The organism is Aestuarium zhoushanense, assembly GCF_056431045.1.
The window spans coordinates 1-115,343 of the sequence record NZ_JBWKMA010000015.1 but is presented as its reverse complement, the minus strand read 5'-3'; the positions used below and the strand labels follow the sequence as shown (position 1 = coordinate 115,343).

General features: G+C 56.8%; 111 protein-coding genes, 1 tRNA gene, 1 other RNA gene and 1 pseudogene (1 of these 114 running past the window's edge). 39 read left to right on the top strand and 75 right to left on the bottom strand.

Features of this window, described 5'->3' with window-relative positions:
- Positions 1–308, top strand: the 3' portion of a protein-coding gene (locus AC07ED_RS06360) for a hypothetical protein (RefSeq protein WP_245918147.1). It extends 106 nt beyond the left edge of the window; 308 of the gene's 414 nt are visible here — the last part of the coding sequence; its start codon lies off the left edge, out of view; the stop codon is at positions 306–308.
- A gap of 49 nt (positions 309–357) precedes the next feature.
- On the opposite strand, the gene AC07ED_RS06355 is transcribed toward AC07ED_RS06360, so the two are convergent.
- The 3 genes from AC07ED_RS06355 to hisI all read right to left on the bottom strand — a co-directional run bounded on the left by AC07ED_RS06355 (position 358) and on the right by hisI (position 3,411).
- Positions 358–1,506 carry an RsmB/NOP family class I SAM-dependent RNA methyltransferase gene (locus AC07ED_RS06355; RefSeq protein WP_105235030.1) on the bottom strand — a complete coding sequence of 383 codons (1,149 nt, stop codon included), beginning with the start codon at positions 1,504–1,506 and terminating at the stop codon, positions 358–360.
- Positions 1,506–2,951 carry an IMP dehydrogenase gene (guaB, locus tag AC07ED_RS06350; RefSeq protein ID WP_105235029.1) on the bottom strand — a complete coding sequence of 482 codons (1,446 nt, stop codon included), beginning with the start codon at positions 2,949–2,951 and terminating at the stop codon, positions 1,506–1,508. The genes AC07ED_RS06355 and guaB overlap by 1 nt, the downstream gene beginning before the upstream one ends.
- Positions 2,952–3,051: 100 nt before the next feature.
- Positions 3,052–3,411, bottom strand: coding sequence for a phosphoribosyl-AMP cyclohydrolase (hisI, locus tag AC07ED_RS06345; protein WP_105235028.1), 360 nt, complete (start codon positions 3,409–3,411; stop codon positions 3,052–3,054).
- A 71-nt stretch (positions 3,412–3,482) separates the two neighbouring features.
- On the opposite strand from hisI, the gene AC07ED_RS06340 reads away from it, so the two are divergent.
- Positions 3,483–3,932 (top strand): iron-sulfur cluster assembly scaffold protein, encoded by a 450-nt coding sequence (locus AC07ED_RS06340; protein ID WP_105235027.1) that lies wholly within the window; start codon positions 3,483–3,485, stop codon positions 3,930–3,932.
- Between the two features lie 44 nt (positions 3,933–3,976).
- The gene (locus AC07ED_RS06335) at positions 3,977–5,386 is read left to right on the top strand and encodes a methyl-accepting chemotaxis protein (RefSeq protein ID WP_105235026.1); all 1,410 of its coding nucleotides are present in this window, start codon (positions 3,977–3,979) and stop codon (positions 5,384–5,386) included.
- Positions 5,387–5,584: 198 nt separating this feature from the next.
- On the opposite strand, the gene AC07ED_RS06330 is transcribed toward AC07ED_RS06335, so the two are convergent.
- From AC07ED_RS06330 to sciP, 5 genes are all read right to left on the bottom strand, one after another.
- Positions 5,585–5,707, bottom strand: coding sequence for a hypothetical protein (locus AC07ED_RS06330; RefSeq protein WP_290245694.1), 123 nt, complete (start codon positions 5,705–5,707; stop codon positions 5,585–5,587).
- A gap of 108 nt (positions 5,708–5,815) precedes the next feature.
- A complete protein-coding gene (gene recG, locus AC07ED_RS06325; RefSeq protein ID WP_105235025.1) occupies positions 5,816–7,906 on the bottom strand; it encodes an ATP-dependent DNA helicase RecG in 2,091 nt (696 codons plus the stop codon).
- Positions 7,903–10,155: an NAD-dependent DNA ligase LigA gene (ligA, locus tag AC07ED_RS06320; RefSeq protein WP_245918146.1), complete on the bottom strand. Its 2,253-nt coding sequence runs from the start codon at positions 10,153–10,155 to the stop codon at positions 7,903–7,905. Before ligA ends, recG begins: the two co-directional genes overlap by 4 nt.
- A gap of 89 nt (positions 10,156–10,244) precedes the next feature.
- Positions 10,245–10,958 carry a response regulator transcription factor CtrA gene (gene ctrA / locus AC07ED_RS06315; protein WP_105235023.1) on the bottom strand — a complete coding sequence of 238 codons (714 nt, stop codon included), beginning with the start codon at positions 10,956–10,958 and terminating at the stop codon, positions 10,245–10,247.
- Positions 10,959–11,049: 91 nt separating this feature from the next.
- On the bottom strand, positions 11,050–11,328 hold the full coding sequence (gene sciP / locus AC07ED_RS06310; protein WP_105236343.1) for a CtrA inhibitor SciP: 279 nt from the start codon (positions 11,326–11,328) through the stop codon (positions 11,050–11,052).
- A 139-nt stretch (positions 11,329–11,467) separates the two neighbouring features.
- Here sciP and mnmA point away from each other — a divergent pair, with 139 nt between their 5' ends.
- Entirely contained in the window at positions 11,468–12,607 is a 1,140-nt protein-coding gene (mnmA, locus tag AC07ED_RS06305) for a tRNA 2-thiouridine(34) synthase MnmA (protein ID WP_105235022.1), read from the top strand.
- A gap of 3 nt (positions 12,608–12,610) precedes the next feature.
- On the opposite strand, the gene AC07ED_RS06300 is transcribed toward mnmA, so the two are convergent.
- From AC07ED_RS06300 to pyrH, 14 genes are all read right to left on the bottom strand, one after another.
- Entirely contained in the window at positions 12,611–13,039 is a 429-nt protein-coding gene (locus AC07ED_RS06300) for a YqaA family protein (protein ID WP_105235021.1), read from the bottom strand.
- Positions 13,040–14,179 carry a lipid-A-disaccharide synthase gene (gene lpxB / locus AC07ED_RS06295; protein ID WP_105235020.1) on the bottom strand — a complete coding sequence of 380 codons (1,140 nt, stop codon included), beginning with the start codon at positions 14,177–14,179 and terminating at the stop codon, positions 13,040–13,042.
- Complete coding sequence (locus AC07ED_RS06290; protein ID WP_105235019.1) at positions 14,176–14,973, bottom strand: LpxI family protein; 798 nt, start codon at positions 14,971–14,973, stop codon at positions 14,176–14,178. Before AC07ED_RS06290 ends, lpxB begins: the two co-directional genes overlap by 4 nt.
- Complete coding sequence (lpxA, locus tag AC07ED_RS06285; protein ID WP_105235018.1) at positions 14,973–15,758, bottom strand: acyl-ACP--UDP-N-acetylglucosamine O-acyltransferase; 786 nt, start codon at positions 15,756–15,758, stop codon at positions 14,973–14,975. The genes AC07ED_RS06290 and lpxA overlap by 1 nt, the downstream gene beginning before the upstream one ends.
- On the bottom strand, positions 15,758–16,219 hold the full coding sequence (gene fabZ, locus AC07ED_RS06280; protein WP_105235017.1) for a 3-hydroxyacyl-ACP dehydratase FabZ: 462 nt from the start codon (positions 16,217–16,219) through the stop codon (positions 15,758–15,760). The genes lpxA and fabZ overlap by 1 nt, the downstream gene beginning before the upstream one ends.
- A gap of 77 nt (positions 16,220–16,296) precedes the next feature.
- A complete protein-coding gene (locus AC07ED_RS06275) occupies positions 16,297–16,860 on the bottom strand; it encodes an OmpH/Skp family outer membrane protein (protein WP_105235016.1) in 564 nt (187 codons plus the stop codon).
- Positions 16,860–19,184, bottom strand: coding sequence for an outer membrane protein assembly factor BamA (gene bamA / locus AC07ED_RS06270; RefSeq protein ID WP_105235015.1), 2,325 nt, complete (start codon positions 19,182–19,184; stop codon positions 16,860–16,862). Before bamA ends, AC07ED_RS06275 begins: the two co-directional genes overlap by 1 nt.
- Positions 19,185–19,309: 125 nt before the next feature.
- The gene (locus tag AC07ED_RS06265) at positions 19,310–19,444 is read right to left on the bottom strand and encodes a hypothetical protein (RefSeq protein ID WP_290245703.1); all 135 of its coding nucleotides are present in this window, start codon (positions 19,442–19,444) and stop codon (positions 19,310–19,312) included.
- A 75-nt stretch (positions 19,445–19,519) separates the two neighbouring features.
- Positions 19,520–20,833: an RIP metalloprotease RseP gene (gene rseP / locus AC07ED_RS06260; RefSeq protein WP_105235014.1), complete on the bottom strand. Its 1,314-nt coding sequence runs from the start codon at positions 20,831–20,833 to the stop codon at positions 19,520–19,522.
- A gap of 3 nt (positions 20,834–20,836) precedes the next feature.
- Positions 20,837–22,006 (bottom strand): 1-deoxy-D-xylulose-5-phosphate reductoisomerase, encoded by a 1,170-nt coding sequence (dxr, locus tag AC07ED_RS06255; protein WP_105235013.1) that lies wholly within the window; start codon positions 22,004–22,006, stop codon positions 20,837–20,839.
- On the bottom strand, positions 22,003–22,788 hold the full coding sequence (locus tag AC07ED_RS06250; RefSeq protein ID WP_245918145.1) for a phosphatidate cytidylyltransferase: 786 nt from the start codon (positions 22,786–22,788) through the stop codon (positions 22,003–22,005). Before AC07ED_RS06250 ends, dxr begins: the two co-directional genes overlap by 4 nt.
- A gap of 3 nt (positions 22,789–22,791) precedes the next feature.
- A complete protein-coding gene (gene uppS, locus AC07ED_RS06245; protein ID WP_105235011.1) occupies positions 22,792–23,523 on the bottom strand; it encodes a polyprenyl diphosphate synthase in 732 nt (243 codons plus the stop codon).
- A 27-nt stretch (positions 23,524–23,550) separates the two neighbouring features.
- Positions 23,551–24,111, bottom strand: a complete 561-nt coding sequence (frr, locus tag AC07ED_RS06240) for a ribosome recycling factor (RefSeq protein ID WP_105235010.1) — start codon at positions 24,109–24,111, stop codon at positions 23,551–23,553.
- A gap of 49 nt (positions 24,112–24,160) precedes the next feature.
- Positions 24,161–24,886 (bottom strand): UMP kinase, encoded by a 726-nt coding sequence (gene pyrH / locus AC07ED_RS06235; RefSeq protein WP_105235009.1) that lies wholly within the window; start codon positions 24,884–24,886, stop codon positions 24,161–24,163.
- Between the two features lie 126 nt (positions 24,887–25,012).
- On the opposite strand from pyrH, the gene miaA reads away from it, so the two are divergent.
- Both miaA and AC07ED_RS06225 read left to right on the top strand, forming a co-directional pair.
- A complete protein-coding gene (gene miaA / locus AC07ED_RS06230) occupies positions 25,013–25,879 on the top strand; it encodes a tRNA (adenosine(37)-N6)-dimethylallyltransferase MiaA (RefSeq protein WP_105236342.1) in 867 nt (288 codons plus the stop codon).
- 142 nt (positions 25,880–26,021) lie between these two features.
- Entirely contained in the window at positions 26,022–26,807 is a 786-nt protein-coding gene (locus tag AC07ED_RS06225) for an AraC family transcriptional regulator (protein ID WP_245918144.1), read from the top strand.
- On the opposite strand, the gene AC07ED_RS06220 is transcribed toward AC07ED_RS06225, so the two are convergent.
- The 4 genes from AC07ED_RS06220 to AC07ED_RS06205 form a co-directional block, all read right to left on the bottom strand.
- Positions 26,804–27,385 carry a lytic transglycosylase domain-containing protein gene (locus AC07ED_RS06220; protein WP_105235007.1) on the bottom strand — a complete coding sequence of 194 codons (582 nt, stop codon included), beginning with the start codon at positions 27,383–27,385 and terminating at the stop codon, positions 26,804–26,806. The genes AC07ED_RS06225 and AC07ED_RS06220 overlap by 4 nt on opposite strands.
- Positions 27,386–27,429: 44 nt before the next feature.
- Positions 27,430–27,984 carry a helix-turn-helix transcriptional regulator gene (locus AC07ED_RS06215; protein ID WP_105235006.1) on the bottom strand — a complete coding sequence of 185 codons (555 nt, stop codon included), beginning with the start codon at positions 27,982–27,984 and terminating at the stop codon, positions 27,430–27,432.
- Positions 27,985–27,987: 3 nt separating this feature from the next.
- A complete protein-coding gene (locus AC07ED_RS06210; protein ID WP_105235005.1) occupies positions 27,988–28,515 on the bottom strand; it encodes a cytochrome b/b6 domain-containing protein in 528 nt (175 codons plus the stop codon).
- A gap of 69 nt (positions 28,516–28,584) precedes the next feature.
- Positions 28,585–28,830: a PepSY domain-containing protein gene (locus tag AC07ED_RS06205; RefSeq protein ID WP_105235004.1), complete on the bottom strand. Its 246-nt coding sequence runs from the start codon at positions 28,828–28,830 to the stop codon at positions 28,585–28,587.
- Between the two features lie 234 nt (positions 28,831–29,064).
- On the opposite strand from AC07ED_RS06205, the gene ssb reads away from it, so the two are divergent.
- Positions 29,065–29,562, top strand: a complete 498-nt coding sequence (ssb, locus tag AC07ED_RS06200; protein ID WP_105235003.1) for a single-stranded DNA-binding protein — start codon at positions 29,065–29,067, stop codon at positions 29,560–29,562.
- 54 nt (positions 29,563–29,616) lie between these two features.
- Here the strand turns inward: ssb and AC07ED_RS06195 are convergent, their stop codons facing one another.
- On the bottom strand, positions 29,617–30,024 hold the full coding sequence (locus AC07ED_RS06195) for a SufE family protein (protein ID WP_067545281.1): 408 nt from the start codon (positions 30,022–30,024) through the stop codon (positions 29,617–29,619).
- A gap of 120 nt (positions 30,025–30,144) precedes the next feature.
- Between AC07ED_RS06195 and AC07ED_RS06190 the strand changes: the two genes are divergently transcribed.
- Entirely contained in the window at positions 30,145–30,633 is a 489-nt protein-coding gene (locus tag AC07ED_RS06190; RefSeq protein WP_105235002.1) for a hypothetical protein, read from the top strand.
- Here the strand turns inward: AC07ED_RS06190 and rnd are convergent.
- From rnd to AC07ED_RS06140, 10 genes are all read right to left on the bottom strand, one after another.
- Positions 30,630–31,787: a ribonuclease D gene (gene rnd, locus AC07ED_RS06185; protein WP_105235001.1), complete on the bottom strand. Its 1,158-nt coding sequence runs from the start codon at positions 31,785–31,787 to the stop codon at positions 30,630–30,632. The genes AC07ED_RS06190 and rnd overlap by 4 nt on opposite strands.
- A 60-nt stretch (positions 31,788–31,847) precedes the next feature.
- Positions 31,848–32,444, bottom strand: a complete 597-nt coding sequence (purN, locus tag AC07ED_RS06180; protein ID WP_105235000.1) for a phosphoribosylglycinamide formyltransferase — start codon at positions 32,442–32,444, stop codon at positions 31,848–31,850.
- Entirely contained in the window at positions 32,441–33,484 is a 1,044-nt protein-coding gene (gene purM / locus AC07ED_RS06175; RefSeq protein WP_105234999.1) for a phosphoribosylformylglycinamidine cyclo-ligase, read from the bottom strand. The genes purN and purM overlap by 4 nt, the downstream gene beginning before the upstream one ends.
- A 107-nt stretch (positions 33,485–33,591) precedes the next feature.
- The gene (locus AC07ED_RS06170) at positions 33,592–34,716 is read right to left on the bottom strand and encodes an ABC transporter permease (RefSeq protein WP_105234998.1); all 1,125 of its coding nucleotides are present in this window, start codon (positions 34,714–34,716) and stop codon (positions 33,592–33,594) included.
- Positions 34,713–35,636, bottom strand: coding sequence for an ABC transporter ATP-binding protein (locus tag AC07ED_RS06165; protein ID WP_105234997.1), 924 nt, complete (start codon positions 35,634–35,636; stop codon positions 34,713–34,715). Before AC07ED_RS06165 ends, AC07ED_RS06170 begins: the two co-directional genes overlap by 4 nt.
- Complete coding sequence (locus tag AC07ED_RS06160; protein ID WP_105234996.1) at positions 35,633–36,571, bottom strand: HlyD family secretion protein; 939 nt, start codon at positions 36,569–36,571, stop codon at positions 35,633–35,635. Before AC07ED_RS06160 ends, AC07ED_RS06165 begins: the two co-directional genes overlap by 4 nt.
- Before the next feature lie 154 nt (positions 36,572–36,725).
- Positions 36,726–37,718, bottom strand: a complete 993-nt coding sequence (locus AC07ED_RS06155) for a phosphotransferase family protein (protein WP_105234995.1) — start codon at positions 37,716–37,718, stop codon at positions 36,726–36,728.
- Positions 37,718–39,298 carry an AMP-binding protein gene (locus tag AC07ED_RS06150; protein ID WP_105234994.1) on the bottom strand — a complete coding sequence of 527 codons (1,581 nt, stop codon included), beginning with the start codon at positions 39,296–39,298 and terminating at the stop codon, positions 37,718–37,720. Before AC07ED_RS06150 ends, AC07ED_RS06155 begins: the two co-directional genes overlap by 1 nt.
- Positions 39,298–40,506: an acyl-CoA dehydrogenase family protein gene (locus AC07ED_RS06145; protein WP_105234993.1), complete on the bottom strand. Its 1,209-nt coding sequence runs from the start codon at positions 40,504–40,506 to the stop codon at positions 39,298–39,300. The genes AC07ED_RS06150 and AC07ED_RS06145 overlap by 1 nt, the downstream gene beginning before the upstream one ends.
- 10 nt (positions 40,507–40,516) lie before the next feature.
- The gene (locus AC07ED_RS06140; protein ID WP_105234992.1) at positions 40,517–41,248 is read right to left on the bottom strand and encodes an SDR family NAD(P)-dependent oxidoreductase; all 732 of its coding nucleotides are present in this window, start codon (positions 41,246–41,248) and stop codon (positions 40,517–40,519) included.
- A gap of 78 nt (positions 41,249–41,326) precedes the next feature.
- Here AC07ED_RS06140 and AC07ED_RS06135 point away from each other — a divergent pair, with 78 nt between their 5' ends.
- Entirely contained in the window at positions 41,327–42,016 is a 690-nt protein-coding gene (locus tag AC07ED_RS06135; protein WP_105234991.1) for a TetR/AcrR family transcriptional regulator, read from the top strand.
- 29 nt (positions 42,017–42,045) lie between these two features.
- Here AC07ED_RS06135 and AC07ED_RS06130 read toward each other — a convergent pair.
- The 9 genes from AC07ED_RS06130 to acuI all read right to left on the bottom strand — a co-directional run bounded on the left by AC07ED_RS06130 (position 42,046) and on the right by acuI (position 51,696).
- Positions 42,046–42,135 (bottom strand) — tRNA-Ser (locus AC07ED_RS06130).
- Between the two features lie 75 nt (positions 42,136–42,210).
- A complete protein-coding gene (locus AC07ED_RS06125) occupies positions 42,211–42,927 on the bottom strand; it encodes an alanyl-tRNA editing protein (RefSeq protein ID WP_105234990.1) in 717 nt (238 codons plus the stop codon).
- Position 42,928: 1 nt separating this feature from the next.
- A complete protein-coding gene (locus AC07ED_RS06120; protein WP_105234989.1) occupies positions 42,929–45,280 on the bottom strand; it encodes a DUF3772 domain-containing protein in 2,352 nt (783 codons plus the stop codon).
- Entirely contained in the window at positions 45,280–46,311 is a 1,032-nt protein-coding gene (locus AC07ED_RS06115; RefSeq protein ID WP_105234988.1) for a cysteine synthase A, read from the bottom strand. The genes AC07ED_RS06120 and AC07ED_RS06115 overlap by 1 nt, the downstream gene beginning before the upstream one ends.
- Positions 46,312–46,362: 51 nt before the next feature.
- Positions 46,363–47,463: an NUDIX domain-containing protein gene (locus AC07ED_RS06110; protein WP_105234987.1), complete on the bottom strand. Its 1,101-nt coding sequence runs from the start codon at positions 47,461–47,463 to the stop codon at positions 46,363–46,365.
- On the bottom strand, positions 47,463–47,906 hold the full coding sequence (locus AC07ED_RS06105; RefSeq protein ID WP_105234986.1) for a TrgA family protein: 444 nt from the start codon (positions 47,904–47,906) through the stop codon (positions 47,463–47,465). Before AC07ED_RS06105 ends, AC07ED_RS06110 begins: the two co-directional genes overlap by 1 nt.
- A 40-nt stretch (positions 47,907–47,946) precedes the next feature.
- Positions 47,947–49,155: an SAM-dependent methyltransferase gene (locus AC07ED_RS06100; protein ID WP_105234985.1), complete on the bottom strand. Its 1,209-nt coding sequence runs from the start codon at positions 49,153–49,155 to the stop codon at positions 47,947–47,949.
- Positions 49,156–49,234: 79 nt separating this feature from the next.
- Positions 49,235–50,656 (bottom strand): cryptochrome/photolyase family protein, encoded by a 1,422-nt coding sequence (locus tag AC07ED_RS06095; RefSeq protein WP_105234984.1) that lies wholly within the window; start codon positions 50,654–50,656, stop codon positions 49,235–49,237.
- A gap of 50 nt (positions 50,657–50,706) precedes the next feature.
- Positions 50,707–51,696 (bottom strand): acryloyl-CoA reductase, encoded by a 990-nt coding sequence (acuI, locus tag AC07ED_RS06090; RefSeq protein ID WP_105234983.1) that lies wholly within the window; start codon positions 51,694–51,696, stop codon positions 50,707–50,709.
- 88 nt (positions 51,697–51,784) lie between these two features.
- Between acuI and ssrA the strand changes: the two genes are divergently transcribed.
- Positions 51,785–52,138: a transfer-messenger RNA gene (gene ssrA, locus AC07ED_RS06085) on the top strand.
- Between the two features lie 6 nt (positions 52,139–52,144).
- Here ssrA and AC07ED_RS06080 read toward each other — a convergent pair.
- Positions 52,145–52,528: a hypothetical protein gene (locus AC07ED_RS06080; protein ID WP_105234982.1), complete on the bottom strand. Its 384-nt coding sequence runs from the start codon at positions 52,526–52,528 to the stop codon at positions 52,145–52,147.
- Positions 52,529–52,667: 139 nt separating this feature from the next.
- Between AC07ED_RS06080 and chrA the strand changes: the two genes are divergently transcribed.
- The 5 genes from chrA (at position 52,668) to AC07ED_RS06055 (ending at position 56,449) form a co-directional block, all read left to right on the top strand.
- Positions 52,668–53,909 carry a chromate efflux transporter gene (gene chrA, locus AC07ED_RS06075; protein ID WP_105236341.1) on the top strand — a complete coding sequence of 414 codons (1,242 nt, stop codon included), beginning with the start codon at positions 52,668–52,670 and terminating at the stop codon, positions 53,907–53,909.
- Between the two features lie 64 nt (positions 53,910–53,973).
- Positions 53,974–54,444: an SspB family protein gene (locus AC07ED_RS06070; protein ID WP_197498061.1), complete on the top strand. Its 471-nt coding sequence runs from the start codon at positions 53,974–53,976 to the stop codon at positions 54,442–54,444.
- 118 nt (positions 54,445–54,562) lie between these two features.
- Positions 54,563–55,957: a class II fumarate hydratase gene (fumC, locus tag AC07ED_RS06065; protein ID WP_105234981.1), complete on the top strand. Its 1,395-nt coding sequence runs from the start codon at positions 54,563–54,565 to the stop codon at positions 55,955–55,957.
- A gap of 97 nt (positions 55,958–56,054) precedes the next feature.
- A complete protein-coding gene (locus AC07ED_RS06060; RefSeq protein WP_105234980.1) occupies positions 56,055–56,234 on the top strand; it encodes a DUF4169 family protein in 180 nt (59 codons plus the stop codon).
- Positions 56,231–56,449 carry a ribbon-helix-helix domain-containing protein gene (locus AC07ED_RS06055; protein WP_067545352.1) on the top strand — a complete coding sequence of 73 codons (219 nt, stop codon included), beginning with the start codon at positions 56,231–56,233 and terminating at the stop codon, positions 56,447–56,449. The genes AC07ED_RS06060 and AC07ED_RS06055 overlap by 4 nt, the downstream gene beginning before the upstream one ends.
- Here the strand turns inward: AC07ED_RS06055 and AC07ED_RS06050 are convergent.
- The 10 genes from AC07ED_RS06050 to purC all read right to left on the bottom strand — a co-directional run bounded on the left by AC07ED_RS06050 (position 56,434) and on the right by purC (position 68,399).
- Positions 56,434–56,658, bottom strand: a complete 225-nt coding sequence (locus AC07ED_RS06050; protein WP_158664508.1) for a hypothetical protein — start codon at positions 56,656–56,658, stop codon at positions 56,434–56,436. The two genes, AC07ED_RS06055 and AC07ED_RS06050, sit on opposite strands and share 16 nt — an antisense overlap.
- 173 nt (positions 56,659–56,831) lie before the next feature.
- Complete coding sequence (locus AC07ED_RS06045) at positions 56,832–58,184, bottom strand: cytochrome P450 (RefSeq protein WP_105234978.1); 1,353 nt, start codon at positions 58,182–58,184, stop codon at positions 56,832–56,834.
- Positions 58,181–59,422 carry a hypothetical protein gene (locus tag AC07ED_RS06040; protein WP_105234977.1) on the bottom strand — a complete coding sequence of 414 codons (1,242 nt, stop codon included), beginning with the start codon at positions 59,420–59,422 and terminating at the stop codon, positions 58,181–58,183. Before AC07ED_RS06040 ends, AC07ED_RS06045 begins: the two co-directional genes overlap by 4 nt.
- 57 nt (positions 59,423–59,479) lie before the next feature.
- Positions 59,480–60,244 (bottom strand): cytochrome c biogenesis CcdA family protein, encoded by a 765-nt coding sequence (locus tag AC07ED_RS06035; protein ID WP_105234976.1) that lies wholly within the window; start codon positions 60,242–60,244, stop codon positions 59,480–59,482.
- A gap of 135 nt (positions 60,245–60,379) precedes the next feature.
- Positions 60,380–63,184 carry an Rne/Rng family ribonuclease gene (locus AC07ED_RS06030; protein WP_105236340.1) on the bottom strand — a complete coding sequence of 935 codons (2,805 nt, stop codon included), beginning with the start codon at positions 63,182–63,184 and terminating at the stop codon, positions 60,380–60,382.
- A gap of 411 nt (positions 63,185–63,595) precedes the next feature.
- Entirely contained in the window at positions 63,596–64,927 is a 1,332-nt protein-coding gene (locus AC07ED_RS06025) for a sigma-54-dependent transcriptional regulator (protein WP_105234975.1), read from the bottom strand.
- A 6-nt stretch (positions 64,928–64,933) separates the two neighbouring features.
- Positions 64,934–66,691 carry a sensor histidine kinase gene (locus AC07ED_RS06020; RefSeq protein ID WP_105234974.1) on the bottom strand — a complete coding sequence of 586 codons (1,758 nt, stop codon included), beginning with the start codon at positions 66,689–66,691 and terminating at the stop codon, positions 64,934–64,936.
- 35 nt (positions 66,692–66,726) lie between these two features.
- Complete coding sequence (gene purQ, locus AC07ED_RS06015) at positions 66,727–67,392, bottom strand: phosphoribosylformylglycinamidine synthase subunit PurQ (protein ID WP_105234973.1); 666 nt, start codon at positions 67,390–67,392, stop codon at positions 66,727–66,729.
- On the bottom strand, positions 67,392–67,622 hold the full coding sequence (gene purS, locus AC07ED_RS06010; protein WP_067545380.1) for a phosphoribosylformylglycinamidine synthase subunit PurS: 231 nt from the start codon (positions 67,620–67,622) through the stop codon (positions 67,392–67,394). Before purS ends, purQ begins: the two co-directional genes overlap by 1 nt.
- A gap of 15 nt (positions 67,623–67,637) precedes the next feature.
- Positions 67,638–68,399 (bottom strand): phosphoribosylaminoimidazolesuccinocarboxamide synthase, encoded by a 762-nt coding sequence (gene purC / locus AC07ED_RS06005; RefSeq protein ID WP_067545383.1) that lies wholly within the window; start codon positions 68,397–68,399, stop codon positions 67,638–67,640.
- A gap of 195 nt (positions 68,400–68,594) precedes the next feature.
- On the opposite strand from purC, the gene AC07ED_RS06000 reads away from it, so the two are divergent.
- The 4 genes from AC07ED_RS06000 to AC07ED_RS05985 all read left to right on the top strand — a co-directional run bounded on the left by AC07ED_RS06000 (position 68,595) and on the right by AC07ED_RS05985 (position 71,531).
- Positions 68,595–68,909 carry a DUF1476 domain-containing protein gene (locus AC07ED_RS06000; protein WP_105234972.1) on the top strand — a complete coding sequence of 105 codons (315 nt, stop codon included), beginning with the start codon at positions 68,595–68,597 and terminating at the stop codon, positions 68,907–68,909.
- Positions 68,910–69,024: 115 nt separating this feature from the next.
- A complete protein-coding gene (gene bmt / locus AC07ED_RS05995) occupies positions 69,025–70,032 on the top strand; it encodes a betaine--homocysteine S-methyltransferase (protein WP_105236339.1) in 1,008 nt (335 codons plus the stop codon).
- Between the two features lie 169 nt (positions 70,033–70,201).
- Complete coding sequence (locus AC07ED_RS05990; protein WP_067545389.1) at positions 70,202–70,900, top strand: corrinoid protein; 699 nt, start codon at positions 70,202–70,204, stop codon at positions 70,898–70,900.
- Positions 70,893–71,531, top strand: coding sequence for a DUF1638 domain-containing protein (locus AC07ED_RS05985; RefSeq protein WP_105234971.1), 639 nt, complete (start codon positions 70,893–70,895; stop codon positions 71,529–71,531). Before AC07ED_RS05990 ends, AC07ED_RS05985 begins: the two co-directional genes overlap by 8 nt.
- On the opposite strand, the gene aroB is transcribed toward AC07ED_RS05985, so the two are convergent.
- Together aroB and AC07ED_RS05975 are read right to left on the bottom strand one after the other, a co-directional pair.
- Positions 71,528–72,640 carry a 3-dehydroquinate synthase gene (gene aroB, locus AC07ED_RS05980; protein WP_105234970.1) on the bottom strand — a complete coding sequence of 371 codons (1,113 nt, stop codon included), beginning with the start codon at positions 72,638–72,640 and terminating at the stop codon, positions 71,528–71,530. The genes AC07ED_RS05985 and aroB overlap by 4 nt on opposite strands.
- Positions 72,637–73,242, bottom strand: coding sequence for a shikimate kinase (locus tag AC07ED_RS05975; RefSeq protein WP_105234969.1), 606 nt, complete (start codon positions 73,240–73,242; stop codon positions 72,637–72,639). The genes aroB and AC07ED_RS05975 overlap by 4 nt, the downstream gene beginning before the upstream one ends.
- 100 nt (positions 73,243–73,342) lie before the next feature.
- Here AC07ED_RS05975 and AC07ED_RS05970 point away from each other — a divergent pair, with 100 nt between their 5' ends.
- Genes AC07ED_RS05970 through AC07ED_RS05955 form a run of 4 tightly spaced genes read left to right on the top strand, consistent with a single transcriptional unit; the run spans position 73,343 to position 77,334 of the window.
- Positions 73,343–73,498, top strand: a complete 156-nt coding sequence (locus AC07ED_RS05970; protein WP_158664507.1) for a hypothetical protein — start codon at positions 73,343–73,345, stop codon at positions 73,496–73,498.
- Between the two features lie 3 nt (positions 73,499–73,501).
- Positions 73,502–75,049 (top strand): hypothetical protein, encoded by a 1,548-nt coding sequence (locus AC07ED_RS05965; protein ID WP_105234968.1) that lies wholly within the window; start codon positions 73,502–73,504, stop codon positions 75,047–75,049.
- Positions 75,046–75,984, top strand: a complete 939-nt coding sequence (locus AC07ED_RS05960; RefSeq protein ID WP_105234967.1) for a site-specific tyrosine recombinase XerD — start codon at positions 75,046–75,048, stop codon at positions 75,982–75,984. Before AC07ED_RS05965 ends, AC07ED_RS05960 begins: the two co-directional genes overlap by 4 nt.
- Before the next feature lie 51 nt (positions 75,985–76,035).
- Positions 76,036–77,334 (top strand): HlyC/CorC family transporter, encoded by a 1,299-nt coding sequence (locus AC07ED_RS05955; RefSeq protein ID WP_435404502.1) that lies wholly within the window; start codon positions 76,036–76,038, stop codon positions 77,332–77,334.
- 27 nt (positions 77,335–77,361) lie between these two features.
- On the opposite strand, the gene AC07ED_RS05950 is transcribed toward AC07ED_RS05955, so the two are convergent.
- Entirely contained in the window at positions 77,362–78,912 is a 1,551-nt protein-coding gene (locus tag AC07ED_RS05950; RefSeq protein ID WP_105234965.1) for a helicase HerA-like domain-containing protein, read from the bottom strand.
- Between the two features lie 407 nt (positions 78,913–79,319).
- Here AC07ED_RS05950 and AC07ED_RS05945 point away from each other — a divergent pair, with 407 nt between their 5' ends.
- Positions 79,320–79,889: an invasion associated locus B family protein gene (locus tag AC07ED_RS05945; protein WP_105234964.1), complete on the top strand. Its 570-nt coding sequence runs from the start codon at positions 79,320–79,322 to the stop codon at positions 79,887–79,889.
- A gap of 49 nt (positions 79,890–79,938) precedes the next feature.
- Here AC07ED_RS05945 and AC07ED_RS05940 read toward each other — a convergent pair whose 3' ends face one another.
- From AC07ED_RS05940 to AC07ED_RS05925, 4 genes are all read right to left on the bottom strand, one after another.
- The gene (locus AC07ED_RS05940; protein ID WP_105234963.1) at positions 79,939–81,150 is read right to left on the bottom strand and encodes a beta-ketoacyl-[acyl-carrier-protein] synthase family protein; all 1,212 of its coding nucleotides are present in this window, start codon (positions 81,148–81,150) and stop codon (positions 79,939–79,941) included.
- Positions 81,151–81,155: 5 nt separating this feature from the next.
- Complete coding sequence (locus AC07ED_RS05935) at positions 81,156–81,413, bottom strand: acyl carrier protein (RefSeq protein ID WP_105234962.1); 258 nt, start codon at positions 81,411–81,413, stop codon at positions 81,156–81,158.
- A 73-nt stretch (positions 81,414–81,486) separates the two neighbouring features.
- Positions 81,487–82,554 carry a UDP-3-O-(3-hydroxymyristoyl)glucosamine N-acyltransferase gene (locus tag AC07ED_RS05930; protein ID WP_105234961.1) on the bottom strand — a complete coding sequence of 356 codons (1,068 nt, stop codon included), beginning with the start codon at positions 82,552–82,554 and terminating at the stop codon, positions 81,487–81,489.
- 26 nt (positions 82,555–82,580) lie between these two features.
- Complete coding sequence (locus AC07ED_RS05925) at positions 82,581–84,134, bottom strand: L,D-transpeptidase family protein (protein ID WP_105234960.1); 1,554 nt, start codon at positions 84,132–84,134, stop codon at positions 82,581–82,583.
- A 366-nt stretch (positions 84,135–84,500) separates the two neighbouring features.
- On the opposite strand from AC07ED_RS05925, the gene mepK reads away from it, so the two are divergent.
- Positions 84,501–85,082 (top strand): peptidoglycan L,D-endopeptidase MepK, encoded by a 582-nt coding sequence (gene mepK, locus AC07ED_RS05920; RefSeq protein ID WP_105234959.1) that lies wholly within the window; start codon positions 84,501–84,503, stop codon positions 85,080–85,082.
- Between the two features lie 51 nt (positions 85,083–85,133).
- Here the strand turns inward: mepK and AC07ED_RS05915 are convergent, their stop codons facing one another.
- Together AC07ED_RS05915 and AC07ED_RS05910 are read right to left on the bottom strand one after the other, a co-directional pair.
- Complete coding sequence (locus AC07ED_RS05915) at positions 85,134–85,835, bottom strand: hypothetical protein (protein ID WP_105234958.1); 702 nt, start codon at positions 85,833–85,835, stop codon at positions 85,134–85,136.
- Between the two features lie 74 nt (positions 85,836–85,909).
- Entirely contained in the window at positions 85,910–86,776 is an 867-nt protein-coding gene (locus tag AC07ED_RS05910) for a helix-turn-helix domain-containing protein (RefSeq protein ID WP_105234957.1), read from the bottom strand.
- Between the two features lie 187 nt (positions 86,777–86,963).
- On the opposite strand from AC07ED_RS05910, the gene AC07ED_RS05905 reads away from it, so the two are divergent.
- The 5 genes from AC07ED_RS05905 (at position 86,964) to AC07ED_RS05885 (ending at position 91,106) form a co-directional block, all read left to right on the top strand.
- Complete coding sequence (locus AC07ED_RS05905) at positions 86,964–87,353, top strand: helix-turn-helix domain-containing protein (RefSeq protein ID WP_105234956.1); 390 nt, start codon at positions 86,964–86,966, stop codon at positions 87,351–87,353.
- A gap of 80 nt (positions 87,354–87,433) precedes the next feature.
- On the top strand, positions 87,434–88,546 hold the full coding sequence (locus tag AC07ED_RS05900) for a methyl-accepting chemotaxis protein (protein ID WP_105234955.1): 1,113 nt from the start codon (positions 87,434–87,436) through the stop codon (positions 88,544–88,546).
- 75 nt (positions 88,547–88,621) lie between these two features.
- Positions 88,622–89,347, top strand: coding sequence for a 5-oxoprolinase subunit B family protein (locus tag AC07ED_RS05895; RefSeq protein ID WP_105234954.1), 726 nt, complete (start codon positions 88,622–88,624; stop codon positions 89,345–89,347).
- Entirely contained in the window at positions 89,344–90,354 is a 1,011-nt protein-coding gene (locus AC07ED_RS05890) for a 5-oxoprolinase subunit C family protein (RefSeq protein WP_105234953.1), read from the top strand. Before AC07ED_RS05895 ends, AC07ED_RS05890 begins: the two co-directional genes overlap by 4 nt.
- Positions 90,351–91,106 (top strand): LamB/YcsF family protein, encoded by a 756-nt coding sequence (locus tag AC07ED_RS05885; protein ID WP_105234952.1) that lies wholly within the window; start codon positions 90,351–90,353, stop codon positions 91,104–91,106. Before AC07ED_RS05890 ends, AC07ED_RS05885 begins: the two co-directional genes overlap by 4 nt.
- 119 nt (positions 91,107–91,225) lie before the next feature.
- On the opposite strand, the gene AC07ED_RS05880 is transcribed toward AC07ED_RS05885, so the two are convergent.
- A complete protein-coding gene (locus tag AC07ED_RS05880) occupies positions 91,226–94,840 on the bottom strand; it encodes a vitamin B12-dependent ribonucleotide reductase (protein WP_105234951.1) in 3,615 nt (1,204 codons plus the stop codon).
- Between the two features lie 671 nt (positions 94,841–95,511).
- On the opposite strand from AC07ED_RS05880, the gene AC07ED_RS05875 reads away from it, so the two are divergent.
- The 4 genes from AC07ED_RS05875 (at position 95,512) to AC07ED_RS05860 (ending at position 99,779) form a co-directional block, all read left to right on the top strand.
- Positions 95,512–95,994, top strand: coding sequence for an Lrp/AsnC family transcriptional regulator (locus AC07ED_RS05875; protein WP_105234950.1), 483 nt, complete (start codon positions 95,512–95,514; stop codon positions 95,992–95,994).
- Positions 95,995–96,151: 157 nt separating this feature from the next.
- Positions 96,152–97,291 (top strand): glycine cleavage T C-terminal barrel domain-containing protein, encoded by a 1,140-nt coding sequence (locus tag AC07ED_RS05870; RefSeq protein WP_105234949.1) that lies wholly within the window; start codon positions 96,152–96,154, stop codon positions 97,289–97,291.
- Between the two features lie 55 nt (positions 97,292–97,346).
- Positions 97,347–98,147 (top strand): enoyl-CoA hydratase, encoded by an 801-nt coding sequence (locus tag AC07ED_RS05865; protein WP_105234948.1) that lies wholly within the window; start codon positions 97,347–97,349, stop codon positions 98,145–98,147.
- A 3-nt stretch (positions 98,148–98,150) separates the two neighbouring features.
- On the top strand, positions 98,151–99,779 hold the full coding sequence (locus tag AC07ED_RS05860; RefSeq protein ID WP_105234947.1) for an acyl-CoA synthetase: 1,629 nt from the start codon (positions 98,151–98,153) through the stop codon (positions 99,777–99,779).
- 621 nt (positions 99,780–100,400) lie between these two features.
- On the opposite strand, the gene AC07ED_RS05855 is transcribed toward AC07ED_RS05860, so the two are convergent.
- From AC07ED_RS05855 to AC07ED_RS05835, 5 genes are all read right to left on the bottom strand, one after another.
- Positions 100,401–101,009 carry a GNAT family N-acetyltransferase gene (locus AC07ED_RS05855; protein WP_105234945.1) on the bottom strand — a complete coding sequence of 203 codons (609 nt, stop codon included), beginning with the start codon at positions 101,007–101,009 and terminating at the stop codon, positions 100,401–100,403.
- Positions 101,010–101,169: 160 nt separating this feature from the next.
- The gene (locus AC07ED_RS05850; protein ID WP_105234944.1) at positions 101,170–101,394 is read right to left on the bottom strand and encodes a hypothetical protein; all 225 of its coding nucleotides are present in this window, start codon (positions 101,392–101,394) and stop codon (positions 101,170–101,172) included.
- A gap of 40 nt (positions 101,395–101,434) precedes the next feature.
- The gene (locus tag AC07ED_RS05845) at positions 101,435–102,562 is read right to left on the bottom strand and encodes an ABC transporter permease (RefSeq protein ID WP_105234943.1); all 1,128 of its coding nucleotides are present in this window, start codon (positions 102,560–102,562) and stop codon (positions 101,435–101,437) included.
- A 1-nt stretch (position 102,563) separates the two neighbouring features.
- Entirely contained in the window at positions 102,564–105,290 is a 2,727-nt protein-coding gene (rbbA, locus tag AC07ED_RS05840) for a ribosome-associated ATPase/putative transporter RbbA (protein ID WP_105234942.1), read from the bottom strand.
- Positions 105,287–106,270 (bottom strand): HlyD family secretion protein, encoded by a 984-nt coding sequence (locus AC07ED_RS05835; RefSeq protein ID WP_245918141.1) that lies wholly within the window; start codon positions 106,268–106,270, stop codon positions 105,287–105,289. The genes rbbA and AC07ED_RS05835 overlap by 4 nt, the downstream gene beginning before the upstream one ends.
- Before the next feature lie 267 nt (positions 106,271–106,537).
- On the opposite strand from AC07ED_RS05835, the gene AC07ED_RS05830 reads away from it, so the two are divergent.
- From AC07ED_RS05830 to AC07ED_RS05810, 5 genes are read left to right on the top strand one after another with little or no spacing between them, the layout of a single operon-like run.
- Positions 106,538–108,379 (top strand): PHA/PHB synthase family protein, encoded by a 1,842-nt coding sequence (locus AC07ED_RS05830; protein ID WP_211096435.1) that lies wholly within the window; start codon positions 106,538–106,540, stop codon positions 108,377–108,379.
- Between the two features lie 32 nt (positions 108,380–108,411).
- Positions 108,412–109,176, top strand: a complete 765-nt coding sequence (gene fabI / locus AC07ED_RS05825) for an enoyl-ACP reductase FabI (RefSeq protein WP_105234940.1) — start codon at positions 108,412–108,414, stop codon at positions 109,174–109,176.
- A 17-nt stretch (positions 109,177–109,193) separates the two neighbouring features.
- On the top strand, positions 109,194–109,451 hold the full coding sequence (locus AC07ED_RS05820) for a hypothetical protein (protein WP_105234939.1): 258 nt from the start codon (positions 109,194–109,196) through the stop codon (positions 109,449–109,451).
- A 45-nt stretch (positions 109,452–109,496) separates the two neighbouring features.
- Positions 109,497–110,891, top strand: coding sequence for a bifunctional enoyl-CoA hydratase/phosphate acetyltransferase (locus AC07ED_RS05815; protein ID WP_105234938.1), 1,395 nt, complete (start codon positions 109,497–109,499; stop codon positions 110,889–110,891).
- Positions 110,888–112,072, top strand: coding sequence for an acetate/propionate family kinase (locus AC07ED_RS05810; RefSeq protein WP_105234937.1), 1,185 nt, complete (start codon positions 110,888–110,890; stop codon positions 112,070–112,072). Before AC07ED_RS05815 ends, AC07ED_RS05810 begins: the two co-directional genes overlap by 4 nt.
- 333 nt (positions 112,073–112,405) lie before the next feature.
- On the opposite strand, the pseudogene AC07ED_RS05805 reads toward AC07ED_RS05810, so the two are convergent.
- From AC07ED_RS05805 to AC07ED_RS05795, 3 genes and pseudogenes are all read right to left on the bottom strand, one after another.
- Positions 112,406–112,976: pseudogene (locus AC07ED_RS05805) on the bottom strand (tyrosine-type recombinase/integrase).
- Positions 112,977–113,035: 59 nt separating this feature from the next.
- Positions 113,036–113,464 carry a glyoxalase superfamily protein gene (locus tag AC07ED_RS05800; protein ID WP_105234936.1) on the bottom strand — a complete coding sequence of 143 codons (429 nt, stop codon included), beginning with the start codon at positions 113,462–113,464 and terminating at the stop codon, positions 113,036–113,038.
- On the bottom strand, positions 113,461–114,858 hold the full coding sequence (locus tag AC07ED_RS05795) for an MATE family efflux transporter (RefSeq protein ID WP_105234935.1): 1,398 nt from the start codon (positions 114,856–114,858) through the stop codon (positions 113,461–113,463). Before AC07ED_RS05795 ends, AC07ED_RS05800 begins: the two co-directional genes overlap by 4 nt.
- Between the last annotated feature and the right edge of the window lie 485 nt (positions 114,859–115,343).

Here is a 115,343-nt window from a genome sequence, read left to right as displayed (position 1 = left end):
ACGTCGGTTCGGTGTTTGACGCTACAATTGGCTCTATTGCCGCCAAAGTCCGACGTTGCGCATACCGCCTCATAGTGCTCCGAATAAACATAAAAATGGCGGTTAGACCTATCGCGCCACCGCATAAATACCCAAACAAGGTTACCTTCGGCTCGGTGATCCAGCCCGCCAAAGAGACTGAGATGATTGCAGTAAACGCCAAAGCGGATAGTCCAATGGGACCATCAATGCGTGCGGAACCTGTGTGCACACCGAATTCTCCTAATAATCGGGTGCACCATGTCGAAACTTGGTTAACGCACCCTTAATACGAGAAAGACTGTGCAGCGCGACTGTAATTAATACAACCTTTAGTGGTTATCTCGACAGTGTAGCGAGGTAAAAACCGTCGTGCAGTTCGGTTGGACGCAATTGCATTTCGTCAATAACAGACCACTCGGGATGGTCGGCGAGGAACCCGTCAACCACCCTGCGATTTTCAACGCTGAGAACCGAACATGTCGCATAAGCCAATCGACCACCCTGCCCGACATGTGTCATCGCAGTTTCTAAAATCGACCGTTGAATGTTGGTTAACTCTGTCAAACGACTCTTAGTTAGACGCCACTTCGCGTCGGGGGTCCGACGCCACGTCCCGCTCCCGCTGCAGGGTGCATCGCAGAGAACCAGATCAAATGTCCCGTTCGGGCGATTTGTGGTCTTAATGCGAGTTCCAGAGCGTGCAGCACGGGCAGGAATATCCTTCATCCGTCCAACGTCGGCATCATGAGCTGTCACGTGCGCGCCAAACGCGGCAAGCGCGAGCGATTTACCGCCGCCACCAGCGCAATAGTCCAGAACGGTTTGGTCAGCAGTTACGCCCAAACGCGCCATAGCCATTTGCGATGCTGCGTCTTGAAGTTCGATATGCCCGTCATCCCACAGCCGTGTTTGTTGAATACGGCGCGCATTGCCCGTGACGATGATCGCGCCCTCGACATCTGGATGCGCATGAGCGTCGATGTCGTCGGTTTTCAGAGCGCTAAGGACCTTTTCAACCGTGCTCCGCTTACGGTTCACACGCAGAAATACCTGTGCACGGTCTTGTTGCGCGGCCGCGATGCTCTGCGCATTAGCCCCGTAATCGGCCACTATCTGCGGCCAAAGCCATTCGGGCCAGTCCGACTCAGCGTCTGGTGACATTTCCGTCGGCGTGTAGGCCAGTTCGTCATCGGACAAGCTCTGCGGCGCATGTCCTTCACCCGAAAACACATCAGCTAGATCAGCGCCCTGCTGACGCAAGAGGCCGATCATCCGACCACGCCCCGTTTCGGCGCCACCAAGTGCGGCCGTACTCCGCCAACGACGGAGAACATCGAACACGTGGTCACGAATGGCTGCGCGGTCTTTGGATCCCGCAAATCGCGACCCACGCGCCCAAGCGATCAGGGCAGCCTCAGCAGGCTGCCCCCCTTGGATCTTATCCAGAACTTCAATCGCCGCAGCAACGCGGGCTGCCGGTGTCATCAGCCGATCCGATAGTTCGGGCTTTCACGGGTGATCTGAACGTCGTGAACATGCGACTCTTTCAGACCTGCGCCCGTGATTTTGACAAAGGAACAGTTCTTGTTCATCTCAGCAACGGTGGCGTTACCCGTGTAACCCATTGCAGCACGAAGACCGCCGACCATCTGGTGCAGAACCGTTGCAACAGATCCTTTGTATGGGACCTGACCTTCGATACCTTCAGGGACGAGCTTGTCGTTCGCGGCGTCCTTTTGGAAGTAACGGTCCGCCGAACCACGCGCCATTGCGCCGAGCGAGCCCATGCCGCGGTAGGATTTGAACGAACGGCCCTGATACAGGATCACCTCGCCTGGGGATTCATCGGTGCCTGCGATCATCGAGCCGACCATCGCGCAAGATGCACCTGCTGCGATCGCCTTGGCAAAGTCGCCAGAGAATTTGATACCACCGTCAGCGATGACAGGCACATCGCCTGCCGCTTTGGCGCAATCATTGATCGCGGTTAGCTGCGGCACACCAACACCTGCAACCATGCGGGTGGTGCAGATCGAACCCGGTCCAATGCCAACTTTGACAGCGTCAGCACCTGCGTCGATCAACGCCTTTGTCGCATCTGCCGTCGCAACGTTGCCCGCGATGATCTGAACGTTGCTTTCCGCTTTGATGCGGCGCACGGCATCCAGAACACCAGCAGAGTGACCATGTGCTGTATCGACGACGACAATATCAACACCCGCATCGATCAGCATCATCGACCGTTCAAAACCAGCGTCACCAACAGAGGTCGCCGCAGCAACACGAAGGCGGCCAAGCTCATCTTTGCATGCTGTTGGGTTCAGAACAGATTTCTCTGTGTCTTTGAGCGTCAAAAGACCCGTCAGTTTGCCGTTTCCATCGGTGACCAACAGTTTTTCGATACGGCGCTGTTTCATCATGTCGATAGCAGCGTCCCGATCAACGGGTTCACGCAGAACAGCGAGGTTGTCGAAGGTCATCATTTCAGAGACCAGCGTTGTCTCTTCGGAGGCAAAGCGCATATCGCGGTTGGTCACGATACCGACAACGTGGCCTTTGTCGTCAACAACGGGGAAACCAGTGAAGTTATAACGCTCCACCAGTGCCTTTGCATCGGCGAGCGACTGGTCGGGGCGTAGCGTGACAGGGTTGTAGACAACGCCAGATTCAAAACGCTTCACACGGCGGACTTCGCGGGCTTGTTCTTCGGACGACAGGTTCTTGTGGATCACGCCGATACCGCCCGCTTGCGCCATCGCGATCGCCATGCGTGCTTCGGTAACGGTGTCCATGGCAGAGGACAAAAGCGGGATGTTCATTTTGATCCCACGTGTCACGAAAGTGCGCGTATCAGCGGTCGCCGGCAGCACCGATGAGGCCGCTGGAACCAGTAGTACGTCGTCGAAAGTGAGGGCCTCGCGAATCTCCATCAGGGTGCTCCATGGAATAGCTTCGTTTGGCGCTTCCCTATTACATGGATGCGCCACGGGGAAAAGGGCAAAGGCCCGAGAGTGACCGCAAAAATGCGTCTCAGGCCATCGGGGTCATCAGTTCGACCGTGTCTCCGTCGCGGACGGCGGTGTAGAAACACGACCGACGGTTTGTGTGACAGGCAGGACCCGTCTGGCGGACTTTGACCAAAATGCAGTCTTTGTCACAATCAAAGGTGAACTCTATCAACTCTTGATGGTGGCCAGAGGTTTCGCCCTTGATCCACAACGACTGGCGCGACCGCGACCAATATGTAACTTTGCCCGTCTCAAGCGTTTTTGCAACGGCCTCAGCGTTCATCCACGCCATCATCAGCACGTCGCCAGTATCCACATCCTGCGCAATCGCAGGAATAAGTCCGCGATCATCATACTTTAGAAGGGATGGATCGAATTTCATCGCAGGTATCCTATTGCTGTCGCGGTTCGCGCCCTATTTACTGCACAGACGTTGAAAAGGAAAACCCGCCCGTGTCCGATAATGCAGAATTGGTAAAGCTCTATTCCTCGCGCATTTTGGCGCTCACGGCAGACATGCCGTTCACGGACCGCCTGCCCGATGCAGATGCCACGGTAAAAAAACGTGCGCCTTTATGCGGGTCGACGGTCACTGTGGACATAAAAATGCAGGACGGCGTTATAAGTTCCTACGGTCAGGACGTTAAAGCATGTGCATTGGGTCAAGCCTCTGCCGCGATCCTTGGGGGTGCGGTCATCGGGCGGACCGTCGCGGAGCTAGAGGCCGCACGGGACGAATTGCGCGCAATGCTGAAAAATGATGGTCCCGTTCCGCAAGCGCCTTTTGATGGGTTGGAGGCGCTGCTGCCAGCACGGGATTACAAAAACAGGCACGCGTCGATCCTTCTGGCCTTCGACGCTGTCGTCGAGGCGGCGCATTTGGCGCAGACACAAAAAGAGTAATTAGCCGACTCCCTTGGGTGTCGGTTCGGGCACCGGGAGGACGCATGTTGCACCGAAAGAGTTCAGCGCAGTTCGCTGACACATCATCGACGGGGTTTGATGAAATCACCCGCGTCGGTACCAAAATGGCGTCTGATGTCGTAGATATCGCTGGCTTCCTCGACAGCGTTGGCGAATTGTCCAGCCAACAGCTTGGCGAAATGGAAGGTCTGCAATCGCGGGTCAATCATATCATGCAGGCCAACAGCGCTATGCAAGAAGCAATCAGGCATGTCGCGACAATGGCCGAGGCCAACTCTGAAGCGCTTCAGCTTGGCATCGCGAGTTTCCGTACCAGCCGTGAAAGCAGTGAACAGGTTGCAAATTGGGTGCGGTCCGTTGAAACCCGCATGACTGCAGTGGTTCAAACGCTGAAATCGGTGGAAAGCCTGAACCGCGAGATCACGTCGATCGCCCGTCAGGTGAATATCCTCGCCATTAATGCCAAGATCGAAGCCGTCCGTGCGGGCACGCATGGCCGTGGCTTTGCTGTCGTAGCAGAGGCTATCAACGAGCTGTCTCGTAACACTGGGATGGCCGCAGAGTCGGTCAGCGAAGGTGTCACAGTCCTCGCTAAGAACTTTGACGAACTCAGCAAAGAAACCACCGCCATGCAGACCACCGCGGCAAAGGTGATTGCAGACACCGAAGACACGAACCAAAAGATCACGACCGTTGCGGAACAAATGCAGGAAACCGTTCGCACAGCGGGAACCATGCAAGCTGATGCCGAAGTTATCGCGGATGCGATTGACACCTTTGGTCCCGCATTTGAAAAAATCGCGGGATCGGCCCAAACGACAACGGATGGTGTGCAGAAAACACGCAGTCGACTACATGCCTTGGTGGATGATAGCGAAACCGTTGTGCGCCTGAGCGTTCTCGCGGGGGGCGCCTCTGAGGATCAGAAGTTCATTGATCACGTGGTTCAAACCGCGAAAGAGATCAGCGCCGCCTTTGAGGACGCGATCAAGAAGCGCGTCATTTCCGAAGCGGAACTCTTTGATCGAACATACCTTCCGATCCCAGCGACAAATCCACAGCAGGTCATGTCGCGCTTTACGCGGTTCACGGATGCCGTTCTGCCGAAATTCCAAGAGCCTGCGCTGAAACTCGATCCAAGAGTGGTGTTCAGCGCGGCTGTGGACGATCGTGGCTACTTGCCAACGCACAACCTCAAATTCTCACTACCGCAAGGACCTGACGTTGTTTGGAACACTGCGAACAGCCGAAACCGCAGAATTTTCGACGACCGTGTCGGCCTAAAGGCTGGTCAGAGCCGCGAACCTTTCCTTATGCAGGTCTATCGCCGTGATATGGGCGGCGGTGAGTTCGAGATGATGAAAGACCTCTCTGCCCCGATCACCGTCAACGGTCGTCATTGGGGTGGCCTCCGCCTCGCCTATAAAATCTGACGACCAAAAGAAAACCGCCGCACGTCACAATGTACGGCAGCGGAGAGCGGTGTTTCGCGTGGGACCCGTATCCGGTGAAAACGGAAAAGAGGCAGGACTCCGTTTGACCAATTTGGACAGGCAGTGGTCGACGTCAGAAGTTTGGGACAGGACTACAGACCGGAACGGCGCGGAACACGAGGGCAGTTGATAGGCAGGTTACAAGAACGCAGGCAGCGTGAGACCAGCATAGAGGATCACAACCAGCGACACCGCGCCAATCAGATCGGACAGAACAGTCACGGGTGATCGGCTCAGTACGGCTTTGATGTCTTTCGCCATGTTGGTTTCTCCTGCTGCGTTAACCTTGTTGCTTATTTGTTCTCATATGATTCCGATTCAATCAAGAACTTTTTGAGAACATTTGCGAACATTTAGGAGAACATCAAGTTAACCCACTGAAATCAAACGGATCGCTTTATCCTGTTCCATGAGCCAAAGGAGAACACGCGCGGCCCGTCCCCGTTCGGATTCCAGCTTTGGATCATCCAATAACAGCTTTCGCGCATCCGCCTGCGCAGTCTGCATCAGCGCCGCCTGCCGTTCCAGATCAGCTATCCGAAACCGTGGCAAACCCGATTGCGCGGTCCCGATCATGTCACCCGCACCCCGAATGGCGAGGTCCTCTTCGGAAATACGGAACCCATCCTCTGTCTCGCGCAAAATTTCCAAACGCCGTTTGCCGCTCTCGGTCAGGGGCGGTTGATACATCAGCAGACAGGTCGAAGCCGCAGAGCCGCGCCCTACCCGTCCACGCAACTGGTGCAACTGCGCAAGACCAAAGCTCTCTGCCCGCTCGATCACCATAATCGACGCGTTCGGCACGTTCACACCCACCTCAATTACGGTCGTCGCAACCAGAACTTTGGTCTCGCCCGCCACAAATCGCGCCATTGCGGCATCCTTTTCGGACGGTGGCATCTGACCATGCACAAGCCCGACAACGCCGTCGCCCAAGGCTGCGCGTAGCCGTTTGAACCGCTCTTCGGCGGCGGTCATATCGCTGACCTCGGACTCTTCGACCAAGGGGCAAACCCAATAGGCCTGCCGTCCTTCAGCCACCGCGCGGCGCAGACGATCCACGACCTCATCCATCCGCTGCGTGCTGACCAAGGCCGTTTGCACGGGCGTCCGCCCCGGTGGCTTTTCATCAAGCACCGACACATCCATATCGCCATATTGCGCGAGCGCGAGGCTGCGCGGGATCGGCGTCGCCGTCATCACCAGAACATCGACAGCCGTGCCTTTGGCACCCAGTTCCATCCGTTGTGCCACGCCAAAACGGTGCTGTTCGTCGATCACCGCGAGCCTAAGGTCCGCGAACTGCACATCCTTTTGAAAAACCGCATGGGTGCCAACCAAAATCCCAATGTCGCCATTCCTTAGCGCGGCGAGTTTGGCCTTACGCTCATTGCCCTTGTCGCGGCCCGTTAGAATTTCAAGAACAACACCCGCGCTTTCGGCCAAGGGGCGCAACCCCTCTAAGTGCTGGCGCGCCAAAATCTCGGTCGGGGCCATAATGACGCCCTGCCCGCCGGCCTCAACCGCGATCAAGAGTGCCATCAACGCAACAAGGGTTTTCCCTGACCCGACATCGCCCTGAAGCAAGCGGTTCATACGCGCCCCATGCCCCATATCGTCGGCGATTTCGTCGATTGAACGGAGCTGCGCATTGGTCGGTCTGTAAGGTAATGCGGCCAATACCTTAGACCGCAGCGTTCCATTGCCACGGTTCACTTGCCCCTTACCACGCCGCACCTGCGCCCGCGCCAAGGCCAGTGTCAGCTGGTGTGCAAAGACCTCGTCGTAAGCGAGCCGCTGGCGGGATTTATCAAAGGGCGACAGATCTGTCGTAGATTGCGGATTATGCGCCGCCTCGACCGCATCACGCCAATCGGGCCAGTTTTCGCGGGCTTTGAGCGCAGGATCAATCCACTCTGGCAGAACGGGCGATAGAGCTAATGCGGCACGACTGCCTTTGAACATCAGCTTTTGCGTGATGCCAGCGGTCAGCGGGTAAACCGGTTCAAAGGCGGGAATGCTGTCGGCGTCATCGGCGGCAAGAATGTGATCAGGGTGAACCATCTGCCCCACGCCGTCGAAAAACTCAATCTTACCCGACACAATCCGTTTAGCCCCAACGGGCAAGATTTTAGTCAGATAATCGCCTCGCGCGTGGAAGAACACGATCTGAAACGTGGTCTCGGCATCCTCGACCGTGACCCGATACGGACGCCCTTTTTGACGGTTCGGCGTGTGGCCAGCGACCACTACCTCAACGGTCACTGTCGCTGGAGGCGTCACATCGCGGATGGACCGACGCCGATGCCGATCCACCCCCGATTGCGGCAAGGTAAACAGCAAATCGCGCGGCGTTTTGATTGCAAGGTTTTCAAGATGCGCAGCCGTTTTCGGACCGATCCCGTCTAACCCAGTCAAATCGCCAAATAGCGGCCAGAGTATTTCGGGTCGACCGCTCATGCGTCCCCAATCAACGCGAGCCAACCATCTTCGTCGATGGTCTCAATGCCCAGTTCTTCGGCCTTTTTCGCCTTGGACCCGGCACCTGGGCCCGCGACCAGCAAATCGGTTTTTGCACTGACCGAGCCCGCCACCTTCGCGCCCAACGATTCAGCTCGCGCCTTTGCCTCTGCCCGTGTCATCTTCTCGAGCGAACCGGTAAAGACCACCGTTTTACCCGCAACAGGACTGTCGTTGGATCGTTGTTCTGGCGCTTGAATGTCAAGCTCGGCCACCAATCGGTCAATGACGGCCCGCTCTTCGGGTTGGGACAGCGTGGTGATCAAGGACACCGCCAAAACAGCCCCGATCCCATCGATTGACGTAAACTCATTCCATGCTGCAAGTGCCTCAGCAGTACAATTCGCCCAAGCTGTTTCGCGCGATTTCTTAATATTCGCCCGACGGCCTTGCGCCTCAGCCAACGCGCGTTCTTGGGCTTCTGCCTCCTCAGCCATGACTTCGCATTGCGCGGCCATGCGGGCAGCATCTGCCGTTTGAACCAAGGCATTCCAGGTAACGAAATGACGAGCAAGATCGGCACCTGCGACCTCACCTAGGTGGCGAATACCGAGAGCAAACAAGAACTTTCCAAACGGTATTTTCCGTTTCTGTTCAATCGCTTCAAACAGCTTATTCGCGCTCTTTTCACCAAAGCCGTCACGGTTTTTCAAACGCGCCAAGTTCTGTGCGTCACGTTTCGCGAGCGTAAAAATATCGGCAGGTTCATTGATCGGGAGCACCGGATCGTTGTGGAACATTTCGATCTGTTTTGCGCCGAGGCCTTCGATATCAAATGCCCCACGCGATACGAAATGCTTGAGCCGTTCAACAGCCTGCGCAGGGCATACCAAACCGCCCGTACAACGCCGAACCGAGTCTCCCTCGTCGCGGATCGCTTCGGACCCACATTCTGGGCATACATGCGGAAACGCGAAAGGCTCAGCATCATCGGGACGTTTCGCCAGATCAAGGTCGGCAATTTTGGGGATCACGTCGCCCGCGCGGTAGACCTGCACCCAGTCCCCAATACGAATGTCTTTGCCATCGCGAATGGGGTGACCATTGCTGTCACGACCCGCAATGTAATCCTCGTTATGGAGGGTCGCGTTCGACACAACGACCCCGCCGACCGTCACGGGCTGTAGGCGTGCCACAGGCGACAAAGCCCCTGTTCGACCAACCTGAATGTCGATCGCCTCAAGCCGCGTCCACGCCAGTTCAGCAGGGAACTTATGCGCAATCGCCCAACGCGGCGTTGTTGATCGGAACCCGAGACGGCGCTGGAGGTTCAGACCGTTCACCTTATAAACCACACCATCGATGTCGTAGCCGAGCGTTGCTCTCTGCGCTTCAATATCTCGGTAATGGCTGATCATTTCTGCGGTGGACGCACACAGACGCGTTAAAGGATTTACTTGAAATCCCAATGCCTTAAATCTCTCAATTGCATCAAACTGAGTATCACCAAGCGGCTCACTGACCTCACCCCAAGCATAGGCAAAAAACCGAAGCGGACGGGCACGCGTGATCTCTGCGTCTAGCTGACGAAGGCTCCCTGCGGCAGCATTTCGCGGGTTCGCAAAGGTTTTCCCCCCTGTCGCGGCATGGCGTTCGTTCAGCGCGGCGAAATCCGCGTGGCTCATATAGACTTCGCCGCGAACTTCGATCACGGCTGGTGCGCCCACGATCTGATGCGGAATATCTGAAATCGTCTTTGCGTTCTCGGTGACGTTTTCACCGACCTCGCCGTCGCCACGTGTCGCGGCCTGAACCAAAATCCCGTTCTCATACCTTAGCGACAATGAAAGCCCGTCAATCTTAGGCTCAGCGGTGTAAGAGATCGCCTCGTCCGTACCGAGGTATTTGCGCACTTGTTCATCAAAATCGGCAACATCATCGTCGTCAAACGCGTTCGACAAGGACAGCATGCGAACAGCATGCGCGATTTTGCCAAACCCATCGCCGACAGCCGCACCAACCTGTTCGGACGGGCTATCGGAACGTTTCAGGTCAGGAAAACGAGCCTCAATCGCAGCATTGCGCCGCTTGAGCGCGTCATACTCCGCATCCGAAATATCTGGAGCATCTGCAGTATGATAAGCCGCATTCGCCCGCGCCAAAACATCGGCAAGACGCGCCAATTCCTCGGCTGCTTGATCATTTGTAAGCTGCTCTACCGCGATTGTCGCTGTGGCCGATTGCGTCACGCTCTTCCCCATCGTCTGCCAAGGCTGAAATCAGCCTCAGCAATGTTCTAGGGGTCCACCTTCCAATCGACAAGATGCTAGGGGCAATCTCAGGCGCCGACCGCGATTTTGGTCGGTGCACGCATCGGTTCAGGATCGCGGAGCACATAGCCACGGCCCCAAACGGTCTCGATGTAGTTCTCACCACCCGTTGCCGACTGCAATTTCTTCCGCAATTTACAGATAAACACATCGATGATCTTCAATTCGGGTTCGTCCATGCCGCCATACAGGTGATTAAGGAACATTTCCTTCGTCAGCGTGGTCCCTTTGCGCAAAGAAAGAAGTTCAAACATTTGATATTCTTTGCCCGTGAGGTGAACAGGCGAGCCTTCAACCTCGACCGTTTTGGCATCGAGGTTCACGCAAATTCGGCCCGTGTTAATCACCGACTGCGAATGGCCTTTGGACCTGCGGATAATCGCATGGATACGCGCCACGAGTTCTTCGCGGTGGAACGGTTTGGTCAGGTAGTCATCGGCACCGAAACCGAACCCTTTGATCTTGCTCTCAGTTCCATCGTCACCCGACAGGATCAAAATTGGGGTTTCAACCCGCGATAGACGCAGCTGGCGCAGCACCTCGTGACCGTTCATATCTGGCAAATTCAGGTCCAGAAGGATCAAATCGTAATCGTATAGCTTTGCTAAATCGATCCCCTCCTCACCTAAATCCGTCGAGTAGACGTTAAGGTTCGCATGGGTCAGCATCATTTCAATGCTTTTCGATGTCGTCGGGTCGTCTTCAACCAGCAGCACTCGCATCTGCAGCCTCCGCATTTTGTGTTCTGACGTTAACCTTGATGCACAATGGTTAATTACACGTTACCGCTAAGGACACCTTCACATATTCTACCTAAAGTTGTCTATATTTTTGTACAGCCGTAGCTTTTAAGGCTGACTTTCCATGCAAACGGATCGCCGAAACCCACCCATCAAACTCTTCTTCAGAGAGATCATACCGATCCAAGGCGTTGTTCTTAGTTAACAATCCCGAGAATACGGCCTGCACAACGGCTGCTTTGCGGGATGCAACCCAACGGTTTGTTCCCTCCGGCGGCAGGTCCGCCACCGTCATGTGCGTCCCATCGGGTAAGGTCACCGCACGCGGACCATCAATTTTCCTAAGGTACATGATTTCATCCTCATAAAGACACGTCATGCACAAACACTGTGCCGTGATCATTTAACGAGGAGTGAAACCGCCCCTTGAGAGTAGTTAGCATTTTCATATATTCCCTCAGACTTGCCCTACCCAGTCGCCGGAGGCTGACATGTCGCTTGATCACCCACTAAACTCTCTTGGCTTTGCCAAGCCGCCCTCGGAAACCCGCGTGGTTGTCGCCATGTCGGGCGGTGTGGATTCATCTGTAGTCGCCGCGCAGCTCGCTGAAGAAGGCTATGACGTGGTCGGCGTGACGCTCCAGCTTTACGATCACGGGGCGGCGCTGGCGAAAAAAGGCGCGTGCTGTGCGGGTCGTGACATTCATGACGCCCGCCGCGTGGCCGAGGAAATGGGCTTTCCTCATTACGTGCTCGACTACGAAAACATCTTCCAAGAAGCCGTGATCGATGAATTCGCCGACAGCTACCTCGCAGGCGCGACCCCTGTGCCCTGCATCCGTTGCAATGAGCGCGTGAAGTTCAAAGACCTCTTGCAAACGGCAAAGGATCTGGATGCCGACTGCATGGCGACGGGTCACTATATACAACGCATGATGGGGCCGAATGGTGCAGAGCTGCATTGCGCCGCCGATGCGAACCGCGACCAGTCGTATTTCCTGTTCTCAACCACGCCAGAGCAGTTGGATTATCTGCGTTTCCCACTCGGCCATTTGCCGTCCAAAGATGCGACGCGCGCTTTGGCGACGAAATACGGTCTGGCGGTTGCGGACAAACCTGACAGTCAGGACATATGCTTTGTCCCGAATGGCAACTACGCGAGCGTGATTGAAAAACTGCGTCCGGGCGCGGCAGAGCCTGGAAAGATTGTCGACATGGACGGTACCATCTTGGGCGAACATCGCGGCGTGATCCATTACACGATCGGTCAGCGGCGTGGCTTGGGTATCGGCGGCCTCGCTGACCCGCTCTATGTTGTGAAGCTCGACGTAGACAATCGTCAGGTCGTCGTCGGCCCAAAAGAGCTGCTCGCAACCCGCCGCGTGCCGATCCGCGAAATCAACTGGCTCGGTGATGGGGCATTCACTGATGTCGCTGAACGTGAAATTTCGGTTAAGGTGCGGTCCACCCGTCCGCCTGCCCCTGCGATCTTGCGGGCGATCTCGGACACGGAAGCTGAGGTTGAATTGCTAACCCCCGAGGAAGGCGTCTCGCCCGGTCAGGCCTGTGTGTTCTACGATCCAGAGAGCACCCGCATCCTGGGCGGCGGTTGGATTTGGAAGGGCAACTAAGCCTTACATCAAACCAACCGTGACCCAAGCGAGCACGGCATAGCGCCCAAACTTTGCAATCGTGACCACCGTCAAAAACCGCCAAAGCGGTTCTTTCATCGTACCCGCAACAACGGTGAGCGGGTCCCCAATAATGGGCACCCATGATGCAAAGAGGCTCACCCAACCCCATTTGTGATAGCCCCGCTGCGCACCTTCGATTTGCTCGGGCGAGAACGGAAATCGGGGATGACCGAACAGTCGGCCTAGATAGCGACCGAGGATCCAGTTGACCAAAGATCCAGCCACGTTTCCAACAGTCGCGACAAAAAGCAGAGTGCCAACCGCATGATCGCCCGCGATAATAAGCCCGACCAAGACAGCCTCTGACTGCGCGGGGACAATCGTAGCAGCCAGAAACGCGGCAAGGAATAACCCCGTCAGCCCCAACATCTAGAGCCGCGCAAGCACCGCACGTGCCGCACGAAGGCCCGGTGCTTCGCCCCCTTCACCAAGCCGCTGCATGGTCATATCCATGGCAGCGCGCTGCGCGGTAGGGTCATTGAGGACAGTGAGCATCGCAGGCGCGATCAACTCAGGGCGACACTCAGGCCCGAGGAACTCAGGAACAGCCCGCGTTTCGCTGACGAGGTTCACGAGGGTAAACGTATCAATCAACGCCATGCGCCGCATGATCGCCCATGTGATTTTGTTAAAATCGTAAGCAATCACCATCGGTGTCCGCGATGCTGCCAATTCAAGCGAAACAGTGCCAGAGGCCGCCAAAGCAATATCCGCAGCCTTGAATGCCGCGCGTTTGTCTGCTGCCGTTGTTTCGCTTGGGTCGAGCAGAATGGGCTGCACCGACCAATTTGCGGTCAGTTCACGCACCAACTGGGCGACAGGTGCGGCGCAGGGCAAAACAATCTTTGCGTCAGGTTTCTCCGCAACCACTTGTGCCAATGCCGCGCCAAAGCGACTCGCCAAACGGGACACCTCCCCACGGCGCGACCCGGGCAAAGCCAAGATCAACGGCGCATCTCCAATGCCAAAACGCCTACGGAAATCGGCAGCCTCCGCCTCAGTCGCCTGAATCTCTGTCGTGACGGGATGCCCGACAAAGTCACACTCCATCCCATGCGGCGTCATATAGGGCGGCTCGAACGGCAAAAGTGCCAGAACGTGATCAATCACCTTCGCCATTTTCGCCGCACGCTTCGGACGCCACGCCCAAACAGAGGGCGCAACATAGTGGACGGTCCGAATGTTAGACGCCTCTTTGACCAGTTTGGCCACCCGCAGCGAGAAATCGGGCGCGTCGATGGTAATCACCACGTCGGGTTTGAGACGCAAGATTTCATCGGCCGTTTCACGAATACGGCGTTTGAGGTGAAAATACTTTGGCAGAACCTCAGCCAAGCCCATGATGGACAGTTCTTCCATCGGAAACAGGCTGGTCAGACCATGCGACTGCATCTGTTCGCCGCCGATGCCGTGGAATTCGATGTCGTCGCGCAACTCCTTGAGGCCCGCCATCAGCGCTCCACCAAGGCGATCCCCAGACACTTCACCCGCTAAGAGAAAGACCTTCATCCCCGCGCCCTCACCCACAGAAACATGCCATGCGCGTCCAATGTGGCAATGACCAGAGGCAAGTCCATGACCATCACGCCGCCTGCCTCGATCACGATACCGTCCATCCCCGCCTCAGCCGCGCCAAGCGCCGTTTTCGGACCAATTACAGGAAGGTCCGCGCGGCGGTCTTGGTTCGGTTTTGGTGCTTTAAACAGGATGGCCCGCTGCCTGTTAGATAACTGACCAATCATCGCGTCGGTGCCATCTGGGCCTTCTTCGGCGATCACCTCGCCCGCACGGACAACACAGGCTTGCCCACTATCACGGCGTCCCATATCGGTGACAAAGGCCTGACCGATCTCAGCATCGGTGCTATTCTGTTCTGACGGGCGAACAACAGTTAAAACGCCAGAGGGCGGCAATAGCGTCGGCGCGATCTCGTGAGCGGCGCGAATGGCGATGCCGGCTTCCTCAAAGATCGCCAGGATCACGCGAAGCGCACCATCATCACCCTGCCCCAAGGCCGCCATCAAACGCGGCACCAATGGCGCTGTTTCGGCATCGATCAAACTGGGATCAACGTCAGGGCGACGCACCGCACCAGCGAGACAAACCTCTGTCACGCCACGACGTTGCAATTCGGAAATGAACGACCCGAGCGTCTCTAACCGAAATCGCACCTGTGGCAGGTCAGAAGATACATCAGGTTCAAAGTCGCCAAAGACGCAGATCAGTGGGGTTTCCCCCTGCGCTTGTAATTCTGTCACAAGCGCAGCAGGCAACGCACCTGTCCCTGCGATCAGTGCAAGCATCAGGACGGTGTCAGAAAATTACGGTCACTTTCACCTAGGATGAAACCGACCATCTCGCGGACATATTCGCTCTCTGCTTCGTCACCCAACCGTTTTGCACGGTCGAGGAACGTGCCCTCACCGTCTTTGAGCGCCTGAAACGCAGCACGCAGCGCTGTAATGTCCGACCGATCAACGCCTTTACGTTTCAATCCTACCAGATTGAGGCCATCGAGTTTGCCGCGTGGACCTTGAACCAAAGCGTGCGGGATCACGTCGTTCGTCACCATGGTCAACGCGCCGATGATTGCGCCGCGTCCAATGCGAACGAATTGGTGAATACCACAAAGACCACCGATGATAACGTCATCCTCGACGATGCAGTGACCTGCCACCGCAGAGCTGTTCACCACAATCACGCGATTGCCGATGTGCGCATCATGGGCGACGTGACATCCAGCCATCAACAGACAGTCGTCGCCGATCGAGGTCAGGCCACCGCCACCAGCGGTCCCCGTATTCACTGTCACATGTTCACGAATTCGCGCCCGTGCACCGATGCGGAGCGAGGTCTTTTCACCGCCGAATTTCTTATCCTGCGGGATTTCACCAATCACGGCGAACGAAAACACCGTACTGTCATCACCGATGTATGTGTCGCCCGTAATCACCACATGAGATTTCAGCGTCACACCACGGCCCAGAACAACCTCTGAGCCGACGATGCAAAACGGCCCGATCACACAATCGGGTCCGATGGTGGCGCCATCCTCAATAACGGCGCTGGGGTGAATTTGCGCAGTCATTAGGCGCTCGTGTCCATCATTGCAGTGAATTCAGCTTCAGCAGCCATTTCACCATCGACTGTTGCAACACCTTTGAATTTCCAAACCTTTGCACCAGGTTTGCCGCGTGTGGTTTCGATCTGCATTTCTAGAACATCACCCGGCACGACCATGCGGCGGAACTTCACACCATCAATCGCCATGAAGTAAACCTTCATGTTTTTATCTGCCATGCCAAGCGACACGCCGACCATAACGCCCGCCGTTTGCGCCATTGCCTCGACGATGAGAACGCCAGGCATCACAGGCTGATCAGGGAAGTGACCTGTGAAATGCGGTTCGTTCATAGTGACGTTTTTGATGCCCTTCCCAGACTGAGTACCGTTGATATCGACAACCTTATCCACCAGCAAAAACGGATAGCGGTGCGGGATGATCCGTTGGATCAGTTGGATATCGGCGGTGGTTACGGCGTCAGTCATGTCGTGGTCCTTATCGAGCCCGTCGCGGGCACTTCGTCTATTGAGTAGCAATTCGCCCGCAACGGGGCAAGGTCGCGTTAGTTCTCAGGGGTTTGGGTGCCATCACCCAATGTTGCATCAATCTGCGCAATGGCGGCATCCGTGATATCGATAGCTCCGAAATAGAGGATCACATCGCGGCGGGCCATGAGAACGGCAGCCTCACGGTCTTGCATCAGTTTGCCCAAAACGGGCCGGATGGCCGTGTCAAAGTTTGAACGCGCCGCTGTGAGACGGTCCTGAAGCTCTTGTTCTTTGGCATCCTGCGCACGACGAATACCGACAACCTTTTCGTCAAACGCATCCGCCTCAGCACGAAACATCGATGGCTCCATCGACGGACGGCGTGCTGCAATATCTTGTTCTTCGGCGGTCAACGCATCCGCGATCCGCTGATTTTCGGCTTTTAATATTTCAGACTCGGATTGGATTTCGGACAAAATCCGCTGACCATAAAGCGTTCCCGAAAAAACAGTTTCGATATCGATCAACAGAACTGGCGACCGCACCACCGTTGCGGCCTCTTGCGCCAAGACCGGCGCGACCGACCAACCACCAAAGGTCAGTGCAATCGCAGCGGTCAAAGCGTGAACCCAGCGCATTAGAAGCTAGTCGAAATTGTCACGTCAAAGGATTTGGATTCATCCAAGTCCTCGGACATCAAAGTATCGGTGAAGTTAAACCGCAGCGGCCCAACTGGTGTGTCCCAGAACAGAGATACACCAGCGACCGCGCGAGGCGTGAAATCGCAGTAGTAGTAACTCGTGCCACAGGTCATGCCTGGATCCCAAAGTGATCCGTAATCCATGAACGCGCCACCGTGGATGCCGTATTCATCGGGCAAACCAATTGGGAACTCCGCCTCAACACGAGCGACGGCGTAGGCGTTACCCCCAAGCGGATCGTTAAAGCCGTTCGCAGAGTCGTAATAACGCGGACCCATGCCATACAAATCAAAGCCGCGCATCTGGCGACCAGACAAGAAGAAGCGGTCAGAAATGGTGCTGTCGCTACCCGAATAGTGCAAATACCCGCCTTCGAGCGTCGCACGAAGGGTTACCTCTTCGTTCAGCACCTTCGACTCCGCCCCTGCGGTCGCGGTCGTCTTGATAAAGGTGGTGTCCCCGAACCCGAATTCCTGACCAAACCGCAAGATCGCTCCACGATTGACGTCAAGCCCCGAGCGGCGTGTATCCCATGTGTAGGTATAGCCGAGAGAATGGGTCCACTGCCCATCCAACGCGACATCAGCCGCGATGATTGGAGACAACGTGGTCGCAGCATCAGTCAGGTCCGAATAGCGGCTCTGGACGTATGTCTGCAAACGGCCATTTTCGCTGACGCTAAAGGTCAAGGACGGACGGATGGTGAAGCTCTCGGTATCGTAGTTCGCTGACTCGTTGTTCGTCTGGCCGTAGTTCATATCGAAACCAAACGCGAGGTCGCGGCCGAGCAGGTAAGGCTCATCGAAGTTCAGCGTGAAGTATTTGTTCGTCTCAGCGGTCGAGAACTGCAGGCTCAACGCTTGACCACGGCCAAGGAAGTTCTGCTGACGGAAGGACGCCAAGAGACCGAGGCCAGTATCGGTGTTAAAGTTCGCACCAAAGGACAGCGACCCAGTCGGTGCCTCGGCAACATTCACGTCGATCACAACCTGATCATCGGTCGACCCACGACGGGCCTGAACATCAGCGTTGGCAAAGAAACCAAGCGCACGGATACGTTCAGCGGTTTCACGAATGGAACGCGGGTTAAAGGGATCGCCCTCTACTTCGCGGAATTGCTGGCGCACCACACGGTCGAGCGTGGTGTTGTTACCTTCAACGTCGATGCGCTCCACGAAGATACGTTCGCCACGCACCAGCGCATAGGTCACATCAAGCGTCAGGTCACGGTCATTGCGGGTGATACGCGGTTCGACCTGAACAAACTGAAGGCCGCGCTGAAGCGCCAGACGCTCCAAACGGGCAACGTCGTTTTCGATATCGAGCGGCGTATAAGTCGTGCCCGAACGGGTGCGAACGGCCTCTTGGAATTCTTCGAGGTTCGCTTCGGGGATTTCCGAAATGACATCAATCGCGCCAAAGTCGAACTTCTGCCCCTCTTCAACATCAAAGGTGATGAGATAGGCGTCACGTTCACGGGTCAGTTCAACGTTAACATCACGAACCGCGAAATCGACATAACCACGCGACTGGTAAAAATCAGTCAGAACGCGTTTATCGAAATCAATACGATCGGCAACGTAAGTATCGCGGCCAATAATTGCGCGCAGAATACCTGCTTGTTTTGTAGCGAGGACACCGCGCAGGCGACGATCCGAGAAACTGCGGTTGCCAGAGAAGCCGATCCGTTCCACCTCGGTCACGCCATTTTCTGCAATTTCGAAAACAACGTTAACGCGGTTGTCGGGCAGACGGATGATGCGCGGTGTTACGATGGCGTTGATCCGCCCCTTATCTGCATAGGCTGCCGTAATGTCGGCAACGTCAGCCTCAACACTGCTCGGGCTGTAAATCCGGCGTTCTTGCGAGCTAAGAAGCGCAAAGAGTTCGTCATCCTTGAGGCGGCTGTTGCCTTCAAAGTTGATGCGATACACGGTCGGGTATTCAGAAACGGTGATGACCAATTGGCCACCGCGAGGCTCTACCTCGACCGTTTCAAACAATCCTGTTGCGCGAATACGCTGGCTCGCATCGTTAAGTTCGGCGGCCGATACTGTCTCACCCTGCGCGATGCCCAGATAGCTAAGGATCGTAGCGGTTTCGATCCGCTGGTTCCCTTCGATCGAGACGGTATTCACGGTAAAGGACTGCGCCCCAACCGGTAGCCCCTGAAACGTCAAAAGCGAAAGCCCAACGGCCGCCGTGAGTTTCAAGAGTGCTTTGCCCGAAGGCCCGTTTTCAGAGAAAGAAGTAAATCGCATGAATCCAGCCAATTCGAACAGCCCCGTTTGGACTATGACCTAACCAGATTGAGGGGTCTTGTCAAAACGAACAACGCACCCCGTGGGGTGCGTGCGATCCATTGCTCATCGAGGGTTAACCGATGTTAGTGCAGTCCGTAGGTGCCAATCAAAGACCCGATCCATAGTGCGGCAACAATAGCCACAAAATAGAAGATCCGGTCCCAGTTGAGGTTCACCAGAAAAGACAGGCTGCGATAGCTCGCGTTGATCGTATGCATTTCTTCGGCTCCCTTGCCATGCGTAGGCTCAACCTAAACAATAATTAGGGCGAAATAATGACGTCAGACGCGAAATTATGGGCAGAGCACCAAATCGTTCAGAAGGCCAAACAGTGTCAGTGTCAGAATGACCGATAGCCCTAGCGCGATAAGGATACGCATTGCACCATCGCTGGGACGACGGCCCGTAATGGCCTCATAGGCGTGGAACACAAGGTGCCCACCGTCCAAAACAGGAATCGGGAATAGGTTCAAAAGCCCGACCGCTGCGGACAGGAACCCGATGAAACTGATAAAGTCCGTCAGGCCAGCCGCAGCCATCGCGCCAGATGCTTGCGCAATACCGACAGGGCTCGACAGGTTACAGGTCGAAATCTGACCAGCAATCATATGCCAAAGCGCCGAGATAGAGGTTTGCAGTACATACCAAAGCTGACGTACGGCATCAGTAAACGCCGTCACAACATTCGGCGTCGTGGTCTCTGGATCAAAGAAGATTCCGCCAGAAACACCCATCAACCAACGGGTTTCGAACCCTCCGTCAGCTGTTGGCAAGTCCGTGCGGCGTGGCGCAACTTCGATCTGGAGGCTCTCTCCCTTGCGCCAAATATCAAGCGTCAAAACCTTCCCGTCAGACGCCCCGACAATCTCGACCATCTGTGAAAACGCATAAACAGGCGCACCGTCTATGGCGGTGATTACATCGCCCTCTTTCACGCCAGCAACGGCTGCCGCGCTGTCATGGTTGACCGACAAAACGCGAGTGGTTTCAGGGAATGGACCTTCAACCTGCTGTTCAACGCCATCCCGTAGGACCGTGTAAGTCAGAGACGGCTGAACAGGCAATTGATCCAAAGCGATGCTGAAATCGGCCACGGACCGCGCATCCATGTCCTCAACCGCGATGATCTGATCACCGACCTGCAGGTCTTGGATAAAGCTTGCGGGCAGATCAGGAACGCTGCGCAGGGTCAGCGGATCAGTGGCCTTACCGACCCAAAGTCCGAGGCCCGTGAAGATCACAATGGTCAGGATAAAGTTGAACACGGGGCCGGCAGCCACTGTTGCCGCCCGCGCCCACAGAGGCGCACCTAGCATCGTATCACGCCCGCCGACCGTGCCGCCAACACTGGCCGCATTCGCATCGCCATTAAACTTTACATATCCACCCAGCGGGATTGCCGCGATTTGCCAACGTGTGCCGCGTTTATCGACCCGCGAAAACAGAACAGGACCAAATCCGAGCGAGAACACCTCTGCCCCGATCCCAGACCAGCGGCCAACGATGTAGTGACCATATTCATGGATCGCGACGATGATCGACAAAGCGACCACAAACGCCGCAATCGTAAACCCTGCGCTTCCGAAAAATGGAAGAAAATCGGCCATAAATTATCCCAACTGCTCTATCATCTGCGAAGCCACGCGGCGGGCCTCTTTATCTGCGTCACGGATCGTATCTAGGTCTGGAATGTCATTTTGCAGCCCCTGACGTGGCGAAATCGCGTCCATTGTCCGTTCAACAACGCGTGCCATATCGAGGAACCCGATTTGACGGTCAATAAACAGGTCCAAGGCGCGCTCCTTGGCTGCATTGAAAATCGCGCCAGACAAACCACCCTCTTCCATCACCCGCCATGCGAGCGGCAAAGCAGGATAACGGTCAGGATCCGGCGCACGGAACGTAAACTGTCCGATCTTTGTCAGATCAAGCCGTTCTACAGGCAAAGGTTTGCGGTCAGGCCAATGAAGCGCGTAGCCGATTGCGTGGCGCATATCAGGCGCCCCAACGTGGGCCATCAGCGCCCCATCATGGAACCCAACGAGCGCGTGGATCATGCTTTCAGGGTGAACGACGACTTCAATTTGATTGGGCAAAACACCAAAAAACGCTTTGGTTTCAATAACCTCTAGCGCCTTATTGAACATGGAGGCGCTATCTATTGTGATCCGCTGACCCATATCCCAGTTCGGGTGGGTCGAGGCCTGTTCAACAGTTGCTTTCGCCAGATCGTCCATTGGCCAATCGCGGAAGGCACCGCCTGAGGCAGTGATGATGATCCGTTCAACCGCATTGATGTCTTCGCCAACGAGACCCTGAAAAATCGCAGAGTGTTCGCTATCGACGGGCAGAACACGACCGCCATGATCTCGCGCTGTCTTCATCAGCAGCGGCCCAGCAGTAACAAGGGATTCCTTATTGGCCAGCGCGAGTGTCGCGCCCTGCTCTAACGCCCGCAATCCCGGTGCTAGACCCGCCGCGCCCACAATTGCGGACATCACCCAATCCGCAGGGCGCGTGGCCGCATCATGCATCGCGGCCTCACCCGCCGCAGCCTCAACCCCAGACCCCGACAACGCATCACGCAGCGCGGGGAGTTCGTCATCAAAGCAGGTAACAGCGACGTCAGCGTTCAGTCGAATAGCATCGTGGGCAAGCTGCGCCACATTGCGACCGCCCGTCAAAGCCACCACATCGTAGCTTTGGGGATCGCGAGCAATAAGATCGATTGTGTTCTGGCCGATGCTACCCGTCGCGCCAAAGATAGAGACACGCCTCATCGCCACCCATGAACCCCAAACTGCGGCCCAACAATATAAATGAAGGCTTCAACAACCAAAGCCGCCCCCATCAGGGCGTCAAAGCGGTCCAAAACACCACCGTGCCCTGGGATGAGGTTCGAGCTGTCCTTGACCCCTGCCCGACGTTTCAACGCGCTTTCCGCTACATCGCCCATTTGCCCCGCAAAGGACATCAGAACCGACACAAGAACGATGATCCAACCCGCTTGAGGCATGATCAAAACGCCAACGACTGCCGCGCCAATCCAGCCAGCTACCGTCCCGCTCCATGTCTTTTTGGGGCTAACAGCGGGCCAGAATTTCGGGCCGCCGATCATGCGACCCGCGATATAGCCCATCACGTCAGAGGCCACTACGACCAGCGCGAGCCAAAGTGCGAGGCGCAGGCTCTCACCGCGAATAAGCCAGAATGCATCACATGCCAGCAGTGCAAGGAAACCGTAGATGGCGAGAACCTTACGGTCGTGTTTACCGCCCATGAAAATCGCACCTGCAACAAGCGCAAAGAGAAGAACATCGGCCCATTCAGGCAGACGCAAGGCCACAGCAACCAGCCCAGCCGCGACGAGGCCAATGACTTCGGGCTGTGCAATGCGGGCCATCCGCGCGACTTCCCAAGTGAGAAGCCCGCCTGCCGCAATCACGAGCAGAGCGAAGGGCAGACCGCCCCAAACGACAGCCCCCACAAAGACGACCGCCATCACAACGCCCGAGGCGACGCGAGGACCGAGGTCCTGCCAATTATCTCTAAAACCTGCCAATGATCAGACCTTCACGCCGCCAAATCGGCGTTCACGTTTTCCGTAGCCTTTCATCACGCGACCAAATTCGGCAGCAGTAAAATCGGGCCACAGGGTGTCGACGAATTCATATTCGGAATAGGCCGACTGCCACAAAAGAAAGTTGGAAATCCGCGCTTCGCCACTGGTGCGAATAACCAAGTCAGGATCAGGCAAAACATGCGTATCGAGGAAGCGCGACAGCGTTTCCGCATCCACATCTTTGTGCGACAAACGCCCCTGTTCGACCTCATAGGCCAATCGTTTCGCCGCACGGGTCACCTCATCCCGACCACCGTAGTTGATCGCAATGGTGAGGTGCACACGGTCATTTCCAGCGGTGAGAAGCTCCAACTCGTCCATCAGCGTGACCAGCTTATCCTCAAGCTTGATCCGATCGCCGATAAAACGAACACGGATGCCAGCCTCGAACAGTTCACGGGCCTCGCGTTGGATATAACGGCGGAACAGTTTCATAAGACCCGCAACTTCGGTCTGGGTCCGCTTCCAGTTTTCGGTCGAGAACGCGAAAATCGTCAGGTACTTAACGTTATTCTCAGGGCACGCTTCGACGATCTCACGAACACGGCGCGCACCTGCGTGGTGCCCGAAAAGCCGCGGGCGGCCGCGCATCTGCGCCCACCGCCCGTTGCCATCCATGATGATCGCGACATGCCGCGGGCCTTGGTCTTGGCTGGGTTCATTCAGCGTCGTCATTTCGGCCCCCCGGCACAGTGCAGGTGATTAGACCTGCATAATCTCGGCCTGTTTAGACTCGAGCATTTCATCAACACTTTTAATAAATTTGTCGGTCATGCCCTGAACTTCGGATTCCCAGAATTTCTGGTCATCTACGGACATGCCGTCTTTGTTCTTTTTAATCTGGTCCATGCCGTCACGACGGATGTTACGGATCGCAACGCGGCTGTGTTCGGCGTAGCTGCCTGCGACCTTCGTCAGTTCGCGGCGGCGTTCTTCGTTCAATTCAGGGATCGGCAGCATGATAATGGTGCCGTTGAGCTGCGGGTTGATGCCGAGGCCCGACTCGCGGATCGCTTTTTCGACCTTACCAACCATTGCCTTGTCCCAGACGTTGATCGTCACCATCCGCGGCTCTGGAACGTTCACAGTGCCAACTTGGTTAATCGGAGTCATCTGACCATAAGCATCGACCATCACCGGTTCGAGCATCGACGCAGAGCCACGGCCCGTGCGCAACGACGCAAATTCGGTGCGCAGCGCCGAAAGAGTGCCTTCCATGCGGCGGTTCAGGTCATCGGTATCGAGTTCAAAATCGTCGGACATATTTTCTGCTCCCCATGCGGGTTCTTAGTAGGTTTGAACCGCTATAGCCTTAGGCGTGCACAGTTGTATAGGTGCCTTCACCAGCGAGAATACCACAGAAACCGCCTGCATCGTTCAAGTTGAACACAATGAGCGGCATCTTGTTATCGCGGCAAAGCGCGATCGCCGAGGCGTCAGCGACCTTCAGATTGCGACGCAGCACTTCGTCATAAGACACCCGATCAAACCGCTCAGCATCTGGATTGGTTTTCGGATCGCTGTCGTAAATGCCGTCAACCTGCTTGCCCATAAAGATCGCTTCGCAGTGCATTTCGGTCGCGCGAAGCGCGGCAGCAGTATCGGTCGTAAAATACGGGTTACCTGTGCCAGCCGCGAAAATACAAACGCGCTTTTTCTCGAGGTGACGCACTGCACGGCGACGGATGTAGGGTTCGCACACCTGATCCATCGGAATTGCGCTGATCACGCGGGTGAACACGCCCAAACCTTCGAGAGCGGATTGCATCGCAAGTGCGTTCATCACCGTCGCGAGCATACCCATGTAGTCAGCGGTCGTACGTTCCATGCCTTGGGCAGAGCCCGACAGACCGCGGAAGATGTTACCGCCACCAATCACGAGGCAGATTTCAACACCAAGATCATGAACCGATTTAATCTCTTGTGCGATACGCTGAACGGTCGGAGGGTTCAGACCGAACTGGGTGTCGCCCATCAGGGCTTCACCTGATATCTTGAGCATGACCCGCTTGAACTTTACCTGTTTGGCCTCGCCCATCGTGACATCCTCTTTGACTGGTCTTTGATTGGGCGCGAAAATGTCGCAAAAGGCGAAAAGGTGCAATGGGCGAATACCCGAAAAACCGCGCCTAAGCCTATAAATCCGCAAAAGGACCCCTGAGTGGTGTTTGATCCCAAAGACATTCCCGACCAACAGCCCGTGCTGATCGCTGGACCGACGGCATCGGGGAAATCTGCCTTGGCCTTGGAAATTGCGGAAACGGGTGGCGGTGTGATCATCAATGCCGACGCGTTGCAGATCTTTGATCGCTGGCGGATATTGACCGCACGTCCTGATGACAGCGATTTGGCGAGGGCGCCGCATAGGCTTTACGGTCATGTGCCGATTGATGGAGCCTATTCGGCAGGTCATTGGCTGCGCGATGTCGCGCCTCTGCTCACTGGTGCGGAACGGCCAATCATCGTCGGTGGGACCGGTCTGTATTTCATGGCACTTACTGAAGGGTTGGTCGAAATCCCAACAACTCCAAAAGAGGTGCGTGACGAGGCCGACACAATCGCCCTGCCCGATCTCATCGCTACCTTGGACGACCAAACCAAAGCGCGGATCGACCTGAATAATCGCGCCAGAGTGCAACGCGCTTGGGAAGTTCTGCGAACCACAGGTCGCCCGTTGGCCGACTGGCAAGACGATACGCCGCCGCCGCTGCTGCCCATCGAACAGAGCACCGCACTTGTTTTGCGGCCCGATGTTGAATGGCTCAACGATCGGATTGAGCGGCGGTTTGACATCATGCTGGACCAAGGCGCACTGGACGAGGCACGCGCGATCCTGCCTGATTGGGACCCAGCTTATCTGTCCTCCAAAGCCATTGGCGCGCCCGAACTCATAGCCCATCTCAATGGTGAAATGACCCTCGCAGAGGCCCGCACAGCCGCGATTATCGCGAGTCGTCAGTACGCAAAACGGCAACGAACATGGTTCAGAAATCGCATGAAACTCTGGACATCGATCTCATTGCCTTGCTAGGCATTGGCAACAATATGTTTCCGTAATGGCACAAGAACAACCTTGAGGTGATTGCGAATTCCGATATTGTTTCACAATTCGAACATTCGGAGTCGCAATGCAAAGCCACCAATTTTCCCATCTCAGCGATTTGGAAAATCGATTGGCTCTGTCAGCAGTGCATCAACCTACCCCTGCGACGCGGTGGAAGACGGAATGCCTGCACAGTCACCCGACCCCGCGCCTATTGATCTTCACCAAAGGTCAGGGTCGCATCACGGTTGCAGGCCTGACCAGTGGGTATGGTCCGAACAACGTGATCTTCATCCCTGCCCACACGCTCTTTGGCTATGAGATCGGCCCAACCGTCTTTGGCTACATGCTGTCGATTCCGTCGGCTATGTCAGGTGATTGGCCCGAGGAACCTGTGCACATGCGTCTGCGAGATGTGGTGGCACAGAAAGAACTGATCTCGCATGTCGATGCGCTCGAACGGGAACTCAAGTCGGATAAAGAAGGCCATAATCGTGCGGCTCTCTATCTGCTCGGTATTCTGTCGGTGTTTATCGAACGGCAACTGACCGACAATCCGCCAAAGGACACCATGGCGCGGGCGGCAACGACATCGGCACGTCTTGTCGCTGCCTACACGGATTTGGTTGAACGGGATTTCGCGACGGGCAAAGGTGTATCGGACTACGCAGCCGCATTGGGGGTGACAGCGACCCACCTCACCCGCTGCTGCAACCAAACCTGCAGTCGCTCGGCCATCGCGCTATTACAAGACCGCATCTTGTTTGAGGCCCGCACGCTCCTTCAAATGACGAAAATCCCGGTCAAAGATATTGCGGCGCTTTTGGGTTTCTCTTCCGCGGCCTATTTCACCCGCAGTTTCCAAGGCGAAACCAAACTGACACCAAGCGCATTCCGCAAGGCGTCGCAGGCTTAACTGCCGTAGATCACGCGCACATAGTTGCGGGTTTCGCGATAAGGCGGAATACCACCGTGCCGTTCAACGGCCTCTGGCCCCGCGTTATACGCCGCCAGAGCAAGCCGCCAATTCCCGAACCGATCGTATTGCTGCCGCAGATACCGAGCCCCGCCTTCAAGGTTTTCCGCGGGATCGTGTGGATCGACACCCAAGAGACGCGCAGTCTGTGGCATCAATTGAGCAAGCCCAATTGCGCCTTTCGGACTTACCGCACCTGGGTTCCAACCGCTTTCTTGTTGGACCAATCGCAGGAAAAGTCCTGACGGTATTCCATAACGGTTCGCCGCCGCCCGCGCCATTTGCAGATAAGGACCGCTATAGCTGCCCAGAAATTCGGGCCCATTGATCGTCGGAACGCGGAACTCCTCGGGTTGAAGGCGGATAGAGTTGGAATATTGCTCAGACGCACGACCATCGAGGATCGCGGTTTGGCTTTGAAACAACGCCATTCTTGACGATGTGGACACACTATCCGCACCGGCAACTCCGCTCAGGCCTGACAAGACAAAAGCGGCTAACACACTCAATTTACGCATAAATGGCCTCGGCTCATCCAATCCGCTGCGTAACTTAGTGCATTTTAGGCTAGTCCGCCAGCTTTTGGCATGTCCTTCGGCGGTTCTTTGCGTTCGATAAGAGGCTGCGCAAGTAGATCATCAACCAAAAGCCCCAACAACGCGCCGCGCCCAGAGGTCCCAGATTTGCGGTAGATCGCGTTGAGGTGCGCCTTGACCGTTCCCTCAGCCGTTCCGCGCAGTTCGGCAATCTCGGCGATATCCAGCCCCTTGATCGCAAAAGTCGCGACATCCGCCTCGGACGGTGTAAGCCCCCATTCGTGGAAATACTGCTCCATCAAATCATGAAGAGCACCAGAGGCGATCGATAGCCCCCGTTCGGCATGGGCATTTCTGCGCAGCAACCGAACCAGAAACCGACCTTCTAATATCACCGCCACGATCAGCGACAGTGTGGCAACCATTTCGACATGTAGATGCACGTCATTCAGGGCCGCCATGCCGTCAGCGATGATATCAGCAACCGCGTCAGAGAGGAAAAACACACTACAGGCCGACTGGGTCACGATGAGAGCCAAAAGGCCGATGGTCGTTTTATCGGGCTTGGTCTTTGACGACATTCGTTAAACTTCCGTCGGGAGCGTCTTTGATCCAGTTACCATAGCTTTGGGAAGGTTGACACCGGTACGGCGGCTTTCCCAGACAACTGCGGCGATATGTGCAACGACGGAAAATTCCGCCCATGTCACGCAAATCTCATGCAGTTCTTTGACCCACTCGATGCCCCAGAACCGCAGGGTTGTCATCATATATCCAGTAATCGCGATTCCAATCAGGGTCACAATCAAGTTATAGATCATCAGCGCACCAAGGGGCGTATGGCCCACGTGTAACCGCTTCCGACCCGTCGCCATGTCAGACAGCTGACCCACAGAGCCAGAGATGCTCGGGGGAAAATCACGGAACCGCGCGTGACGCGACCCGATAAAGCCCCAGATGATCCGAAATGCGACCAGCCCTGCGACCACATAGCCAATCTGACGATGCAGCTGGGACTCTGGATCGGTGATCAACGCGTTCGAGGTAAAACAAATCACCAAGGACCAGTGAAATATCCTGACAAGCGGGTCCCAAACTTTGACGTTTTTCATAGTGGCCTCCTGATGCTGGCATTACGGGGACGGCGCAAAAGGGAGTTCGCGCCGTCCAACCGCAGGTGATTAGTTTTTGACTTCGATGATGTTCATGTCTGCATCGAGGTAGACCTCAAACGCTTTGCCATCTTTGATCGCGTAGGCTTCGATCATGCCGTCTTCCATTTGCACGGAACGCACTTCGTAACCCTGCGCGGTCAAAGCAGCGGTTGCCTGTGCTTTGACTTCGTCAGAAACGGGCGAACCAGCGACTGCAGCGCCAGCAACAGCGAACGAGAGAACAGATGCAGCGAGGATGGATTTGAAGGTCATAGGGTAATCTCCGAAATTGATGTGAACGGATCACCGTGATCCGTTGCTGATCAATTGCCCTGCCCTCTCAACCATTGGTATTGCACTGCGGTTGCATATGCCCGTCTTAGACCTGCGGTTAGAGGCTCCTATGACCGAAGTTTAGGTCGTCCGCCCCGATATTGGGGTTTCATTAACGCCGCTGGAGTGATGTAACGTCTGAAACGGTATTTTCAGATTCGAGGGGGACGCGGCATGGCCGGATCCGTGAACAAAGTTATCATCATCGGCAATCTTGGTCGTGACCCAGAGGTTCGCACCTTTTCCAACGGCGGCAAGGTTGTGAACCTGCGCATCGCAACGTCGGAAACCTGGAAAGACCGCAACACTGGCGAACGCCGCGAACGCACCGAATGGCACTCTGTCGCGATCTTTAACGAAGCGCTGGGCCGCATTGCAGAGCAATATCTGCGAAAAGGTTCGACCGTTTACATCGAAGGCCAGTTGGAAACCCGCAAATGGCAGGACCAATCTGGCGCCGACCGTTACTCGACCGAAGTCGTTCTGCGCCCTTACGGCGGCAACCTGACCCTGCTTGGCGGTCGTGGTGATGGCGGCAGCGGTGGCGGTGCTGGCGGTGGCTACGATGGCCCGCCCGCTGATGGTGGTTACGGTGGCTACGACGACCGTTCGTCTGGTGGCTCCAGCAACCAAGGCGGCGGATCGAACATCGACGACGAGATCCCGTTCTAAGAAACACAAAACCCCGCCACTGGCGGGGTTTTTCTTTAGGCAAATGGGGATTGATTAGGCCGCAGCCGCAACCGCCCGAATACGTTCGACCATCGCGCGGACACCGTTAGACCGCTGCGCAGACAGGTGGTCATTCAGGCCAAGCCGCCCCAGTTCTGCATGAGCGTCAATCGAGAGCACCTCAGACACTGGCACTTCGTTATATAGCGCCCCAAGGATCGCCACGAGACCTCGTACGATCATCGCGTCGCTTTCCCCACGGAACCGAAATACGCCATCTGAAATCTCAGGCACGAGCCAAACCTGCGACGCACAGCCTTCAACCTTGGTTGCGGGCACTTTGAACGCATCTTCAAGCGGCGGCATCGCCTTGCCCAATTCGATGACATGACGATAGCGATCTTCCCAGTCGTCTAGGAAATCAAAGGTATCGGCGATGTCTTCGAATGCTTGCGTGGCCATAATGCGTCCTTTCTGTTGCCCCATGACTTAGGTGGCATCACATGAAACGTCCAGAGGGTGCTTTTCAACTCGGTTCAATCCCGTTATCCCTTTGGCAACGATACGGGAAAGGAAATTCCAATGTTGCGACCCATCGGGATGGCTGCTTGTCTGGTTCTGACAGTTTCGGGGTGTTCCCGTTTGGCAGGATCGCCCGTGAACCCGATGAATTGGTTCAACAAAGATCGTGAAGCACCTGTCGCCACCGCACCGCAAGCCACACAGCCCTTGGTCCCAACCAAACGTGACGTGGTTGTCGTCGATAGCCGCGATCTGATCGCGCAGGTGATCTCTGCCGAAATAGCACAAACCCCATCGGGCGCGATCTTGCGTGCGACAGGCGTTGCCCCGACCCAAGGCTATTTCAATGCGGAACTGGTCCTCGAGAGCATCCAGAACGGCACAGCGACCTATGCGTTCCGCGTCGAACGCCCTGCCCGCTTTGAAATCGAAGGCACCGCTGCATCCCGCACTATCACAGCCGCAACGGTTTTGTCGGCGGGTGACCTAGCAGGTATCCGATCCGTAATCGTCAAAGGTGCTGGGAATACTTTGACGGCCCGCCGTTAAAGGCGGATCGTCACCACATTGGTGCCCTTGGTCGCCAGCGCAACCTTACCCTGACACAAGAGCAGCGCCTCTTCGCCAAAGACCTCACGACGCCAGCCGGACAAGGCAGGCACATCACGTTCGCCCGCTGCAATCGCATCGAGGTCTGCAGAGGTCGCGATCAGTTTTTGCGCAACGCCTTCTTCTTCGGCTTTAGCTTTCAACAGCACGCGTAGAAGGTCCGCGATCGCAGGATTCACCTGTAGCTTTTCACGGGTCAGATCAGGCTTTGGCGCCTTTTCGGGCGGGGTCGCAATACCAGCTTTCACAGCGGCCAAGATACCATCGGCAATCTCGCCCTTGCGAGCTTCGCGCAGCAACAATCGAGACCGCGCGAGGTCTTTTTCGTTCTCGGGTTTGGTCGAGGCCAATTCCACCAACGCATCATCTTTATACACACGACTGCGCGGGATGTTGCGGGTCTGGGCGAATTCCTCGCGGAAGCGCGCCAACTCTTTGACGATCGACAGGAACTTGCCCGAATTGGTGCGGGTTTTGACGCGCATCCACGCATCTTCGGGATGGGTGCGATAGGTGTCTGGGTCCTTGAGGACAGCCATTTCCTCGGACACCCAACGTTCACGTCCCGATTTGGCAAGGCGTTTGGACAGAACCTCGTAAATGTCGCGCAAGTGCGTCACGTCGGCCAGCGCATAGGTCAACTGCGCATCGGTCAGCGGACGCCGCGACCAATCGGTGAAACGTGACGATTTATCGAGCGATGCATTGGCGATCTTGCGCACCAATGTCTCATACCCGACCTGTTCGCCGTAGCCGCAAACCATCGCAGCAACTTGGGTATCAAACAGCGGCTCAGGGATCACGCCGCCTTCGACAAAGAAAATCTCGAGGTCCTGACGCGCCGCGTGGAACACCTTCACCACATCCGTATTACGGAAAAGGTCATAGACGGGTTCGAGCGACAAGCCTTCCACCAGCGGATCAACCAGCACAGCATCCGACCCAGCGTCGTCCTGATACGCCATCTGAAGAAGGCAAAGTTTGGAGTAATACGTGCGTTCACGCAAAAACTCTGTATCGACAGTCACATAGGGACGTTTGGCGGCTTCTGCGCAAAAGGCGGCCAGCGCCTCGGTCGTGGTGATCGTCTTCATACTAAGTCCGTAAACTGCTCTTGATCGATATCTTTAAGGCAATTCACCAACAAAGGAAAGTTACCCTAGAAACAGAGGAGTACGATCCCCAACCGCATAGCGACGCAGGACCGCGGGATAGAGTTTGTGTTCCCATGTCAGCAAAAGTGACGCGAGGGTATCGGCGGTATCGCCTGCCTCAATCGCGATCTTTGCTTGACCGAGGATCGGCCCACCATCCAGCTCTGCCGTGACTTCATGCACGGAACAGCCATGTTCAGTATCGCCCGCCTCAAGCGCGCGTTGGTGCGTGTGCAGGCCTTTATATTTGGGCAAAAGCGACGGATGGATATTGAGCATCCGACCACCCCAGTGGCTCGTGAACCTTTCGGTCAGGATACGCATGAAACCTGCACAACAAATAATGTCGGGCTTGGCCTCTTCCAATACGCGGGTCAATTCAGCTTCGAACGCCTCGCGGTCTTTGCCGAATGGTTTGTGATCGACGACAGCGGTCGCCACGCCCAGATCAGCGGCCTTTTGTAGACCGCCAGCATCAGCGACGTTTGAAACAACCAAAACAGGCGTCGCTGGGTGATCGCCCGATTGCATATCCTTTACCAGCGACACCATGTTGGAGCCGCCGCCAGAAATCAGGATTGCAACGCGTTTGGTCACAGAAGTTTGCCTGTGTAAGTCACGCCAGCCTGATCGGTCACGGTGCCGATGCGGGTCACAGCTTCGCCTTCAGCGGTCAGCAGCGCAGCGATTTCGTCCGCGCGATCAGCCGCAACGACAACGATCATACCGATGCCAGAGTTGAAGGTTTTCAGCAGTTCTTTTTCTTCCATGTTGGCGGTTTCAGCCAACCAACGGAACACCGCAGGAAGCTCCCACGACGACAGGTCGATCGTTGCACCCATATCGTCAGGCAGAACGCGTGGCAGGTTTTCAGTCAGACCACCACCTGTGATGTGGGCGAGAGCGTGAACGCCCCCTGCCCGCACAGCCGCCAGAGCTTGTTTCACATAAAGACGGGTCGGCGCGAGAAGTGCCTCACCCAGTGTGCCGTCAGAAAACGGGCTCGCCGCGTCCCAGCCGAGGCCAGAGAGTTCAACAACCTTGCGCACGAAGGAATAGCCGTTCGAGTGCACGCCGTTGGAACCAAGACCCAACAGAACGTCACCGACCTGAACGCCAGCGGGCAGATCAGCGCCACGCTCCATCGCACCAACGGCAAAACCAGCGAGGTCGAAATCGCCATCATGATACATGCCGGGCATTTCAGCGGTTTCACCACCGATCAACGCGCAACCGCTGTCTTCACAGCCCTTTGCGATGCCGTTGATGATGCGGGTCGCGCTGTCCACGTCCAGTTTACCTGTCGCGAAATAGTCAAGGAAGAACAGAGGCTCTGCACCCTGACACACGAGGTCGTTCACGCACATCGCAACGAGGTCGATGCCAACGGTATCAACGTTGCCCGTATCGATGGCGATGCGGAGTTTCGTGCCAACGCCGTCGGTTGCCGCAACGAGGATCGGATCCACATAACCCGCGCCCTTGAGGTCGAACAGAGCGCCAAAACCGCCCAGACCCGCCATAACACCCGAACGGGCCGTGCGTTTCGCGGCAGGTTTGATCCGTTCAACAAGCGTATTGCCTGCGTCGATATCCACACCCGCGTCTGCGTAAGTCAGGCCGTTTTTCTTGGTCATGAGAGTCCCCTAGCTAGCTTGCCGCTGCGATAGCTTATTCAGGCTACGGGGGCAACGTCCATCAACACCCCATTTAGGTTAATCATACTAGCCTGCGGGTTTTATCCCTAGTCGAGTGTCCTACGGAACCTGAACAGCGCCAGAACTGCCAGCCCAAAAGCAAAGAGGACCAGCGCAAAGAACGGTCCTGCAACCGCTGAAAAATCCGCACCCTTAAGCATCACCGCACGAATAAGCCGCAAGAAATGCGTAAGCGGGAATATCTCACCTATCACCTGCGCCCAATCTGGCATCCCACGATATGGGAACATGAACCCAGAGAGCAAAAGCGATGGCAGAAAGAAAAAGAAGGTAAGCTGCATCGCCTGCATTTGGGTTCGTGACACCGTGGACAACAGATACCCCAAGATCACCAATGCCAGCACGAACACGAATACCCCCGCTAGCACGAGCGAGAGCGAACCCACGAACGGCACACTGAACACCAGTTTTGCAGCCACCAGAACCACGACGACCTGCACCGCGCCTACGATGAGATAGGGCACCACCTTGCCCAGCATGATCTCAAGCGGATTTGCGGGCATCGACAGGAGGTTCTCCATCGTGCCTCGCTCCACCTCCCGCGTCAGCGCCATCGCGGTCATCATCACCATCGTCAACTGCAGGATCACCCCGAGCAAACCAGGGACGATGTTGTATTGCGTGATGCCTTCGGGATTGTAGCGGCGATGCACGATGATCTCTGTCCCGTTCGACGAGGCCTGACCCTGCCCTGCCTCCCTCAACAGCGCAGAATTCGCGACCGTGCTGAGTGTTGAGATCGCACCAGAGGCCACCGACGGGTCCGTCGCATCCGCCTCGATCAGAATGCTCGCTTGGTCGCCCCGCTCAATCCGTCGTCCGAAATCAGACGGCACCGTCACGACAAAAGCGACCTCGCCACGGGATATCATATCCTCGGCCTCACCCTCGGTCGCATTTGGGGCGATGAACCGATAATAGCCCGTCAGTTCCAATGCCGTGACCATCGCGCGTGTATAACGGTCTTGAGTCGGGGACACGAGCGCGGCAGGCAGCGCCTTGGGATCGGTATTGATCGCAAAGCCAAAGAGCATCAACTGCATCAACGGCACACCCAGCATCATCGCAAAGGTCACACGATCCCGCCGCATCTGGATCATTTCCTTTATCAAAAGCGCGACAAGCCGATGGAGCGAAAAGAACCTGTTCATTGCATATTGTCCTGCGCCGCACCCATCAGTTGGATAAACACATCCTCTAGGCTGGTGTCAGACAATTCGGCGTGGCTACCTGTCTGAAACGCGACCGTATCCACGCTGGTTTTCAGAGCCATCGCATCCCGCCCAACGACGTGCAACGTTGCGCCAAAAGGCGCTACTTGATCGACACCAGCAGCGCCGCGCAAAAGCCGCGCGGCCTGTGCCGTGTCGCCACCCGTCACAACATAGGTGGTAAGCGCCGCCCCTTGGACGACCTCTGGCACGGTGCCTTGTGCGATCAGATCACCGTAAGAGATGTAGGAAATGCGGTGACAGCGTTCCGCCTCGTCCATGTAGTGCGTAGAGACCAACACAGTCAGACCACCATGCGCCAAGGCATGGATTTCGTCCCAAAACTCGCGTCGCGCCTTTGGATCAACGCCCGCCGTCGGTTCATCCAACATCAGGAGCGCAGGTTTGTGCATAATGCAGGCCGCCAAGGCCAAACGCTGCTTCCACCCGCCCGAGAGCGACCCCGCCAGTTGATCCTTGCGCGCCGTCAGACCGAGATCGGCAATCGTATCGCGCACGACTTGCCGTTTCGGCGACATCCCATAGAGCCCCGCGACAAAGCTCAGGTTTTCTGCAATCGTCAGGTCCTCGTAGAACGAAAACCGTTGTGTCATGTAGCCGACCTTGCGTTTGATAGCGCGACGCTCGGTTCGGATGTCATGCCCCAAGACGCGGCCTTCGCCACTGTCTGGCTCCAACAGCCCACACATCAACCGAATGGTCGTCGTCTTGCCTGACCCGTTTGGACCAAGAAACCCCATGATCTCGCCCTTGCGAACATCAAGGCTGACGTTGTTCACGACGGTCTTTTCACCGAACCGCTTGGTCAGACCACTGACCGATATGGCGAGGTCACTCATGGCAACCGCACATTTACGATCTGCCCCGGATTAAGGTCGTGATCCGATGTCGGGCGAGCCTCGATCAAATACACCAGCTTTTGACGGTTCTCGACCGAGTAAATGACAGGCGGCGTGAACTCTGGATCGCTGGCGATATAGCTAATCGTGGCGGTCAGTCCCTCGGCGCAACCATCACATTCGACCGTGAGCATATCCCCGACTGAAATCAACGCATAAGACGTTTCAGGCACGTAGAGGCGCAATTTCACAGCGCCCTGAGGCAGAACCGATAACACAGGCGCAGTTGGGCCTGCGATCTCGCCCTCTTGGCGCAGAATATCGACCACGGTGACAGGCACCGACAGGGACAACTCGCGCTGCTCTAGCTGCCATTCGGCCCGATTCAAGGCCGCATTGGCCGCGGCCACGACAGCCTCCGCCTGCGCGATGGCTTGCGGACGGGCGGGAAGTCGCGCCACCGCCAATTCAGCGGAAACGACAGCAACTTTGGACGCAGCAACCTGTGCCGCCGTAATCGCATCGTCGCGCTGGGCATCTGTGATCACGCCACGGGTGAAAAGCTGCTCTAACCGATCCCGTTCGCGGTTCGACTCATCCGCTTGCAAAGTCGCCGAGGCAAGGTTCGCCTCGATCACCGCGATTTCCTCAGGCCGAGCCCCCTCTTGCAAGTTGGCGAGCTGGCTTTCTGCCTGCGCCACATTCGCCTGCGCCTCAGCCAACGCAATCTCGGCATCGTGGCGTTCCATCGCGACCATCACCGTATCGGCCGCAATCTGATCACCCCGCGCCACGGTAATCTCGCGGACCTGCGCCACACTGACGGGCGCAACAAGGGTGTAATCCCCTTCGACATAACCCGTCGCGAAAGACGCACCGTCGCTACAGCCCGATAGCAAACCAGCAATGATCGGTAGACTACATAGAATGCTCACGGCGTTGTCCTTTCGGAATGCGGCTCTGTCCACTCACTAACAAGTCATCGCCCGTGGCGGCCTAAGTGCAATAGGTAAATGAACCTGCAACGCCGGCGCATTGACCTCGATCAGGTTAGGGCAAACATTTAACCAACTGTCTTTTAGCCAAAAATCAGCCAACCAAGTCCCTTGCGCGCTTAGCGAATGCTCGCGCCAGAGGTGCCATATCTGCGGCATTCGACGCCGTCGCTGTGCCTTGTGCCACGCGGTCCCGAATACCGACAAAGATCACGGCAAAGCGGAACAAAGAAAATATTACATGGAAATCGCTGAGCCGCGCTGCCGTTTTGGCTGTTTCAAAATAACGTGCCGCGAACTCCTCTTTGGTTGGAATGCCCAGAGCCGCCCAATCGAGCCCCAATATCCCGCCGTATTCCTCTGGCGCCGAATGCCATGTCATCGAACAGAACCCCAAATCCGCCATCGGATGGCCGAGCGTAGACAGCTCCCAATCAAGGATCGCAATCACCCGTGGCTCTGTCGGATGGAACATGAGGTTCCCCAGACGAAAATCACCATGAGCCACGGCCAATTCACCATCATCGTCGGGTTGGTTTTCTGTCAGCCAATTGGCGAGGAACTCCAGATCAGGGATGGTCTCGCCAGTCGATGCAAAGAGCTGTTTCGACCACCGACGCACTTGCCGTTCAAAGTAATTTCCCGGCGGACCATAATCGCCCAGACCCGCCTCTGACGGCACAACACTGTGCATTTTCGCCATCGCATCCGCCATACCCAGATAGATCGCACGGCGTTCATCCGGCGTCATGTCAGGCAGGCTACAATCTTCGAACACACGCCCATCCAAACGCTCCATCAAATAGAACGGTGTACCGAGCGTTTCGGCGTCTTCATGAAATAGGATCGTTTTGGGCACTGGCACGCCTTGGGCGCCCAGTGCATTCATCACCCGATATTCACGATCAATCGCATGTGCGCCTTTTAGGATCGGTCCATCGGGTTGTTTACGCAGAACCATACGGCGGCCGCCGTGGGTGACAAAGTATGTTGGGTTGGACTGGCCGCCTGAAATCTTGGTCAGTTCCGACAGATCCGCAGAGCCAAATGTAGCGTCGAGAAATCCATGTAGGGTCGATTGATCCATCACAGGTCCCCTCCGCCAAATCGCTCTTTGGCCTCTTGGCGCAGGATTAACTTCTGAACCTTCCCCGTAGCGGTTTTCGGGATCGAACGCGGCACGAAATACCGTGGCCGCTTGAACCCTGCGAGGTGTTCGCGACAATGCGCCTCGACCTCTTCAATGGTTCCACCGTCCCGCAATTCGATAAATGCACAAGGCGTTTCGCCCCATTTTTCATGAGGCGCCGCGACCACAGCCGCCAGCGCAACAGCCTCGCAGCGATGCAAAACATCCTCGACCTCAATCGACGATACGTTTTCCCCACCCGTAATGATGATGTCCTTTGCTCGGTCTTTGATCATCAAACGACCATCTGGCAACACCACGGCGAGGTCACCCGTGCGGAACCAACCATCGCGGAGCGCCTCGGCCGTCGCATCGGGATTTTTCAGATAACCCGCCATGAGGGTGTTCCCGCGCAAAACGATCTCACCCGTCGTTTCGCCGTCGTGCGGAACCTCTTGATCAGCCTCATCAAAGACCCTGAGGACACAGGCCGTCGTATGACGCTTCCCTTGCGAGGCAAGGTATTTCGCCCGAACGCTCGCCTTTGCCTCGCGCAATTTATGTGGCAAATGGTTCACGGTTGCAGGGCCGTAGCATTCGGTCAGCCCATAGAGGTGAGACAGATCGAACGCCAAGGCATCCATCCTCTCGATCAAGGAGGAGGTCGGAGCTGCACCACCCGTTCCGACCTTAACTGGACGCGACGTAGCTGACCGTTTTACCCGATCTGGATGGTCGAGCAGCATGTAGAGCACAACAGGTGCGCAGAAGAAAGTCGTGACGCCATGATCCTCAATCGCGCTGTAGACCTGTGACGGGTCTACCCCATCAAGGCACACATGCGTCCCGCCCGCAGAGGTCACAGCCCAGCCGTGGCACCATCCGTTGCAATGGAACAAGGGCAGCGTCCAGAGATAGACCGTATCGCGGTCGAACCCCAAGGCATCCGCATTGCCGAGCGCGTTCATATAAGCACCCCGATGGTGCAGAACGACGCCCTTGGGATTGCCAGTCGTGCCCGACGTATAATTCAAGGCAATCGGCTGCCAGTCATCAGTCACCACACCGCGCCAATCGATCCGTTCGGGCAATCGCCCCGATGCGATGTCGAAATCCTTCCCAAACACATGAACAGGCAGCGTATCCGACGCGCGGCCTAGATCAGCACGCGGTGCGTCGGTGATCAGAACTTTGGCCTCGCAATGCCGCACGATGAACTGCACGGTATCGGCATCGAGCCGCGTGTTGATCGCATTTAGAACCGCACCCAAAGTCGGAACGGCAAAATGCGCCGCAAGCATTTCTGGGATATTGCCCGCGATGACCGAAACCACATCGCCCTTGCCAACACCCAAATCGCGCAACCGCCCAGCAAGGCGCTGCACCATCGCATCGAACTCTGCCCAAGTGATCCGTTGTTCGCCCCAAACGATGGCCAATGCATCTGGCTGCTCCGCCACAGTTCGGTCGAGCATATCGAGCGGCGTCATAGGCACATGGTTTGCCTGAGATGGGCTGAGGTGTGATGCCGAAAACATCATTCGCCCTCCACCGACCATTTCCAGAAATCGCGTCCATTGGCGATCAGATCACGGGTCAGCACCATCTTATGCACCTCATCCGCACCATCGACCAAACGGGCCTGACGGGCGTAGCGGTAAATCCATTCGAGGACGGTATCCTTTGAATATCCACGCGCACCGTTAATCTGGATCGCACGGTCCGCTGCGTCATGGAGGATGTTTGCAACCTGTATTTTAGCCATTGAAATCTCTTTCTTGGCAAAGTTCCCGCGATCAATCTCCCATGCCGCTTTCATCACCAGCATACGGCCCACTTCGATCCGCATTGCCAGATCACCCAGCATCAGTTGCACGCTTTCGCGGTCGATAAGCCGCTGCCCGAACCCTTCGCGCCGTTCAGCATATTCGGTCGCGATTTCCAGACACCGTTTCGATAGACCGAGCCACCGCATACAATGGGTCAAACGCGCAGGCCCCAGACGGGTTTGCGTGACTTTGAGCCCGCGACCCTCCTCCATCAGAACATCCTCAACAGGGATTTTCAGACCGTCAAAGCGGATTTCGCAATGGCCGCCATGCTCTTCGGGCCCCATGATCGGGATGCGGCGGGTGATTTCCCAACCGGGTTGATCCTTGTGGAACAGAAACGCTGTGTGGCCACGGCGGGCATCGTCAGAGGTGCGAGCAAGAAGAATAAAATGCTCCGCCCCTTCGGCCCCTGTTATGAACCACTTATGTCCATGGACAACATAGTGATCGCCCTGCCGTTCTGCGCGGGTCAGCATCATCCCCGGATCAGACCCGCCACCCGGATGCGGTTCGGTCATCGCAAAAGCAGAGCGCACCTTTCCCTCAACAATAGGAGCAAGCCATTTGGCCTTTTGCTCAGGCGTGCCAAGCGCCTCTAGCACCATCATATTCCCGTCATCGGGCGCGGCGGAATTGAACACTACAGGACCAAAGATCGAACGGTTCATTTCTTCATAGCAAACCGCCATGCCCATTTTGCCCAGACCGCGCCCGCCTGTTTCAGGCCGCAGTTGGAGGCACCACAGACCTTGAGCCTTGGCCTCGGCTCTAAGGCGCTCCAACTGATCGGGATGGATATTCCCGTGCTCATCATAATTCGCCGGATCTCCCTCGAGAGGGATGATCCGATCATTCACAAACGCTGCGATCTCTAGGCGGAGCGTTTCGACCTCTTTTGTAATCGTGAAATCCATGTGTCCCTCCTTAAAGCGATGAAACCAGATGCCCGCCGTCAACGGCGATCTCGGACCCTGTCATGTAGGCCCCTGCATCTGACGCGAGCAGCAGAAGCGGCCCATCTAAATCCTGCAACCGACCAAGCCGCCGTTGCGGGATACGTTTGATCAACGCTTGCCCTGCATCGGTCGCAAAGAAATCGGTATTCAACGGCGTCTCAATGTACCCAGGGCACAGCGCATTCACACGGATGCCATAGCGCGCCCATTCCAGTGCGGTGGCCTTGGTCATTTGAACCAATGCGGCCTTGGACGTGGCGTAGGCCGCAACCGTGCCAGCAACCCGCAAGCCAAGGATAGAGGCGATGTTGATAATCGATCCGCCGCCGTTGTCTTTCATCTTTTGGGCAGCGGCTTGGCTCACGAGGAAGGCACCCTTGAGATTGATATCCATCGTGCGGTCCCACTCCGCTTCCGAATAGTCCATCGCTGGCCCCGCTGCAGAAATGCCCGCGTTATTGACGACAATATCGAACGGCTCTGCGCAAACTTCGGCAACGCTGGCTGCATCGGTGACATCCAACCGCACGGCTTTGGCCCTGCCCCCAATGTTGGTGATCTTCTCACAAACGCCCTGCAATTCCGCCAAACGACGTGCGCCCAGCGTGACTTCCGCCCCCTGCGCCGCGAGCACTTGCGCGAAGTGCGCGCCAAGCCCGCTTGATGCGCCAGTGACCAGCGCCTTGCGTCCTTTCAGCATATCTTCCTCCCCAAAGATATTTCGAACGAGCGTTCGATAGATTTACAATACACAAGACTTCACCTATGAAAAGACCCCATGACGCTACGGACATCGACCACCCCTGACGCCCGCATCACCGACGATTTGTCGATGGATGCCCTTTGTCGGCAGATGCTGGAACGGCATGCCGACACGATCAAGGTTCGCAAACCAGATGTGGCCGCAGCGAAGCTATCGAGGATTGTGGAATCGGTGCTGCGCCTATCGAACCGCAACGGATTTCACGCCACCAGCATGCGCGACATCGCAAATGATACCGGCCTGAGCATGGGCGGCCTTTACGCCTATTTTGACAGCAAAGAGACGCTTCTCTCCATGGTTCTAGAGACCGTGATTTCCACGGCCACCGCGCAATTGATCCTACCGCCTGCCCTGCCCGTCAAAGACCAACTCGAATGGCTTATTCATCGCCATATCCTCATGACCGAAGCTATGACGGATTGGTTCGTTTTCGCTTACCTTGAGGCCAAATCGTTTCCGCCCGAACAACGCGCCCGCGCGGTTCAGAGTGAGGCGGAAACCGAAACCGTGTTCGCGAAAGTCATCGAACAAGGAGCTAATGACAGGATTTATCAAACAGACGACGCGCAACTCGACGCGGCGCTGCTGAAACCACTGCTTCAAGACTGGTATGTCAAACGCGGCAAATGGCGCAAACGTGGGCTCACACCAGAGGCCTATGCCGAGCGCGTAACGGCCATGATCCACACCAAACTGACGGCCTGAAACCGCATCAATTTGACATTTAAGGGAAGTGGCGGACAGACAGGGATTCGAACCCTGGAGACGGTCTCCCGCCTACACACTTTCCAGGCGTGCGCCTTCGACCACTCGGCCACCTGTCCGTGACGCGGGGTTTAGCCGCAACGGATTAGGGAATGCAAGAGCCTCTTGCAAAAATTCCGCACTGAATCGGCGTCTTATTCGATGTGAATGGAAACGCGACGGTTCTGCGCGCCTTTCTTTTCGATTTTCCCGATCCGAACGGCCCCGATTTCCGAGGTCCACGCAACATGAGTGCCGCCACAGGGCTGCAAATCGACGGTCTGTTCGCCCTCACCGATCCGCACCAATCGGATGCGCCCAGACCCACGCGGCGGCTGGACCGACATCGTCTTGACCAGTTCAGGATTTGCGTCGAGTTCTGCATCTGTGATGTATTCGTCCGTTACCCGATGATCCCCCGCGATCAGGTGGTTCAGCGCGGTCTCTAGCGCTTCTTTATCGCTCGGCGCTTCGGGCATATCGAAATCGAGCCGCCCTTTGTCCACGCCAATCGACCCGCCCGTCACAGGGAGCGGAATCACAACAGATAAAAGGTGCAACGCTGTGTGAACCCGCATCAGACGATACCGACGGTCCCACTGAATTTCCTGCGTGACTGTGGTACCAACGGGTGGCAATGGCGCAGGCTCTGCCGGAACCAGAACGATATCATCGCCCTCCCCTTTGATCGTGGTCGCGATCTTCATCTGACCGCCATCCCAGGTCAGCTGCCCGCTATCCCCAGGCTGACCGCCCGCCGTTGGATAGAAAATCGTCGCATCCAGAACGATCCCGCCTTCTTCGGTCAATGACCTCACGGTCCCAGTTGTGGAACGGCAATAGGCATCATCACGAAACAACGGCTGGGTCATATCAGGTCTCCGGGTCTTGGTCCGATCGGGGATGTAGGGCTTCGGGGTTACGCAGCCAGATGTCGCGCTGCGCAAATGGAATTTCGATACCTTCGGCGGCAAAGCGTTCGGCGATCGCATGGTGAATTTCGGATTTTGTCACGACCGAGAAATAGACGTCCCGCAACACAGCCCGAATTTCGAAATCAAGGCTATCTGCCCCGAATCCTACGAACAACACATTAGTGGCTGGGCAAATGACAACCATCGGATGGGCTTCTGCGATTTCGCGCAGGATCGCCTCAACCCGTTTGGTATCCGTGCCGTAGGCCACGCCGACACTTACGGTGATACGACCAGCTAGGCTGCCTCTGGTCCAGTTCGTCACCTGTCCGCTCACGAGATCCGCGTTCGGCACAATAACGTCCTGACGGTCAAACGTCTCAATCCGCGTTGCACGCACAGAGATGTCTCGAACGATACCCATCTGGCCGTTCACTTCGATCCAATCCCCCTCAGAGATCGGACGTTCGATCAAAAGTATGATGCCAGAGACAAAGTTCGACACGATGGTCTGCAAACCAAAACCGATACCGACAGAGAGCGCACCGGCGACAATCGCGAGGCTCGATAGGTCAATGCCTGCAGTCGTGATCGCAATAACGGCAGAAAGGAAGATACCCAAATACCCAAGGCCAGAGACAACCGCGTTCTGCCCGCCAATATCCAGCTTTGTCTTTGGTAGAACTGTGGACCGCAGCGTTCCCTGAACAAAACGCGTCATCGCGTAGCCCGCGCCAAAGATCACAACGAAAGTTAAGAAGTCGGTCGGTGAAATCCGCGTATCACCGAGGGTAAAGCCCTCGCGGAAACGGGTCCACACTTCGAGAAGGTCCGCCTCGCGCGCGCCCCAAATCAAAGCCAAGAGCGGAACAGAGAGAAGAAGTAGCGCAAAGCCGATCAGGACAGGGATCAAGGCTTCGGCTGCAGTATCTACTGCTCCCGTCAGCATCACATAGAGGTCGAGCACTAACCGCTGCAGCAATAGAACCACCGCTAGAACAGCGAGCGTGTTCACCGTTGGATACAACAGCGCCTGTGCACCGCTCGAATAGCCAGCAATGGCAAGGATCGGCGACAGAACCGCGACAATCGTCACCGCCTGACCGAGCACCGATATGATGCGATTGCGATAGACCTCAGGATCGTCTCCATCTTTGCAGTGATGAACGATCAGTCGACCGAATTGGAACAGGAACACAGAGGCCACGAGTTCGATCGGGAACAACACGACAGTGCCGGCCAATCCGGTGGTATCGCCCACTCCGACCACGGCGACCATGACCGCACCAATAGCCAATGCCCAGAACAACCGTTGAAGGATACGACGGCCGCGTAGACGGTCGTCGGCGGACATACACAAGGGGCCTTTTTCGCCTTCAATCACGCTAAAGAACTGCATCGACAGCCAGCGCCCGACGATCACATACATTGCCGCACTAGGAAGCGCCGACAAGATCGTCGTCCCGCGAAACCCCAAGATTTGCGTCGCGGCGAGAGCCTCTGTCAGCAGCAAAACCGCGATATAGGGCAGCGCAATCAAGCCAAGCGATACAACGAATTTCCAAACGTCCGCGCCGCGTAGGTTCCGCTCTGTCACCTGACGGTTCAGGGCCATGACCCATGACCGCGACCGCCAGAACAAGCCGATAGACACAAGGATCATGAGGCCAGCCGCGCCGAAAAGATCGCTCCAAATGGTGCCGTTCTTAAAGCTGGTGGCGAATTTGGCTTTGCTCTCAACTACCACCGCCGAAAGACCCTGCCAAATCGCAGTGATCGCCAGCGACCAGTTCGCGGGGTCGGCGGGCGTTGCGCCACGGGTCGTCAAACGCTCTGCCTCGCGCATCCGCATCACGGCGTCGATCTCTCCGATCAAACCATTCGAACGCGTGTGTGCCTCTTGGGCGAGGATCACAGGCGACCGTAGGCGATTCAGTTGACCGTTCAACTCGGTCCGACGTGTCGAAATGGCGAGCGGCTCTGTCTCTCCATCCGCAGGAGCCGCACCCAGTGCATCGAGCTGCGCACGAACTGTCGCAATCCGTGACGCATTCAGCGATTGCGCGTCCAAAAATTGATCGCGCCATCCCGCGAGTTCAGCGCGCAGTCTGTCCAATGCAAAGGTTGATACCGCGCCCGATTCTAACGACCGTTCAGCCCGTGTCGCAACACGGTCCCATGCAGTGTAATCTGGCGCACCCTCGACGATAGTATCAGGAAGCTGCGGGCCAATGACTTGAGCAAAGGAAAGGGCTGGCACAACGGCCAACCATGCCACCATTGCTACGACAATAGCCCGAAGCGCTGACATCAATCTTCGAACACGCCTGGGATAGAGGACGGTCCGTGCTCCATCCATCCGGGAACCGGAAGGCCCTTCGATTTGAGGAAATCAGGGTTAAAGAGTTTAGACTGGTAGCGCGTGCCGTAGTCACACAGGATCGTCACGATCGTGTGGCCCGGCCCCATCTCTTTGGCCATGCGGATCGCACCCGCGACATTCACGCCAGACGACCCACCGAGGCAGAGCCCTTCGTGTTCGAGCATGTCAAAGACAACAGGCAGCGCCTCTTCATCAGGGATCTGGTAGGACATATCGGGGGTGAAGCCTTCGAGGTTCGCTGTGATGCGGCCCTGACCGATGCCTTCGGTGATCGAGGTGCCCTCGGACGCCAATTCGCCCGTGGTGTAGAAGCTGTGCAGCGCAGCGCCCATCGGATCAGCAAGGCCGATCTTCACGCCTTTGGGCTGGAGCGCCATGCCAACGCCCGCGAGCGTACCGCCCGACCCTACCGCACAGATAAAGCCGTCGACTTTGCCGCCTGTCTGTTCCCAAATCTCAGGCCCAGTGGTTTCGATATGTGCCTGACGGTTCGCAGTGTTGTCGAACTGGTTCGCCCAGATCACACCCTCTGGCGTGGTTTTCGCGAGTTCTTCGGCCAGACGGCCAGAGTAGCGTACGTAGTTGTTCGGGTTCTTATAGGGTGCAGCAGGCACCTGAACCAATTCCGCACCCGCAAGGCGCAGCATGTCTTTCTTTTCCTGCGACTGGGTCTCAGGAATAACAATCACGGTCTTAAAGCCCATCGAGGCGCCAACCAGAGCGAGGCCGATGCCTGTATTCCCTGCAGTGCCTTCGACAATCGTGCCACCTGGTTTCAGATCACCACGCGCAATCGCGTCCTTGATGATGTAAAGCGCAGCACGGTCTTTGACCGACTGACCGGGGTTCATGAATTCAGCCTTGCCCAAGATGGTGCAGCCAGTTGCCTCTGACGCGGCACGAAGCTTGATCAGTGGGGTGTTCCCGATTGCGGCGGCGAGGTCTTCTTTGAACTGCATGGTTTGGCCTTTCTGTCTGTCATCCCTGTGTAGGGGCGACGCGCCGATAACTCAAGCCAGTGCAGTGATCCCAGAGCGGTTTCGGTCAAGCCAGTATAACATCATGATCAAAGGCAGAACCGTGATTTCGCCGCTGTCCACCAAACCCAACGCCCGTTCGCGATCCAGAAGGTGAAGACGAATATCTTCCGCCTCTGTGTCTAGCCCGCCCAAACGCGGTAAATCATCGGGCAAATCGCAAATGCCGATGTAGCAGTAGAAAAATTCCGTGCAATTCCCTGGGGTTGGGTAAGCATTCGCCACAGGGAGCAGTTCACCAATGGTCAAACCCGCTTCTTCGACGGCTTCGCGGCGCGCTGCGTCCTCGGGCGTTTCGTAGTCATCCACGATGCCCGCGACTGGCTCTAGCATCCACGGATTCCCGTCTCTGCGGAAAAACGGACCTGTGCGGAACTGTTCCGTCAAAAGCACCCGATCCCGCACGGGATCATACGGCAAAACCAGCGCCGCATCGAAACCGACTGTGGTTTCTCTTGCCATCGGTTCCGCAATCACGCCGTTAAACGTCTCGCGCTCGAGGTCCACACCACGGAATTTATAAAAGTCACCAGACAGCACGCGGTTCTTTACAATTGCCGCATGACCAGCGGCGCGACGCACTTCGTTCGGCCCTGTTTCGCGCCCTGCCCGCACATGAGCCGCCGCCCTTGCCCGTATGGGTTTCCATTGCTGACGAAGGGCCTCACCGCTGAGCGGCGGTGAATGAAGCGCGATTTCTGCAGCGGCCATTCGCGACACATCGCCATCTTCCCGTTCCCAAGTCTCTAACGACCAAAGCTCACCACTCGAAACATTTGGAAGGTCCGCAAAATACACGCCCGCTTCGATCCCGTCGATCACGACCGAGCCACGGCTGTAGTCCCAGGGCAGTTCATAAGCGTCCAGACGCTCCATCTGCGCCTCTGACAGCCCACGCCAAAGCACACCTTTGGCCAGTTCACCGACCGCTGGCACCAACATCGGCACCGTCGTGCCTGCGACCCGTTCAACGCGGTAATCAGGCAAAACCGTTTCAGTCGGTGTGCCACCCTCGCCCGCGATCAGGTGGAACAACCGTGGATCGCGGAGCGACCCGAACACAAACAAATCCATCAGGAATCCATTTTTTCAGCGACAAATTCAGTCACGATCCCAATCACAATCGATCCAGCCAACAGAACGGCAATGACTGTCGGCTTTGCGAGTACCACGGCGAGATCGAAGGAAATCGCGATCCCCGACATCATCGCCTGCATCAACCCGTTATACCGCAACTCCGCCGACCGTAGCAGCATCTGGGTGAACCCGTGCAGCGCTAGGGTGCAAAACACGATCGCTACAAGTGCCGTAATACCGTTGCTGATCCCGCTCATGGTGCCCAAACCTGCACGACCACCCGCGATCCGCCAACCGAGGATCAAGGCGATGCCGCCATTGAACTCCGTGAAATACCAAGGCGTCAGGCCGAACGGGAACAACGGCACCATCAGGAAAGATGCCCCAATAAAGAGCGCTGCAAATCCAACTGCGCCAAAGAGTTTTGCAAAAGTGGGCATAGACACCGGTCCTTTTGAACATCGGTGCCTACTCACGCGCTCAGGTCGGGCGCGACACCGTTATCTGGGTCACGTCGCAGTTTCCGCTATGGAATGTTCCCGCGCAAGAGGAGAGATACAAATTCCACATTCGCCGAAAACGATCATCGAACCCCAACGCCGCGATCTGGTCCCATCGGTCATTGAACACATCCGACCAGCGCCGCAGAGTTTGGCTATAGCTTTCGCCAAATTCGATTGAGCCGTCCACGGTCATACCAGACTTTTCAACCTCTTTGCGCAGTACAGAGGGGCTCGGCAGCATCCCACCGGGGAAAATGTATTTCTGAATGAAATCAACACCCTTGCGATAAACCTCAAACCGACGATCCTGCACAGTGATAATCTGTAGCGTCGCCTTTGCCCCCGGCTTCAGACATTTGCGAACCGTTTCGAAATAAACGGGCCAGTATTTCTCACCGACTGCTTCAAACATCTCAATGCTCGCGATCCCATCATAGGTGCCCGTCTCATCGCGATAGTCCTGCATCTTTAGCGTGACGCGATCAGAAAGTCCTGCCTTTTCAATACGCTCACGCGCGTAATTCAACTGCTCCTTACTGATGGTAAGGCCCGTTACATGCAGACCACGTTCCTTTGCCGCGTATTCGGCAAATCCGCCCCATCCACAGCCGATTTCGAGCACATGATCACCAGCGCTCACGCCCATTGCGTCAACCATCGCCGCGTATTTCTGAATTTGCGCCGCTTCGAGGCTTTCCTGGCCGGTTCTGAAATAAGCCGACGAATACGTCATCGTATCATCGAGCCATAAGCCATAGAAATCGTTACCTAAATCATAATGGTAACTGATGTTCTTTTTGGCCTGTCGTTTTGAATTCGACTGTAACCAAAACCGCAGTTTTTCATAGGCCCGCACCAAACCCTGACCAGGGAACCCGTCGAAAACTTCATCTTCGGCGTCGTGGACGAAATCCATAAAGGTCATCAGGTCAGGCGTATCCCACCATCCCTCCATATAGGATTCCATAAACCCAAGGTCGCCCTCGCGGATCAGACGCGCAAAGATATCCTTGTTGTGAATGGTGATCGCGGTGACATAGCCAGCAGATTTGCCTTCGGCACGAAACACGCGGCCATCAGGGAGCTCGATATCGATCCGACCACGCGGAATATTGCACAGGATGTCGAAGACCGGACCAAAATAGCGCGGAAGATTGGATTGCCCTTTGGTGCTGGTCAGTATCATTTATTTCCCCATTTCAACGGAACTTCGCCCGAATTATTTGTTATCTTATGTAGGGTTACGCACATCTGACCAGAGTGGATTATTTTTCACGTGCAGAATATGCATCCAACGCTCGCGCTCGTCCTGCTTCCAAAGAAACAACTCGTTCAGGGTAGTCCATATTAGGTGTCAGCCCCCAACTTAACGGGACGGCATTGAAATAGCTCAGAGCCGTTTCAGTCGGCGTGGCGTAACGTTCCGCGATCCAGCGTTTGCGGTAGATGCGATCCCCATCGAACTTCTCAAGCTGGGTTTCGGGGTTAAAGATACGGAAATAGGGTGCCGCATCTGGCCCCGACCCTGCCGTCCATTGCCATCCCATCGCATTCGCCGCAGGGTCCCAATCCGTGAGGCAATCCTCGAACCATTTCAGCCCAACCTTCCAGTGGGTCATCAAATGTTTCGTCAAATAGGACGCCACAATCATGCGAGACCGATTATGCATCGTGCCCGTGACATACATTTCGCGCATTGCGGCATCGACGAATGGCTCGCCTGTGCGCCCCTGTTTCCATGCGATGACCGCGGGTGTGTCCTCATCCGTATTCCACGGGAACGCATCCCATTCAGGCCGCCAATTCGCATCGAGAATATGTGGCGTGTGATGAAGCAAGTGATATGCAAACTCACGCCAGACGACTTCCTTAAGGAAGTGTTCGGCTCCCGCCGCACCTTCCTCCATCGCCCGCCAACCAGCGTGCCACAGAGCCCGAGGCGCGATTTCGCCATAGGTGAGGTTTTCGGACAGGCGTGAGGTCGCCTCGACCGCCGGAAAATCCCGATTGGCTTTGTAATCATTGATCCGATGTTCGATGAAATCATCCAACCGCGCGGCAGCCGCCTTTTCACCGATCGCTTGATGGGCGGTCACAACATCGGCTCCGCGACGCATCGCAGCACTGAATTTCCAATCCTCCAATCGATCCGACGCGGGCCAAACCTCTGGTGTGGGAAAGGTTTCGGGCGCGGGCAAGCACGGAGCAACGGGGCGATCCCGAACGGCTTTCCACATTGGCGAATAGACGCGGTAATAGCCGCCATGCTTTGTCGAAACCGTCCATGGTTCGAACAACAGATGACCCGCGAAACTTTGCGCATCGATGCCTTGATCCTTTAGCGTCGACTTGATCGCCGTATCCCGCGCTTTGCAGGCGGGATCGTAGAGACGCGACCAATAGACCGCCCCAGCGCCCGTCTCTGCGATCAATTGCTGAAGCACGTCCAAAGCGGCCCCACGGCGCAGGATCAAGCGGCTCCCGATCTCAGCAAGCTTATCCGCCAAAGCCCCAACAGATTGCCCCCAACGCATCTTTGGCGCTGCACCTGTTCCGTCCACAATGTCATCGCAAATGAAGACAGGAATAATCGGACACCCCGTCTCGCACGCCGCGGTGAGTGCTTCGTGATCGGCAAGGCGCAAATCACGGCGGAACCAAAAGAGGATAGGGCGCTGGTCAGTCATGCATAGTCCTATTTAACAATTGCAGCGAAACTAGCGCCCGTTACTAAAGGTCAAGCGTTTACATCAACGACAACACGCCCTTTGACTTGCCCCCTTAGGATATCGGCCCCCAAATTCGGCAGATCAGTCAGGGTTGCGGGCTGAACCATCGATTCAAGCTTGTCCATCGGCAGATCAGTTGCGATCCGCTGCCATGCTCGAACGCGGTTGTCGTAGGGTTGCATCACGCTGTCGATGCCCAAGAGGTTCACCCCCCGCAACAGGAACGGAACAACGGTCGCGGGCAAGGCGGCACCACCCGCCAGACCAACCGCCGCGACGCTTGCACCATATTTCATTTGCCCCAACACACGGGCCAACATCGCGCCACCAACAGCGTCAACGCAGCCAGCCCACGTTTCCGCCTCAAGCGGACGCTTGACCGTTTCAGCGATGTCTTCGCGGGCAACGATACGGGTCGCACCGAGTTCACGCAGGTAGCCTTCAGTCTCTGGGCGCCCTGTGACGGCAGCCACTTGATACCCTAAATGCGCCAAAATCGCCGTCGCAACAGACCCGACGCCACCCGCAGCGCCCGCGACCAAAACCTCGCCTTTTTCTGGGGTTAGGCCATGATCCTCAAGCGCCATAATGGCGAGCATTGCGGTCAACCCTGCGGTCCCTACCGCCATCGACTGTCGGGTGCTTAGCCCCTCAGGCAGCGGCACCAGCCAATCACCATTGACCCGCGCCTTTTGCGCATAACCACCCCAATGTACCTCGCCCACGCGCCAGCCCGTCAGAACGACCTTATCGCCCACCGCACAGCGCGGATCTTCAGAAGCTTCGACCGTTCCAGCGAAATCGATACCGGGTACATGAGGATAATTCCGAACAAGTCCGCCCCCTGACCCAAGGCACAGCCCGTCTTTGTAGTTCACAGTCGAATACTCCACTGCGACGGTCACATTGCCTTCTGGCAAACGGTCGGTGCTGATATCCTGAACCGATGCACTGGTAGTACCCGCTTCATCCTTGTCGACGATCAATGCCTTGAACATGCTCTCTCCCTCATGTGTATCATTTGAGGATAGCGGCACGCGCCGCGCCGTCAAACGCAACCCGTTCATCCTGACCTTTTGCGCGAGGCCACTTGAGTTCGCCAAAGGTCGCGCCTATATTCGAGATGTCTCTTCGGGGACTATGGACATAAACGCGCTCGTAATAAGCGGATCGGACCCGGGGGCGGTACCCGGCGACTCCACCAAACATCCTTCATTTGGGGATCATGGGGTCGAAATAGGATCGACGAACGTCTAAAGGGGTTATGCTTTGTCTCGGTGAGATACCACCGTTATCGGTTCAAACTGTACAATTGCAAATGACAATCGTGCTCCGGCAATGGCTCTGGCTGCGTAAGCAGTTCGGGTCGCCGAAATTAAGTCCTGACGCCTAGCAGCCTCAGGCGGGGTTCGGAGGTACCTGGCAACAGAAACCTCCACTTCATCCCTAGCATTTACTGACCGTTGAAACCGCCATGACAGTGCCGTTTGGTTCTGGCTTCCAGATAAACTCGATGGTCGCGCCGCTCTGGATCAAAAGGCGCATACGGCGGTAATTGCAGACCGTTGCCTGCACCATGCTTTCTGATGGTGCGACATGCGTAATTTCAACGGACAGCTTCATACCCGTCACGCGTGTCGACGCCACAATATCGGTGGAGTCCCACGGCAAATATCCTTCGGCCTCAAGCTGCTTTGCCTGATCAATAAGCGCCAATTGTAACTCAACTGCATGTCGGTCGGGATTTCCAAAGAGACCCAATGATTTAGCGCCCATGTAGCCCAAAACGGACAACACGAGGATCGCAACGGCCCCTAGCAGTTTTTCCATCCCGTGACCCCTTATGATAGCCTCTTCTCAGGATACCTATAAATAACGACAATGAAACGAAAAGTTGTAGGGGATGAAGATTTAGAGACAGCCGTTGGAATGAATTGCAATGGGCTTAAAACAATGGCCAATTGCGCCCATGACCCAGCTCTCTGACCTAATCCGCATCTTTGGCCGCATTGGCCTCTTGTCTTTCGGTGGCCCCGCGGCGCAGATCGCCTTGATGCACCGTGAATTGGTCGAAGAACGCCCTTGGCTGTCGGAAACAGAATTCCTCCGCGCCCTTTCGTTTTGCATGCTTCTCCCCGGTCCAGAGGCAATGCAGCTCGCCACTTATGCAGGCTGGAAACAACGCGGCATCATCGGGGGATTGATCGGCGGCGGGCTCTTTGTCCTACCGGGTGCAATTGTGATCATGGCGCTGGCCTTGCTCTACGGGCAGTTCGGTGCCTTGGATTGGGTTCAGGCGGTATTTCTCGGCGTCAAAGCCACGGTCGTCGTGATCGTGATTCAAGCCATCCTTCGTCTGTCCAAGAAAGCGCTGAAACTCAAGGTGCATTGGCTATTGGCTTTGGGGGCATTCGTCTGCCTCTACATCTTCGCCCTGCCCTTTCCACTCGTGATCGCCGTAGCCGCGATAGTTGGCGGCGCGTTCTGCACAACATCAGAGGACGCTCCAAAGGTCTCCATCAACTGGCGCACTCCACTCATGGTCATCATGATCGGAGGCATTCTCTGGGGCCTTCCGATCCTATTGGTGGGTGACGGCCTGCTGCGCGACATCGGCGTGTTCTTTTCCAAACTCGCTGTTGTCACCTTTGGCGGGGCCTACGCCGTTCTGGCCTATATGACCCAAGACGTCGTCGCGAATTACGGCTGGCTTTCGACTGACCAAATGATGGATGCCCTGGGGCTTGCTGAAACCACACCCGGCCCACTGATCCTTGTGACCCAGTTCGTGGCCGTCGTTGCTGGCACCAACGCGGGGCTATCGGGTGTCGCGGCAGGGTTAATGGCGCTCTGGGTGACGTTTGTACCCTGCTTCATATGGATTTTCGCAGGGGCACCGCTGATCGACTGGCTCGCCTCTCGCCCTCGATTGTCGGCGGCGCTCGCTGGTGTAACGGCCTCTGTTGTCGGTGTTATTGCCAACTTGTCCGTCTGGTTCGCGCTGCATTTATTCTTTGGCTCGGCGCAAACCATCACCTTTGGCCCAGCCCATTTCATCCTGCCCAAGGCTGCATCACTCGACCCAAATGCCCTAGGCCTTGCGCTCTTTGCGGGATTTTTGCTGCTTCGCAAATCCTACGGTTTGCCAGTGGTGCTTGGCCTCACGGGCGGCGCCAGTTGGCTTGTACATTTTGTCATAGCGACAACGTGACTATCCCTCTTTTATCCCGCTCCGAATCCCGTATGTTGGGGGTAACAGGGCGAAAGGAACGACCGTGAGCCAGAAGATCGACTACGGCAATCTGATGCACGAGGCTATGCGTGGCCTCATTCAAAAAGTATTGGCCCGCGTCGCGGACGAAGGTCTGCCCGGACAGCACCACTTCTTTATCACCTTTGACACGATGCACCCTGATGTCGAACTGGCCGATTGGCTGTCGGATCGGTATCCGGGCGAAATGACGATCGTGTTGGAACATTGGTTCGACGCCCTGACCGTCACCGACGAAGGGTTCAGCGTCACGCTGAACTTTGGTGACAATCCAGAACCCATCTACATCCCCTACGATGCGATCCGCACCTTTGTGGACCCATCCGTTGAATTCGGGCTTCGGTTCGAAACGCAAGAAGACGATTTCGACGACGAGGATGACGACGACGAAGCGCCGATGGTCGAAATGGCCGAAGAAGAGCCGAAGCCCCGCAAAGAGGCCGAAGTCGTCAGTCTGGACCAATTCCGCAAGTAAGCTGCGGCAATTCGTTTTCCTTGATAGCGATAACAACGCGGTATGCATCGGTATACTGCATTGATTTCCCGTGCGCATGGGGTATGACAAGCCCCAAGTCGTAACAGGGAGAGTCCAGATGACCGCAACCCGCACCGAAACCGACAGCTTCGGCCCGCTTGAAGTCCCCGCAGACAAATACTGGGGCGCACAGACCCAGCGTTCGATCATGAACTTCCCAATTGGTTGGGAACGTCAGCCCGTGCCGGTGATCCGCGCACTCGGCGTGATCAAAAAAGCTGCAGCAATCGTCAACGAAGGCTTTGGCGATCTGGACGCAACCCTGTCCAAAGCGATCCAAGAAGCCGCGACCGAAGTCATCGAAGGAAAATTCGACGACAACTTCCCTCTCGTTGTTTGGCAGACTGGCTCTGGCACGCAGTCGAACATGAACGCAAACGAAGTGATCTCGAACCGCGCTATTGAAATCCTCGGCGGACAGCTGGCATCGAAATCGCCTGTTCACCCGAACGACCACTGCAACATGGGTCAGTCGTCGAACGACACCTTCCCGACTGCGATGCACGTCGCCATCGGCATGCACGCACGTGACGTTCTGCTTCCGGGCCTGCGTAAGCTGCACGCTGCTCTGGCTGCGAAGTCGGAAGAGTTCAAAGACATCATCAAAATTGGCCGTACCCACACTCAGGATGCGACCCCTCTGACCCTCGGTCAGGAATTTGGTGGCTACGCGCATCAGGTTGCACAAGGCATCAAACGCGTTGAGATGTGCCTGCCGGACATTTACGAACTGGCACAAGGCGGCACCGCTGTGGGCACAGGTCTGAACACTCGCGTTGGCTTTGCTGAAAAGGTCGCTGCAGAAATCGCGAATATCACTGGCCTGCCATTCGTCACCGCGCCGAACAAATTCGAAGCATTGGCAGCACACGACGCAATGGTCATGTTCTCTGGCGCTCTGAAAACCGTTGCTGGTTCGCTCTTCAAGATCGCAAACGACATGCGTCTCTTGGGCTCTGGCCCGCGTTCGGGTCTGGGCGAACTGATCCTACCTGAAAACGAACCAGGTTCGTCGATCATGCCGGGTAAAGTGAACCCAACCCAAGCCGAAGCACTGACCATGGTTTGCGCACACGTCATGGGCAACGACGCAGCGATTGGTTTCGCGGGTTCGCAGGGTCATTTCGAACTCAACGTTTACAACCCGATGATGTCCTACAATGTTCTGCAGTCGATGCAGCTGCTCGGTGATGCGGCTTCGGCCTTCACTGACAACATGGTTGTTGGCACGCAGGCAAACGTCGCACGTATCGACAAACTGATGAAAGAGTCACTGATGCTCGTCACAGCGCTGGCTCCGACCATCGGTTACGACAACGCAACCAAGGTTGCGAAGACCGCACACAAGAACGGCACCACCCTCAAAGAAGAAGCCATCGCGCTCGGCTTTGTTGATGCAGAGACGTTCGATCGGATTGTGCGTCCAGAAGACATGATCGGCCCGAAAGGCTAATCAAACGGGCCGCCCTTCGGGGCGGCCTTTTTCTTTCCCTCTTGGCAGGGATACACGCTTTGCGATACTCCGAACCTCCAACTGACGGAGTCGCAAGATGAGTGACATCATCAATCTAAACAAAGCCCGCAAACAAAAGTCACGCGCCGAAGAAAAAGCGCAGGCTGATGCGAATGCTGTTAAATTTGGCCGCACCAAAGCGGAGCGTTTGTTAACGGCAGCGCGGGAAGAGAAAGCGCGCCAGCGGCTCGATCAGCAGAAGTTCGAGGACGAATGACCACACGGCCCGAAAAACATTCTCTGACACTTCAGGGACACCGCACATCGGTGTCTCTCGAACCTGAGTTTTGGGCAGCCTTCACAAAAGCTGCCAAAGAGGACGGTAAGGCGATAAACGAACTTGCCGTTGAAATCGACGAGGCCCGTGGCGACGTTGGCCTCGCGTCCGCAATCCGCGTTTGGATCCTGAAACGCCTTCAGTCCGACGCGTAAAGCGACGCACGCACCCGCGCGAGATCCTGCAACTCACGAAGCTCGGATTCGAGGATTTGCGCATAGGGCGCGCGTTTACGTTCGCGCAGCACCTCTCGCGGAGTTTGACGGACAGGACGCGACAAACGCCCCCGCAGCATCAAGCCCTTTACCCGATCCAAGGACTGACGGAGCCCACCGTCAGTCGTAGAAAAGTCAATCATAGCCATACCGACACCCATTCGGCTTAGCCCCCGATGACCTTTAGTATATATTTAAATCTGACCAGCTAGCTGTAAGTGAAAATAGCCACTAAACCACAGGGTTATTTACGATTTAAGTTACTGACAAAGCTACATAAAATTTCAGAACTTTTTACTAGTCTTTCGGATAATGCGGTACCCTAACCACGTTTTCGCAGACGCAACCATATGCCCTGAGATGACCGAACCGTTAGGTGCGCAACTGGAACGGGTTTGCGATTCTCATCTGGCTCTATGATGAAATTCCGCAGAATCAACGATAGCAACATCGGCCCTTCGACCATGGCAAAGCCCGCGCCCGTGCAAACACGGCTTCCTGCGGAAAACGGGATGTAGGCCTCGCGCTGGCACTGTTTGCCATTCTCAGTGCCCCACCGCGTCGGATCAAATTCGTCAGGCCGCTCCCATAGCCGTTCGTGACGATGGAGGTGCCACGGCGACAAAACGATCTGCGAACCCGTTTTCACATCGCGACCACGGAAGGTTTCGGGACAGGTGGTTTCGCGCACCATCATCGGCACAGGTGGATAGAGGCGTAGCGCCTCGCGGAACACATCCCGCGACAGTTTCAGACGTGAGACAGAGCTGAAATCGGAACTCAGCTCGCTGGCTTCCTCTGCCACACGCTCTTGCCACTCTGGATTGGTGGCCATCAGATATAATGTCCACGCCAAGGCAGAGGCACTCGTCTCATGCCCCGCGAGGAAAAAGATCGCGACCTGATCGATCATCTCGTCCACATCGAACTGATCCCCTGTTTCGGGGTCAGTGGTGGTCATGATCTTGGTCGCCAAATCATCTGGCGCGGTGCCTGCCTCAATCGCAGACAAACGTTCCGTGGTCAGATCACCGATGAGCTTTCGAATGACGCCTGCCGTGCGTTTGGTTTCCGCGCTAAAGAACCGAGGCATCCATTTTGGCCCACGGATAAACGCCGCGAGGTTCAGGATCGGCTGGCTGCGTTGATGGGCTTTGAACTCTGAGAATACTGCGGAGGCAGTTTCGTGCTCGATCGGGATCGAAAACAACGTGCGGAATATCACATCGGCCGCAGCATGGCTCGTCTCTGCCTCGATCTCTATCGGGGTGCCATCAGCATGGGCCAAAAGGCGCGCGACAGCGGCCTCGCCCGCCTCCCACATCGCGGGATAGGTGTCGCGCAAACGACCGCCCTCAAATGCGGGATCAATGATGCGGCGCTGACGTTTCCACGTCTCGCCATTGGTCAGAAACACCGAGTTGCCAAGGAGCGGTCGCAGTCCCGCACCAATGCGGTCGCTTTTAGGGAAATCATCGGGCCGCTCTTTCAGAACCTGACGCACCAATTCGGGGTCATTGCAGAGGTAGCTGCGGAAAAACGGCGTCTTAAACTCTGCCATCCACGCCCGATAGAGCCGCGCGGGCTGCGCGCTCAGGATGTCCTCGCGAAAGAGTTTGAGATATCGCCAAAGCGACACTTTATCAGCGCGGGCCTTGGGTTTGGGCGGCATCATGGGGCCACCGATCTGTAACGCGAAGCGGCAGCCACCTTACGGCTTCGCGATGGCGGGCGTCCCTCGTATCGATCGCCGAGCGTCAGTGGCCCCGCCGTAATCTGGAAATAATCGTAGTCTCTGGGCCGATCAAAGGCGCAGAGATATTGGAAATGCAGTCGAAAGAACCGCCACCGCAGTTCGCTCCACCGCTCTGCTGACAAGGACTGCGTGAAGGCCGCCGATATCACCAGCGGCCATTTCTGATCCTCGGGCGCCACGCCCGTCACCCCAACAGGATCGCAAAGCGCAAAAGCACAGCCATCCCCCGGTGCCGTGACATCCACCCATGTCAATTCGTCTCGCGTCGACAGATAGGCCAAATCAGCACGCAACCGCCACGCATCACGCAGGAAGCTCACCATCGGGACGACTTGACCAAGCGAGAGGAACGACAGTTTCGCCCCTTGTTCAGGCACTCGCCCGTCACGGATCAAGTCGGACAAGATCGACACGGCGAGGTGCGCGCCAGAAGAATGACCGACCACGAGAACCTCATCGTAGCCATCGCCAAACGCGGCCGCGATCTGGTCCCCAAACTCCGCCATCCGCGTCTCTAGCTCGGGCGGGTTCGCGCCTTTCCAACGGGCCGAATAGGCGTAGTCGTGCATGAGGTAATAGGCAAAGAGCTTCCCGTCTTTGGATTTGAAGAATTGGAGGCATTGGACCGCGCTGACTGCACCGATGGCCAAACCTACCACAGCTCCAATCCACTCGGGCAAACCGATCAAAGACGCGCCGAACGCGGCAGCCTTACCCAATAACGCGCCGATCCCCACGGCCACGGCCAACTGCAACAGCAGCATCCCGACAGGATAAAGTGCTGCAATCACAGGCCCCTTGCGCAGGCGCATCAAACGAAACAGCGCACCAGTCGCGATGTATTCCCACGCTGTGCGCACCAATTGACCGTAGGTCGCGGGAATGCTCTGCGACATAGAATTGCGCACGATGTCAGACCAGACCAGTACATCGACGTCCGCATCCACGCCCTGCCCGTCGATGATCGCTGTGACGTGCCACCCATAAGCACCACCCGTCGTTTTTGGTTTGAGCGCGATCTCATAGCCCGACACGCGGGCCTGATCGGCGCTTTCTTTGCGGTAAAGTTCACGATAGCGGCGCGGATGAATCGGGTCGTAGCCGGGGATGTAAAACACCCGACGCCGTTTCACCTGTTTATGGGTCGTTTCCGTCATGCGCTATTCCGCGACTGTTTCGGTCAGCCTAACGCGGAATTTGGGCGAGAGTAAGACCTAGCCGATGGTGCCAAGCACGGGGAAGGTATCCAACAACCAACCCGACAGCATAGCGAACCGACCTGTGAGCAGGAGAAGGCCAATCACGACCAGCAACGCACCCGAGACCTTTTCAATTACACCCATATTGCGTTTCATCCACGCCATCGGCCCTTTGAGCCGCGGGAAGAAAATCGCGATCAGCAGAAACGGTATCCCGAGCCCCGCTGCATAAGTGCCAAGAAGGATCGCGCCACGGGCGGCTTGGGTTTCTTGGGCGGCAAGGGTCAGGATTGTCGACAAGATCGGGCCTAGGCACGGCGTCCAACCAAAGGCAAAAGCGAGGCCCAAGAGATAGGCTCCAAAGGCAGAGCCGCCCTGATCCTTCACCTCGATCCGCGCTTCTTTCATCAGAAACGGGATGCGGAACACGCCCATGAAATGCAGACCAAAGAGGATCACCAACGCACCTGCGACGTAGTTCACCCATTCGATCACCGACCAATAAAGCCGCCCAATCGTGGACATCCCGTAGCCAAGGAACACAAAGACCGTCGACAGACCGAGGACAAAGAACACAGCCGCGAGGATCACCCTGCCCCGCGCCGATGCCGACCCATCCATATCAGAGACCGTAACGCCGCCCATATAAGCAAGATACGGCGCCGCAACAGGCAGCACGCAGGGGCTAAGGAACGACAGCAGCCCCGCAAACAATGCGACGCCCATGGCCGTCAAAAGCCCTGCATCCATCACAATCTGCGTTGAGAGTAGTTCGCCCATGTCGTCTGGCCCTTTGATCTTTGCCCTTCGATACCGTGGCAGATAGCGCGCGTCACCCCCGATGTCCTGCGCTGATCGTCACAGTTTAGCGAAGGGCTGAAAGAAAAGGCCGCCCCGAAGGACGGCCTGATCAATTTAGCGACCCAGTGACCACCAACCGCGGCGTTTGGGTTTATCGTCTTTCGGCTCTTCGACCTCAGCCGCTGGAGCAGCAGGCGCGGGCGCTGGTTCCGCCACCGGAGCAGGTTCAGGAGCTGCCACTGGTTCAGGCGCAGGTGCTGCTACCTCAATCGCTGCTTCAACAGGTGCCTCAGGCGTCGCCTCTGCAACAGGTTCAGCGACCACCTCAGCAGGTGCTTCAACAGCCTCAGCCTTTGGAGCGGGTTTCTTACGAGCACGAGGTGCGCGTTTCGGCTTCGGCGCTTCCTCTGCCTCTTCCGCAGGTGCCGCTTCTACCGCTTCACCCTCTTCTGCTTTCACAGCGGGTTTCTTACGGGTGCGAGTGCGCTTCGGTTTCGGCGCTTCCTCAGCAGGAGCCTCAGCAACTTCAGCCTCGGTCGTAGTAGCCTCACCTTCAGCAGCCTCCGCAGCAGCGGCGGGTTTGCGGCGCGTACGCGTCCGTTTCGGTTTCGGTACCTCTACAGGCGCTTCGGCCTCGACCTCAGCAGCAGCTTCCGCAGCCTCGGTAGCCTCAGCCTCGGGCGCATCGCCCTCTGCATCCGCGTCAGCACCTTCGGCCTCGTCACCAGACTCGGACGACTGCTCGCCCTCACCCTGACCAGGCTTCTTCCGACGACGACGACGGCGGCGGCGTTTCTTCGGCTTATCATCGCCATCACCTTCGCCCTCTGCTGTCTCTGCATCGGAAGCGTCCGCATCTGCTTCATCCTCGTCGAGGATTTCCGCATCTTCGATATCGTCTTCAAGATCGTCGATCACAACACTCGACGCAGACACAACAGGTGCGGCCTCGGGAACGATGCGTGTTGCGGTCTTGAACTTCTCAATCGCGAAATCAGGCGAAACCAGCGTGGGGTCACATTCGATGCGAACAGCCATACCGTAGGTGGCTTCAATCGCAGCGATGTGTTCGCGCTTCTGGTTCATCAGATAGTTTGCAATCGCAATCGGTGCGCGGACCAGAACCTCTTTGGAACGACCACGAACGCCCTCTTCTTCCAACTGACGCAGGATCGACAGAGCGACGTTGTCATCTGACCGCAGCAGACCTGTGCCGTGGCAATGCGGACAAGGCTGTGTCGTCGCCTCGAGCATACCCGGACGCAGACGCTGGCGCGACATTTCCAACAGACCAAAGCCCGAGATGCGACCCACTTGGATACGGGCGCGGTCGGTTTTCAGTTTGTCCTTGAGGCGCTTTTCAACGGCAGTGTTGTTTTTGCGCTCGTCCATATCGATAAAGTCGATGACGATCAGACCAGCAAGGTCGCGCAGACGCATCTGACGCGCAACTTCATCCGCCGCTTCAAGGTTGGTTTTCAGCGCGGTCTGTTCGATCGACCCTTCTTTGGTCGCGCGGCCAGAGTTCACGTCGATCGCAACCAGAGCCTCTGTCACACCGATCACGATATAGCCGCCTGACGGCAACTGAACGGTCGGGTTGAACATACCAGCGAGGTAACCCTCAACCTGATAACGCGCAAAGAGCGGCAGCTGGTCGTTGTAGGGTTTCACGTTTTTCGAATGCGACGGCATGATCATTTTCATGAAGTCTTTTGCCGTGCGGTAGCCCGCATCACCCGCAACGATCACCTCATCGATCTCTTTGGAATAGAGGTCGCGGATCGTGCGTTTGATCAGGTCGCCTTCTTCGTAGATCTTTGCTGGCGCGGTCGATTGCAGCGTCAGTTCGCGGATCTGTTCCCACAGGCGCTGCAGGTATTCGTAGTCACGCTTGATCTCAGCCTTCGTGCGCTGAGAGCCCGCAGTGCGGATGATCAGGCCTGCACCATCTGGCACATCCATCTCGGTCGCGATTTCTTTGAGCTTTTTGCGGTCGACAGCATTGGTGATCTTGCGGCTGATGCCACCACCACGCGCCGTATTCGGCATGAGAACACAGTAACGGCCCGCGAGCGACAGATATGTCGTCAGCGCAGCACCTTTGTTACCGCGTTCTTCTTTTACAACTTGGATCAAGAGGATCTGGCGAACCTTGATCACTTCTTGGATTTTGTAACGCTTGGGACGCGGCTTGCGCGCAGGGCGAACGTCTTCGTGGTCGTCCTCATTCGCTACGGACTCGATGTTGTTATCAGCATCGTCGTCTTCGTCGTCTGCTTCGTCCTCGACGGTTTCTTCGGACACCACTTCAGGAGCCTCGTCCTGAATGTCCTCAGCGACAGCCTCTTCGGTTTCTGCAGCCTCTTCGACAACAGGAGCCTCAGCAGCCGTGTCATCCTCGGGCTCTTCGACAGGGGTTTCCGCAACGGTTTCCATCGGGCTCAGGCCCTCTTGGTCGTCGTCCTCACCCAGATCAATGGTTTCCATCCCCTTGGGTTCTGCGTCAACGTCCTTTGTCGCGATTAGATCGTCCGACTTGGCCGCAGCAGGTTTCGACCGCGACCGACGGCGGCGGTTGACCTTCTTGGGCTTATCTTCGTCTTCGTCCTCGGCAGCGAGGCTTTCCGCATATGCGCGCTCTTCGGCGATCAGGGCTTCACGGTCAGCGACCGGGATCTGATAATAATCCGGATGGATCTCCGAGAACGCAAGGAAACCGTGCCGATTACCACCGTAATCGACGAAAGCCGCCTGAAGCGACGGTTCGACGCGCGTTACTTTTGCGAGATAGATATTACCAGCAAGCTGGCGTTTTGACTGACTTTCAAAGTCGAATTCCTCAACTTTGTTGCCGTCTACCACCACGACGCGGGTTTCTTCCGCGTGGGTGGCATCGATGAGCATTTTCTTTGCCATGTTTTCCAATTGCACGACGCAATGCCGCCCTACCCGGGGGCGCGGCGGATATGTAGTCGTGTCTGTCAGGGGCGAAACGGGCGCGGCAAGCAGAGAGGCCCCTTGGGGCCGTCAATCGTCTGCCTGTGTCCAGCGCGCGTTGCATCGCGGTTCTTCCTCAGCGCCCTTTTCGGGCGCCCGTTATAAGCCCGGCGCGTCCGATAAACTCGCGCTGCCAGGGCATCCTATCGACCCATTTCGGGGCCAAATACACATCTGTCGGAGACCGAGTCTGTGACCCTTATGTCTGAGACAGTGAATCTTTCCGGTGTCGGCCGCGCCATTGCGGACGCCATCACGTAACGACTACATAAGACTGGCTGGGGATAAAATACAATGGTCAATGTGTTAACCAGCCAAATCAAAGGCCAATTACAGGTAATCAGAACGCTGTAAGTTGTATTTTGCCATTTTTTCGTTGAGCGTTCGACGCGGCAGGCACAGTTCATCCATCACCGCCACGATCGACCCTTTATGGCGGCGCATCGTGTTATCGATCAGCATCCGCTCAAAAGCTTCCACGAATTCTTTCAGAGGTTTGCCTTCGGTCGTCATGGTCGGCGGCTGTTCGTCACTATCCGCCATCAACAAGGACGCAATCGTGCCCGACCCGCGGCGTGACTGCAGAACCGCGCGTTCAGCAACATTCGTCAACTGGCGCACGTTCCCCGGCCAAGGTGCCTGTAACAATTGCGCGGCCTCTTGCGCCGACACTTGCGGCGTGTCGCAGCCGTATTCATCGGCAAACTGTTCCGCATAGGTCGTAAAGATCGACAGAATGTCCTCACCCCGCGCCCGCAGCGGCGGCACAGTGATGCGCAGCGCGGCCAATCGGTAAAACAGATCAGAGCGCAGCTCGCTTTCGCAGGTTTTATCCTGCTCTTGCAGGTTACAGATCGCGATGATCCGTGTTTCAGCTGGTGTGCCCTGCTCATTGATCGCAGTCATCAAACGCGACTGATGCGACGGGCTGAGCGCCTCAATGTCTTCAAGGACCAAGGTCCCGCCACGTGCTTCTTCCATCGCTGGGATCGGCTCGTCCTCATTCGCAGGACCAAACAGACGGCGGGTCAGGCTGTCCTCGTCAAAGGCGCCACAGGACAGGATCACGAATTTCTTCGACGCACGAGCGCTCACCGCATGGAGAGCGTGAGCAATCAGCGTTTTTCCGGTTCCTGTCTCGCCTTCGATCAACACATGCCCATCGGCTTGACCTAGATCGAGGATATCCTCGCGCAGACGCTCCATCGCGGGCGAGGTGCCGATCAGCTTTTGCATCAGCGAAGTCGGGTCCGACAGTTCTTTGCGCAGCATCCGTGCGTCCAAGGTCACGCGCCGCGCATTGGTTGCCTTTTTCGCAAGCTCAGTCATTCGGTCAGGGTTGAACGGCTTCTCAAGAAAATCATACGCCCCGATCCGCATCGCCTCCACCGCCATCGGAACATCGCCGTGACCAGTGATCATGATGACAGGAAGAGTGCTGTCCAGGCCTTTGATTTTACGCAGAAACTGCATCCCATCCATGCCGGGCATCTTAATGTCACTGACTACAATACCAGGGTAATCCGAGGTCAGAACCTTTAGGGCATCTTCGGCGCAGGCGTAGGTTTCGGTGTCAAATCCCGACAACGCCAGCCACTGACTGATCGACTGGCGCATGTCCTTTTCATCGTCCACAACGGCAATTTTCATGGCTTTTGTCATCTGTGTTTACTCCGCTGCTTCAACATCACTGGCCAAGACCGGCAAGGTCATTTCAAAGACCGCCCCACCTTTTGCGCCATTGCGCGCGGTGAGGCGACCCCCGAGGTCAGTCACAATTCCTGACGAAATCGCGAGGCCAAGCCCCACACCGTCACCCGGTTGTTTCGTCGTGTAAAATGGTTCGAACAGAGCATCGAGGTCTTCGATCCCTGCCCCGTTATCGCGCACGATCAATCGCACTGCGTCTGTCACCGTCAGCGTGACCTCAACGGAGGGATCATCGACACCTTTGGTCGCGTCGAGCGCGTTGCGCAAAAGGTTGATGATCACCTGTTCAAGCCGCAGCCGATCCCCAAAGATTAACGCGGGATCGGATGGCAAAGTCCGCGTGATCGCGACCTTCCGCGTTTTCAACTGCGGTTCCATCATCGATAGCGCGGTGGACACCGCGTCACGCACATCCACCTCTTCAAAGGCGTCTTTGCCTTTGCGGGCATAGGATTTCAGCTGTTTGGTGATCGCGCCCATACGGTCGATCAGATCGTCAATCCGCCCGAACGACGACAGGGCCTCGTCCGCGCGTTTACGCTGCAATAGCAATCGTGCGCCCGCGAGGTATGTTTTCATCGCTGCGAGCGGTTGGTTCAACTCATGGCTCACCGCCGCAGACATTTCACCCAAAGCAGCCAATTTCGATGACTGCGCTAGCGATTGCTCCGCCACCTCCAGCGTCTTTTCGACCTTCTGACGTTCTGCAATCTCACGCTGGAGCCGAAGGTTCAACGCCCGCAACTCTGCCGATTCCCTCTGGAAAAACACAACGCGGTTCGCGGATTTGCGTGAGGACACCCAGAACGCCAAAGCCAAAAGGATCGCAAAGCCCATGATTTCGAGGGCAAGTACCCCGTTAACCTTTTCCCGCACGGAATCATAGGTGGTGAAACTCACCATCTTCCAGCCTTGGAACGGAACGCGGGTCTCTCGGCGCAACACGGCCTCGCCACGCAAATAGGCGTCAATCGGAACGACGGTCCAATCGCGAGTCGCCTCGAACGCACGATCAATGGCGGATGCGGGCGATTGACGGGCCAAGGCTTGCTCTTCTACCAATCCACGCCAGCGCGGTTCGGTCGAGAGGATGATCGTCCCCTCACTATCAGCAACGAACACTGCATCAGAAATGCTCGCCCAACTGCGTTCGAGTTTTTGCAAATCGACGGCAACGGTCATCACACCCAAGGTGCCGCTTGGGTCATCCATCTTACGCGAGTAAACGAACGAAAACCCGCCCGATTCAGTGCGCACCGTGGTAAAAATCGTGGCGTTCGACCGCAGCGCATTGATGTAATACGGCGCGTTGCGGTGGTTTTCACCCAAACGGTTTCTGTCAGTCGCAGCAACCGTGCGTCCGTCTTTATCCAACAGCATCAAAGACGCCGCGCCGATCTCATCGACAAAGGACAACAGACGTTGGGTGGAGAGAGAATATTCCGCCGCCGACAATGCACGCAGCAACTCTGGGTCGCGCGCCAGCAGTTGCGGCACGATTGAGTTACGCTGAAGTTCGGAAATCAGGTTACCGACGTAGAGCGTCATCCGTACTTCGGCCCTGTTGCGGGTCGATTCCGTAAAACGCTCTGTCAGGAAAACATTGGTGACGTAGACCACCGCGATCGCAATTGCGACGAATAAACCGAACGCCAGCCGATTAAGCCAACGACGGATTTTTGCTCTCTCAGCACGGTTCACGGTCTTTGCACCCATGGGGCGATGTTACGCTCGCCCCACGGAAGGCTCAATTAGGCGCTGACCAACTGGTCCAGCATAGAGCGGAAAAGCGCCTGTCCATCGGTTCCACCATGGTTGGCGTCGATGGCACGTTCAGGGTGCGGCATCATCCCCAGAACACGGCGGTTTTCAGACAGAACACCAGCGATATTCTCGCGGGCGCCGTTTACGTTCTCAGTGTAGGTGAACGCGATACGGTCCTGATCACGCAGCGCAGCAAGGGTTTCGTCGTCGCAATAGTAGTTACCATCGTGGTGAGCGACAGGAATATCGACGATCTGACCCTTAGTGTAGCCAGAGGTGAAGGCGCTATCGGTAGTCTCAACGGTCAGGCCAACGGTGCGGCAGACGAATTTGAGACCCGCATTGCGCATCAGTGCCCCTGGTAGCAGACGGGTTTCGGTCAGAACCTGAAAACCGTTGCACACACCCAGCGCGTAACCACCAGCGTGGACGTGATCGACAAGGCCCTGACACACGGGCGATTGCGCCGCAATCGCGCCGCAGCGCAGGTAGTCACCGAACGAGAAACCACCCGGCACAGCAACCAGATCAACCTTGGGCAGGCTGGCGTCTTTGTGCCAAACCACCGTTACATCGAAGCCGGACTTTTCCAGCGCGACCGCCATATCACGGTCGCAGTTGGAACCCGGGAACTGGAGGACAGCAGCCTTCATCAGGACAGCTCCACCGTGTAGCTTTCGATCACGGTATTCGCGAGGAGCTTTTCACACATCTCTTTGACAGTGGCCTCAGTGGTCCCATCAGCAAGATCGAGCTCGATCACTTTACCTTGGCGGACACCTTCGACGCCGGCAAAACCAAGCGCACCCAGAGCGTGGCGAACAGCCTCACCTTGGGGGTCCAGAACGCCATTTTTCAGCATGACATGCACACGAGCTTTCATCGGGCGATATCCTTCTTAGTTAATCATCGTTGGCTTGGTCGTGTGGGTGACGTTCGTGGGCAGAACCCCCAAACGACGTGCCACTTCGGTATAGGCATCGGTCAGGTTGCCCAGATCGCGACGGAATACGTCTTTGTCGAGCTTCGCACCTGTTTCAACATCCCACAGACGGCAGCTATCGGGGCTGATTTCATCAGCAACCACCAAACGTGGGTATTCATTTTCCCAGACCCGACCGAATTCGATTTTGAAGTCGATCAGACGGATACCAACGCCGTGCATAACACCGGCGAGGAAGTCGTTCACGCGCAGAGCGGTCGAAACGATTTCGTCCAACTCTTGCTGGGTCGCCCAGCCGAACGCTGCGATGTATTCTTCGGGTACCAGAGGATCACCAAGAGCGTCGTCTTTATACGAGAACTCAACGATCGGACGCGGCAGTTGGGTGCCCTCTTCGAGGCCCAGACGCTTTGCCATGGAACCAGCCGCAAAGTTACGCACAATCACCTCGAGCGGCACAATCTCTGCCTGACGGCACAGTTGTTCGCGCATGTTGAGGCGTTTGATAAAGTGCGTAGGAATCCCTACAGCCTGAAGACCGGTCATAAAAAACTCGGACAGGCGGTTGTTCAAAACGCCCTTACCGTCGATGACAGCCTTTTTCTCTGCGTTGAATGCAGTGGCATCGTCCTTAAAATACTGAACAATCGTGCCCGGTTCTGGGCCTTCATACAGAATCTTAGCTTTGCCTTCGTAGATCTTTTTGCGCCGCGCCATGCACGTCCCCTCGTCTGGCTGCGCTTTCCGCAGCGTGAGTCATGGGCTGCGTATAGGGCAAGCCCCCCGAAGCTGCAAGAATTGCAAGCGCAAACCGCTATGCGAATTTGCGATAGCTCAATGCGGGGAAATCTTGTCCTGACTAATGTGGACCACCACATAGAATGCAGAGCACCGTATCAAAGGGAGGTTTCCATGAGCACTTTTAACGATCGCGAGAAGGCCTTTGAAGATAAGTTCGCCCATGACGCAGAGATGCAGTTCAAGGCAGAAGCCCGACGAAACAAGCTTTTGGGGCTTTGGGCGGCAGAACTTTTGGGGAAATCAGGCGACGAAGCAGCCGCATATGCTGCAGAGGTCGTCAAAGCCGATCTTCAGGAATCTGGCGAAGAAGACGTCTATCGCAAAGTCGCGACCGATCTGGGTGACCTCGCGGACGAGGCCACCATTCGTGCCAAAATGCGCGACCTCCGCGCTGTCGCCAAAGATCAACTGATGACCGAAGTCTGACATAAAAACGGGCGCGAAAAACAACCGCGCCCGTCCTTTGCATACAATTCAGGTTTGAAAACCCTGCCATGTCATGCCATGCGGGGACAAACGACTCTGACGAATGGTTCGCGATATGACAAATGCACTTTCCCGCTTGCTCGAAACACGCGACTGGCTGATGGCCGACGGCGCGACAGGCACCAACCTGTTCAACATGGGCCTCAGCTCTGGCGATGCGCCAGAAATGTGGAACGTCGAACATCCTGAAAAGATCAAAGCCCTCTACGCTGGTGCCGTAGACGCAGGCAGCGACCTGTTCCTCACCAACTCTTTCGGTGGCAACGCATCGCGTCTGAAACTGCACGGCGCAGAAGGCCGCGTTCGCGAACTAAACCGCATCGCTGCCGAACTGGGTCGTGAAGTGGCGGACGCCGCTGGCCGTCCTGTGATCGTCGCGGGTTCTGTCGGCCCAACTGGTGAGATTATGGCGCCGATGGGCAGCTTGACCCACGAGCTCGCCGTGGAAATGTTCCACGAACAGGCCGAAGGCCTCAAAGAAGGCGGCGCGGATGTCCTTTGGGTCGAAACCATTTCGGCGGTTGAGGAATACAAAGCCGCGGCAGAAGCTGCGAAACTCGCTGGCATGGCATGGTGCGGCACTATGAGCTTTGACACCGCTGGCCGCACAATGATGGGCATTACCAGCGCGGACCTCGCGAAGGTTATCGACAAACTCGACCACCCGCCCCTCGCCTTTGGTGCCAACTGTGGCGTTGGCGCGGCTGACCTCTTGCGCACTGTTCTGGGCTTTGCCGCCACTGGTTCGCAGACGCCGATCATCGCGAAAGGCAACGCTGGCATTCCGAAATACCACGACGGCCACATCCACTATGACGGCACCCCGTCACTGATGGGCGACTATGCAGTGTTGGCGCGTGATTGCGGCGCGACCATCATCGGCGGCTGCTGTGGCACCACGCCAGAACACCTGCGCGCCATGAAAGAAGCGCTAGAAACCCGTCCGCGTGGCGACCGTCCGACCTTGGATGAAATCGCTGCGAAACTCGGTGGTTTCTCGTCGGCATCCGACGGCACCGACGGTGACGGCCCAGAGCGTCGCAAATCGCGCCGCCGCGGCTAAGTGCAGGCCGACCCCTGAAAAACCCAAAAACCGCGCCATTCGGTGCGGTTTTTTTTCGACATTTTGTGATACCGTCGTTTCCGACCCGCCCAGAGTCGCAATCGGTCCAGACCAATTGTCGCATTGGGATCAAATCACCCCAATTGACCCTTCCAACTAGAGAACGCCAATGTCCGATCAAGATGACATCATTCTGTCCGAACTGAACGACGAAGAACTCGTCGAACAGATGTTTGACGACCTTTACGACGGTCTGAAGGAAGAGATCGAAGAAGGTGTTGAAATCCTTCTCGAGCGTGGCTGGACCCCTTACCGCGTCCTCACCGAAGCTCTCGTTGGTGGCATGACTGTCGTTGGCCGCGACTTCCGCGATGGTATCCTCTTTGTTCCCGAAGTTCTGCTCGCTGCGAACGCGATGAAGGGCGGCATGGCCATCCTGAAGCCGCTTCTGGCTGAAACTGGCGCACCACGCGTTGGTAAAATGGTGATCGGCACCGTTAAGGGCGACATCCACGACATCGGTAAGAACCTCGTTTCCATGATGATGGAAGGCGCTGGCTTTGAAGTTGTCGACCTCGGCATCAACAACGCTGTTGAGAAATACCTCGAAGCGCTGGAAACCGAAAAGCCTGACATCCTCGGCATGTCGGCTCTGTTGACCACTACGATGCCTTACATGAAGACCGTGATCGACACGATGGTCGAACAGGGTATCCGTGACGACTATATCGTTCTGGTTGGCGGCGCACCGCTCAACGAAGAATTCGGTCGTGCGATTGGCGCTGATGCTTATTGCCGTGACGCTGCTGTTGCCGTTGACACCGCGAAAGCGTTCGTTGCGCGCAAGCACAACCAGATGAATGCCTGATCTTTCAGACATCACACTGACAAATGACGGCCTTGCCCCTTTGGGGCGAGGCCGCGTTCTTATTGTGGCCTGCGGTGCCCTCGCGCATGAGATCATCGCGCTAAAACGGCTGAATGGCTGGGATCACGTTGACCTGCAGTGCCTTCCCGCGATTTTGCACAACCACCCCGAACGCATCACCGACGCGGTTGAGGCCGCGGTCACTGAGAACCGCAATGCCTATGACCAGATCATGGTTGCATACGCGGACTGTGGCACGGGTGGTCAGCTGTTCGCGAAATGCGATGAGCTGGGCGTCGACTATATCGCTGGCCCGCATTGCTATTCGTTCTTTGAAACGAATGCTGTTTTTGAGGCCCACGGTGAAGTCACCGCCTTTTACCTCACCGACTTCCTCGCCCGCCAATTCGACGCCTTTGTCTGGAAACCACTCGGACTAGATCGTCACCCCGATCTGTTGTCGATGTATTTCGGCAATTACGAAAAACTGGTCTACCTCGCGCAAACCGACGACCCTGCCCTGACAGCCAAGGCAGAGGACTGCGCGACCCGCATGGGCCTCGCGTTTGAGCGTCGATTTACAGGATACGGCGACCTCGCCACAGCCATCGCAAAGGCCGCAGCGGATTAACCGCGCAGCGCGTCGTTCAGCACCGACAGCACAGCCTCACGCGGCACATCCGAGGTCACAAAGGCCTGACCGATCCCGCGCGCAAGGATGAACCGTAGTTTTCCATCCAGAACCTTTTTGTCCTGCCCCATTAAGGTCAACAGCGCTTCGGCATCTGGCAGATCACCCGGAATATCGGTCACATCCGTTTTCATGCCCATCTGACGCAGGTGCGCACGAACGCGGCTTGGGTCCTCTTGGCTACACAGGCCCATGCGCGACGACAGTTCAAACGCCAGCGCACAGCCAATTGCGACGCCTTCACCGTGGAGTAGACGATCCGAATAACCCGTCGCCTTTTCCAGCGCATGACAGAACGTATGACCGAGGTTCAAAAGCGCCCGATCCCCCTGCTCTGTCTCATCGCGCATCACGATCTCGGCTTTCATTTCAACGGACCGTTTCACCGCATAAACCCGTGCCGCCATATCGCCCGCAGCCATTTTCGGTGCGTTCACCTCAAGCCAATCGAAAAACGCCGCATCGCCCAACAGACCGTATTTCACGACCTCACCATAGCCAGCGAGGAAATCGCGTTCTGTGAGCGTGGACAGGATTGAGGTATCCGCCAAAACGAGGCTCGGCTGATGGAAAGCACCGACGAGGTTCTTACCCTGATCCGTATTGATTCCCGTTTTTCCGCCGACAGAGCTATCCACCTGCGCCAAGAGCGAGGTCGGGATTTGCACAAACCGCACACCACGGCGCAAAACGGAGGCCGCAAAGCCTACGAGGTCACCAATCACCCCACCGCCAAGCGCGATAACGAGGCCGTTCCGTTCGACCTTTTGCTCAAGCAGCCATTCGACAGTTTTGGTAAACTCAGGCCACCGTTTGGTGCTTTCGCCCGCAGGCAAGGTCAACGCCGAATGCGCCACGCCCGCCGCATCCAAAGACGCCTGCAATGTTGCCAGATGAAGGCCCGCGACATTCGCATCCGTGACAATCGCGACCTTCTTAACCGTCAGCATGTCCGCGATCCGCGCACCTGCCGTCGCAATCAGGTCTGGCCCGATCAGAACGTCGTATTCGCGGCCAACCAACCCAACATGCACGGTTTCGAAAGTCATGATTTTTCCTTTAGGACATCGACACGGCCCAACAGCGCTTCGATCGCTTTGTCGGTGGTGTCATCAATCGAATAATTTTCCTGCGTTTCGACCGTTAGGTTCGCAAGGCTGTAAATCGGTTCGCGTACAGCCAGCAAATCCGCGAGCGTCTGACGCGGGTTCGCGGTGCGCAACAGCGGGCGCGTATCCTTGTGACGCACACGTTCCCAGAGCGTATCCAACGACGCCTTGAGCCAGAGCGACACGCCCTTTTCGGTGATCATCGTGCGGTTCCGTTCCGCCATGAACGCCCCGCCGCCCGTCGACAACACACAGGGCCGCCCGTTCAGAAGACGCCGAATAACCTCGGTTTCGCGACGGCGGAAAAACTCCTCGCCATCGCGCGCAAAAATTTCAGAGATGCTCGCGTTGGCCGCACGCTCAATCTCGGCATCAGAATCAAGGAACGCCACACCCAGTCGAGTCGCCAGCGATTTGCCGATCGCAGACTTGCCTGATCCCATCATTCCGACCAGAACAACTGTCCGTTCCAGACGAAATGGACCGCTCAAAGCGGTTTTGCTCTCTGGGTCGTGATCGGCTGTGGCTTGCCGAGTTGTCATTTTCTGTCCCGAATGGCGTGTTATTGCCAGCAAGGGCATATATAAAGACAGCCAAGGGTGCAAAGCCCATGAGGCACAAAGGGCAAGAAAGGCTATCGGAATGTTGTGGAGATTGTTCAAAGCTCTGATCGTTCTGCTTTTTCTAGCGGGGATCGGACTTGTGGCATACGCCTACGTCGGGCCGCTGTTCTTTCCGGCAGATTTCGCGGCACCTGAACAAGCGGTCAGCCAACCCGTTACCCTGCAGGTGAAATAACAAATGCAAGGGGCACAGCTTATTACAGCCTTTGTTTTGCTGGCCTCCGCGACCCAAGCCCAAGAGGCAGGTCCGCTATCGGCCATTGATTGGCTGTCCAATAGCGTTGATCCAACAGTCACCGTCAGCCCGCTAGGTTCTGAGTTTGGAACAGGCGTTGCGCCGCTTGATGGGGCGGAATCACCAGTGGTGACAGTGACCCCTCTGGACAGTGGATCCCCTGATTTGGTCGGGCTCTTGCCACCATCAATGACAGGTCTGCCGAACACCATCTGGTCTGCGAGCACCGAATCAATTCTCGTATCGCTCGTCACCGCAGAACGGACAGAGTCGGTCCCCGCGATCCAAGACTTCCTCACGGTCCTTCTCTTGGCCGAAGCCAAACCACCCTTTGATGCGGGCCGCGAGGGGAACCTATTCCTCGCCCGCGTTGATAAATTGCTAGAGGTCGGCGCGCTGCAACAGGCACAAGCTCTTCTTGAGGCTGCAGACCCACAGGAACCCGCCCTCTTCCGCCGTTGGTTCGACATTTCGCTACTGACGGGCACCGAAGACAACGCTTGCGCCACGATGCGCGATGCACCCGACCTCGCGCCCACTCACGCGGTTCGTATTTTCTGCGTGGCCCGTGGCGGCGATTGGGACACGGCGGCGCTGATCCTCAACACTGGGATCGCGCTCGGTGACATCCAGCCCGACGACGAACAGCTTTTGGTGCGGTTCCTCGAGACCGAATTCGATGATCACGCGGCGGCCGTTCCAACGCCTGATCGTGTCACGCCGCTGAAATTCCGCCTGCTCGAAGCGATTGGTGAACCTGTTCCCACAGCAACCCTGCCACGCGCCTTTGCCCACGCCGATCTGCGCGATGTGGCAAGCTGGCGGAGCCAACTCGAAGCGGCAGAGCGTTTGGCTCGTTACGGTGCCGTTGACGACAATATTCTGCGTGCGCTTTACACCGCGCAACGCCCTGCGGCTTCTGGCGGCATCTGGGATCGGGCTGAAGCGTTCCAACGGTTTGACACCGCCATTCGCGCCCGCGACCCCGTTGCAGTTGCCGCAGCCCTCCCTGCCGCATGGTCCGCAATGAAAGACGCCCGAACCGAAGTACCGTTTGCGCGCCTCTATGCACCGGACCTTGCTGCCTTGCCTCTCACAGGTGACGCGGCGGCATTAGCGTTCCACGTGCTGCTTTTGTCCGCCGATTACGAAGCCGCAGCACTGAACTTTACCGCGACAACCGACGACGATATTTTCCTGAGCGCTGTTGCCCGTGGCAACGTTTCAGCCGTCAACGCAAAAACGCCCGCGCAACACACTGTATTCGCTGCATTTTCAGGCAAAACACCCGTTCCCGATTCCATCGCGGACCTCATCAATTCGCAAAAACTTGGCGAAGCACTCCTGCGCACCATCGCAACCTTTGGTGAGGGCATGACGGGCGATCCTGTCGCCATTTCAGAGGCGCTCGTGACCCTGCGCACGGTCGGGCTAGAGGATGTCGCGCGGCGTGCGGCGCTCCAGTATCTGTTGTTGGACCGCCCATCATGACAGCGCCGTCTGGCATGATGCATTGGATCCAGAGCTTCCTCGAAGCGCAGGCCGCCGAACTTGATGCCGCAACGAACACCCAATTGGCCTATGCCCGCGACCTCAAGGATTTTGCGGATTGGCTCGACCGCCGCAAAACCCATTTCATTGATGCGGATCGGACCAACGTCGAAAACTACCTGATCAGTTGCGAGGCAGAAGGATTGGCCGTTTCGACCCGCGCTCGTCGCCTCTCTGCGATCAAACAGCTTTATCGTTTTGCCTTTGAAGAGGGTTGGCGTAGCGACAACCCTGCGGTTCAGATCAAAGGACCAGGAAAACCTAAGCGTCTGCCCAAAACGCTGAGCGTTGAGGATGTTGATCGCCTCCTCCACGCCGCCCGCACACATGGCCGCGACACGGCACGGAATACCTGCCTGATGGAGCTTCTCTACGCGACGGGGATGCGTGTCACTGAACTGGTTAGCCTCCCGATCGCCGCCGCGCGAGGTAATCCTCAGATGCTCTTGGTGCGTGGCAAAGGGGGTAAGGAACGGATGGTCCCGCTCTCTGCGGCCGCTCTGAACGCGATCTCAGACTGGCTCGACGTGCGGGACACGGCAGAGGACCTTGCCAAACGCAAAGGCATCCCCGCCTCCAAATTCCTCTTTCCATCGCGGAGCAAGGATGGCCACCTCACCCGACACCGCTTCTTTGCCCTGATCAAGGAACTCGCGGTCGCCGCAGGAATTTCCCCCGAAAGCGTCACCCCCCACACCATCCGTCACGCATTCGCCACGCACCTTTTAGCAGGTGGAGCTGATTTGCGGGCGATCCAGACCATGTTGGGCCACGCTGACCTCGCGACAACGGAAATTTACACGCATGTGCTAGACGAGCGTTTGAAAGACCTCGTTCTGACCCATCATCCGCTTTCGAAAAAACGGACCACTTGAACCGCGCCTCTCGCGCCCCCATAACCGTTGTAGACCAACGGATTGGACCCAATGCCTGTTCTCGACGCTACATTCTGGATCACTGCCGCCGCCATCCTCGTACTTTTGGTGCTCTCTGGCTTTTTCTCGGGCTCTGAAACGGCGCTTACGGCCGCAAGCCGTGGTAAGCTACGCTCTGCCGCCGACAAAGGGTCGCGCGGGGCTGAGACGGCGTTGAATGTGACCGAGGACAACGAACGCCTGATCGGCTCGATCCTCTTGGGCAATAACGTAGTGAACATCCTCGCCACCTCGCTCGCGACAGCTGTTCTGACGAAGCTTTTTGGGCAAAACGGTGTCGCACTGGCGACCTTGGGGATGACCCTCCTCGTTCTGATCTTTGCCGAGGTGCTGCCGAAAACCTATGCCATCACCAATCCCGAAACGGTGGCGGCCCGCGTGGCCTCTCCGATCCGCTATGTGATCCTCGTCTTTTCGCCGGTGGTCTCTGCCGTGCGCCTGTTAGTGCGTCTGGTCCTGCGGATGTTCGGCGTCAAAGCGGACCCCGACAGCAACATTCTCGCCGTCCGTGAAGAGATCGCAGGCGCGCTACAACTCGGTCACTCCGAAGGTGTCGTCGAAAAAGAAGACCGCGACCGTATCCTAGGCGCGCTCGACCTATCAGAGCGCTTTGTCGAAGAAGTCATGCTCCACCGCTCTGGCATTCAGATGATCGACGCGGGTCTGCCTGTGCCTGAAATCCTCGCACAAGTTCTCGAAAGCCCGCACACCCGTCTGCCGCTCTATCGCGATGATCCCGAAAACGTGGTCGGTGTGCTCCACGCCAAGGACCTCCTGCGCGCCATGCACCGCATGCTCGAAGATGGGACGATGGACACGGACGAGATGAACAAATTCGATATCATGTCGGTCGCGATGAAGCCCTACTTCATCCCCGAAACCACCACGCTCGACGATCAAATGCGCAAGTTCCTTGAACGCAAAACGCACTTTGCCTTGGTGGTCGATGAATACGGCGGGCTTGAAGGTCTGATCACACTTGAGGACATCCTCGAAGAGATCGTTGGTGAAATCGCCGATGAATTCGACGTGGCCGAAGAGGACATGATCAAACCAACGGCAGACGGCGCCTTTATCGTCGACGGGTCAATGACCCTGCGCGACCTGAACCGTGCCCACGATTGGAACCTGCCCGATGACGAGGCGAATACCATCGCGGGTCTGGTGATCCATGAGGCCCAGATGATCCCTGTTGTAGGTCAAGTGTTCAGCTTCCACGGGTTCCGCTTCGAAGTGATCGATAAAGAGCAAAACCGGATCACCAGCCTGAAAATCCGCCAGCTCAATTGAAAAAGGCGGCTCGCGCCGCCCTTTCCGTTATCGTGATTTGAATAGCGTCCCGAGGATGCCGCGCACGATGCGCCGACCAGTGGTCCCCTTCAGCTCTTTGATCACGGCAGAGCCGATAGCCTCCCCAAAGGATTCATTCTTTGTTGACCGCGACCGTGTCGTGCGGGTCTTGGTCGATCGCGACGACCCACCGTCATAACGACGCGCATTGCGGAACTCGCGCTCCTCGTCCTCTGCTTTAGCTTCGGCCTCTTCTGCAGCAGTGGCTTCTTTGGCTGCGGCATCCGCGCGTTTCAGCAGAATTTCATGCGCCGATTCACGATCCACAGCCGTGTCATACTTTGCCCCCATCGGTGAGGTCGCCATCAACGCCTTACGGTCGCTCGCCTCAATCGGGCCGAGTTTCGACGACGGCGGACGGATCAGCGTGCGTTGCGCGATCCCAGGGATGCCCTTGTTTTCGAGCATAGAGGTCACAGCCTCGCCCGTGCCGACCTCGGTGATCGCATCAGCTATATCGAACGCAGGGTTCGGGCGATAGTTCTCCGCCGCCTGACGCAGTGCCTTTTGATCCTTCGCGGTAAAGGCACGCAGCGCGTGCTGCACGCGGTTGCCCAGCTGGCCCAGAATATCTTCTGGCACGTCAGCAGGATTTTGCGTGATGAAATAAACGCCTACCCCTTTGGACCGGATCAAACGCGCAACCTGTTCGACCTTATCAACCAAGGCCTTGGGCGCATCATCAAATAGCAAATGCGCCTCATCAAAGAAGAACACCAGCTTTGGTTTATCAGGGTTGCCGACCTCGGGCAGTTCTTCGAACAATTCAGAGAGCAGCCACAGCAGGAACGTCGCATAGAGGCGCGGGCTGTTCATCAGCTTATCCGCAGCCAGAAGGTTGATCTGCCCACGACCGTCGGGCGCAACCTGCATCATGTCCATCAGGTCCAAGGCAGGTTCGCCAAAGAACGCCGTTGCACCCTGATTTTCCAACACCAGCAACTGCCGCTGGATCGCACCGATCGAGGCCGATGCGATGTTCCCATAGCGCAGTGCAATCTCGCTCGCGTGTTCACCGACCCAAAGCAACATGGATTGCAGGTCTTTGAGGTCCAAGAGCGGGAGGCCCTCTTCGTCGGCGACGCGGAACACGATGTTCAGAACGCCCTCTTGGACATCGGACAGTTCCAACATCCGCGCGAGCAACAGGGGCCCCATTTCGGCAACGGTGGTGCGCACGGGGTGGCCTTGATCACCGTAGAGGTCCCAGAAGGTCACTGGGAATTTGTCGTATTGCAGGTCAAGCCCGATGGTCGCTGCCCGTTTCATGAACGCATCGTGGAGTTTGAACTCCGCAGAACCAGCCGCCGCCAACCCCGACAAATCGCCCTTAATATCCGAAAGGAACACAGGAACGCCCGCAGCCGAAAATCCCTCGGCCAGAGTTTGCAGCGTCACCGTCTTACCCGTGCCCGTCGCACCAGCGATCAAGCCGTGACGGTTCGCGTAGTTCAGCAAAAGCCCCTGCTGTTCAGCGTAGCCTTCGCCCCCCCCGCCGATAAAAATCGCGTTTTCCATAACACCCTCTAAATGCTCAAATCGGTGCTAAAATACATCCTTAACGGTTTCATGCCATAGTGAAAGCGTTCGTCAGGATTGTATTCTGACCGACAAAATCTCCTCCCTGTTAGACTTGCCGCGCCTTTGGGCGCGGTTTTTTTAGGCGACTGCCATAAAACTGTCGTTTCCCAGTTGACGGTCCCGATTCCTTTTCGTAGCGTCACATCAAATAGTCGGCCAAGTCCGATAGGGAGAATAGAGAAAGGGGATCGGTTTCGGTCCCTTTTCTTTTTGTTCCAACTGATTATCGGTAACACTTCACGTGAACGGATCGGCAATCCTCTGCCGATACTGACGCCGATGTCACCTGACACCCCCTCACACACGTGTTAGACAGAGCCAAGCAACCCAATACAGGACTTTTTATGTTCAACGTGATTAAGCCGCTCGCCACCCTGACGATGATCGCCCTCGGCGGTGTCGCACTGGCGCAAGAGACCGCAGCCCCCGCAACAGACGCCCCCGCTGACCCGCAGGTCGGTCAGGTCTACGTCAAAGAGACCTCTGGTGATTGGGAACTGCGCTGCCTCAAAGTCGAATCTGGCGATGAACCCTGCCAAATTTACCAACTGCTCAAGGATGCTGAAGGCAACTCGATCATGGAAGTCACCATGTTCCCGATGCCCGCAGACCAACAAGCTGCAGCAGCTGCGACCCTTCTGGTCCCGCTGATGACCCGCCTGTCCGAAGGCATCATGATCCAAGTTGATGACGCCGACCCGCGCCGTTACCCGATCGAATTCTGTAACCAAGGTGGCTGCGTGACCCGCGCTGGTTTCACCGCCGAAGAGCTCGCTGCGTTCAAGGCTGGGTCGAACGCGAAAGTGCGTATCGTTCGTGCGGAAACTGCACCTGAGGCAGCCGAAGTTATTCTGGATATGTCGCTCGCTGGCTTTACCGCTGGATTCGACAAAGCCACGCCGCCGACCAACTAAGGCGCTGACTATTAAACAAAACGCCGCCTCTTGGGGCGGCGTTTTGCGTTTATGGGGCTTTGCGTAGCGCCAGCACGGCGTTCAATCCGCCAAAGGCAAAGGCGTTCGTGAGAACCACGTCCACATTCGCCTCGCGCGCCTCATTCGGCACCACGTCGAGCGCACATTCTGGATCGGGCTCTTCGTAGTTGATCGTCGGCGCGATGATGCCGTCTTTGAGGGCCATGATACAGGCCAAGAGTTCGACCGCGCCCGTGCCACCGATCAAGTGACCATGCATGGATTTGGTCGAGGACATCATCAGTTTATCCGCGTGCGGACCAAAAGCATCCGCGACAGCCGCCGATTCCGTTTTGTCGTTGGCGGCCGTGCCCGTGCCATGCGCGTTGATATAGCCAACTTCGCTCTTGTCGATCCGCGCGTCTCGCATTGCACCCGTTATCGCACGACCCGCGCCCTGCTTTGACGGCATCACAATGTCAGAGGCATCCGACGACATTGCAAAACCGATAACCTCGGCAAGGATCGTCGCCCCGCGTTTGCGTGCATGTTCGTAGTCCTCGAACACGAAAACGCCCGCCCCTTCGCCTTGAACCATGCCGTTGCGGTTGGCGCTGAACGGACGGCACCCGTCCTTGGACATGACGCGCAGCCCTTCCCAGGCTTTCACGCCACCAAAGACCAGCATGGATTCAGAGCCACCCGTCAGCATGACCGGCGCCATGCCCGAACGGATCATCTGGAACGCCTGCCCCATTGCGTGGTTCGAAGACGCGCAGGCCGTTGCCACGGTAAAGGACGGACCGCGCAGATTAAATTCGATGGACAGGTGGCTCGTCGCTGCGTTGTTCATCAGCTTCGGCACGATAAAGGGGTGAACGCGGTTTTTCCCTTCCTCGTAAACCACACGGTAGTTTTCATCCTGCGTCGTCAGACCACCGCCAGAGGTGCCAAGCACAACCCCAGACCGATCCGCCAACTCACCGTGAAATTCGAGCCCCGACTGCGCCACAGCTTGACGTGCAGCCAACAACGTAAACTGCGTAAACCGATCATAGAGCGCGATTTGCTGACGGTTGAAATGCGCGTGTTCGTCGTAGTTGCGCACTTGGCCCGCGATTTTCACCATCAGGCGATCAACGTCAGGAATTTCCAACGGACCGATGCCGCAACGCCCTTCGCGCATCGCCTCAAACGTTTGCGCAACATCATGGCCGAGGGCGTTGATCGTCCCCGCACCTGTAATCACAACGCGACGCATTGGCGTTATACCTTTTCGGAGACGAGCTTTGAAACAGCGTCAATGATGGCAGAGACGGACGAAATGTCGAAATCGCTCTCGCTCGGGTCATTCGCATTGAACGGCACAGAGATGTCAAAGGCCTCTTCGATCGCAAAAATGCTCTCCACCAGACCGAGGCTATCAATGCCCAAATCCTCTAGCGTGTGATCCATTTTCACATCCGATGGCTCTAGAACGGCCTGTTCGGCAATGATTTCGATGACTTTTTCGCGAATTTCCATGTGTCCTCGCCTCTCTCGGGTATGACCCTTGGGCATTTAAAATGATCTAATCACTATGACCGCCGTTTGAAACTTATTTTTGACGGTTTCCCATATCACGTAGGATTCTTGGCAGACGGCGCAAGGATTTATAAATCTCAATTTGCTGCGTCATTTGTGTCGCGGGATAGCCCATCATCACACGACCCGCAGGCACATTCGCCAAAACCATCGTCCCAGCCGAAGTTACAACATCATCACCGATTTTGAGGTTATCACCGACGCCCGTCTGACCGCCCAAAACCACGCGATCCCCGATGACCGTTGATCCAGCCACCGCTGCGTGTCCCGCCATAAGGCAGTGTTTGCCCATGACCACGTTATGCCCGAGATGGCAGCCGTTATCGATTTTTGATCCTTCGCCGACAAAGGTCGGACGGATAGTGCCTGCGTCGATAGTGGAACCAACGCCGACCTCAACATCGTCTGATAGGATCACGCCGCCCAAGGAATGGATACGGTGCTGACGCGGATCGTTCGGGATTTGAGCCTCGGTATCGCCCAAGGTCGCGCGGGCCCGCTCAACATTCGACTGCTCGGCCATAACAAACGAAAACCCGTCGGCACCAATCACAGCGTTTGGATGCAGGATCACACGATCGCCCAAGGTCACACGCCGCATCACCCGCGCCCCATCAAGGAGCACACAGTTTTCACCGACCACCGCCCCCGGTGCAACGGTCACATGTGCAGCAATTCGGGTGCCTGCGCCGATCACAGCGCCCTTGCCGATCAGAACAAAGGGACCGATTGCGACGCCCTCGCCCAAGGTCGCGCCCTCGGTAATCGCGGTCGGGTGAATACCGTCCTCAATATCCCACGGACGGTCGAGCATCTGCGTGAGCTTTGCCATCGCAAGTCGCGCGCGTGGTGCGATGATCGCCGCCTTAAGGCCAAGCGCCTGCCAATCGCAGCCAGACCAGACCACAGCAACCTGTGCCTGACCCTGCCCCAGCTTTTCCGCATAAGCAGGCGACATCGCCAGTGCGAGGTCGCGCGGACCAGCCGTTGCAGGCTCTGACGCGGTGTCAATCTCTAGGGACAGATCGCCCAAGGCCTCAGCCCCGAGCGCAGTTGCAATCTCTGAAACGGTATAAGCCATAAGTCCCTCTCAACGTTGAGAAGGATTTACCCCTGAACGCCGCCCGCGGCTACCCCTTCACGCGCCAAAGCATCCCAAATCACTGCGTCACGACCGTAAATGTCGCGGCGATACTGCAGTGACCCGTCCACATTGGTAAACGCGGTACGATAATCCAAGTGCACAGGCACTGGCGTCTCTAGATCAACCCGCGTTTCCTGCCCTGTCCGAAGACGGGATTGGAAGAACTCGACCGGATCAGAGGTCTGACGCGCCAATAGTGCGTAAGCAAAGTCATGCGGATCGTCCAAGCGGATGCACCCGTGACTAAAGGCCCGCACTTCGCGTGCAAACAAATTCTGCGCAGGCGTATCGTGCAGATAGATATTGTATCGGTTCGGGAACATGAACTTCACCGACCCCAGCGCGTTGCTCGGCCCCGGCGGCTGGCGCATGGAGAACGGGAAGCTGGACGCGGAATATTGGCTAAAGCCATTCGCGCGGTTCACAACCTGACCATTGCTCGCCACGACTTGAAGGTGGCTCACTGCTCCCGCATCAGCCTGCAGTCGCGGCAGATATTCGTTCACGATGATCGAGCGCGGTACATACCAGCTCGGGTTAATCACCATGAACTCCATCAGATCAGAGAACTCTGGCGATTGACGGTCATCGGAATTGGCACCGATAACAGATCGGGTTTCAAAGGTGACGATATCGTTGTCGATGATCTTGGCGGTGAAGTCCGTGAGGTTCACCCAGATATGGCGGTCCCCACGCGGGATATTCAGCCAACGCTCCCGTTCCATAGCGACGATAACTGACTGAAGGCGGTCCTCAATCGGGCGGTTTAGCTCAACAATCGTCGAGCCACCCGCAACACCATCAGCGGTCAAACCGTTGTATTCCTGAAACTTTTGCACCGCAGCCTGAAGAGTTGCGTCATAAGTGGCCGTCACCGACCGCTCCATAAAGCCCATCGCGATCAGACGGTTGCGTAGCGCAACGACAGCCGCCCCCGTATCACCGGGCCGCAGCGTCGCCTCTGGCACCGTGGCACCCCAGCCACCACGAGCGATCTGATGCTCAAGCCGCATTTTCGACCGCATCAGCCGCGCATATTCAGCGGATTGCGGAGCGAGTGACCGCAGATACTGCACCGGATCGGCTGTCAAAAACCCATTCAGGATCTCAATCCGATCATGCACGGGAATTTCACGTTTGATCGCATCCAGAACACGGTTCGGATTGAGGATGCCCGTCTGCACGTCCCGCGCATAAGTGAGGAACAATTCGCTCAACTCGACTTCCATCGCGCCTTGTTCGTAGGCCGTTTTGGCCGACTGCAAACGGGCGATCAGAGCATTGGGATCGAATTTCTCGGCTGGCAAACCATGGAGCGGCGCATCCGCAAAAGCACCCAGGAGCGCATTACGGCGGGCCTGCGCAACCTCGTCCGATCCCGTCCAAATGCTCGCGAAATCACGAGCGCGGTAAAACGCGGCCAGTTCGTCATCCATTGCGACAGATTCAGCCACAGCTTGACGGAATGCTGTGACCTGAGCCTGCACAGGCGCAGTTGTGCCCAGAACAAAGGACATCGCGACCAAAGCCGCCAAAGACGAAAACCGAACCGATCTATTCACGCGCAAAGCCCCAAACTAATATTCGCAATTGCCGACCAGAGAGACACGTTGACGCCCCGATAGTCCACTCACAATTGCGATAATCGGCCACGGGGCTACCAAATGTTGCAGGTCCGCACCGCGAGGGCGACGCATCGCGGGCCACCTCAATCGGATTTTGCGCAAATTTTCGCCTATTTGGCCTTTGTTAACGGACCCTAGGGCATTCTTTAGTTGGTTCAGGAATCAGTCTGTGCCATAAAGTTCCTGCATCTGGGGATGAGATGAAAACAAAACCTGCACGCCACAGCAGGTAATAGCGACGGGACAGGCGCTTCAACTATGACGACAACGAATACCTCGGGAATTTCTCGTCGCGGTCTCCTTCGTGCGTTCGCCGCGACCGCTGTAACGGCAGCTCCGGCTTTCACCCCTACATTCGGTCAAGCAGCTGGGTTCCTGCGCGGCGCTGGTGATGTTCGTCGGATTAAGATGTATTCTGGCCGCACCGGCGAAAAGATCGACATGATCTACTGGATCGAAGGCGACTATATCGCTGAATCGGTCAATCAGATCGTCCACTTCATGCGCGACTGGCGGAACAACAAAACCATCGCCATCGACACGCGCACCATTGATATCATGGCAGCTTCGCACAACCTGCTCGACGTCACTGAACCCTACATGTTGCTGTCGGGCTATCGTTCGCCTGAAACCAACGCCATGCTGCGCCGCCAATCCTCTGGCGTTGCGCGCAATTCGCTCCACATGCGCGGTCAAGCTGCTGACCTCCGTCTAGCAAGCCGTTCGGTCAACCAAATCGCAAGCGCCGCACAATCCTGTAACGCTGGCGGCGTTGGTCGATATGCGGGCTCGAACTTCGTTCACATGGACTGTGGTGAGGTCCGCACTTGGAACGGCTAAACGCTTCCCGAGGAACGGAAAAACAGGCGCCCTCTCGGGCGCCTTTTTCATTTAGGCCATGACAGTTTCGGCAGGAATGGTGAGAAGATACCGCAGGTCATCGCGGTTCATCCAACACATATGCGCCACCATCGGATCAGGGCGATCCTTCGCATACCAGCTCAGCGCGGCGGGTTCGGAATGCATGTAGCCTTCGCGTTCACCCAAGCCCTTGAACGCGAGCTTTTTGATAATGAACCCAATCATGTGATCAGGCGACCACGTCATCAGCGCCGTGGCCAAAGCAAGCCGAGCTAGAATGCTCGACATGCCTGTGCCGCGGTAGGCAGGATCGCTGATCATCCAGACGTCACCGTGATAGGCACAGGTGCCCGTCATGCGTCGCGCGCTCGGACCGGGGGAATAGAACGAGCGGTCGAAATCAATCGGCAAACCTGCAGGCGGAAAGGCCACGTATTGATCGCGGAAATAGTCGGCAAGGCTCTGCCCTTCGATCCGCAACAAACGCACCGCTTGGGTAAAAACGAGCCGCTTGTCACGGTCCCATCCTAGAAACCAAAACCCATCATCAGGGTGAATCGCGTTAAGGTTTGGGTCAAACGGCACGCCAATCGGCTGCGGTCGATGCGCGGCGATTGTTTCGGCATAGTAATCAAAGTCGGACCCCGACTCTAACCGAATGCCGTATTTTTCCGCCAAAGTTACAATGGTGGCTACATAAAGCGCACCTTCAAAAGAATCGTGGATGGTCATTGTTCACTCTCCAAGGCTAATCATCCTTGGAGCCATCTTGTGATCCACGACCGTTAATAAATGGTTTACCAGTGTTAACGAATATCCATGAGCAACTCGCTCGGCATCCGTTCAATCTCTTCTCTGGGTAGTCCGTCGATGCAGAGGTCATAGGTACGTACCACGACCGACACCAAACCACGGCTCTGATCTGGGAAGCGACACCCCAACAGCAATCGTTGATAGCTGATCGGCACGGGGGCACCGCCCTTCTCACGCGGAAGTTCTGACACGATGTGATCGAGCCGCACGCCTTCGGTGCGTTTCACTTCCTCAAACGGCGCGACGAGCAACCGACCGAACCCCTGACCACCTGGAAGATCTGCAGACTTCAAGCCAATGCTGCTCAGCGCCCAATCGCGCCCGAACCATGACGAATATGAGGACTCCGCCCCGACCTCCACGCAGATCCATTCCTCGCCCAAACGGCGGAAAATCACGACAGCCGCACGGACCGCCTGAAACTCTGGCGCTTCAATACGTCCTTGCGAGGCGACCCACGCGTTAAAGCAATTCCGCAACAAGTCAGGTCCACTGTCCCAAATCCGACTGATCGGCTGTTGTTGTAGATGATAATAGTGGCCGTTCGTCTTTTCGCTGCGCAATTGATCCAGCCCACGCACCTGCCCCGACTGGTTTTTCATCCACGCATCAGACAGCGCCACAATATCAAGAGCCCCCTCCAACGCATCACGTCCCGCATCCGTCAGAGCGTATTGTCGGTCGTTGACTGAGAACAGCTCGGTTCCGCGATACTCTTCCAATGCGCGAATGTGCCGACGGACCGTTTGACGCGTGCTATTCAACCGAGAGACGGTCCGAGAGAGGTTCAATTCCTTTGCCAAAACCGTGAACGAACGGAGCATCTCATAAAATAACGCAGCAGTTTTTGGCTCGCCCATCTCAATGCTCCATAAGAAAATGAAATCAAAGCAACGTGTTACGGTCGAATCTTGCACCGCTCAATTTGATGGGTGATTTATGCACCATTGAGTGGTGATAGTTCAACCACTTTTAGTTGTATTTAACACGTTGAAACATACCCGTTGAGGCGAGATTTTCTCTTGCAGAAGTTGTAGAGGAAACACCATGCCGCATCCTATCGATGATTTTGTAGCCCAGAAAATTCGCAATGCCCGCCTGATGCGCGGTCTGACGCAATCGGGTCTGGCCGCACAAATCGGGTGTTCGTTCCAACAGTTGCAGAAATACGAAGCCGGCCAAAACCGCGTCTCCGCCAGCCGTCTTTATCAAATCGCAACCGCACTGGACGTATCGCCGGGTTACTTCTTTGAAGGCGTCGATGACCGTGTTCATTCAGACGAGATTGACACGACCACATCGCGTATCTTGTTTGCGCTCGCTCGTGTTGAGAGCCCACAGATCAAAGAAACACTTTGCCGCATGGTTCAAGCCATTGCGAAAACAGAAGAAATGGACGGCGATTACGATGCGCCAACCTATGCAAAAACGGCCTGAACTAAGTCGTTTTCTCGCTAAATAAAGTCACGGTTGCGCCGTTGAACCCTTTGTAGGTGACAACAGGCAAGGCAACCGTGATGACTTTAATCCCCCCAAAGTGGCCATTGATGATCCGTGCTGCGGTGTTCAGTGTAATTTTGAACACTGTTTTTGGGTCTATTGTAGGGTTCACCTATCCCTACTGGTCTAATGCCCTCGGCAACCCTGCCATTGCGATCTCGCTGATCTGGGTCGGCGGAAGCATCCTGACAGCTTATATTCTGCTCCGTTGGTCGCGCAGCAGCATTCGCCCGCTTGCCAACCTCTATCGCGCTGTTCGCAAAATGGCCGATGAAAAAGACCTCAGTGTTAAGTTGCCCGAAGCCCCGACTGGCGACCTTTCTCGCACCACCATTGCGATCACCGATTTGATTAACTTGATCCGAAGCGTGATCACCGACGTGACCAAAGAAATCGACATCGCTGACAACGCAGCTGAGACGATCCACAACAGCACCCATAACCTCCACCAAAACGCCGAACGCCAGTCCAGCACGGTCGAACAATTGTCCTCCTCGATCGAGGAAACCGCTTCTATGGTGCGGTCAAATGCGAAATCTGCGAGCACAGCAAACGACCTCGCGCGGCGCACTGCGACCATTGCCAACGACGGCCAGTCGCAGGTTGAAAACATGGTGACGGCCATGGACGAGATCGACAAATCGTCCCGCGCCATTATTCAGATCATCAAAGTGATCGACGAAATCGCATTTCAAACCAACCTCCTTGCCCTTAACGCTGCGGTCGAAGCCGCACGCGCGGGCCAACACGGTCGTGGTTTTGCGGTCGTGGCCCAAGAGGTCCGCAACCTCGCTGCGCGGTCGTCCAAGGCTGCGGGTGAGACGTCCCGCTTGATCGAAACATCGCGTAAACAGGTTGAGATTGGTGTAACCACATCGGCAACGACCCGCGAAACGTTTGAAAAAATCGCGGGGGAAATCACCACCGTTGCTGAACGCATCGAAGAGATCACCCTCGCTAGCTCTGAACAGACTCGTGCGGTGGATCAGATCAATATGGCGATGAGTGAGATCCAGAAACTCACTCTCGAAAATCAACAGCAGGCCGAAACGCTGGCGTCTGGGGCAACACGTATGCGCAGCGGAACCCAGCGCATTCGCGGCTCTGCTCGCTCGTTGAAAACCGCGTAATCTGACTAAGGCGTTGACGATCACCGCGGGTTTGCCCACAAATCCGACCATGTCGTCAACGCATTACGCCACATCATGATGCCCCTGCCTGAAATCCTCCCCTTCGGTTTGGATGCCGTTCTGGTGCGGTTCGATGCGACAATGTCGGATCAGGCCAATCGGGCGGCTTTGGGCTTTGCCGCGCATATTCGGAACAGCGCCCTCCCGTTTGTCGAAGTATCTAGCACGCTCGCTTCTGTAACGCTTCGGTTTGACCCCTTGGCGGTTGGGCTGGATGAGGTTACCGCACTACTCCAACATCACCTCAAGACCCAAGACTGGGGCGCCGTCGCCCTGCCCGCAGGTCGCAAGCTCTGGCGCGTTCCGACTTGCTACGGTGGCGATCACGGTCCGCAATTGGCAGAAGCCGCAGAACTCGCAGGGATTTCGATGGATGCCGCGATTGATGCGCTCGGCACCTCACGGGTGCGCGTTTTGACCATCGGATTTGCACCAGGTTTGCCCTATCTCGGCACCCTGCCGCCCGAATGGAACATCCCGCGCCAAACCGCTCTCACACCCAAAGTGCCCGCGGGCGCATTGGTCGTTGCCATCCGTCAGTTTGTAGTCTTTGCAAACGCCTCCCCCACGGGCTGGCGCTGGATCGGTCAAACTGCCCTGCCCTTATTCGATCCGGCACGCAGCCCCGCGTCGCTGTTTTCCCCCGCCGATGAGGTCATCTTTACCCCCGTGTCAGAGACCGAATTCACAACCGCGCGAACAGCCCCCTTTGGCGGCGCAACGTGGGAGGACGTGGAATGACCACGCTTACAATCCACCGCGCTGGCCCTGCGATGACGGTCCAAGACCTCGGTCGCGAGGGGTATCTATCGATTGGCCTCCCCCGTGGGGGCGCCGCAGACCGCAAGGCCATCTGCGAAAGCGCCGCCCTCCTCGGTCAATCGCCCGATCATGCTGTGATCGAAATGGCGGGTATGGGCGGCGTGTTTTCCGTCAGTCAACCGACCCGCATTTCCCTAACGGGCGCACCGATGCGAGCCACGATTGGCGACAGGGCGCTGGTTTGGAACGCCTCTCACCTCCTTTTGCCCGAGGATCGCCTGACCATCGGCCCTGTGCTGTCGGGCGTTTATGGCTACATCGGATTTGGCGGTGGCATCGCGACTGAGCCTGTGATGGGCAGCAGATCCACCCACCTCACCTGCGGGATCGGCGCAGTGCTCGAAACTGGCGCGACACTGCCACTGGGCCCTGATCGAAATACGGATCGGGTCGGAATGATCCTGCCAACAGACAATCGGTTTGAGGGCGGCACGATCCGCTATATCAACGGACCACAGACAGCATTATTTGATGAAGCAACGCGCGCACGGTTCACCCAGACCGAATTCACCCGCGATTCTGCCGCCAATCGCCAAGGTGTGAAACTGAACGGCTCAGGCGCAGGGTTCGCGACGGCGGATCAATTGAACATCCTGTCGGATGCGATCCAGCCCGGTGATATCCAAATGACAGGTGATGGTGTGCCGTTTGTGCTGCTGCCCGAATGCCAAACGGTCGGCGGCTATCCACGGATCGGCACCGTTATTCCTCAGGACATTCCAAAGGTCGCGCAGGCCCCAGCAGGTGTAAAAATACAATTCACCTGCATCACCCGCGAAGAGGCGCTATCCTCGTATCAAAGCCTCGCAGGACTGACCCGCGATCTCGCAGCGCTGTGTAAACCGCTGATCCGTGACCCCGCACAAATGACGGACCTGCTCAGCTATCAACTCATTTCCGGCATGATCACAGGATGGGACGCATGAAAACGATCGATCTGAATTGCGACATGGGCGAAGGCAGCACCGAGGCCGAGGTGCTCTCTGAACTGGCGATGCTCGATATTGTCAGCTCTGCCAACGTGAGCTGCGGTGCCCACGCAGGCGATGCGAGTCTTATGTCCCGCGTCATGCAAACCGCATTGGACAAAGGCGTCGCTATCGGTGCCCACCCTGGGTTTGAGGACCGCGCGAATTTCGGTCGGACCGAGATAACGCTCGCCCCCTCTGACCTCACGGCGATCATCCGTTACCAAGTCGCAGCCTCGGACGGGGTCTGCCGCGCCTTGGGCGGATCGCTGTCGCACCTGAAACTGCACGGCGCGATGGCAAACATGGCGTCACGCGACGAAGAGATGGCGCTCACCTGCTACCGCGCCGCCCGCTCCGTCTGCCCTGACTTACCGCTCATGGTAATCGCTGGCACAGCCCAAGCACGAGCGGCGGCGACCCTCGGCGGGCCTGTAATCTCAGAAATTTTCGCGGATCGAAGCTACGAATCCGACGGCACCCTCACCCCACGCGGGCAAGACGGCGCAGTTATCCACGATCCCAACATCGCAGCGACTCGTATCCTGCAAATGCTCGAGGCCGGCGCGATCCTGCCACGGACAGGCGATCCGATCCCTGTCGCGATCGACACGATCTGCGTGCATGGCGATACCGCTGGCGCCGTGGCCATCGCGCGCAGCATCCGTGACCACCTCACCGCTGCGGGCTATTGCATCACTTCTAAATAAAGAATGGGGGGCGCTTGGCCCCCCAGTTCCACGGATCGGGTGGAGTTATATACCGCCCGATTGCTTTTTGCCTGTATCCCGATCCGCGTCGGGGGCGAACGCATCCGCCCCTGAAACTCTTAGCTGCAGCCCGATGTGCCGCCGCATGTATTGCACTTCATGCAGGTGCCGTTGCGCACCAGCGTGTAGTTGCCGCAATCCCCACAAGGATCACCCTCGTAGCCTTGCATTTTCGCTTTGTCACGTGCCGACATCGTGGTCACTGTCCCGACGGCGGTTTCCGTCTTAGCGGTCACAACTTTGGTCTGCTGAATCTCTTCTACAGCCGGCGCACTGAACACATTCAAGTCCTGTGGCAAGCGCTTCCGCAAATAACCCGTCGAAGAGATTTGTTTTAACACTTCCAACGACTTAGAGGCCGCACTTTCACTAGGTGACTTGACATTAGAGATGCCTTCCGCTTCACCGCGACCCAGATCATCAAACGCTGCACCCTGCGGTTTCACATGCGCCAGATCGGTGCGGTCGAGGTAGGACACAGCCAACTCGCGGAAGATGTAATCGAGGATCGAGGTTGCCGACTTGATCGAGTCGTTCCCCTGCACCATCCCTGCGGGTTCGAACTTGGTAAAGGTGAACGCATCGACGAACTCTTCGAGCGGTACGCCGTATTGCAGACCGACCGAGACCGCGATGGCAAAGTTGTTCATCATCGCGCGGAAGCCAGCACCCTCTTTGTGCATATCGAGGAAAATCTCACCGAGGCTCCCGTCCGAATATTCACCCGTCCGCAGATAGACCTTATGACCACCCACGACCGCCTTTTGGGTATATCCCTTACGGCGCTCTGGCATCTTTTCGCGGTGGCTGCGCACGATCTCTTTGACGATGACCTTTTCGATCACCTTCTCGGCCAGCACCGCAGCTTTTTCCACTGGGTTGCCGGATTCGAGGATCTCTGCCGCCTCTTCGTCATCCTCAACCAGCGCCGCAGCGAGAGGTTGGGACAGTTTCGACCCATCACGGTAGAGTGCGTTCGCCTTAACGCCGAGGCTCCACGACAGTTCATAGGCCTTCTGGCAGTCCTCAATCGTCGCATCGTTCGGCATGTTGATCGTCTTAGAGATCGCACCAGAGATGAACGATTGCGCCGCAGCCATCATGGTGATGTGGCTATTAACCGACAGATAACGCTTACCTTTTTTGCCGCACGGGTTGGCGCAGTCAAAGACGTTGTAGTGTTCTTCTTTCAGGTGCGGCGCACCCTCCAGCGTCATGGTGCCACAAACATGGTCGTTCGCAGCGTCGATTTCAGCCTTAGAGAACCCAAGGTGACGCAGCAGGTCAAACGACGGGTCGTTCAGTTTCGCCGCTGGAATACCGAGGGTTTTCTGGCAGAACTCTTCACCCAGCGTCCACTGGTTGAACACAAAGCGGATATCAAAGGCCGATTTCAGCGCGGCTTCGATCTTGTCGATCTCGCCTTGGCCAAAGCCATGACCGATCAGCGCCGTGTGGTTGATCGCGGGGGCCTGACCGATCGAGCCATGACCGACTGCATAAGCAATGATCTCTTCGATTTCGGCAGAGCTATAGCCCAGCGTTTCCAGCGCAGACGGAACCGAACGGTTGATGATCTTAAAGTAGCCACCACCTGCAAGCTTCTTGAACTTTACGAGGGCAAAGTCAGGCTCAATCCCCGTGGTGTCACAGTCCATAACCAGACCAATGGTACCCGTCGGCGCGATCACAGAAACCTGCGCGTTGCGGTAGCCGTGCTTTTCACCAAGCGCCAGCGCCTGATCCCATGCCTCGGTCGCGATTTGAACCAGACGCGCGTCAGGGCAGTTCGCGTGGTCGAGCGGAACAGGTTTCACCGCAAGGGCTTCGTAGCCATCCGCATTGCCATGTGCCGCGTTGCGGTGGTTCTGAATAACACGGAGCATGTGCTCTTTGTTGCGCTCGTAGCCTTCAAACGCGCCCAACTCGCCCGCCATTTCAGCCGAGGTCGCATAGGACACGCCCGTCATGATTGCGGTCAGGGCAGCGCCCATCGCACGGCCTTCATCGCTGTCATAGCCAAAGCCCATGTTCATCAGCAGGCCACCAATGTTCGCATAGCCAAGGCCAAGCGTGCGGAACACGTAGGACAGCTGCGCGATTTCTTTGGACGGGAACTGCGCCATCATCACAGAGATTTCGAGCGTCACAGTCCAAAGGCGGGTCGCGTGGATATACTGCTCAACGTTAAACTCTGCGTTCTTGTAGAACTGCAGCAGGTTCATCGACGCGAGGTTACAGGCCGTATCGTCGAGGAACATATATTCCGAACATGGGTTCGATCCACGGATTGCACCATCCTCGGGGCACGTGTGCCATGCGTTAACGGTGTCGTGGAACTGGATACCCGGATCAGCACAAGCCCATGCCGCGTGTCCAACCTGCTCCCACAGATCGCGCGCTTTGACAGTCTTGGAAACGGTGCCGTCTTTGCGGTTGATCAGGTCCCAATCCGCATCATCCTTAACCGCCTGAAGGAAGGCATCGGTCACGCGGATCGAGTTGTTGGAATTCTGACCCGACACAGACGCATAGGCCTCAGAATCCCAGTCGGTGTCATAGGTCGGGAATTCGATGCTGGTGTGGCCCTGTTTAGCGTAGTCCAGAACACGTTTGATGTAGGTTTCCGGGATCGCGACTTTCTTTGCCTCACGAACAGCGGATTTCAGGCTCTCGTTCTTGGACGGGTCATAGGCATCAGCCTCTGCCCCATCCCACGTGTTAATCGCCTTAAAGATCGCGTTCAGCTTCTGTTCGTGCATCTTCGAACCAGCGACGATCGACGCCACTTTCTGTTCTTCGATGACCTTCCAGTTGATGAAGTCTTCGATATCGGGGTGATCGGCATCGACGATCACCATCTTCGCTGCTCGACGGGTTGTGCCGCCTGATTTGATCGCGCCAGCCGCACGATCGCCAATTTTGAGGAAGCCCATCAGGCCCGACGATTTACCGCCGCCCGAGAGCTTTTCGCCTTCGCCCCGCAGCGACGAGAAGTTCGTGCCGGTGCCAGAGCCGTATTTGAACAGACGCGCTTCACGAACCCAGAGGTCCATGATCCCGCCCTCATTTACCAGATCGTCAGCGACGGACTGGATAAAGCAAGCGTGCGGCTGCGGGTGTTCGTAGGCAGAATTCGATTTAACCAGTTTCCCAGTTTTGTAGTCGACATAGTGGTGGCCTTGCGCCGGACCATCAATGCCATAAGCCCAATGCAGACCTGTATTAAACCACTGCGGGCTGTTCGGTGCGGCCATCTGATTGGCCAGCATGAACCGCATCTCGTCGTAATACGCACGGGCGTCGTCCTCGGTGGTGAAATAACCACCCTTCCAACCCCAATAGCACCATGCACCAGCCAGACGGTCGAACACCTGCTTTGCACTGGTTTCGCCCGACATTTCTGCGCCTTCTGCAGGAACAGAGCGCCACAGGAATTCTGGCACGTCCTTTTCACGGACTTTGGTCATCGCGCTCGGCACGCCAGCCTTGCGGAAGTATTTCTGCGCAATCACGTCAGAGGCAACTTGGCTCCACTTCGACGGAACTTCACAATCGTCGAGCTTGAACACGATCGTTCCATCGGGATTGCGAATTTCAGACGTCGTCGTGCGGAAGTCGATGTCCGCGTAAGCGTCTTGTCCTGCTTTAGTGAAAATGCGTTCGATCTTCATCGTACCTGGCCCCTAACACACGACCGTCTGCGCGGCCTGCCGATCTACTTCAAGGCGCTACACGACGCCCCAATTCCCTGACGCCAAATGAACCAAAGCTTGGGCCAAGCGACTCCGCTCAGGGAAATACCCTGTTGCAACAGCACGGCGTGCTGATCGTTACGGTTGGTAGTCTGCCTTGATCCAAGCGGCACCACATATTGTAGCGCCCCACTCGGCAGGCACAAACTGACAAAACTACCCCTTGGGGGTCAATCAATTTTTTCGACAAAATGTTGGATAATCTAGCTTGACGCACGCAAGTGTTTAAAACCGCTCGATTCATCCACAGCCTTGCCCACAGCTTAGGCAAAGGTTTTCTCATCTTAGGTTATTCAAACCTGATCTAAAGAAGTAATCGGTATCCAATTTGACGCAGCCCAAAGCTGAAACCACCGCGAAAAATAGAATCGCGCTAGACCCACAGTCTGCAAACAGTGTGGTTGGATTGACCGCCTTCCGGTAAATAGGTTGTTAACACGGTGAGAACTCTCAAGGCTCCCACAGGCGACCGCTTGAAGCTCTTTGCAAGGGATTAATTCGGGGCGACGTAAAAGCATTGCATCAAACCGTTTTGTAGATATGACAGATGGGTTGTTGTCTTGATCGACTAGCGTTTGAGGAAGCTGCTCTTGAAAAAATCTGCTCTTGATGGTGCTGATCTGCGCATTCTCGCCGCCGTGCAATCGCACGGGCAACTCAGCAAGACAAAGCTCGCCGAACTGGTCAATCTTTCGCCCACCCCCTGCTGGGAACGCCTGACCAAGCTGAAACTAGCAGGCTACATCACAGGCTACAGAGGCGAGATCGCTCTAAATAAGCTATGTGATTTTACGATGGTCGTGGTGACTGTTTCGCTCGCCCATCATCGGAAATCCGATTTTGAACGGTTCGAAGCACAAGTTCAGGCGATGGATGAGATCATTGATTGCGTCGCCACGGGCGGCGGCATGGACTATGTTCTCAAGGTCGTCGCGCCAACGCTTGTAGCATTTCAGGGCGTATTGGATCGGCTCTTTGCAATCGACGTCGATGTGGACCGCTATATGACCTACATCGCCACCCGTCAGATCAAATCGACCGTTCCGAACTTATCCAATCTGATCACGCGCTGAGCCTCCGACCAGTTGGTCGGTTTTTAGAATTCTCTTTAGCCTGAACAGTCGCCTTTCATCTGCGTTTTCAGACCATCGCTCTGAAAATGTGGCGCTAAATGTTTTGTCCAGAACAGCGCGGCAGCGGAAATTGCCGCCGATCAGGAAGGATAAAACAATGCAATCTGATGACTTCGGCTTTGGCACCCAAATTCGCAAATCCCCCTATTTCGACGCAACCGTCCGGTGGGGCGCTCGGGGATTTTCGGTGTACAACCACATGTATATTCCGCGCGATTTCGGCGATCCAGTGCAGAACTTCTGGAACCTCGTGAACGACGCGATCCTCTGTGACGTCGCCGTTGAACGTCAGGTCGAAATCACTGGACCGGACGCTGCCAAGTTCGTTCAAATGCTGACCCCGCGTGATCTGTCGACCATGGCTGTGGGCCAGTGCAAATACATCCTGATCACCAACGCAGACGGCGGCCTCCTCAACGACCCAATCCTGCTGCGATTGGCCGAAAACCACTTCTGGATCTCGCTTGCCGACAGCGACATCCTGCTTTGGGCCCAAGGCGTAGCGATCCATTCTGGCCTTGATGTGTCGATCTGCGAACCTGACGTGTCACCGTTGCAGCTTCAGGGGCCGAAATCGGGCGAAATCATGCGTGCTCTATTCGGCGACAGCATCATGGACCTGAAATACTACTGGCTGCGTGAAGTAGACCTAGACGGTATCCCGCTTATCGTGTCGCGGACGGGCTGGTCGAGCGAACTGGGCTACGAACTCTATCTACGTGATAGCGCACATGGGGATGCGCTGTGGGAACGGATCATGGTGGCTGGGCTGCCGTTTGGCTTGAAACCCGGTCACACCTCGTCGATCCGCCGCATCGAAGGCGGGATGTTGTCGTATCACGCCGATGCAGACATCCACACAAACCCGTTCGAGCTGGGCTTTGATCGTCTTGTGAACCTCGATATGGAAGCCGATTTCATCGGGAAGGCTGCGCTCCGCAAGATCAAAGAAAACGGCGTCACACGTACGCAGATCGGTCTGATTATTGATGGTGAACCCCTCAAGGGGCCGAACACCACTTTCTGGGAGATCAAGGTCGGTGACGACACGATCGGCAAAGTGACCTCAGCTGTGTATTCGCCACGCCTCGATCAGAATATCGCACTGGCAATGGTGTCGGTAGACCACGCACATATCGGCAAAGAGGTCGAGGTTGTGACCCGCTCTGGCCCTGTCCGCGCAACGATCTGTGAACGCCCCTTCTTTGATCCCAAAAAGAAGATCGCTGCCGCTTAACCTTCCCTACGACGGCGGGGTCGCGACGGCCCCGCCCTTTTAAACAGAGCCCTTGATGATGACCAAACAACTTGTGCAGCAAACCATCACGTCCGACGGTGTGCTGAAACTGACTCTCGACGACAACAGCCGTCGCAATGCTTTGTCCGAAGCCATGTTGTCCGAGCTACAGTCCCTGATCGACGCGGCCTGCTCGGACCCTTCGGTGCGTGTCATCGTCCTCGCTGCGAACGGCCCCGCGTTTTGTGCCGGTCACGACCTAAAAGAAATGACAGCGGGCCGCGCAGCCAAAGACGGCGGTCAGGCCTATTTCGAAAAGATCATGTCGATGTGTTCGGGCGTCATGTATTCCATCGTCAATTGCCCCAAACCTTTTATCGCCGAAGTCGCAGGCGTCGCCACCGCCGCTGGCTGCCAATTGGTCGCGAGCTGCGATCTGGCCATCGCCGCAGAAACCGCGAAATTCAGCACGCCGGGTGTTCATATCGGTCTATTCTGTTCAACCCCCATGGTCGCGCTATCGCGAAACGTCACGAGCAAACACGCCATGGAGATGCTTCTCTTAGGTGATATGATTTCAGCAGAACGCGCGGCGGAAATGGGCCTTGTGAACCTCTGCGTGCCAGTCGAAGACCTGAGCAAAACCACGCTCGCTTGGGCGCAAAAAATCGCATCCAAATCCAGTATGACTTTGGCCACGGGGAAGAAAGCCTTCTACGTCCAAAAGCAAATGGGATTGGCTGAGGCCTATACCTACGCATCCAATGTGATGGTGCAAAATATGCTCACGCAAGACGCCGAAGAGGGCATCGGCGCCTTTATTGATAAGCGCAGCCCCGCATGGAAGGACGCGTAATCCATGACCAAACAGTTCTACAATCACGACCTCGAACGGACACCTGCCAACCATCAGCCACTCACGCCTCTAACGTTCCTTGAACGGGCTGCGAGTGTCTTTCCCGACCACACCGCGATTGTGCACGGGAAACTGCGCCGCACCTATGCAGAATTCTACGACCGCTCGCGTCAGCTCGCGTCTGCTCTGGCAGGCAAAGGGATCACGCGAGGTGACACCGTTTCTGCCCTTCTCGCGAACACACCTGCGATGCTGGAATGCCATTACGGCGTACCCATGTGCGGTGGCGTTCTCCATTCGATCAACACCCGCCTAGACGCGGCGATCATCGCATTCCAACTCGACCATGCGATGTCAAAGATCGTGATTGTCGACCGTGAATTCATGCCACTGATGCAAGAAGCACTCGCCCTCACGGATGTCTCGCCTGTCATTATTCAGTATGACGATCCCGAATTCACGGGCAAAACACCTGCGATTGACGCGCTGGACTACGACGCCTTTGTCGCCTCAGGCGATGCGGAATTCGAATGGTTGATGCCCGAGGACGAATGGGACGCCATTTCGATCAACTACACCTCTGGCACCACGGGCGATCCCAAAGGTGTCGTTTCGCATCACCGTGGCGCCTATCTCCTTGCTCAAGGCAACGCCTTGACCACCTCGATGCAGAAACACGCAGTCTATCTGTGGACCCTACCGATGTTCCACTGCAATGGCTGGTGTTTCCCGTGGACGCTCTCTGCGATCATCGGCACCCATGTGTGCCTGCGTCAAGTTCGGGCCGAACCGATCTGGTCCGCCTTGGCCGACGAAAAGGTGTCGCATCTCTGCGGCGCGCCCATTGTCATGTCGCTCCTCATTTCAGCGCCAGAGCACGAGAAACGCGACTTGGATCACACTGTTCAGTTTTTCACCGCAGCAGCACCACCACCTGAAAAGCTCCTCGCTGATATGAATGAGGCAGGCTTTGACGTCACTCACCTCTATGGACTGACAGAAACCTACGGGCCTGCTGTTGTGAACGACTGGCACGCTGAATGGTCAACACGGCCAAAAGCAGAGCAAGCCGCCCTAAAATCGCGACAAGGGGTGCGATACCTGCCCCTCGAACAGCTCGACGTTTTGGATCCAGAGACCATGCAACCCGTGCCACGCGATGGCAAAACCATGGGTGAAGTGATGTTCCGCGGCAACGTCGTCATGAAGGGATATTTCCGCAATCAGAAGGCCACGAAAGAGGCCTTTGAAGGGGGGTGGTTCCATTCCGGCGACCTCGGCGTGCGGTATCCAGACGGCTACATCCAACTCAAGGATCGGTCCAAAGACATCATCATTTCGGGTGGAGAGAACATTTCCTCGATCGAAGTAGAGGAAGTTCTCTATCGCCACCCCGATGTTAGCGTCGCCGCCGTCGTCGCCATGCCACATGAAAAATGGGGGGAAACCCCCTGCGCCTTTATCGAACTGGCCGCAGGACGTTCGGTGGACAGCGAAGAACTACGCCAATGGTGTCGCGATCACCTCGCCCCGTACAAGGTGCCTGGAAAGTTCGTCTTTACCGAAATACCACGCACGTCGACGGGCAAGATCCAAAAGTTCCAGATGCGAGAGCAAGCGAAACTGCTCTAGTCCGCAGGATCAGTCCAGCAAATAGGTTACTCGGGCGTGAAGTTGCGGGGGATTGCGGACGTTGGTTGAAAGGCGGGAACATGTCAGCTGTGCTTGGGTAAGCGGTCGTTCGCTGCGGTTTGAATGAACGACTGCTGTGCGGACTTTGCTGCCGTTGCCCTACCGGGTCTTTGCTGACGCAGCATTCACTCGCAGGTGCGGCACATTTGTTGTTGCAACGCAGCTGGCGTCGCCAATCCGGTCATTCGCTGGTATTGTTTTGGCCGCAACCGAGACTGTACGTTCGCTGCCGCCTGATCAGACAATCGAGACGCGGACAAACCGGACTTGTGGGGTTGCGGCTAGTGCTGCCGCAGAATGTCTTCACATGCGCCGCGAGGATATTTGGCGACGCGGCGAATTTCACCAAACCGGTCATTTAAGCCATGCCAACGTGCGGATATCATTTTCGTCACTCGCCACTTTTATCCTCTACGGTATCAATGCGCGTAAAAGCTAACCATTGCTGCAAGAGTCCCGGTGTCGGCCAATGGAACATCGCGACCTTTTTCGTGATCGGCCGTATTGCTCTACGACATCGAGCAACGTATCTGCGCGGTTTCGCAGTTCATCGCCCAAAGCTCATTCAAATCCTTTGCGGAAACCAGGCGCTGCGAGACGGTATACCTCGCGGACGGCGTCGCCGGTCTTCGTGTCCGGATACGCCGCGGGATCACAGTGAAGCGGAAAACGAATTTCCACTTCTCCACCCAGTTCGGCCTCCGCCCGCGCGCCCAGCTCATCGAACAGATGTAGCATCTTTCGATTGTCCTCGTGGATCAGCGCGACGAAGTGCGTGACCCCATGAGCCACCGCTTGGCAGGCAAGCGCGCCGATCAGGACACTGCCGAGACCAAGACCCTGATGGCTATCGACCACCGTGACCGCGATCTCGGCCGCGTGTCGCTGATCCGGCAGCCGCACATAGCGCGCGATTCCCACCGGCTGTGACGGTTCGATGTCGATGTCCAAGGCGCCCATGGCGACGTGATCGTCGCCATGGCTGGTCGTAAAGAAGTCAAGATCGCGGTCGCTGAGCCCGCTCTTGGGAGCGAGAAACCGGAAGTAGCGCGAGGCTTGCGACAAATGCGCGAAACCGATCTCGAGCAAGTGCCTGTCTGCAGGTTTAACAGGACGGATAAGAACCCGTCCGCCGTTCCGCAAGGTTGTTTCAAAAGCACCTTTAACCATGGCTTCTTCACGCTTCCATGCCCAGTTGAACTAGGTTCCAGCGAACCACCTGGGTGATGACGGCTTCCTCATTTTCGGTGCGGCAAAAGTAGGCATCGCTGAGGGGAGTATGGACGACCGTGTTTCCACGCGCGTCGGCATCGCCGGGCAAAAAATCTGCCTATATGCCCGGTACACCGCAGTCATTCGCATCCAGTTCAAGAACCGGATCATTCGGGCCGCATTCTTCACCACTGACAGAGTAGTGCCCGGGTTCGGTGCATCCGGCGACTGCAAGTGCCAAAGCTACCAGCGTGATCTGTGTTAGTGTTTTCATGGCTTTACCTTTCTCTGGTTGGTTGCCGTTTTGAAATTTTCGAAATCCGCCTTCGCTCGGAGCGCCCATTGGAGTTCCGGACCTTGTTCTCCGGATCAGTCAGGTGGATTTAGTGAACTGTGGCCATGGTCACCCTGAAACGCTTGAGTGCGATGAAGAAGAAGACGGCGCCGAGCGCGACCATGACCGCCATGTCGGGCCAAACGATGTCCAGTCCCGCTCCGCGATAGAGAATGGCTTGCGAAAACGCCACGAAATGTGTCGACGGTGACAACTGCATGACGTTCTGAAGCCAGACCGGCATGCTCTCCATCGGCGTCGTGCTGCCGGACAGGAGATTCATGATCACGAGAACCGGGAGCGACAACAGACCGAATTGCGGCATCGACGTGGTGAAGGTGGCCAGCAGGATACCGAGCCCCGTGACCGAGGCAAGATAAAGCACCGCCCCGGATACGAAGAGCGGGATCGACCCCGCGATCGGAACCTCCAGCACGGTCTGCACGACGATCCAGAGCGACAGGATGGCAGCGACAACGATCGCAAGGCCATTGGCCCATATCTTGGCGACCATGATCTCGGACGGGGTGACCGGCATCACCAGCAAATGTTCGATCGTGCCGTGTTCGCGCTCGCGGATCAGCGCGGCGCCGGTCAAAAGCACGGACAGGATGGTGATGTTGTTGATGATCTGCATCACGGATGAAAACCAGACGGAATTCAGGTTCGGATTGAACTTTGTCCTGACGACCAGGTCGATCGGCAGTGTCGTTGCGGTGTCGTCGCCGGAAACGAACTTGGCGACTTCGGCGCGGATAATCTGCTGAAGGAACACCGAACCGTTACCGGCCTGCGCCATTGCGGTGGCATCGACGTTAAGCTGCACCTGAGGCTTGAGGCCGTTCAGAACGTCAGCCTCGAAACTGGGCGGAAAGGAAAGGACAAACACGAACTTGCCGCTGTTCATCACGCTTTCGATCTCGTCGGCCGAGATCTCCTGTGGCGGATTGAATTCGGGTGGTAGGATCGCGCCCAAAATGCGCCCCGTCAGTGCCGAACGGTCCTGGTCCACATAGGCGACGGAGGCGTTCGAGACCTCAAGCTTGGCGCCGGTCGCCACCGAATAGACGGCGAAGCTGAACACATAGACGATCAGCAGAATCAGCACGGGATCGGCGCGTAGGCTGTTGAGTTCCTTGAGGCCAAGCCGAAAGACATTGGTAAGCCATTGCCACATGTCATGCCTCCTGCTTGTTCAAGGCAAGGACTGACACCGCGATGAACAACGCCACAAAGCCCGCCAGAGCGGCGTGGTTGAGCCAGAGCTCCGGCAATCCGAGGCCTTTGGTGAAGGTGCCGACGCTGATCTGCTGATACCAGGACGATGGGAAGGCCAGCCCGATCAACCGGCCGCCGCCCGAAAGCGAGGACACCGGCACCAGTAGGCCCGAGAAATTGACGGCCGGAATGATCGAGATAACGGCGGCGGCAAAGGTTGCCGCTACTTGCGTGCGCGTAAATGTCGAGACCAGCACACCAAAGCCCGTTGTCGCCAGCACGTAAAGCAATGTGCCGACAAGGAGCGCCAGGACAGAGCCTTTGACCACTACGCCGAAGACGCCATAGGAGACGATGATCAGCGAGGCAAAGCTGAGCATGGCAATCACGACATACGGCAGCTGTTTGCCCAGAATGAACTCGGTTCGCGTCACCGGCGTCGAGCGGAAATTGGCGATCGAACCGGTTTCCTTTTCCCGCACGACCCCCATCGCCGCCATCATCGCCGGGATCAAAACCAGCATCAGCATGATGACCGAAGGGATCATCGCGAAGACGCTCTTGAACGCTTGATTGTAGCGAAACCGGGTTTCAACAGAGGCTGCGGACGGATCGAAGGCATGGCCATAAAGCCGCTCGATCTGATCGGACATGTAGGATGCTGCGAGCCCTTGCAGATAACCGCGCGTCGTTTCCGCCCGGAACGGCATGGCACCGTCAACGGCAACGCGGACTTCGGGTTGGTCACCGCGCAGCAGGGATTTTCCGAACCCTGGCGGCACCTCGACCGCGACAACAAATTCGGAGGTTTTCATGCGGGCATCAAGCTCGATCACACTGGCCGCTGCCGGCCTTTCAGCGAAGTAGGGTGAGCCGGAGAAGCTCTCCATCAGTTCCCGGCTTTCGGCGCTCTGATCACGATCGAAAACAGCAAAGGGCAGGTCTTGCACGTCGAATGATATCCCGTAGCCGAAAGTGAGCATCAGGATGACCGGGCCCAAAAATGCGAAGGCAAGGCGCATCGGATCACGCAAAATCTCGATCGACTCGCGGCGCGCGAAGGCCCAAAGCCGGGCAATGTCGAAGAGGCGATCTGGTTTTTGCTGCCTTTCCGGCAACTTGGTTGCTGGTCTCTGGGATGCGGTGCCGCCAGCATCGCCTGCCGCTTCGCGCAGATATCCCACAAATGCTTCTTCGAGGTCATCGGTGCCTTTGCTGCGGGCCAGTTCCGCAGGCGTACCGATCGCCAAGACCTTTCCCGCATGCATCAATGAGATGCGATCGCATCGCTCCGCCTCGTTCATGAAATGGGTCGAGACGAAAATTGTCACGCCCTCGTCGCGCGACAGTTTGATCAGATGCTGCCAAAACCCGTCCCGCGCGACCGGATCGACGCCCGAGGTAGGTTCGTCCAAGATCAAAACCTCCGGCGCGTGGATCACCGCGACGGCAAGCTGAAGGCGCTGACGGATGCCCAGCGGCAGGCCGTCCGGCCGTTTGTCCGCGTCCTCGGCCAGATCGAAATCATGCAGCATCTGTGCGACCCGCTCTGCGCGGGTCTCGATCGGCAACTGGTAGAGCCGTGCATGAAGCTCAAGGTTCTGGCGGACGGTCAATTCACCATAGAGCGAAAAGGCCTGCGACATGTAGCCGACCCGCTGCCGGGTCGCCATGTCGTCCGGATTCAGCGCCTCACCGAACAGAAGCGCCTTGCCTTCGCTGGCCTTCTGTAGTCCGGTCAGCATCTTCATGGTGGTGGTCTTGCCGCAGCCGTTGGAGCCGAGGAATCCGAAGATCTCACCCGGCTCGATCTGGAATTCGACGTGATCGACCGCGGTGAAATCGCCGAAGTGGCAGGTCAGGCCTTTCGCCTCGATGGCAGGTGGGCCGCTGACAGGTTGGCGCGGCGGTACTTCGACTATGCGGTGGCCCTGCCGGTCCGCCTCGGGCAGCATAGCGATGAAGGCCTTTTCCAGTGTCGGTTGCCCGGCAGCGTTTCGGATCTCGGTCGGCAATCCCGTCGAGATCACCTCTCCCGCATTCATTGCTGCAAGCCAGTCAAAGCGCTCCGCCTCTTCCATATATGCGGTGGCCACGATCACGCTCATCGCCGGGCGTTCTTCGCGGATATGGTCGATCAGATCCCAGAACTGCTGGCGCGACAGCGGATCGACGCCGGTGGTCGGTTCGTCAAGGATCACCAGGTCTGGATCATGGATCAGGGCCGAGCAGAGCGAGAGTTTCTGCTTCATCCCGCCGGACAGCTTGCCTGCGGGCCGGTCCGGGAATGGGTCAAGCCCGGTGGCAGCCAACAAATTGGTGATGCGGGTGCGGCGTTCGGCTTCCGACTGGCCAAAGAGTCTGCCGAAAAAATCCAGGTTTTCATAGACCGAAAGCGTCGGGTAAAGGTTCCGGCCCAGACCCTGCGGCATGTAGGCGATGCGATGGTTACAAGCCCTGAGATGGTCACGCGCGGTGATGTCGCCGCCCAGCACGGTCGCGCCGCCGGTTTGCAGTTTGCGCACGCCGGCGATCAACGCCAGCAAGGTGGATTTCCCAACCCCGTCCGGGCCGATCAGCCCCGCCATGCAGCCCGCCGGGATATCCAGCGTGACGTCGGACAGGGCCGAAGTTTCGCCATAGCGGTGCGTCACAGATGACAGGCTGGCGACCGGCGGGGGTGTCATTGCGGCAACTTCACCTGAAGGGCATCGGGCCAATCGACGGTATCGTCGACGCGCACATAGCCGACACCCGCCACGCCCGCCTTCGCCTGTTCCTGGTATTCTTCCAACAACTCCGCCGGGATAGTCAGCTTCACTCGGAACATCAACTGGTCGCGTTCATCGGCGGTTTCCACCGATTTCGGGGTGAACTGGGCGGTGCTGGCGACAAAAGTAGCCTGGGCCGGGATCACGTAGTCGGGAATTGGGTCAAGGACAATCCGCGCCTCAGCCCCGATGGCCAGCAGGCCAGCGTCGCGCGCGGGAAGAAAGATCGTCATGTAGATGTCGGTCAGATCAGTCAGCGTCACGACCCTGCCGCCGGCGCCGACGACTTCCCCGGCTTTGGCGAGGGTGTATTGAACTCGCCCATCGTGCGGAGCCACCAGAGCTGCATCGGCCCGGATGCTTTGCAGTCGCTCAACTGTTGCCTCGGCCGACGCAATCGTGGCAGTTGCAAGGTCGATGCCTGCTCGGGCGGCGGCCACTCCGGCATCTGCGGTTGTCAGGGCGGATTTTCTTTGATCGACTAGCTCCTGTGGCGCATGACCCTTTGCCGCAAGTTGCTCGGCGCGGGCAAATTCCGCCTGTGCGAATTCCTGTTCGGACAGGCGTTGGTTCAGCAGGGCCTCGGTTTGCAGTTTCTGCTGCTCTGCCTGGGCGACGGCGGCCTTGGCCTGGCGCAACTGGGCGTCGATCTCGGCGGTGTCCATAATCGCCACCAGATCTCCCGCCTCGACCCACTGGCCCTCGGAAACGCGAACCTCGGCGATACGCCCCGGAAGCTTGGCCGCCACATCGATACGCTCTGCCTCAATCCGCCCGTTCGAGCGGACGATGCCGACCGGGAGCTCTGCGGTTTGGCTGTCCAACCAGAATATGTATGCACCGCCCAAAAGCACGCTGAGGATGACAGCAACTGTGCCATAGCGTTTCCATTGCATTGGTCTTCTCCTCATCTCGGCACCCGTGAAATCAGCAAGGCTTCCTGAACTTAGTCTTGCTGCAACGCCGCGTAAACACATGCTGCATTGCAGTATTTACATGACCGATATGCCAAACTGTCGGATGCGTCGGCAGGGTTTCGTGCCTACCTTGAAACGAACAATCCAGCGTCTAACGCCGATTCAACTTTGGCGATTTGATCGAAATCAATGATCGTTAAACGGGCATCGCTAAACCGGCGCGGACCATACAGAAGGTGCCAAGCGATGGGCCATGCAATACCCAAAGCCGCCAATATGCCCCACGAGATTAGCGCCAAGGCCGGGTCGGGCGGAAAAATACTTGGTTTCTCTGATCCTCTGGATTCGCCGAAACAGGAAGCTGGCAATAAGCCATTTCCGGATACCGATCTGCCTGAGTTTTTGGATCGCGCGCTGAAAGCCCGGATGGGCAAATTTACAATGGGTCTGTCGCCCGCGGCACTCGCCGGTGCCTATCTGGACTGGTTGGCGCATCTGGCAACATCTCCCGGAAAGCAGTTCGAATTGTCGGAGAAGGCGTTTCGAAAGTGGATGCGGCTTGCACGCTATGCGGCGACGTGCGCCGTCAACAGCGATGAAACCGCTCCCTGTATCGAGCCATTGCCGCAAGACCGGAGGTTCCGCGGGGACGCCTGGCAGAAATGGCCTTACAACCTGTTCTACCAGTCCTTCCTTCTCAATCAGCAATGGTGGCACAACGCGACAACAGGCGTACGCGGCGTCACCAGACAACACGAAAACGTCATGGAATTCGCAACCCGGCAGTTCCTCGATGTGTTTTCGCCGTCGAACTATTTTCTGACCAATCCGGAAGTGCAGGAAAAGACCCTGGAGGACGGCGGGCAGAACCTGGTGCGCGGCTTTCAGAACTGGCTCGACGATCTGGACCGCCTGCAAAACGACAAGCCACCAGCCGGGGCCGAAGCCTACCGGCCCGGCCACGAGGTTGCCGTGACGCCCGGCAAAGTGGTCTATCGCAACCATCTGATTGAGCTCATTCAATACACGCCGACCACTGACAAGGTCAGACCGGAACCCATCCTGATCGTACCGGCGTGGATCATGAAATACTACATCCTCGACCTCTCGCCCGAAAACTCGATGGTGAAGTTCCTGGTCGACCAGGGCTATACGGTCTTCATGATCTCATGGCGCAATCCGGGTGCCGAGGATCGCGATCTGGGGCTCGACGACTACCGCAAGATGGGCGTCATGGATGCAATCGGCGCGGTGCAGGGCATTGTGCCGGATCAGAAAATCCACGGCGTCGGCTACTGCCTCGGCGGCACGCTGCTGTCCATCGCCGCCGCCGCCATCGGCCGCGACGGCGGCGATCCGTTCGCATCGCTGAGCTATTTCGCCTCGCAGATCGACTTTACCGAGCCGGGCGAGTTGCAGCTGTTCATCAACGAAAGCCAATTGACCTTCCTCGAAGACATGATGTGGGATCAGGGATATCTCGACACCACGCAGATGTCCGGGGCCTTCCAGATGATCAATTCCGTGGATCTGGTCTGGTCGCGGATCCTTCACAGCTACCTGATGGGCGACGAACCGGCGATGTTCGACCTTCTGGCTTGGAACGCGGACGGCACGCGGATGCCGTTCCGGATGCATTCGGAATACCTCCGGTCGCTCTATCTGAACAACGAGTTGACCGAAGGGCGCTTCGTCGTCGAGGGACGTCCGATTTCGGTGACCGACATCCGGGTTCCGGTGTTTTCCGTCGGCACGGTCAAGGACCACGTGGCGCCCTGGCCATCGGTCTACAAGATGCATCTCTATCTCGATACCGATCTGACTTTCGTGCTGACCAGCGGTGGGCACAATGCCGGCATTGTTTCGGAGCCCGGCCACAAGAACCGCAGCTATCAGATTGCCACGACACGCCATGATGACCGCTATGTCGATCCCGAAAGCTGGGCCGCACAAACACCGAAGAAGGATGGCTCGTGGTGGCTGGAATGGGTGTCCTGGCTTGAAGAACGGTCAGGCAAGCCTGTCCCCCCGCCCGCCATGGGCAATGCCCTGGCCGACGCGCCGGGAACCTACGTTCATCAGAAATAGACACCTGCCGCACAACAAAGAGAAGAACAGAGATGGGCTTGCTTGACGGAAAACGCGGTCTCGTGGTCGGGATCGCAAACGAACATTCGATCGCCAGCGGCTGCGCGCGCGCTTTCCATCGGGAGGGGGCCGAACTTGCAGTTACCTACCTCAATGAAAGGGCGCGACCCTTTGTGCAACCGGTCGCCGAGGCGCTGGACGCTGAAATCTTCATGCCGCTGGATGTCACAGCCGACGCGGACATGGATGCGCTGTTCGAGGCCATTGCCTCCTCTTGGGGGCAGCTTGATTTCGTCCTGCACTCGGTCGCCTATTGTCCGAAGGAAGACCTGCACGGCAATGTTGTCGATTGTTCGCGGGAAGGCTTTGGCGCAGCGATGGACATCTCGGTTCACTCGTTCATGCGGCTCGCGCGCAGGGCGCGACCGCTGATGAAGGCTGGGGGCTGCCTGCTGACGGTCAGCTATTACGGTGCCGAAAAGGTCGTCGACCAATACAACGTGATGGGGCCAGTGAAAGCGGCGCTGGAGGCCAGCGTGAAATACATGGCGGCTGAACTCGGACCTGAAGGCATCCGGGTCAATGCCCTGTCGCCGGGCCCGCTGATGACACGCGCGGCCTCGGGAATTGCACATTTCGATGCGCTGATCGACGAGGCTCGGGCGCGCGCGCCGCAGCAGCGGCTGGTGACCACCGAGGATGTCGGCAACATGGCCGCGGGCCTTGTCAGCGATGCCGCGCGCAATGTAACCGGCAACATTTCTTACGTCGACGCCGGATATCACGTCATGTCCTGAACCAAAGGAGAGAATTCATGACCAAGAAGTCTATCAACTGGACGCCGGACACCACCTTTCCGACCGGCAAAGGCGCCACCGAACAACGTTTCACCGCAACTGTCGGCAATGATGAACTGGAGATCAACACCCATCCCTGGGGCGAGGCCGATCTGAAGATCAACGACAAGCAGGTTGCCCATGTCGACGGCGATCTTTCCGGCGGCGACGCCTTTCGGGACGTCGAGGCGGTCGCCGAAAAAATCGAGGCCGACAAGAAATCCGACCGAGAATAGGTCGGATGCACTCCGTATGCCGGCCTGGTGCACAGGAGCTGCCCCATGCAATACATTGAAAACAAGATATTCGACGAAATCGAGATTGGCGACAGCGCGGAGCTGACCCGCAAGCTAAAGACCGATGACATCGAGCTTTTCGCGGTGATGTCGGGCGATGTGAACCCGGCCCATGTCGACGAGGAATACGCCCGCTCGGACATGTTTCACGAAGTCATTGCGCATGGCATGTGGGGCGGCGCGCTGATCTCGGCTGTTCTGGGCACCGAACTGCCTGGCCCCGGCACGATCTACCTCAACCAGAACCTCAGCTTTCGTCGGCCCGTAGGGTTGGGCGATACCGTGACGGTTCGCGTGACCGTGGCGTCGAAGGATGCCGAGACCAAGCGGCTGAAGCTTGACTGCCTTTGCGTCAATCAGGACGGTGAGACCGCGATAACGGGGCAGGCCGAGGTCATTGCACCGACCGAAAAAGTCCGCCGTCCCCGCATCGTCCTGCCCGAAGTGCATCTGCATGAACGAGGCGCACGCTATCGCGATCTGATCGCTGCGACACATGCGATGGCGCCGGTTCGCACTGCGGTTGTCCATCCTTGCGACGCACTGTCACTGACAGGCGCGCTGGAGGCGGCAAGCCAGGGGCTGATCGTTCCGATCCTTGTCGCACCCAGGGCAAAACTCGATGTGGTTGCCGAAGAAGCCGGCCTTAGCCTTGAAGGTATCGAGATCGTGGATGTCCCGCACAGCCACGCCGCCGCCGAGCGCGCCGTCGCGCTTGTCCGCAACGGCAAGGCCGAAGCATTGATGAAAGGCAAGCTGCACACCGACGAATTGATGGACCCTGTCGTTGATCGCGACACGGGCCTGCGCACCGAACGCCGGATGAGTCACATCTTCGCGCTCGACGTGCCGCACTATCCCAAACCGCTCTTCGTGACCGACGCGGCGATCAACATCTTTCCCGATCTCGGTACCAAACGCGACATCGTGCAAAACGCCATCGATCTGGCACGGGCGCTCGGGGTTGACCGGCCGAAGGTCGCGATCCTGTCGGCGGTGGAAACGGTCTATCCGAAAATCCCGTCGACAATCGAAGCAGCGGCACTTTGCAAGATGTGGGATCGAGGCCAGATCACGGGCGGAGTGCTCGACGGTCCCCTGGCCTTCGACAACGCCGTGTCGAAGTCGGCTGCAGCGGCCAAGGGCATCGTCTCGGAAGTGGCAGGCGACGCCGATATCCTTGTCGTGCCCGATCTCGAGGCAGGCAACATGATCGCCAAGCAGCTGATTCACCTTGCCGGCGCCGAGGCTGCGGGGATCGTTCTTGGTGCTCGTGTCCCGATCATCCTGACCAGTCGGGCCGACGGCGTGATGTCGCGGCTTGCCTCGTCGGCAATGGCACAGCTCTACATCCACCATGCGAAACAGGTCGTGTCATGACGGACGTCGTACTGGTTCTCAATGCCGGTTCGTCGAGTATCAAGTTCGCCGTCTACCCGAGAGGTGCGAACACGGCTCCTCTGATCCGCGGCAAGGTGGCGGGTGTCGGACGTGATCCCGTCTTCTCTGCAATTCGCGCCGATGGTGCCGCGATCGACATGGACATGCCGAAGAACATCGACGCCGCAGCCGATCATCAAGAGTTGATATCGCTCCTTCTGGATTGGCTGGCACAGCATCGTGCGGACAGAAGACTTGTCGCCGTCGGGCACAGAGTCGTTCACGGTGGACGTGATTTCTCCAAGCCAGTTGTCGTCGATGACGCAGTTCTGAGCCAGCTGGAACGACTGATTCCCCTCGCACCGCTGCATCAGCCACACAACCTTGCTGCCATCCGCGCAATATCGCGGTTGCAGCCCGCACTACCCCAAGTCGCCTGTTTCGACACGAGCTTTCACCGAACACAGGACCCGCTTGCCCAACTGTTCGCCCTGCCGCGGGATCTGAGCGATGAAGGGGTTATCCGCTATGGCTTTCACGGGCTCTCCTATGAGTATATCGCAGAAATTCTGCCCGATCATCTTGGCGAAAGGGCCGAGGGCCGGGTGATCGTCGCTCATCTCGGTAACGGCGCCAGCATGTGCGCCATGAAGAACCGGCAAAGTGTCGAGACAAGCATGGGGTTTACGGCGCTTGACGGGCTGATGATGGGGCGGCGCTGTGGCGCGCTGGATGCGGGCGTCGTTCTGTACCTAATGCAAAGCAAGGGTCTGAACGCGACCGAGATCGAGACGCTGCTCTACCGCCGCTCCGGGCTTCTCGGTGTGTCGGGGATCAGCAACAATATGTGGGATCTGGAACAAAGCGACGATCCAAGAGCTCGCGAGGCGATCGAGTTGTTCTGCTTCCGGGCGGCCAGCGTTCTTGGCGGCCTGGTCACGGCGCTTGGCGGGCTTGACGCGATCGTTTTCACGGCAGGGATAGGTGAAAATTCAGCGCAGGTCCGCAGGTTGATCTGTGACCGAATTGCATATCTCGGTGTCGATCTGGATCCAAGCTGCAATGACGGCAATTCGCTTTGTATTAGTTCCGCGCAATCCTCCGTTGATGTGCTGGTTTTGCCAACGGATGAAGAAACCGTCATAGCCAACGCCACGAACGAAACGGTCGCGCTCAGGTAGACGAGTAATTGGCTTCTTGCCCAGAACACACGGCCGCAACCTCCCCGGGGAAGTATGTGGCGAACCTCTGCGCCTGGACTTTTCAGGGCCAGTCGCAAATAGCGGGAAAATCCGCGCTGTGGAAGTTCGTGATTTCAGATTTGCTGTAGCCAGCGTGAACGACCAGTTTTCCTGCTGCGTGGCAGCGCATTCTCTTACGCCCTTGCGGCATTATTCCTGCTGCGAGCACGCGCAGCGAGAAACTGGCACTTCCGGTTTGGGCTCAAGCTGGTCATTGGCTGCAGCAGTATCGAATGACCGCTTTGGGCCGTCTGTTGCGACGACCCAAGGCCTTCAGATTTCCACCGCCTCCGCGATGGTCAGCGCATCTTCGAGCTCAACGCCGAGATAGCGCACAGTGCTATCCATTTTCGTATGGCCCAACAGAAGCTGAACCGCGCGTAGGTTGCCGGTTTTGCGGTATATCTGTGCCACCTTGGTCCGCCGCATGGAGTGGGTGCCATATGCGCTCGGCTCTAGGCCGATTGAGGTCACCTATTCACGCAGCAGGCGAGCGAATTGCCTCGTGGAAAGATGAAGGCGCTCGTGGAAGCGGGCCGGCCACAAATGTTCCGATCCGATCATTTGGGGGTCCTCGAGCCAAGCCGCGACGGCCTTGCGCGTCCCCTCGGTGTTCTCGAAACTGACAGGCTTACGGGTTTCGCTTTGGACGATCGAAGCGCAATGCTTGACCTGTCCGGCAGCATAGACGTCAGCGACCTTCGCCCGTACCAAGTCGCCGCCGCGCAACTTACTGTCGATAGCAAGATTGGATAGCGCCAGCTCTCGGATTTTTTTCCGCGATTTCAAGCCGAACCCGGATCGCCCATACTCTCCAATGCAGCACGCTGCTCGAAAGTGCGATTCAGGTTGCGTGCATGAACGGCAACCACTCGAAACTAATTGCCAAGCAGAATTTTCAGATCACCTGCTCGGAATATCTATGACCAAGTGCGGCGTGCCGTCTGAGGTTTTGCGCGGTGATCGACCGTTGGGCCCTACCATGCCTCTGATATGTCGGCGCATGTTTGAGAAGCTTTCGAACTGCACCGTATCAACAGGTTCGTTCAGCTGAAGCGAAACCTGCGTGTTTGCGCCCACCTTTGAAAGAGCTACGATCCGCCCAGTGAAGGCCTGCCCGAGATAGTGCCCGCTCACTTCGTCATTGAGGTGAAAAAGCTGCGGCTCTGCCCGTGACAGCTTGGCTTGAAGCGTGTTCCAATCCCGGGCGCCATTCTGATGGGCGATGAGTTCCAGTGCCCGCGCATGGGTGATGGTTGTGCCTTGCGCGGCGAGTGATGCGCGCAAGGCCTTAGCTTGGGATTTAGCCTCTATTACAGATTGTAGGTTCATCGTGCTTGCTCCTGACCCGACAATCCAAAACCAATGTTGTCTTTGCCCGTCCTTTGGGACGCGATCACAATCCAAATGGCGATACTAACCACGATCCCGTCAGCAATTGGGAAGGCAAGCCAGATCGCTTGTGCGCCATAAAAAATGCCCAAAGTGGCGATCAGCAGAGGGCTGAACACAAAGGGCTTAATCAACGTTAGAGCGGCCGTATGTGCGGGTTTTCCAATTGCTTGAAAATAGAGGGCGAGCACAAGAACCGGACCCGAAAACAGATAAAGGGACGACATTGGGCGCAAAATGACCCCGACCTGTGCAATCACCCGTTGATCGCTGACAAAGCCTCGGCCAATCCAAGCACTTCCAGAAAGCAAGATCATCTCAATGGCAGCACAGTAAAGAACTGCTACAGTGAGGGCGATCCGCAGGATAGCATTTGAGCGGTGGTAAAGCTTTGCGCCCACGTTGTTTCCGACAATACTTTGGGTTGCCAATGCAACGGCCATGAGGGGCATGAATGTGAAACTGAAAATTCGGGTCACGATGCCGTAAGCGGCGATCCCCTCGACATAGCCGGTGTCGGACGTCAGTCGCAGCGTCGAGATCACCGTTCCTGAAACCAACGCTATCCCGATGAAGCTAAGACTGACGGGGGCTCCAAGGACCAATATCGCCTTCCATTGCCCAACCCAACGTGCGTTTCTAAGGGCCGCAAGGGACAAGATTTCTTGCCTTGGCAAACGCAAGCCTAAAAGAAGTGCAAGGCCTACCCCCTGGGCAATTGCCGTTCCCCAAGCTGACCCCGCAACGCCCATGTCGAGGCGCACGATCAACACGTAATTGAGTGCGATATTGGCGAGTGTGACGCCGACTGACATCAATGCCATCAGGCCCGCACGCCCTTCGTTGCGCCCAGCATCGGCATGGACACTCAAGAGCAGTTGCACAGGCGTCGCAAGGATCATGATAGCCAGATAGGTATACGCCATGTCTCCAATGTCGGGACGACCGTCCGCGAGCGCCTCTATGACGACCCCACCGAAGACACCAAAGGCCGATATAAGCAAAAGTGACAGAAACAGCGCCAGACCATGCGCTTGCGCGAATACAGCAACCGCATCACTGTGGTTTTCTGCTCCCAAATGACGAGCGAGAAGGCTGGACATTCCCCCGCCGACAAGGGTCGAGAGTGCTATTGTGATCATGATTACGGGGAATACGACGCTGACGGCAGCAAGGGCATCAGCCCCGACGAAGTGGCCCAGAAACACCGCATCTACGACGGTCAATAGACCGCTCATCAACATGATAAGCATCATAGGCAGAGCATTGGCGACAAAAAGCCGTTTCGGCGTAGTCGTCAAAAATCGATTCTCGGATGCGTTTTGGCACGACATCATTCACTCCTCGGATGAGGCATTTCTGATGGGATGGGAGCCTGCGTTGCCACCTGCGAAATGCTTCGAGGGTGTATGACTTTGTAAATTTGAGCTTCACCGAGACTTGCGTCCGCAGGCGGCAGGTGCCCAATACCTACCGTCGTCTTACGGTTCAGGTATTGGAAGTGTCAAGCAGGACATGACACGCGACCATCGACCAGCATCTTGCTGTCTAGGTGCCTGCATCTATTGCGGATTTACCATAAACGTGCGAATCACTAAGTATAAAACATATACGTTACAATGACTTACAGAGGCCAGGAAGGCATAAGCGTGCAGTTCCACACCATAAGCGTGCAGTTTATTCTCAAATGAGTTTGAACAGAAGACAGCAAAAAGCCCGCCGAAGCGGGCTTTATTATCTTTTGTATCTCTTTGTTTTTATTATCTTCTCATTCGCATCGATGTCTTCGAGCAGTTTGATCGGATTGTACGCCTTCCTG

Coding starts and splice junctions, on each gene's coding strand:
- AC07ED_RS06355 (WP_105235030.1), bottom strand. CDS start 1,506: ATGACACCGGCAGCCCGCGTTGCTGCGGCGATTGAAGTTCTGGATAAG.
- guaB (WP_105235029.1), bottom strand. CDS start 2,951: ATGGAGATTCGCGAGGCCCTCACTTTCGACGACGTACTACTGGTTCCA.
- hisI (WP_105235028.1), bottom strand. CDS start 3,411: ATGAAATTCGATCCATCCCTTCTAAAGTATGATGATCGCGGACTTATT.
- AC07ED_RS06335 (WP_105235026.1), top strand. CDS start 3,977: ATGTTGCACCGAAAGAGTTCAGCGCAGTTCGCTGACACATCATCGACG.
- AC07ED_RS06330 (WP_290245694.1), bottom strand. CDS start 5,707: ATGGCGAAAGACATCAAAGCCGTACTGAGCCGATCACCCGTGACTGTT.
- recG (WP_105235025.1), bottom strand. CDS start 7,906: ATGAGCGGTCGACCCGAAATACTCTGGCCGCTATTTGGCGATTTGACT.
- ctrA (WP_105235023.1), bottom strand. CDS start 10,958: ATGCGAGTGCTGCTGGTTGAAGACGACCCGACGACATCGAAAAGCATT.
- sciP (WP_105236343.1), bottom strand. CDS start 11,328: ATGTACCTTAGGAAAATTGATGGTCCGCGTGCGGTGACCTTACCCGAT.
- mnmA (WP_105235022.1), top strand. CDS start 11,468: ATGTCGCTTGATCACCCACTAAACTCTCTTGGCTTTGCCAAGCCGCCC.
- AC07ED_RS06300 (WP_105235021.1), bottom strand. CDS start 13,039: ATGTTGGGGCTGACGGGGTTATTCCTTGCCGCGTTTCTGGCTGCTACG.
- lpxB (WP_105235020.1), bottom strand. CDS start 14,179: ATGAAGGTCTTTCTCTTAGCGGGTGAAGTGTCTGGGGATCGCCTTGGT.
- AC07ED_RS06290 (WP_105235019.1), bottom strand. CDS start 14,973: ATGCTTGCACTGATCGCAGGGACAGGTGCGTTGCCTGCTGCGCTTGTG.
- lpxA (WP_105235018.1), bottom strand. CDS start 15,758: ATGACTGCGCAAATTCACCCCAGCGCCGTTATTGAGGATGGCGCCACC.
- fabZ (WP_105235017.1), bottom strand. CDS start 16,219: ATGACTGACGCCGTAACCACCGCCGATATCCAACTGATCCAACGGATC.
- AC07ED_RS06275 (WP_105235016.1), bottom strand. CDS start 16,860: ATGCGCTGGGTTCACGCTTTGACCGCTGCGATTGCACTGACCTTTGGT.
- bamA (WP_105235015.1), bottom strand. CDS start 19,184: ATGCGATTTACTTCTTTCTCTGAAAACGGGCCTTCGGGCAAAGCACTC.
- AC07ED_RS06265 (WP_290245703.1), bottom strand. CDS start 19,444: ATGCATACGATCAACGCGAGCTATCGCAGCCTGTCTTTTCTGGTGAAC.
- rseP (WP_105235014.1), bottom strand. CDS start 20,833: ATGGCCGATTTTCTTCCATTTTTCGGAAGCGCAGGGTTTACGATTGCG.
- dxr (WP_105235013.1), bottom strand. CDS start 22,006: ATGAGGCGTGTCTCTATCTTTGGCGCGACGGGTAGCATCGGCCAGAAC.
- uppS (WP_105235011.1), bottom strand. CDS start 23,523: ATGACGACGCTGAATGAACCCAGCCAAGACCAAGGCCCGCGGCATGTC.
- frr (WP_105235010.1), bottom strand. CDS start 24,111: ATGTCCGACGATTTTGAACTCGATACCGATGACCTGAACCGCCGCATG.
- pyrH (WP_105235009.1), bottom strand. CDS start 24,886: ATGGGCGAGGCCAAACAGGTAAAGTTCAAGCGGGTCATGCTCAAGATA.
- AC07ED_RS06220 (WP_105235007.1), bottom strand. CDS start 27,385: ATGCGTAAATTGAGTGTGTTAGCCGCTTTTGTCTTGTCAGGCCTGAGC.
- AC07ED_RS06215 (WP_105235006.1), bottom strand. CDS start 27,984: ATGTCGTCAAAGACCAAGCCCGATAAAACGACCATCGGCCTTTTGGCT.
- AC07ED_RS06210 (WP_105235005.1), bottom strand. CDS start 28,515: ATGAAAAACGTCAAAGTTTGGGACCCGCTTGTCAGGATATTTCACTGG.
- AC07ED_RS06205 (WP_105235004.1), bottom strand. CDS start 28,830: ATGACCTTCAAATCCATCCTCGCTGCATCTGTTCTCTCGTTCGCTGTT.
- ssb (WP_105235003.1), top strand. CDS start 29,065: ATGGCCGGATCCGTGAACAAAGTTATCATCATCGGCAATCTTGGTCGT.
- AC07ED_RS06195 (WP_067545281.1), bottom strand. CDS start 30,024: ATGGCCACGCAAGCATTCGAAGACATCGCCGATACCTTTGATTTCCTA.
- AC07ED_RS06190 (WP_105235002.1), top strand. CDS start 30,145: ATGTTGCGACCCATCGGGATGGCTGCTTGTCTGGTTCTGACAGTTTCG.
- rnd (WP_105235001.1), bottom strand. CDS start 31,787: ATGAAGACGATCACCACGACCGAGGCGCTGGCCGCCTTTTGCGCAGAA.
- purM (WP_105234999.1), bottom strand. CDS start 33,484: ATGACCAAGAAAAACGGCCTGACTTACGCAGACGCGGGTGTGGATATC.
- AC07ED_RS06170 (WP_105234998.1), bottom strand. CDS start 34,716: ATGAACAGGTTCTTTTCGCTCCATCGGCTTGTCGCGCTTTTGATAAAG.
- AC07ED_RS06165 (WP_105234997.1), bottom strand. CDS start 35,636: ATGAGTGACCTCGCCATATCGGTCAGTGGTCTGACCAAGCGGTTCGGT.
- AC07ED_RS06155 (WP_105234995.1), bottom strand. CDS start 37,718: ATGGATCAATCGACCCTACATGGATTTCTCGACGCTACATTTGGCTCT.
- AC07ED_RS06150 (WP_105234994.1), bottom strand. CDS start 39,298: ATGTTTTCGGCATCACACCTCAGCCCATCTCAGGCAAACCATGTGCCT.
- AC07ED_RS06145 (WP_105234993.1), bottom strand. CDS start 40,506: ATGGATTTCACGATTACAAAAGAGGTCGAAACGCTCCGCCTAGAGATC.
- AC07ED_RS06140 (WP_105234992.1), bottom strand. CDS start 41,248: ATGCTGAAAGGACGCAAGGCGCTGGTCACTGGCGCATCAAGCGGGCTT.
- AC07ED_RS06135 (WP_105234991.1), top strand. CDS start 41,327: ATGACGCTACGGACATCGACCACCCCTGACGCCCGCATCACCGACGAT.
- AC07ED_RS06125 (WP_105234990.1), bottom strand. CDS start 42,927: ATGACCCAGCCGTTGTTTCGTGATGATGCCTATTGCCGTTCCACAACT.
- AC07ED_RS06120 (WP_105234989.1), bottom strand. CDS start 45,280: ATGTCAGCGCTTCGGGCTATTGTCGTAGCAATGGTGGCATGGTTGGCC.
- AC07ED_RS06115 (WP_105234988.1), bottom strand. CDS start 46,311: ATGCAGTTCAAAGAAGACCTCGCCGCCGCAATCGGGAACACCCCACTG.
- AC07ED_RS06110 (WP_105234987.1), bottom strand. CDS start 47,463: ATGGATTTGTTTGTGTTCGGGTCGCTCCGCGATCCACGGTTGTTCCAC.
- AC07ED_RS06105 (WP_105234986.1), bottom strand. CDS start 47,906: ATGCCCACTTTTGCAAAACTCTTTGGCGCAGTTGGATTTGCAGCGCTC.
- AC07ED_RS06100 (WP_105234985.1), bottom strand. CDS start 49,155: ATGATACTGACCAGCACCAAAGGGCAATCCAATCTTCCGCGCTATTTT.
- AC07ED_RS06095 (WP_105234984.1), bottom strand. CDS start 50,656: ATGACTGACCAGCGCCCTATCCTCTTTTGGTTCCGCCGTGATTTGCGC.
- acuI (WP_105234983.1), bottom strand. CDS start 51,696: ATGTTCAAGGCATTGATCGTCGACAAGGATGAAGCGGGTACTACCAGT.
- AC07ED_RS06080 (WP_105234982.1), bottom strand. CDS start 52,528: ATGGAAAAACTGCTAGGGGCCGTTGCGATCCTCGTGTTGTCCGTTTTG.
- chrA (WP_105236341.1), top strand. CDS start 52,668: ATGACCCAGCTCTCTGACCTAATCCGCATCTTTGGCCGCATTGGCCTC.
- fumC (WP_105234981.1), top strand. CDS start 54,563: ATGACCGCAACCCGCACCGAAACCGACAGCTTCGGCCCGCTTGAAGTC.
- AC07ED_RS06060 (WP_105234980.1), top strand. CDS start 56,055: ATGAGTGACATCATCAATCTAAACAAAGCCCGCAAACAAAAGTCACGC.
- AC07ED_RS06055 (WP_067545352.1), top strand. CDS start 56,231: ATGACCACACGGCCCGAAAAACATTCTCTGACACTTCAGGGACACCGC.
- AC07ED_RS06050 (WP_158664508.1), bottom strand. CDS start 56,658: ATGGCTATGATTGACTTTTCTACGACTGACGGTGGGCTCCGTCAGTCC.
- AC07ED_RS06045 (WP_105234978.1), bottom strand. CDS start 58,184: ATGATGCCGCCCAAACCCAAGGCCCGCGCTGATAAAGTGTCGCTTTGG.
- AC07ED_RS06040 (WP_105234977.1), bottom strand. CDS start 59,422: ATGACGGAAACGACCCATAAACAGGTGAAACGGCGTCGGGTGTTTTAC.
- AC07ED_RS06035 (WP_105234976.1), bottom strand. CDS start 60,244: ATGGGCGAACTACTCTCAACGCAGATTGTGATGGATGCAGGGCTTTTG.
- AC07ED_RS06030 (WP_105236340.1), bottom strand. CDS start 63,184: ATGGCAAAGAAAATGCTCATCGATGCCACCCACGCGGAAGAAACCCGC.
- AC07ED_RS06025 (WP_105234975.1), bottom strand. CDS start 64,927: ATGACAAAAGCCATGAAAATTGCCGTTGTGGACGATGAAAAGGACATG.
- AC07ED_RS06020 (WP_105234974.1), bottom strand. CDS start 66,691: ATGGGTGCAAAGACCGTGAACCGTGCTGAGAGAGCAAAAATCCGTCGT.
- purQ (WP_105234973.1), bottom strand. CDS start 67,392: ATGAAGGCTGCTGTCCTCCAGTTCCCGGGTTCCAACTGCGACCGTGAT.
- purS (WP_067545380.1), bottom strand. CDS start 67,622: ATGAAAGCTCGTGTGCATGTCATGCTGAAAAATGGCGTTCTGGACCCC.
- purC (WP_067545383.1), bottom strand. CDS start 68,399: ATGGCGCGGCGCAAAAAGATCTACGAAGGCAAAGCTAAGATTCTGTAT.
- AC07ED_RS06000 (WP_105234972.1), top strand. CDS start 68,595: ATGAGCACTTTTAACGATCGCGAGAAGGCCTTTGAAGATAAGTTCGCC.
- bmt (WP_105236339.1), top strand. CDS start 69,025: ATGACAAATGCACTTTCCCGCTTGCTCGAAACACGCGACTGGCTGATG.
- AC07ED_RS05990 (WP_067545389.1), top strand. CDS start 70,202: ATGTCCGATCAAGATGACATCATTCTGTCCGAACTGAACGACGAAGAA.
- AC07ED_RS05985 (WP_105234971.1), top strand. CDS start 70,893: ATGCCTGATCTTTCAGACATCACACTGACAAATGACGGCCTTGCCCCT.
- aroB (WP_105234970.1), bottom strand. CDS start 72,640: ATGACTTTCGAAACCGTGCATGTTGGGTTGGTTGGCCGCGAATACGAC.
- AC07ED_RS05975 (WP_105234969.1), bottom strand. CDS start 73,242: ATGACAACTCGGCAAGCCACAGCCGATCACGACCCAGAGAGCAAAACC.
- AC07ED_RS05970 (WP_158664507.1), top strand. CDS start 73,343: ATGTTGTGGAGATTGTTCAAAGCTCTGATCGTTCTGCTTTTTCTAGCG.
- AC07ED_RS05965 (WP_105234968.1), top strand. CDS start 73,502: ATGCAAGGGGCACAGCTTATTACAGCCTTTGTTTTGCTGGCCTCCGCG.
- AC07ED_RS05960 (WP_105234967.1), top strand. CDS start 75,046: ATGACAGCGCCGTCTGGCATGATGCATTGGATCCAGAGCTTCCTCGAA.
- AC07ED_RS05955 (WP_435404502.1), top strand. CDS start 76,036: ATGCCTGTTCTCGACGCTACATTCTGGATCACTGCCGCCGCCATCCTC.
- AC07ED_RS05950 (WP_105234965.1), bottom strand. CDS start 78,912: ATGGAAAACGCGATTTTTATCGGCGGGGGGGGCGAAGGCTACGCTGAA.
- AC07ED_RS05945 (WP_105234964.1), top strand. CDS start 79,320: ATGTTCAACGTGATTAAGCCGCTCGCCACCCTGACGATGATCGCCCTC.
- AC07ED_RS05940 (WP_105234963.1), bottom strand. CDS start 81,150: ATGCGTCGCGTTGTGATTACAGGTGCGGGGACGATCAACGCCCTCGGC.
- AC07ED_RS05935 (WP_105234962.1), bottom strand. CDS start 81,413: ATGGAAATTCGCGAAAAAGTCATCGAAATCATTGCCGAACAGGCCGTT.
- AC07ED_RS05930 (WP_105234961.1), bottom strand. CDS start 82,554: ATGGCTTATACCGTTTCAGAGATTGCAACTGCGCTCGGGGCTGAGGCC.
- AC07ED_RS05925 (WP_105234960.1), bottom strand. CDS start 84,134: ATGTCCTTTGTTCTGGGCACAACTGCGCCTGTGCAGGCTCAGGTCACA.
- mepK (WP_105234959.1), top strand. CDS start 84,501: ATGACGACAACGAATACCTCGGGAATTTCTCGTCGCGGTCTCCTTCGT.
- AC07ED_RS05915 (WP_105234958.1), bottom strand. CDS start 85,835: ATGACCATCCACGATTCTTTTGAAGGTGCGCTTTATGTAGCCACCATT.
- AC07ED_RS05910 (WP_105234957.1), bottom strand. CDS start 86,776: ATGGGCGAGCCAAAAACTGCTGCGTTATTTTATGAGATGCTCCGTTCG.
- AC07ED_RS05905 (WP_105234956.1), top strand. CDS start 86,964: ATGCCGCATCCTATCGATGATTTTGTAGCCCAGAAAATTCGCAATGCC.
- AC07ED_RS05900 (WP_105234955.1), top strand. CDS start 87,434: ATGACTTTAATCCCCCCAAAGTGGCCATTGATGATCCGTGCTGCGGTG.
- AC07ED_RS05895 (WP_105234954.1), top strand. CDS start 88,622: ATGATGCCCCTGCCTGAAATCCTCCCCTTCGGTTTGGATGCCGTTCTG.
- AC07ED_RS05890 (WP_105234953.1), top strand. CDS start 89,344: ATGACCACGCTTACAATCCACCGCGCTGGCCCTGCGATGACGGTCCAA.
- AC07ED_RS05885 (WP_105234952.1), top strand. CDS start 90,351: ATGAAAACGATCGATCTGAATTGCGACATGGGCGAAGGCAGCACCGAG.
- AC07ED_RS05880 (WP_105234951.1), bottom strand. CDS start 94,840: ATGAAGATCGAACGCATTTTCACTAAAGCAGGACAAGACGCTTACGCG.
- AC07ED_RS05870 (WP_105234949.1), top strand. CDS start 96,152: ATGCAATCTGATGACTTCGGCTTTGGCACCCAAATTCGCAAATCCCCC.
- AC07ED_RS05865 (WP_105234948.1), top strand. CDS start 97,347: ATGATGACCAAACAACTTGTGCAGCAAACCATCACGTCCGACGGTGTG.
- AC07ED_RS05860 (WP_105234947.1), top strand. CDS start 98,151: ATGACCAAACAGTTCTACAATCACGACCTCGAACGGACACCTGCCAAC.
- AC07ED_RS05855 (WP_105234945.1), bottom strand. CDS start 101,009: ATGGTTAAAGGTGCTTTTGAAACAACCTTGCGGAACGGCGGACGGGTT.
- AC07ED_RS05850 (WP_105234944.1), bottom strand. CDS start 101,394: ATGGGCGCTCCGAGCGAAGGCGGATTTCGAAAATTTCAAAACGGCAAC.
- AC07ED_RS05845 (WP_105234943.1), bottom strand. CDS start 102,562: ATGTGGCAATGGCTTACCAATGTCTTTCGGCTTGGCCTCAAGGAACTC.
- rbbA (WP_105234942.1), bottom strand. CDS start 105,290: ATGACACCCCCGCCGGTCGCCAGCCTGTCATCTGTGACGCACCGCTAT.
- AC07ED_RS05835 (WP_245918141.1), bottom strand. CDS start 106,270: ATGCAATGGAAACGCTATGGCACAGTTGCTGTCATCCTCAGCGTGCTT.
- AC07ED_RS05830 (WP_211096435.1), top strand. CDS start 106,538: ATGGGCCATGCAATACCCAAAGCCGCCAATATGCCCCACGAGATTAGC.
- fabI (WP_105234940.1), top strand. CDS start 108,412: ATGGGCTTGCTTGACGGAAAACGCGGTCTCGTGGTCGGGATCGCAAAC.
- AC07ED_RS05820 (WP_105234939.1), top strand. CDS start 109,194: ATGACCAAGAAGTCTATCAACTGGACGCCGGACACCACCTTTCCGACC.
- AC07ED_RS05815 (WP_105234938.1), top strand. CDS start 109,497: ATGCAATACATTGAAAACAAGATATTCGACGAAATCGAGATTGGCGAC.
- AC07ED_RS05810 (WP_105234937.1), top strand. CDS start 110,888: ATGACGGACGTCGTACTGGTTCTCAATGCCGGTTCGTCGAGTATCAAG.
- AC07ED_RS05800 (WP_105234936.1), bottom strand. CDS start 113,464: ATGAACCTACAATCTGTAATAGAGGCTAAATCCCAAGCTAAGGCCTTG.
- AC07ED_RS05795 (WP_105234935.1), bottom strand. CDS start 114,858: ATGTCGTGCCAAAACGCATCCGAGAATCGATTTTTGACGACTACGCCG.